This is a genomic window from Amorphus sp. 3PC139-8, from assembly GCF_040750475.1.
Lineage (GTDB): Bacteria > Pseudomonadota > Alphaproteobacteria > Rhizobiales > Amorphaceae > Amorphus.
In genome coordinates, this window is the sequence record NZ_JABJVY010000012.1 from 1 (window position 1) to 115,343 (window position 115,343).

98 protein-coding genes, 1 other RNA gene and 2 riboswitches (1 of these 101 running past the window's edge) are annotated in these 115,343 nt (G+C 66.0%); of the genes, 48 read left to right on the forward strand and 51 right to left on the reverse strand.

The window, feature by feature from the left end; genetic code table 11:
* Positions 1-217 precede the first annotated feature (217 nt).
* Entirely contained in the window at positions 218-841 is a 624-nt protein-coding gene (locus tag HNS03_RS12755) for a class I SAM-dependent methyltransferase (RefSeq protein ID WP_367195801.1), read from the reverse strand.
* Between the two features lie 255 nt (positions 842-1,096).
* On the opposite strand from HNS03_RS12755, the gene HNS03_RS12760 reads away from it, so the two are divergent.
* The 21 genes from HNS03_RS12760 (at position 1,097) to recN (ending at position 26,557) form a co-directional block, all read left to right on the forward strand.
* The gene (locus HNS03_RS12760) at positions 1,097-1,504 is read left to right on the forward strand and encodes a response regulator (RefSeq protein ID WP_367195803.1); all 408 of its coding nucleotides are present in this window, start codon (positions 1,097-1,099) and stop codon (positions 1,502-1,504) included.
* 198 nt (positions 1,505-1,702) lie between these two features.
* A complete protein-coding gene (locus HNS03_RS12765; protein WP_367195805.1) occupies positions 1,703-2,416 on the forward strand; it encodes a helix-turn-helix domain-containing protein in 714 nt (237 codons plus the stop codon).
* Positions 2,417-2,588: 172 nt separating this feature from the next.
* Positions 2,589-2,988: RNase P RNA component class A (gene rnpB, locus HNS03_RS12770), an RNA gene on the forward strand.
* 370 nt (positions 2,989-3,358) lie between these two features.
* Entirely contained in the window at positions 3,359-3,820 is a 462-nt protein-coding gene (gene mraZ / locus HNS03_RS12775) for a division/cell wall cluster transcriptional repressor MraZ (protein WP_367195806.1), read from the forward strand.
* Positions 3,820-4,845: a 16S rRNA (cytosine(1402)-N(4))-methyltransferase RsmH gene (gene rsmH, locus HNS03_RS12780; protein WP_367195808.1), complete on the forward strand. Its 1,026-nt coding sequence runs from the start codon at positions 3,820-3,822 to the stop codon at positions 4,843-4,845. Before mraZ ends, rsmH begins: the two co-directional genes overlap by 1 nt.
* A gap of 3 nt (positions 4,846-4,848) precedes the next feature.
* Positions 4,849-5,199: a hypothetical protein gene (locus HNS03_RS12785; RefSeq protein ID WP_367195810.1), complete on the forward strand. Its 351-nt coding sequence runs from the start codon at positions 4,849-4,851 to the stop codon at positions 5,197-5,199.
* 32 nt (positions 5,200-5,231) lie between these two features.
* On the forward strand, positions 5,232-6,917 hold the full coding sequence (locus HNS03_RS12790) for a peptidoglycan D,D-transpeptidase FtsI family protein (RefSeq protein WP_367196003.1): 1,686 nt from the start codon (positions 5,232-5,234) through the stop codon (positions 6,915-6,917).
* A 144-nt stretch (positions 6,918-7,061) separates the two neighbouring features.
* The gene (locus HNS03_RS12795; protein ID WP_367195812.1) at positions 7,062-9,941 is read left to right on the forward strand and encodes a UDP-N-acetylmuramoyl-L-alanyl-D-glutamate--2,6-diaminopimelate ligase; all 2,880 of its coding nucleotides are present in this window, start codon (positions 7,062-7,064) and stop codon (positions 9,939-9,941) included.
* Between the two features lie 11 nt (positions 9,942-9,952).
* Positions 9,953-11,038 carry a phospho-N-acetylmuramoyl-pentapeptide-transferase gene (gene mraY / locus HNS03_RS12800; RefSeq protein ID WP_367195814.1) on the forward strand — a complete coding sequence of 362 codons (1,086 nt, stop codon included), beginning with the start codon at positions 9,953-9,955 and terminating at the stop codon, positions 11,036-11,038.
* Positions 11,039-11,119: 81 nt separating this feature from the next.
* Positions 11,120-12,514, forward strand: a complete 1,395-nt coding sequence (gene murD / locus HNS03_RS12805; RefSeq protein ID WP_367195816.1) for a UDP-N-acetylmuramoyl-L-alanine--D-glutamate ligase — start codon at positions 11,120-11,122, stop codon at positions 12,512-12,514.
* Positions 12,514-13,674, forward strand: coding sequence for a putative lipid II flippase FtsW (ftsW, locus tag HNS03_RS12810; protein WP_367195817.1), 1,161 nt, complete (start codon positions 12,514-12,516; stop codon positions 13,672-13,674). The genes murD and ftsW overlap by 1 nt, the downstream gene beginning before the upstream one ends.
* Positions 13,675-13,690: 16 nt before the next feature.
* Positions 13,691-14,815 (forward strand): undecaprenyldiphospho-muramoylpentapeptide beta-N-acetylglucosaminyltransferase, encoded by a 1,125-nt coding sequence (gene murG, locus HNS03_RS12815; RefSeq protein WP_367195819.1) that lies wholly within the window; start codon positions 13,691-13,693, stop codon positions 14,813-14,815.
* Positions 14,812-16,230, forward strand: coding sequence for a UDP-N-acetylmuramate--L-alanine ligase (murC, locus tag HNS03_RS12820; RefSeq protein WP_367195820.1), 1,419 nt, complete (start codon positions 14,812-14,814; stop codon positions 16,228-16,230). Before murG ends, murC begins: the two co-directional genes overlap by 4 nt.
* The gene (gene murB / locus HNS03_RS12825) at positions 16,227-17,183 is read left to right on the forward strand and encodes a UDP-N-acetylmuramate dehydrogenase (protein ID WP_367195822.1); all 957 of its coding nucleotides are present in this window, start codon (positions 16,227-16,229) and stop codon (positions 17,181-17,183) included. The genes murC and murB overlap by 4 nt, the downstream gene beginning before the upstream one ends.
* A 2-nt stretch (positions 17,184-17,185) precedes the next feature.
* Positions 17,186-18,106 carry a D-alanine--D-alanine ligase gene (locus tag HNS03_RS12830; RefSeq protein ID WP_367195823.1) on the forward strand — a complete coding sequence of 307 codons (921 nt, stop codon included), beginning with the start codon at positions 17,186-17,188 and terminating at the stop codon, positions 18,104-18,106.
* On the forward strand, positions 18,094-18,939 hold the full coding sequence (locus tag HNS03_RS12835) for a cell division protein FtsQ/DivIB (RefSeq protein WP_367195825.1): 846 nt from the start codon (positions 18,094-18,096) through the stop codon (positions 18,937-18,939). The genes HNS03_RS12830 and HNS03_RS12835 overlap by 13 nt, the downstream gene beginning before the upstream one ends.
* Entirely contained in the window at positions 18,936-20,264 is a 1,329-nt protein-coding gene (ftsA, locus tag HNS03_RS12840; protein ID WP_367195827.1) for a cell division protein FtsA, read from the forward strand. Before HNS03_RS12835 ends, ftsA begins: the two co-directional genes overlap by 4 nt.
* A 95-nt stretch (positions 20,265-20,359) precedes the next feature.
* On the forward strand, positions 20,360-22,153 hold the full coding sequence (gene ftsZ, locus HNS03_RS12845) for a cell division protein FtsZ (RefSeq protein ID WP_367196004.1): 1,794 nt from the start codon (positions 20,360-20,362) through the stop codon (positions 22,151-22,153).
* Positions 22,154-22,550: 397 nt separating this feature from the next.
* On the forward strand, positions 22,551-23,486 hold the full coding sequence (gene lpxC, locus HNS03_RS12850; RefSeq protein ID WP_367195829.1) for a UDP-3-O-acyl-N-acetylglucosamine deacetylase: 936 nt from the start codon (positions 22,551-22,553) through the stop codon (positions 23,484-23,486).
* 497 nt (positions 23,487-23,983) lie between these two features.
* A complete protein-coding gene (locus tag HNS03_RS12855) occupies positions 23,984-24,805 on the forward strand; it encodes an outer membrane protein assembly factor BamD (protein ID WP_367195831.1) in 822 nt (273 codons plus the stop codon).
* Positions 24,806-24,886: 81 nt separating this feature from the next.
* Positions 24,887-26,557 (forward strand): DNA repair protein RecN, encoded by a 1,671-nt coding sequence (gene recN, locus HNS03_RS12860; RefSeq protein ID WP_367195833.1) that lies wholly within the window; start codon positions 24,887-24,889, stop codon positions 26,555-26,557.
* Between the two features lie 9 nt (positions 26,558-26,566).
* Here recN and HNS03_RS12865 read toward each other — a convergent pair whose 3' ends face one another.
* Both HNS03_RS12865 and HNS03_RS12870 read right to left on the reverse strand, forming a co-directional pair.
* Positions 26,567-27,139: a cytochrome b gene (locus HNS03_RS12865; protein WP_367195834.1), complete on the reverse strand. Its 573-nt coding sequence runs from the start codon at positions 27,137-27,139 to the stop codon at positions 26,567-26,569.
* Between the two features lie 124 nt (positions 27,140-27,263).
* Entirely contained in the window at positions 27,264-27,839 is a 576-nt protein-coding gene (locus HNS03_RS12870) for a YceI family protein (protein WP_367195836.1), read from the reverse strand.
* A gap of 171 nt (positions 27,840-28,010) precedes the next feature.
* Between HNS03_RS12870 and ligA the strand changes: the two genes are divergently transcribed.
* The 3 genes from ligA (at position 28,011) to HNS03_RS12885 (ending at position 32,235) form a co-directional block, all read left to right on the forward strand.
* Positions 28,011-30,134: an NAD-dependent DNA ligase LigA gene (gene ligA / locus HNS03_RS12875; RefSeq protein WP_367195838.1), complete on the forward strand. Its 2,124-nt coding sequence runs from the start codon at positions 28,011-28,013 to the stop codon at positions 30,132-30,134.
* Between the two features lie 86 nt (positions 30,135-30,220).
* Positions 30,221-31,039: a 3'(2'),5'-bisphosphate nucleotidase CysQ gene (gene cysQ / locus HNS03_RS12880; protein WP_367195840.1), complete on the forward strand. Its 819-nt coding sequence runs from the start codon at positions 30,221-30,223 to the stop codon at positions 31,037-31,039.
* A 161-nt stretch (positions 31,040-31,200) separates the two neighbouring features.
* Entirely contained in the window at positions 31,201-32,235 is a 1,035-nt protein-coding gene (locus HNS03_RS12885; protein ID WP_367195841.1) for a DUF1176 domain-containing protein, read from the forward strand.
* Positions 32,236-32,306: 71 nt separating this feature from the next.
* Here the strand turns inward: HNS03_RS12885 and HNS03_RS12890 are convergent, their stop codons facing one another.
* From HNS03_RS12890 to HNS03_RS12965, 16 genes are all read right to left on the reverse strand, one after another.
* Positions 32,307-32,762, reverse strand: coding sequence for an acyl-CoA thioesterase (locus HNS03_RS12890; RefSeq protein ID WP_367195843.1), 456 nt, complete (start codon positions 32,760-32,762; stop codon positions 32,307-32,309).
* Between the two features lie 217 nt (positions 32,763-32,979).
* Positions 32,980-34,938 carry a MacB family efflux pump subunit gene (locus HNS03_RS12895; RefSeq protein WP_367195845.1) on the reverse strand — a complete coding sequence of 653 codons (1,959 nt, stop codon included), beginning with the start codon at positions 34,936-34,938 and terminating at the stop codon, positions 32,980-32,982.
* A complete protein-coding gene (locus HNS03_RS12900; protein WP_367195846.1) occupies positions 34,939-36,165 on the reverse strand; it encodes an efflux RND transporter periplasmic adaptor subunit in 1,227 nt (408 codons plus the stop codon). It lies immediately after the preceding gene.
* Positions 36,162-37,370: a multidrug effflux MFS transporter gene (locus tag HNS03_RS12905; RefSeq protein ID WP_367195847.1), complete on the reverse strand. Its 1,209-nt coding sequence runs from the start codon at positions 37,368-37,370 to the stop codon at positions 36,162-36,164. Before HNS03_RS12905 ends, HNS03_RS12900 begins: the two co-directional genes overlap by 4 nt.
* 45 nt (positions 37,371-37,415) lie before the next feature.
* Positions 37,416-38,951 (reverse strand): efflux transporter outer membrane subunit, encoded by a 1,536-nt coding sequence (locus tag HNS03_RS12910; protein WP_367195849.1) that lies wholly within the window; start codon positions 38,949-38,951, stop codon positions 37,416-37,418.
* Positions 38,952-39,169: 218 nt separating this feature from the next.
* On the reverse strand, positions 39,170-40,546 hold the full coding sequence (locus tag HNS03_RS12915) for an FAD-binding oxidoreductase (protein ID WP_367195851.1): 1,377 nt from the start codon (positions 40,544-40,546) through the stop codon (positions 39,170-39,172).
* Between the two features lie 130 nt (positions 40,547-40,676).
* Positions 40,677-41,888: an alanine--glyoxylate aminotransferase family protein gene (locus HNS03_RS12920; RefSeq protein WP_367195853.1), complete on the reverse strand. Its 1,212-nt coding sequence runs from the start codon at positions 41,886-41,888 to the stop codon at positions 40,677-40,679.
* 120 nt (positions 41,889-42,008) lie between these two features.
* Entirely contained in the window at positions 42,009-42,377 is a 369-nt protein-coding gene (locus tag HNS03_RS12925; RefSeq protein ID WP_367195855.1) for a RidA family protein, read from the reverse strand.
* 42 nt (positions 42,378-42,419) lie between these two features.
* Positions 42,420-43,490, reverse strand: a complete 1,071-nt coding sequence (locus tag HNS03_RS12930; RefSeq protein ID WP_367195857.1) for an ABC transporter ATP-binding protein — start codon at positions 43,488-43,490, stop codon at positions 42,420-42,422.
* A gap of 21 nt (positions 43,491-43,511) precedes the next feature.
* The gene (locus HNS03_RS12935; RefSeq protein ID WP_367195858.1) at positions 43,512-44,321 is read right to left on the reverse strand and encodes an ABC transporter permease; all 810 of its coding nucleotides are present in this window, start codon (positions 44,319-44,321) and stop codon (positions 43,512-43,514) included.
* A gap of 1 nt (position 44,322) precedes the next feature.
* Complete coding sequence (locus HNS03_RS12940) at positions 44,323-45,171, reverse strand: ABC transporter permease (RefSeq protein ID WP_367195860.1); 849 nt, start codon at positions 45,169-45,171, stop codon at positions 44,323-44,325.
* 31 nt (positions 45,172-45,202) lie between these two features.
* Complete coding sequence (locus HNS03_RS12945; protein WP_367195861.1) at positions 45,203-46,252, reverse strand: ABC transporter substrate-binding protein; 1,050 nt, start codon at positions 46,250-46,252, stop codon at positions 45,203-45,205.
* 34 nt (positions 46,253-46,286) lie between these two features.
* Positions 46,287-47,261 carry a dipeptidase gene (locus tag HNS03_RS12950; RefSeq protein ID WP_367195863.1) on the reverse strand — a complete coding sequence of 325 codons (975 nt, stop codon included), beginning with the start codon at positions 47,259-47,261 and terminating at the stop codon, positions 46,287-46,289.
* Positions 47,261-47,968, reverse strand: a complete 708-nt coding sequence (locus HNS03_RS12955; RefSeq protein WP_367195865.1) for a hypothetical protein — start codon at positions 47,966-47,968, stop codon at positions 47,261-47,263. The genes HNS03_RS12950 and HNS03_RS12955 overlap by 1 nt, the downstream gene beginning before the upstream one ends.
* The gene (locus tag HNS03_RS12960) at positions 47,965-49,683 is read right to left on the reverse strand and encodes a hypothetical protein (protein WP_367195867.1); all 1,719 of its coding nucleotides are present in this window, start codon (positions 49,681-49,683) and stop codon (positions 47,965-47,967) included. Before HNS03_RS12960 ends, HNS03_RS12955 begins: the two co-directional genes overlap by 4 nt.
* Positions 49,676-50,392, reverse strand: a complete 717-nt coding sequence (locus HNS03_RS12965; RefSeq protein ID WP_367195869.1) for an IclR family transcriptional regulator — start codon at positions 50,390-50,392, stop codon at positions 49,676-49,678. The genes HNS03_RS12960 and HNS03_RS12965 overlap by 8 nt, the downstream gene beginning before the upstream one ends.
* 460 nt (positions 50,393-50,852) lie before the next feature.
* Here HNS03_RS12965 and HNS03_RS12970 point away from each other — a divergent pair, with 460 nt between their 5' ends.
* The 4 genes from HNS03_RS12970 (at position 50,853) to HNS03_RS12985 (ending at position 56,117) form a co-directional block, all read left to right on the forward strand.
* Positions 50,853-52,403, forward strand: a complete 1,551-nt coding sequence (locus HNS03_RS12970; protein ID WP_367195871.1) for an acetolactate synthase large subunit — start codon at positions 50,853-50,855, stop codon at positions 52,401-52,403.
* A 153-nt stretch (positions 52,404-52,556) separates the two neighbouring features.
* The gene (locus HNS03_RS12975) at positions 52,557-53,144 is read left to right on the forward strand and encodes a cupin domain-containing protein (protein ID WP_367195872.1); all 588 of its coding nucleotides are present in this window, start codon (positions 52,557-52,559) and stop codon (positions 53,142-53,144) included.
* Between the two features lie 80 nt (positions 53,145-53,224).
* On the forward strand, positions 53,225-54,526 hold the full coding sequence (gene gabT, locus HNS03_RS12980; RefSeq protein WP_367195874.1) for a 4-aminobutyrate--2-oxoglutarate transaminase: 1,302 nt from the start codon (positions 53,225-53,227) through the stop codon (positions 54,524-54,526).
* A 151-nt stretch (positions 54,527-54,677) separates the two neighbouring features.
* Entirely contained in the window at positions 54,678-56,117 is a 1,440-nt protein-coding gene (locus HNS03_RS12985; protein WP_367195876.1) for an NAD-dependent succinate-semialdehyde dehydrogenase, read from the forward strand.
* 91 nt (positions 56,118-56,208) lie between these two features.
* Here HNS03_RS12985 and HNS03_RS12990 read toward each other — a convergent pair whose 3' ends face one another.
* The 9 genes from HNS03_RS12990 to betI all read right to left on the reverse strand — a co-directional run bounded on the left by HNS03_RS12990 (position 56,209) and on the right by betI (position 66,865).
* Positions 56,209-57,522 (reverse strand): TRAP transporter large permease subunit, encoded by a 1,314-nt coding sequence (locus tag HNS03_RS12990; RefSeq protein WP_367195877.1) that lies wholly within the window; start codon positions 57,520-57,522, stop codon positions 56,209-56,211.
* A 5-nt stretch (positions 57,523-57,527) separates the two neighbouring features.
* Complete coding sequence (locus tag HNS03_RS12995) at positions 57,528-58,058, reverse strand: TRAP transporter small permease (RefSeq protein ID WP_367195878.1); 531 nt, start codon at positions 58,056-58,058, stop codon at positions 57,528-57,530.
* Between the two features lie 55 nt (positions 58,059-58,113).
* Positions 58,114-59,109 (reverse strand): TRAP transporter substrate-binding protein DctP, encoded by a 996-nt coding sequence (dctP, locus tag HNS03_RS13000; protein ID WP_367195879.1) that lies wholly within the window; start codon positions 59,107-59,109, stop codon positions 58,114-58,116.
* A gap of 90 nt (positions 59,110-59,199) precedes the next feature.
* Positions 59,200-60,174, reverse strand: coding sequence for a 3-hydroxybutyryl-CoA dehydrogenase (locus tag HNS03_RS13005; RefSeq protein WP_367195881.1), 975 nt, complete (start codon positions 60,172-60,174; stop codon positions 59,200-59,202).
* A gap of 1 nt (position 60,175) precedes the next feature.
* On the reverse strand, positions 60,176-61,261 hold the full coding sequence (locus HNS03_RS13010) for an NAD/NADP octopine/nopaline dehydrogenase family protein (protein WP_367195882.1): 1,086 nt from the start codon (positions 61,259-61,261) through the stop codon (positions 60,176-60,178).
* 328 nt (positions 61,262-61,589) lie between these two features.
* Positions 61,590-63,254 (reverse strand): choline dehydrogenase, encoded by a 1,665-nt coding sequence (betA, locus tag HNS03_RS13015; protein ID WP_367195883.1) that lies wholly within the window; start codon positions 63,252-63,254, stop codon positions 61,590-61,592.
* 20 nt (positions 63,255-63,274) lie between these two features.
* Positions 63,275-64,738 carry a betaine-aldehyde dehydrogenase gene (gene betB, locus HNS03_RS13020; RefSeq protein WP_367195885.1) on the reverse strand — a complete coding sequence of 488 codons (1,464 nt, stop codon included), beginning with the start codon at positions 64,736-64,738 and terminating at the stop codon, positions 63,275-63,277.
* Between the two features lie 4 nt (positions 64,739-64,742).
* Positions 64,743-66,257, reverse strand: coding sequence for a choline-sulfatase (betC, locus tag HNS03_RS13025; protein ID WP_367195887.1), 1,515 nt, complete (start codon positions 66,255-66,257; stop codon positions 64,743-64,745).
* Positions 66,257-66,865, reverse strand: coding sequence for a transcriptional regulator BetI (betI, locus tag HNS03_RS13030; protein ID WP_367195889.1), 609 nt, complete (start codon positions 66,863-66,865; stop codon positions 66,257-66,259). The genes betC and betI overlap by 1 nt, the downstream gene beginning before the upstream one ends.
* Positions 66,866-67,133: 268 nt before the next feature.
* On the opposite strand from betI, the gene choX reads away from it, so the two are divergent.
* The 6 genes from choX to HNS03_RS13060 all read left to right on the forward strand — a co-directional run bounded on the left by choX (position 67,134) and on the right by HNS03_RS13060 (position 73,447).
* Entirely contained in the window at positions 67,134-68,024 is an 891-nt protein-coding gene (gene choX, locus HNS03_RS13035) for a choline ABC transporter substrate-binding protein (RefSeq protein WP_367196005.1), read from the forward strand.
* Positions 68,025-68,126: 102 nt separating this feature from the next.
* Positions 68,127-68,966, forward strand: a complete 840-nt coding sequence (gene choW / locus HNS03_RS13040; protein WP_367195891.1) for a choline ABC transporter permease subunit — start codon at positions 68,127-68,129, stop codon at positions 68,964-68,966.
* Positions 68,963-70,045 (forward strand): choline ABC transporter ATP-binding protein, encoded by a 1,083-nt coding sequence (choV, locus tag HNS03_RS13045; RefSeq protein ID WP_367195893.1) that lies wholly within the window; start codon positions 68,963-68,965, stop codon positions 70,043-70,045. Before choW ends, choV begins: the two co-directional genes overlap by 4 nt.
* Positions 70,046-70,491: 446 nt before the next feature.
* Entirely contained in the window at positions 70,492-71,535 is a 1,044-nt protein-coding gene (gene dctP / locus HNS03_RS13050) for a TRAP transporter substrate-binding protein DctP (protein ID WP_367195895.1), read from the forward strand.
* A gap of 78 nt (positions 71,536-71,613) precedes the next feature.
* The gene (locus tag HNS03_RS13055; protein ID WP_367195896.1) at positions 71,614-72,135 is read left to right on the forward strand and encodes a TRAP transporter small permease subunit; all 522 of its coding nucleotides are present in this window, start codon (positions 71,614-71,616) and stop codon (positions 72,133-72,135) included.
* Position 72,136: 1 nt separating this feature from the next.
* Positions 72,137-73,447, forward strand: coding sequence for a TRAP transporter large permease subunit (locus HNS03_RS13060; protein WP_367195898.1), 1,311 nt, complete (start codon positions 72,137-72,139; stop codon positions 73,445-73,447).
* A gap of 24 nt (positions 73,448-73,471) precedes the next feature.
* Here the strand turns inward: HNS03_RS13060 and HNS03_RS13065 are convergent, their stop codons facing one another.
* Positions 73,472-74,257 carry an IclR family transcriptional regulator gene (locus HNS03_RS13065; RefSeq protein WP_367195900.1) on the reverse strand — a complete coding sequence of 262 codons (786 nt, stop codon included), beginning with the start codon at positions 74,255-74,257 and terminating at the stop codon, positions 73,472-73,474.
* A gap of 145 nt (positions 74,258-74,402) precedes the next feature.
* On the opposite strand from HNS03_RS13065, the gene HNS03_RS13070 reads away from it, so the two are divergent.
* From HNS03_RS13070 to HNS03_RS13085, 4 genes are read left to right on the forward strand one after another with little or no spacing between them, the layout of a single operon-like run.
* Positions 74,403-76,433, forward strand: a complete 2,031-nt coding sequence (locus HNS03_RS13070) for a hydantoinase/oxoprolinase family protein (RefSeq protein WP_367195902.1) — start codon at positions 74,403-74,405, stop codon at positions 76,431-76,433.
* Between the two features lie 17 nt (positions 76,434-76,450).
* Positions 76,451-78,112: a hydantoinase B/oxoprolinase family protein gene (locus HNS03_RS13075; RefSeq protein ID WP_367195904.1), complete on the forward strand. Its 1,662-nt coding sequence runs from the start codon at positions 76,451-76,453 to the stop codon at positions 78,110-78,112.
* A complete protein-coding gene (locus tag HNS03_RS13080) occupies positions 78,109-79,449 on the forward strand; it encodes an aspartate aminotransferase family protein (RefSeq protein WP_367195905.1) in 1,341 nt (446 codons plus the stop codon). Before HNS03_RS13075 ends, HNS03_RS13080 begins: the two co-directional genes overlap by 4 nt.
* Entirely contained in the window at positions 79,446-80,744 is a 1,299-nt protein-coding gene (locus tag HNS03_RS13085; RefSeq protein ID WP_367195906.1) for an aspartate aminotransferase family protein, read from the forward strand. Before HNS03_RS13080 ends, HNS03_RS13085 begins: the two co-directional genes overlap by 4 nt.
* A 39-nt stretch (positions 80,745-80,783) precedes the next feature.
* Here HNS03_RS13085 and HNS03_RS13090 read toward each other — a convergent pair whose 3' ends face one another.
* From HNS03_RS13090 to cobA, 6 genes are all read right to left on the reverse strand, one after another.
* Entirely contained in the window at positions 80,784-82,454 is a 1,671-nt protein-coding gene (locus tag HNS03_RS13090; RefSeq protein WP_367195908.1) for a sulfatase-like hydrolase/transferase, read from the reverse strand.
* Positions 82,454-84,424 (reverse strand): TRAP transporter permease, encoded by a 1,971-nt coding sequence (locus tag HNS03_RS13095; RefSeq protein WP_367195910.1) that lies wholly within the window; start codon positions 84,422-84,424, stop codon positions 82,454-82,456. The genes HNS03_RS13090 and HNS03_RS13095 overlap by 1 nt, the downstream gene beginning before the upstream one ends.
* Positions 84,425-84,623: 199 nt before the next feature.
* Positions 84,624-85,631, reverse strand: coding sequence for a TAXI family TRAP transporter solute-binding subunit (locus HNS03_RS13100; protein ID WP_367195911.1), 1,008 nt, complete (start codon positions 85,629-85,631; stop codon positions 84,624-84,626).
* Between the two features lie 92 nt (positions 85,632-85,723).
* A complete protein-coding gene (gene pcaQ, locus HNS03_RS13105; protein WP_367195913.1) occupies positions 85,724-86,641 on the reverse strand; it encodes a pca operon transcription factor PcaQ in 918 nt (305 codons plus the stop codon).
* A 100-nt stretch (positions 86,642-86,741) separates the two neighbouring features.
* Positions 86,742-88,064, reverse strand: coding sequence for a cobyrinate a,c-diamide synthase (locus HNS03_RS13110; RefSeq protein ID WP_367195915.1), 1,323 nt, complete (start codon positions 88,062-88,064; stop codon positions 86,742-86,744).
* Positions 88,061-88,852 (reverse strand): uroporphyrinogen-III C-methyltransferase, encoded by a 792-nt coding sequence (gene cobA, locus HNS03_RS13115; protein WP_367195917.1) that lies wholly within the window; start codon positions 88,850-88,852, stop codon positions 88,061-88,063. The genes HNS03_RS13110 and cobA overlap by 4 nt, the downstream gene beginning before the upstream one ends.
* 53 nt (positions 88,853-88,905) lie before the next feature.
* On the opposite strand from cobA, the gene HNS03_RS13120 reads away from it, so the two are divergent.
* A complete protein-coding gene (locus HNS03_RS13120) occupies positions 88,906-90,015 on the forward strand; it encodes a cobalt-precorrin-5B (C(1))-methyltransferase (protein WP_367195919.1) in 1,110 nt (369 codons plus the stop codon).
* 2 nt (positions 90,016-90,017) lie between these two features.
* On the opposite strand, the gene cobM is transcribed toward HNS03_RS13120, so the two are convergent.
* Genes cobM through cbiE form a run of 3 tightly spaced genes read right to left on the reverse strand, consistent with a single transcriptional unit; the run spans position 90,018 to position 92,424 of the window.
* Positions 90,018-90,797 carry a precorrin-4 C(11)-methyltransferase gene (gene cobM, locus HNS03_RS13125; protein WP_367195920.1) on the reverse strand — a complete coding sequence of 260 codons (780 nt, stop codon included), beginning with the start codon at positions 90,795-90,797 and terminating at the stop codon, positions 90,018-90,020.
* Positions 90,794-91,174: a cobalamin biosynthesis protein gene (locus HNS03_RS13130; protein ID WP_367195921.1), complete on the reverse strand. Its 381-nt coding sequence runs from the start codon at positions 91,172-91,174 to the stop codon at positions 90,794-90,796. The genes cobM and HNS03_RS13130 overlap by 4 nt, the downstream gene beginning before the upstream one ends.
* Positions 91,171-92,424, reverse strand: a complete 1,254-nt coding sequence (gene cbiE / locus HNS03_RS13135; protein WP_367195922.1) for a precorrin-6y C5,15-methyltransferase (decarboxylating) subunit CbiE — start codon at positions 92,422-92,424, stop codon at positions 91,171-91,173. Before cbiE ends, HNS03_RS13130 begins: the two co-directional genes overlap by 4 nt.
* Between cbiE and HNS03_RS13140 the strand changes: the two genes are divergently transcribed.
* On the forward strand, positions 92,423-93,184 hold the full coding sequence (locus tag HNS03_RS13140; protein WP_367195924.1) for a cobalt-precorrin-6A reductase: 762 nt from the start codon (positions 92,423-92,425) through the stop codon (positions 93,182-93,184). The genes cbiE and HNS03_RS13140 overlap by 2 nt on opposite strands.
* Here the strand turns inward: HNS03_RS13140 and cobJ are convergent.
* The 7 genes from cobJ to HNS03_RS13175 all read right to left on the reverse strand — a co-directional run bounded on the left by cobJ (position 93,151) and on the right by HNS03_RS13175 (position 101,544).
* Positions 93,151-93,912 carry a precorrin-3B C(17)-methyltransferase gene (gene cobJ, locus HNS03_RS13145; protein WP_367195925.1) on the reverse strand — a complete coding sequence of 254 codons (762 nt, stop codon included), beginning with the start codon at positions 93,910-93,912 and terminating at the stop codon, positions 93,151-93,153. The genes HNS03_RS13140 and cobJ overlap by 34 nt on opposite strands.
* Positions 93,909-94,652 (reverse strand): precorrin-2 C(20)-methyltransferase, encoded by a 744-nt coding sequence (locus tag HNS03_RS13150; protein ID WP_367195927.1) that lies wholly within the window; start codon positions 94,650-94,652, stop codon positions 93,909-93,911. Before HNS03_RS13150 ends, cobJ begins: the two co-directional genes overlap by 4 nt.
* Before the next feature lie 62 nt (positions 94,653-94,714).
* Positions 94,715-95,341: a precorrin-8X methylmutase gene (locus HNS03_RS13155; RefSeq protein ID WP_367195929.1), complete on the reverse strand. Its 627-nt coding sequence runs from the start codon at positions 95,339-95,341 to the stop codon at positions 94,715-94,717.
* On the reverse strand, positions 95,323-96,615 hold the full coding sequence (gene cobG, locus HNS03_RS13160; protein WP_367195930.1) for a precorrin-3B synthase: 1,293 nt from the start codon (positions 96,613-96,615) through the stop codon (positions 95,323-95,325). Before cobG ends, HNS03_RS13155 begins: the two co-directional genes overlap by 19 nt.
* The gene (gene cobN / locus HNS03_RS13165; RefSeq protein ID WP_367195932.1) at positions 96,612-100,061 is read right to left on the reverse strand and encodes a cobaltochelatase subunit CobN; all 3,450 of its coding nucleotides are present in this window, start codon (positions 100,059-100,061) and stop codon (positions 96,612-96,614) included. The genes cobG and cobN overlap by 4 nt, the downstream gene beginning before the upstream one ends.
* A gap of 20 nt (positions 100,062-100,081) precedes the next feature.
* Complete coding sequence (cobW, locus tag HNS03_RS13170) at positions 100,082-101,134, reverse strand: cobalamin biosynthesis protein CobW (RefSeq protein ID WP_367195933.1); 1,053 nt, start codon at positions 101,132-101,134, stop codon at positions 100,082-100,084.
* Positions 101,131-101,544 (reverse strand): DUF1636 family protein, encoded by a 414-nt coding sequence (locus HNS03_RS13175; protein ID WP_367195935.1) that lies wholly within the window; start codon positions 101,542-101,544, stop codon positions 101,131-101,133. The genes cobW and HNS03_RS13175 overlap by 4 nt, the downstream gene beginning before the upstream one ends.
* A gap of 141 nt (positions 101,545-101,685) precedes the next feature.
* Positions 101,686-101,890, reverse strand: a riboswitch (cobalamin riboswitch).
* Between the two features lie 108 nt (positions 101,891-101,998).
* Between HNS03_RS13175 and cobO the strand changes: the two genes are divergently transcribed.
* Together cobO and HNS03_RS13185 are read left to right on the forward strand one after the other, a co-directional pair.
* On the forward strand, positions 101,999-102,607 hold the full coding sequence (gene cobO, locus HNS03_RS13180) for a cob(I)yrinic acid a,c-diamide adenosyltransferase (RefSeq protein WP_367195936.1): 609 nt from the start codon (positions 101,999-102,001) through the stop codon (positions 102,605-102,607).
* A 79-nt stretch (positions 102,608-102,686) separates the two neighbouring features.
* Complete coding sequence (locus HNS03_RS13185; RefSeq protein ID WP_367195938.1) at positions 102,687-104,147, forward strand: cobyric acid synthase; 1,461 nt, start codon at positions 102,687-102,689, stop codon at positions 104,145-104,147.
* On the opposite strand, the gene cbiB is transcribed toward HNS03_RS13185, so the two are convergent.
* Positions 104,131-105,114, reverse strand: coding sequence for an adenosylcobinamide-phosphate synthase CbiB (gene cbiB, locus HNS03_RS13190; protein WP_367195940.1), 984 nt, complete (start codon positions 105,112-105,114; stop codon positions 104,131-104,133). The genes HNS03_RS13185 and cbiB overlap by 17 nt on opposite strands.
* On the opposite strand from cbiB, the gene cobD reads away from it, so the two are divergent.
* The 6 genes from cobD (at position 105,096) to HNS03_RS13220 (ending at position 110,097) form a co-directional block, all read left to right on the forward strand.
* On the forward strand, positions 105,096-106,148 hold the full coding sequence (cobD, locus tag HNS03_RS13195; protein WP_367195941.1) for a threonine-phosphate decarboxylase CobD: 1,053 nt from the start codon (positions 105,096-105,098) through the stop codon (positions 106,146-106,148). The genes cbiB and cobD overlap by 19 nt on opposite strands.
* Positions 106,149-106,172: 24 nt before the next feature.
* Positions 106,173-106,393, forward strand: a riboswitch (cobalamin riboswitch).
* Positions 106,394-106,565: 172 nt separating this feature from the next.
* Entirely contained in the window at positions 106,566-107,366 is an 801-nt protein-coding gene (locus HNS03_RS13200; protein ID WP_367195943.1) for a DUF4198 domain-containing protein, read from the forward strand.
* A 22-nt stretch (positions 107,367-107,388) separates the two neighbouring features.
* A complete protein-coding gene (cbiM, locus tag HNS03_RS13205; protein ID WP_367195944.1) occupies positions 107,389-107,997 on the forward strand; it encodes a cobalt transporter CbiM in 609 nt (202 codons plus the stop codon).
* 13 nt (positions 107,998-108,010) lie between these two features.
* Entirely contained in the window at positions 108,011-108,640 is a 630-nt protein-coding gene (locus HNS03_RS13210; protein WP_367195945.1) for a cobalt ABC transporter permease, read from the forward strand.
* Positions 108,641-109,426 (forward strand): cobalt ECF transporter T component CbiQ, encoded by a 786-nt coding sequence (gene cbiQ, locus HNS03_RS13215; RefSeq protein WP_367195947.1) that lies wholly within the window; start codon positions 108,641-108,643, stop codon positions 109,424-109,426. It abuts the gene before it with no gap.
* Positions 109,423-110,097, forward strand: a complete 675-nt coding sequence (locus HNS03_RS13220; protein WP_367195948.1) for an energy-coupling factor ABC transporter ATP-binding protein — start codon at positions 109,423-109,425, stop codon at positions 110,095-110,097. Before cbiQ ends, HNS03_RS13220 begins: the two co-directional genes overlap by 4 nt.
* A gap of 102 nt (positions 110,098-110,199) precedes the next feature.
* On the opposite strand, the gene glp is transcribed toward HNS03_RS13220, so the two are convergent.
* From glp to HNS03_RS13245, 5 genes are all read right to left on the reverse strand, one after another.
* On the reverse strand, positions 110,200-111,408 hold the full coding sequence (glp, locus tag HNS03_RS13225; protein WP_367195950.1) for a gephyrin-like molybdotransferase Glp: 1,209 nt from the start codon (positions 111,406-111,408) through the stop codon (positions 110,200-110,202).
* Positions 111,405-111,923, reverse strand: a complete 519-nt coding sequence (gene moaC / locus HNS03_RS13230) for a cyclic pyranopterin monophosphate synthase MoaC (RefSeq protein WP_367195952.1) — start codon at positions 111,921-111,923, stop codon at positions 111,405-111,407. Before moaC ends, glp begins: the two co-directional genes overlap by 4 nt.
* Positions 111,907-112,728: an indole-3-glycerol phosphate synthase TrpC gene (gene trpC / locus HNS03_RS13235; protein ID WP_367195955.1), complete on the reverse strand. Its 822-nt coding sequence runs from the start codon at positions 112,726-112,728 to the stop codon at positions 111,907-111,909. Before trpC ends, moaC begins: the two co-directional genes overlap by 17 nt.
* Positions 112,729-112,731: 3 nt before the next feature.
* Positions 112,732-113,745 carry an anthranilate phosphoribosyltransferase gene (gene trpD / locus HNS03_RS13240; RefSeq protein WP_367195957.1) on the reverse strand — a complete coding sequence of 338 codons (1,014 nt, stop codon included), beginning with the start codon at positions 113,743-113,745 and terminating at the stop codon, positions 112,732-112,734.
* Between the two features lie 78 nt (positions 113,746-113,823).
* On the reverse strand, positions 113,824-115,343 hold the 3' portion of the coding sequence (locus HNS03_RS13245) for a SurA N-terminal domain-containing protein (RefSeq protein ID WP_367195959.1). The gene runs 361 nt beyond the window's last position; 1,520 of the gene's 1,881 nt are visible here — the last part of the coding sequence; the start codon falls outside the window, past its right edge; the stop codon is at positions 113,824-113,826.

The window sequence follows — 115,343 nt, forward strand, 5'->3', positions numbered from 1 at the left end:
CGAAGCTCGCTGGCGTGAGCGCTTATTTTCAGAGCAAATCCCGGACGGAAAACCGGTTCCCACTTTTCCTGGGATTTCGCGCAGCCAGCGCGCGACCGCGCGTCGGCCCTAATGGGCCGCGCCCGCGCAGCCGCGAGCGAAGCTCGCTGGCGTGAGCGCTTATTTTCAGAGCAAATCCCGGACGGAAAACCGGTTCCCACTTTTCCTGGGATTTGCGCTATTTCGCCTCAAGCACGCACAGGCGGCACTGATAGTTCTCCTTCAGATGATAGGGGGCGATCGGTGTCTGGCGCACCTTGAGCCGGCCTGCATCCTCCATCGCCGCCAGATGGTCGGCGTAGTTCTCCTTGTCCCAGACATTCTCGTGCACCGTGGCGACGATCACGCCTCCGGGCCGGGTGACGCGGGCGAGCTCGGCCATCGCTTCCGGGCCGACATGGCCGTTGGTGAAGACGCCGACGCATACGACGCCGTCATAGCTGTTGTCGGGGATCGAGAGCGGCGCGGTCATGTCGGCTTCCGCGAGCTTGCGGTAGGCCTTCTTGTCGGCGGCGACGTCCAGCATGTCGCGGGAAACGTCAATGCCGTCGATGGTCGTGAACCCGCGCTCGGCCAACTCGGCGCCGGCCAGACCAGTGCCGCAGCCCGCATCCAGGACTTCCGCTGTCGGTGCGACCTGCTCGGCAAGCGCCTCCGCGACCAGCGCCGGGCCGACATAGCCCATGCCTTCGAGGGTGTCGCGATCGTAGTCGCGCGCCCAGTCCGCATAGACGTCGCGGCAGACCTCGGGCCCGCCGTCCATCGTATAGAGCCGATCGAGAATCGAGGTGTCTGAACCCATTCGGGTCTCTCCTAATGTCTGCGATATCCTGAATACGACATGAGTGTCGCAGATCGCACTTTCAACGGCAAAGGCGGCGGGGGAGAGAGCCGGAGCGGAGAAGCTGCAGCCATTTCCGGTCACTCAGGTGGTTCTACTTGGGCGGAAACGGCGCTCGCGGGCGAGGTTGCATATTAGGAGTCGCTGAAGCTTGACTTGCGTCATGTTGCGATCGCCCTGGCTCGGATACGTCTCGGGTTCAACGCCGCCGTGGGCATGACCGTGACGATCCACATTCTTGAAGACGACACCAGCGTTCTGGACGCGCTCAGCCTGCTCCTGGAAATGAACGGGGAGCGGGCGGTCCTGCATCGATCGGCGGAGAGCTTCTTCGAAGCCACGCCGCCGGTCCGGGACGATCTCGTCATCGTCGACGTGGGTCTGCCGGGTATTGGCGGGGCGGAAGTTATCCGCTGGGTGCGCCGCCTGCAGGACCCGCCTCGGGTGGTGGCGATTTCCGGGCAGACGGAGAGCTATCTCACCCGTGCCTTCCGCCACGAGCCGGCACCGCTGGTGCTGCGCAAGCCGCTCGATGACAAGGCGCTTGCCGCGCTGTTCGCCGACCCTCGGCTTGGCCGGGAAGGCGGGGCGGCGCCATCGAAGTCCGATCCTGACGCTATGTGACGATCCGTCATCCGCAATTTCCCCTAAGGGCTTCATCGTACGTAACCCGCCTGACTATTTTTCGTAGGCGAGGCGAGTAGTGTGACAACCGTTGACCGGGGAAACGGCTTTTCCGTCGGGAAAGCCGGTTCGGAAACCCGGGAGACGAGGCACCGCTCTTTGCGAGCATGATCACACCGTCTCTATGTGAGGGCGACGATGACCACCCTTTACTCCGCCCGCGATACCGATCGGACCGCTCCGGCCGCCGTGACGGCTGAGACCACGGCGTGGGAAGCGCTGCGCGCCTCCATCCGCTCCAAAACGGTTCGCCTCGCTGAGCACACCATCATCTACTATGAGAGCGACCCGGCGGATCGGTTCTTCGAGATCGTCGACGGCGCGGTGATGCTGTTCAAGCTGTTGCCCGACGGGCGTCGCCAGGTCGTGGGATTGTTTGGGCCGGGCGATCTGTTCGGCCTGCCGTCCGGCGAGGATCACGACAGCGCTGCGGAGACGCTGGTCCCGTCGGTTCTGAAGGCGATCGAGCGCCGCGACATCGAGGATTCCGTGGAGCTGCAGCGCCACGTCAACCGCTGCCTCCTGCGTCAGGTCGCCGACCTGCGCGAACACACCGTTCTACTCGGCCGCAAGTCGGCGTTCGAGCGGGTGGCGAGCTATCTGATGCACATGGTGCCCGGCCGAGGGCTGGGCGAGCGCTGCCGTGGGCGTCCGGAAAGCGGGTGCGACGAGGCGGTGGTGCGGATCACCATGACGCGCCAGGAGATCGCCGACTATCTCGGGCTCACCATCGAAACCGTCAGCCGTATTATCTCCGGCATGAAGCGTAAGGGCTTTCTGACCGCCGACCGTCAGGACCGGCTGAAGATCACCGACGTATGTGCGCTCTGCCGTCAGAGCGGGATGCACTAGCTTCTCAGACGGGCCGGGCGTGCTGCTTCTCTGTCCCGTTTTTGACGACCGCGGCTGATCGCGGTTTCAACCCTCTCCCTCCTCCCTTCGATCTGGGATAACTTGCGCCGCTCGGGCTCTCCGGGCGGCGTCTTTCTTGATTTCGGCTTCGATAACCCCCTATTGGAGGGCGCCAGCCGGCCGGACGGCCGCTCCGGCAATGGCCGAAAGGTCGCCGGGGAGGAAAGTCCGGGCTCCATGGAAATACGGTGCCGGGTAACGCCCGGCGGGGGTCAAACCCTAGGGAAAGTGCCACAGAAAGCAAACCGCCGGCCACCGCGCCGGTAAGGGTGAAAGGGTGGGGTAAGAGCCCACCGCGGGACTGGCAACAGGACCGGCATGGTAAACCCCACCGGGAGCAAGACCGAATAGGAACGGTGCGGACGTCTTTAGCGTCCAGTCGATTTCCAGACCAGCCGTTCGGGTAGGTCGCGTGAGGCGCTCGGCAACGGGCGTCCCAGAGGAATGGCCGTCACGTGTCCGGACATGCTCCGGACGCCTTACAGAACCCGGCTTACAGGCCGGCTGGCAATCTCTCCTTTTTTCCGTCTGTCGATCTCGGTGCGCATCGCAGCGCGCCGCGTGCGTCGACCTTTTCTTAATCGATCAGCGACTAGATTCGGTTCTGGGCGAGCCACAATCCCAGGTGGCTGTCGCCGCAGGGCGCGCGCGCCCAATTGGGCCCTGTGGAATCCATGCTGTCCCATTGGATTCCATTGACGCCCATGATCCCCCATGATATCCCAAAACTACCCTGTCGGTTCACTCCGAAATCCCATGCCGCACCCATGCGGCGACGGCTTTCGAGCGACGGGGCGGGTCGGAGGCGTGCACAGCTCCTGAACAGTGCTGCGGGCCAGCTCGATCCGGTCGATGGCCCGGCGGTCGAGGACGGGAAGGCCGATGCACGGGTTCGTGTCGCACTACACGAACAAGCTGGACGCGAAGGGGCGCGTGTCGATCCCGGCTGCGTTCCGCGCCGTCCTGACCCGTGACGGGTTCGAGGGGCTGTACTGCTTTCCCTCGCTGCACGAGCCGGCGGTGGATGCCGGCGGCAACGTGCTGCTCGAGCGTATCCACGAGCAGCTCGACAAGCTTCCGCCGCTGTCGCGCGACCACGACATGGTGTCGACGGCACTGTTCGGCGTCAGTGAGATCTTGAAGGTGGACGGAGAGGGCCGGGTGATGTTGTCGGATACGATCAAGGCGCATGCCGGCATCACCGATCAGGTCGTTTTCGTCGGCCTTGGCTACAAATTCCAGATCTGGGCGCCCGAGCGGTTCGCGACCTATCGCGCCGAGGCGATGCGCCAGGCGTTCGGCCGCATCGACCAGCGCTCTCCCGCGAGCGGGGAGGGCGCGTGATGGCGGCTTGGGACGGCGCCCCACCATCCCCCGATGACGGCCGGCATCTGCCGGTGATGCGCGACGAGGTGGTCGAGTATCTCGCGCCCCAGGCGGGCGACGTGGTGATCGACGGCACTTTCGGCGCGGGCGGTTATACGACGGCGTTCCTGGAAGCGGGCGCGACCGTCGTCGCCATCGATCGCGATCCCGACGCAATCGCCCGGGCGCGCCAGATGACGTCGGCGTGGGGCGATCGTCTGATCGTCGCCGAAGGCCGCTTCGGGGAGCTCGACGAGCTCGGTCAGGCGGCGGGGGTTCCCGAAGCCGACGGTGTCGTGCTCGATATCGGGGTCTCCTCCTTCCAGCTCGACAGCCCCGATCGCGGCTTCTCCTTCCGTCATGCCGGACCGCTCGACATGCGGATGGGGCGCGATGGGCCGAGCGCGGCCGATCTCGTCAACACTGCGCCGGAGCGCGCGCTTGCCCAGATCATCGCCCGGCTGGGGGAAGAGCGCAGGGCGCGGGCGGTGGCGCGCGCCATCGTCGCCGAACGCGCAGCCGCGCCGATCGAGACCACGGACCATCTGGCGAGCCTGATCGCCCGGGTCGTGCCCCAGGCGGCCGACCATATCCATCCCGCCACCCGCACCTTTCAGGCGCTCCGGATCTACGTGAACCGCGAGCTGGACGAGCTTGCCGCCGCTTTGGGGGCGGCCGAACGCGTCTTGCGCGAGGCGGGCCGGCTGGTGGTGGTCGCCTTCCACAGCCTGGAAGACCGGATCGTGAAGCGCTTCCTGGCCGACCGCAGCCGGGTGACGCCGGGCGGCTCGCGCCATCTGCCCGAGGCGGATCTGGCGGAGGCGACGTTCTCGCTGCTGACCAAGCGGCCGGTCGAGCCGAGCGTGAACGAGACCCGGATCAATCCCCGAGCCCGGTCTGCGCGTCTGCGCGCCGCGGTGCGCACGGCCGCGCCCGCCCGTCCGATCGATCCGCGCGCGCTCGGCGTGCCCAATGTGCCGGCACTTGCCGGCTGGGAGGCCTGAGCAATGTACCGCGCCACTCTCACGATCCTGTTCGCGGCGGTTTTGATCACGGCGGCCGCCGTGTTCGCGATCAAGAAAGACGCGGAGCGCGCGGCCGAACGCGCCCACCGCATCGATCAGGAAATCGCGGAGGAGAAGGCGAAGATCGCCAAGCTCCGTGCGGCCTGGAGCGCGGCGGACGATCCCGGCCGCCTGCAGCGTCTGGTCGATCAGCATCAGGATCTGCTGGAGCTCGCTCCCATCGAGCCGAAGCAGATCGGAACATTCGACGACGTACCGCGGCGACCGGCGCCGATCGATGACGACACCGGCGTTTCGACCGGCTCGCTCGGTCTCGTCGGGCAAGGGGGATAACGATGGCAACCGACCGCAAAACTGCCGACGGCATGTCTCGCCTTTCCCGCGATCCGCAGAAAGAGGCAGCCGAGCGGGGCCGCAACCGCATCGTGCTCGCGATGGCGGTCTTCTCCGCGATCTATCTCGTCATCGCCGGTCGTCTGGTGACATTGGGTATGGCGGAGGAGCGCCCGAACGTTGCCTATCAGACCGCCCAGGAGGAGGTCTCCGCCGCGCGTCCGGATATCGTCGACCGCAATGGGGAAATCCTCGCCACCGACCTGTCGACCGCCTCGCTCTATGCCGAGCCGCGTCGGGTGCTCGATGTGGACGAGGCGATCGAGTCGCTCTCCACCGTGCTGCCGGACCTGGGCTCCGCCACCACCCGCCGGCGGCTTGCCTCGGATGCGGGCTTCGTCTGGCTGAAGCGTGAGATCACGGACGAGCAGCGCAAGCGGGTTCACTCCCTGGGAGTGCCCGGCATCGATTTTCTGACGGAAAACCGCCGCTTCTATCCCGGCGGTGCGCTCGCCGGCCATGTGCTGGGCCTGGTCGATGTCGACAACGCCGGGATCGCGGGGCTTGAGAAATATATCGACGATCACGGCCTTGCCGCGCTTCACGCCGCCGGCATGGCGCGCACCGGCGAGGATCTCGCCCCCGTGCGCCTCTCCCTGGACATTCGCGTTCAGCATGCGGTGCGCGACGAGCTGTCGCGAGCGATGGAGCGCTACCAGTCGATCGCCGCGGTCGGGATCATCCTTGACGCCAACACCGGCGAGGTCATGGCTATGTCCTCGCTGCCCGACTACGATCCGAACGATCCGTCGGAGGCGCTGGAAGCCGACCGGATGAACCGGGCGACGGCGGGTGTTTTCGAGCTCGGCTCGGTGTTCAAGACCTTCACCACGGCGATGGCGCTGGATTCCGGCAAGGTGTCGATGTCCGACAGCTTCGACGCGAGCCGGCCGATCCGGATCGGTGGGTACACCATTCGCGACTTCCATGGCATGGGCCGCGCGCTGAGTGTGCCGGAAATCTTCATTCACTCCTCCAATATCGGCACCGCTCACATGGCGCTCAGCGTCGGTATCGAAAGCGAGAAGGAATTCCTGGGCCGGATCGGCATGTTCGAGCCGGTTCAGACCGAGCTGCCGGAAACGGCGCAGCCGATCCTGCCGCCGCGCTGGTCGGAGATCGCCGCGATGACGATCTCCTTCGGCCACGGCATCTCGGTGAGCCCGATGCATGCCGCCGTCGCGGCTGCGGCGCTGATGAACGGTGGCAACCTGATCCCGCCGACCTTCTTTCCGCGCACCCGCTCGGAAGCCTTGAAGCTGGCGAAGCCGGTGGTTTCGCCGGCGACGAGCAAGGCGATGCGCGAACTCTTCACGATGAACGCGGAGAAGGGCTCCGGCAAGAATGCCCGCGTCGAAGGCTACCGCGTCGGCGGCAAGACCGGCACCGCCGACAAGGTGGTGAACGGCCGCTATGCCCACGACAAGCGGCGCAACAGCTTCCTGGCGGCGTTCCCGATGGACGATCCGCAATATGTGGTCCTGGTCATGCTCGACGAGCCGAAGCCGGAACCGGGGAAATATTACGCCACGGCGGGTTGGAATGCCGCGCCGACGGTCAGCAACATCGTGCGCCGTGTCGCGCCGATGCTGGGTGTGCCGCCGAAGTTCGACGAGCCGGAAGCGAAGACGCTGCTGGTGTCCTATGACGATCACTAGCAAAAGCTAGGACAGGCGGCGCGATTCGCGCGCCGAGCAGAGTTGCGTGAGCGATGGCGGACGCTCGTCGGGGAATAAAAGCCCGGCGGCGTCCGAATTGAATCAAGGCCCGACGCGGACGGGGCCTGAGAGGTGAGACAGGATATGCGGCTTTCGGACCTTGCTCCGGATCTGGATCTCGGCCCTGCGGGGGATGTCGAGATCACCGGCCTGACGGCGGACAGCCGTGAGGTGGGTCCGGGCGTTCTGTTTGCCGGCCTGCCTGGCACGCGCGTGGACGGCGCGGCCTATGTCGGCGAGGCGGCCGCGAAGGGCGCGGCGGCGGTTCTGGTTGCCGAAGACGCGCACGTGCCGGCCGACCTCGCAGTGCCGGTGGTGCGCGACGCCGATCCAAGGCGGCGGCTGTCGCTGATGGCGGCCCGGTTCGCCGGTGCCCAGCCGGAGACGGTCGTCGCCGTCACCGGGACCGCCGGCAAGACCTCGGTTGCCGCCTTCGCCCGCCAGATCTTCGCCAAAGCCGGCGAGAAGGCGGCGAGCCTGGGTACGCTTGGGGTCGTAACCGAACAGGGCGCGGACTATGGCAGCCTGACCACGCCGGACCCGGTGCATCTGCATCAGCGGCTCGCTGAGCTGGCGGGGGCCGGCATTACCCATTTGGCGCTGGAAGCCTCCAGCCACGGGATCGACCAACGTCGGCTCGACGGGGTCGCGATCAAGGCGGCTGCCTTCACCAATCTCGGCCGCGATCATCTCGACTATCACCCGACCGTCGAAGCCTACCTGGCGGCCAAGCTGCGGTTGTTCGAAACCCTTGTGGCTGCGGATGGCGCGGTGGTGGTGGATCCGCTGGCGCCCGGCGGCGATGCTGTCGCCAAAACGGCCGCCGCACGCGGGTTGCGTCTGATGACGGTTGGCACGTCCGGCGCGGCGCTCCGGCTTCGTTCCGTCGCCCCGGATGCGACGGGCCAGACCATCGAGGTCGAAGCGGCGGGCCGTATATATCGCCTTCATGTGCCGCTGCTGGGCAGGTTCCAGGTCGATAACGCGCTGATCGCAGCCGGGCTCGCGATTGCCGTCGGCGTTCCGGCCGAAATGGCGCTGACGAGCCTGGAGGCGCTGGAAGGCGCGCCCGGCCGGCTGGAGCTGGTGGCGCGCACCAAGACGGGCGCGCCCGTGTTCGTTGACTATGCCCACAAGCCGGATGCGCTGGAGACGGTGTTGGCGACGTTGCGCGAGGTTACGGCGGGCCGTCTTGTCGTGGTGGTTGGCGCTGGCGGCGACCGCGATCGCGGCAAGCGGCCGCTGATGGGTGCGGCTGCCACGCGTGGCGCCGATGTCGTGATCGTCACCGACGACAACCCGCGCTCGGAAGATCCTGCCGCAATCCGGGCCGAGATCTTGGCGTCCGCCCCCGGTGCCAAGGAAATCGGCGACCGACGCGCGGCAATCCGCCAAGCCGTGGCGATGCTGGGCGAGGGCGATGTCCTGGTGGTGGCCGGCAAGGGCCACGAAACCGGCCAGATCGTCGGCGGTGTCACGCATCCTTTTTCCGATCACGCGGAAGTGGAAGCGGCGGTGCGCGACATGGAGGCTCCCGAGCCGGCGCCCTTGTGGGCCACGGCCGAAATCGCCATGGCGGCGCATGGCCGTCTGATCGGTCCCGACTTGCCCGTCACCGGGATCTCGATCGACACCCGCACGCTGCAGCCGGGCGATGCCTTTTTCGCGATCAAAGGGGATCGCTTCGACGGTCACGCCTTCGTAGACGCCGCCTATGGCGCCGGCGCGCATCTCGCCGTGGTCTCCAATTCCGGCGTTGCGGTGCCGGATGGGCGGGCGGCGGTCGAGGTCGCGGACGTGCTGGATGCGCTCGGCGATGTAGGCCGCGCCGCCCGTGCGCGGTCGGAGGCGAAGATCGTCGCGGTTACCGGCAGCGTCGGCAAAACCGGGACGAAAGAAGCCCTCCGCCTTGCCCTTTCCGCCAGCGGGCCGACTCATGCATCCTCGGCGTCCCACAACAATCATTGGGGCGTTCCGCTGACCCTGTCTCGACTTTCGCGCGAAGACGCGTTCGGCGTCTTCGAAATCGGTATGAACCATGCCGGCGAGATCATCCCGCTGACCCAAATGGTGCGCCCGCATGTGGCGGTGGTGACCACGGTCGGGCCGGTCCATATCGAGTTCTTCGGTTCGGTGGAGGCGATCGCCCACGCCAAGGCGGAAATCTTTACCGGGCTTGAGCCGGGTGGTGTGGCGGTCGTCAACGCCGATGATGCGGTGACGGCGGTGCTGGAGGCCGATGCCAAGGCTGCCGGCGTGCGGCGGATCGTGCGGTTCGGCGAACGCGCCGACGCAGACGTTCGGTTAGTCGAGCTTGATGCCGGACCGGAACGCTCTCAGGTGACGGCGGACGTGTTCGGCCGGCGGGTCCGCTACGAGGTCGGCGCGCCCGGGCGCCATGCGGCGAAGAACTCGCTGGCTGTACTGGCGGCCGTCGATCTGTTGGGCGCCGATGTCGAGGCCGGCGCGGCTACTCTGGGTGAGATCGAGGCAGGGGCCGGGCGTGGCCGGCAGCTCATGCTGTCGCTTCCCGGCGGATCCGCGCGGCTGATCGATGATGCCTTCAATGCCAATCCCAGCTCCATGCGAGCTGCGTTCGATGTGCTTGCGCTAACCCCGACCGGACCAGGGGGACGACGGATCGCCGCCCTCGGCGACATGTTCGAACTCGGCAATAATTCCCCAGAATTTCATAGGGAGCTCGCACAATCCCTCGAAAAAGCGGGGATAGACCTCGTATTTTGTGCGGGACCTCTCATGCGGCACCTCTTCGATGCGTTGCCATCAAGCCTCCGCGGCGCGTATGCGATGACCGCCGCAGAGCTCGTCGCACCCGTGCGCGAATCCCTGACGGCAGGGGACGTCATCCTCGTGAAGGGCTCCAAGGCGAGCCGCATGACCGACGTCGTCGCGGCTTTGTGCGAGCGCTACGCGTCCCCTTCACCGCATCGATCAATGGGCTGAGGGAACGCCGCATGCTCTACCTCTTGGGCGATCTCGCCGGACAGGTCTCTTTCCTCAACGTTTTCCGCTACATCACCTTCCGCACCGGCGGGGCGCTGCTGACGGCCCTGTTCCTGGTGTTTCTGTTCGGGCCGCGCATCATCGCGAGCCTGCGCCTGCGCCAGGGCAAAGGCCAGCCGATCCGTGCCGATGGCCCGGCCAGCCACCTGATGACCAAGAAGGGCACGCCCACGATGGGCGGGCTCATGATCCTGTTCGGCCTGCTTGCCGCCACGCTTTTGTGGGCGGACCTCAGCAACCCTTACGTCTGGATCGTCCTGTTCGTCACTTTGAGCTTCGGGCTGATCGGCTTCTACGACGATTATCTGAAGGTGACGAAGGCCACCGATCGCGGCTTTTCTGGCCGAATGAGACTGCTGATCGAGGCGGTCGTGGCCGGCCTTGCCGCCGCCGCCGTCGCCTGGCTGGGTAAGGGCGAACTCTCCACCGCGCTGGCGCTGCCTTTCTTCAAGGACTTCATCGTCAATCTCGGGCTCTTCTTCATCCCGTTCGGGATGCTGGTCATCGTCGGCGCGGGCAATGCGGTAAACCTGACGGACGGCCTCGACGGGCTTGCGATCGTGCCGGTGATGATCGCGGCCGGCTCGTTCGGCGTCATTGCCTATCTCTCCGGCAACGTCGTCTTCGCCGACTATCTGCAAATTCACTTCGTGGTCGGCGTGGGCGAGCTGTCGGTGGTTTGCGGCGCGCTAATCGGGGCCGGCCTCGGCTTCCTGTGGTTCAACGCCCCGCCGGCGGCGATCTTCATGGGCGACACCGGCTCGCTCGCGCTGGGCGGCATGCTCGGCTCGATCGCGGTCGCCACCAAGCACGAGATCGTGCTGGCCATCATCGGCGGCCTGTTCGTGCTGGAGGCGGTGTCGGTGATCATTCAGGTCGCCTCCTACAAGCTCACCGGCAAGCGCGTCTTCAAGATGGCGCCGATCCACCACCATTTCGAGCAGCTCGGCTGGACGGAGCCCCAGGTCGTGATCCGCTTCTGGATCGTGGCCGTGGTGCTGGCGCTCCTGGGCCTGGCCACCTTGAAGCTGCGGTAAGGGGGGCACGTTGGCGCGGCACGAGCGGACGGAGAAACGGGCAGGGACAGGGCGTCGGCTTCTCATCAAGGGAGGCCGTCGATGATTCCGGTTGCCTGCTTCTCCGGCGCGAAGGTCGCGCTGTTCGGCCTTGGCGGGTCCGGCCTGGTCACGGCCAAGGCGCTCGCCGCCGGCGGTGCCGATGTCGTCTCGTTCGACGATCAGCCGGCCAAGGTCGCCGCCGCCGCTGCCGAGGGCCTGGCAACCGCCGATTTGCGCACGCTCGATCTTTCCGCCTATGCGGCGCTTGTGCTGGCGCCCGGCGTGCCGCTCACCCATCCCAAACCGCACTGGTCGGTGGAGCTTGCCAAGGCGGCCGGCGTGCCGGTGATCGGCGATATCGAACTCTACGAGCGCGAGCGCCGCGCTCGTGCGCCCGAGGCGACGCTGGTAGCGATCACCGGGACCAACGGCAAATCCACCACCACCGCGCTCATCGGCTATCTCCTCACGTCACTTGGCGTGACGGCGCCAGTCGGCGGAAATATCGGCGTGCCGGCTCTGGAGCTGCCATTGCCGCGCGCCGGCGATGCGGCGGTGCTGGAGATGTCGTCCTATCAGATCGATCTGGCGCCTTCGCTCGCTCCGACGGTCGGGGTGCACCTCAATATCTCCGAGGATCATCTCGACCGGCACGGCACGATTGAAAACTACGCCGCGATCAAGGAGCGGGTGGTCGCGCAGGCCGAGACGGCGGTCATCGGCGTCGACGACGACTTTTCCCGCGCGATGGCGGAGCGGCGTGAGGCGCGTGGGTTGCCGACGCTCCGCATCTCCACCGGCGGTCCGGTCGCCGAAGGCGTCTATGCCGAGGGCACGGTGCTCTACCGCGCCCATGGCGGTCCGCGAGAGAAGATCGTCGACCTCAAGGGTATTGCCAGCCTGCGAGGGCGTCACAACGCGGAGAATGCGGCTGCGGCCTTCGCCGTCCTGGTCGCGCTCGGGATGGATGTTGCCGCCGCTGCGAAGGCTCTGCCCGGTTTTCCGGGGCTCGCCCACCGGCTGGAGCAGGTGGCGCGCCATGGCCGCGTTCTGTTCGTCAACGATTCCAAGGCGACGAACGCGGATTCGGCCCGCCGCGCGCTTGCGAGTTTCGAGCGGATCTACTGGATTGCCGGCGGTCGGCCGAAGACCGGTGGTATTGCCGCGCTCGCCGATCTCTTTCCGCGAGTCGCCAAGGCCTACCTGATCGGCGAAGCGGCGCCCGACTTCGCAGCCACCTTGGAAGGCAAGGTGCCGGCCACCGTCGCGGGCGATCTCGAGACGGCGCTGACCCTGGCGGCTCAGGATGCGGCGGCCGATCCGGCGGAGGAGCCGGTGGTGCTTCTGTCGCCGGCCTGCGCCTCATTCGACCAGTTCCCGAACTTCGAAGTCCGCGGCGACGCCTTCAAGGCGCTCGTCGGCCGGCTCGACGATATCGCACGGAGGGTGTCCTGATGGTCTCGCGCGCCGATCGGAGCCTGGTTGCAGAGTGGTGGTGGACGATCGACCGGCTGTTGCTGGTCTCGCTGGTGGCACTGCTTGCCGGCGGCGTCGTCCTGTCTTTTGCCGCCAGTCCCCCGGTCGCCGAGCGATTGGGGCTCGAGAGCTACCACTTCGTGATCCGCCAAGCCTTTTTCGCAGTGCCGGCGCTGGTGGTAATGATCGCGGTCTCGTTCTTGCCGATCCGGAAGGTGCGGCGCGCGGCGCTGATCCTGTTCATCGTGATGTTGGTGGCCACCATTGCCACCCTGTTCTTTGGCGATGAGGCCAAGGGAGCCCGGCGCTGGCTGTCGTTGTTCGGGCTGTCGGTTCAGCCCTCGGAGTTTTTGAAGCCTGCGTTCGTGATCCTGACCGCGTTCCTGTTCGCCGAGGGCGGAAAGCGACCGGAACTGCCGGGCAAGCTGTTCGCCGTGCTTCTGCTCGTGATGGTGACCGCCCCGCTGGTGGCCCAGCCGGACTTCGGCCAGACCATGCTGGTGGCGATCGTCTGGTGCGCGCTGTTCTTCCTGGCCGGTATGCCGTGGAAATGGGTGGTCGCGCTCGGCGCGCTTGGCGGGGTGGGGCTCGGCGCCGCCTATGCCAACCTTCCCCACGTGGCCAAGCGCATCAACCGCTTCCTGGATCCGAGCTCCGGCGACACCTTCCAGGTCGATACGGCAATTGAATCCTTCGTGCGCGGCGGCTGGTTCGGACGCGGCCCGGGCGAGGGCACCGTGAAGCGCATCCTGCCGGACTCCCACACCGACTTCGTGTTCGCCGTCACGGCGGAGGAGTTCGGCGTGATCGTCTGCCTGATTCTGGTGTCGCTGTTTGCCTTCGTGGTCCTGCGCGGCCTCACTCATGCCATGCGCGAACGCGACGCCTTCACCCGCTTGGCCATTTCCGGCCTGGTGATTCTGTTCGGGGTGCAGTCGATGATCAACATGGCGGTGAACCTGCACCTGATGCCGGCAAAGGGCATGACGCTGCCGTTCGTCTCCTATGGCGGCTCGTCGCTGGTGGCGGTCGCGCTGGAGATGGGCTTCGTGCTCGCCCTGACGCGGCGCAGGCCGAAGCCGGTCCAAATCGGGCCGATGTCCAGCGCGCTCGGCGAGCGCCGCGCCCAGCCCGCTTGATCGGACGGACCGCGCCATGCACGGAACCATCCTCCTTGCAGCCGGCGGCACCGGCGGGCACCTGTTTCCCGCCGAAGCGGTGGCGTTCGAGCTCACTGGGCGCGGCCATACCGTCGAGCTGATCGCCGACGAGCGGGCCGAGCCTTACCGGGCGACCTTTCCGGCCCGCGCCATGCACATCGTGGCGTCCGGCTCGCTGAACAGTCGGATGGCGCCTGCCGCCCTCGTTCGCTCCGCGGTCCGGCTCGGGTCCGGGTTCGTGCAGTCGGCACGGCTTCTAAGGCGGATCAAGCCGGCCGCCATGGTCGGGTTCGGCGGCTATCCGACGCTGCCCCCGGCCTATGCGGCCCGGCTGCTGGGTGTCCCGGTCGTCGCGCACGAGGCGAACGCCGTGCTCGGTCGGGCGAACAAGCTGCTTTCCCGCTTCGCTCATGTAGCGGTTGCGTTTCCGAATGCGCGCGGCTTTGCCAGCGGTGCCAAGCCGCCGCGCCATACCGGCATGCCGGTGCGCCCGCGGGTGATCGCTGCCGCTACACCTTACGAAGCGCCGACGGCCGATGGCCCGCTGCGGCTCGTGGTGTTCGGCGGCAGCCAGGGGGCGCGTGTCCTGTCGGAGGTCGTTCCGGTCGCCGTTCAGCATCTGCCCGACGCGGTGCGCGCGCGCCTGTCGATCGTGCAGCAGTGTCGGCCGGAAGATCTGGATGCGGTGAAGGCGATCTATGGCGAGGCCGATGTGGACGCCGAGCTCGCGCCCTTTTTCGGCGATCTTCCCGAGCGGATCGCCGCCGCGCATCTGGTGATCGGGCGCTCCGGCGCCTCCACGGTTGCCGAACTGGCCACCATTGGGCGGCCGGCCTTCCTGGTGCCGCTGCCCCATGCGCTGGATCAGGACCAGCGCGCCAATGCCCAGGCCTTTTCCGAGGCGGGCGGCGGCTGGATGATCGACCAAAGCGAGTTCACTCCTGGCCGGCTGTCCAAACTCCTGGCCGGACTGGCCGCCGAGCCCGACCGTCTGGTCGCGGCCGCCGGTGCGGCCTCGACCCTTGCCCAACCGGACGCTGCCGCACGCCTGGCCGACTTCATCGAAGAGGTCGGTGGGCTTTCGGCGCGCGGACCCAAGACAGAAGGACCCCGCCCATGAAGCTGCCCTCCGACATCGGCCCGATCCATTTCGTCGGGATCGGCGGCATCGGCATGAGCGGCATCGCCGAGGTGTTGGCCAATCTCGGCTATACCGTGCAGGGGACCGACATCTCCGAGAGCGCCAACGTCAAGCGCCTGCGCGAGCATGGCATCCAGGTTGCGATCGGTCATGACGCGGCCCATCTCGGCAATGCCGCCGTGGTGGTGGTGTCCTCCGCGGTCAAGCGCGACAACCCGGAACTGATGGCAGCCCGTGCGCGGCTTCTGCCGGTGGTGCGGCGGGCGGAAATGCTGGCGGAGCTGATGCGGCTGAAACAGTCGATCGCCGTCGGCGGCACTCATGGCAAGACCACCACGACCTCGATGGTTGCCGCCCTTCTGGATGCCGGCGGGCTCGACCCGACCGTGATCAACGGCGGCATCATCAACGCCTATGGCACCAACGCGCGCATGGGCGAAGGCGACTGGATGGTGGTGGAGGCCGACGAATCCGACGGAACCTTCGTCAAGCTGCCCGCCGATATCGCGATCGTTACCAACATCGATCCCGAACACTTGGATCACTACGGCACCTTCGAGGCCGAGCGGAAGGCATTCTTCCAGTTCGTGGAAAACGTTCCGTTCTACGGTTTCGCCGTGATGTGTCTCGATCATCCGGAGGTGCAGGCGCTGGTCGGGCGGATCGAGGATCGCCGCCTGATCACTTATGGCGCCAACCCCCAGGCCGATGTCCGCTTTACCAATGTGGTCGCGGAACGCGGCGTCAGCCGTTTCGATGTCCATCTCTACGACCGGATCACCGGCGAAGAGCACACCATTTCCGATCTTGTGCTGCCGATGCCCGGGCTGCACAACATCTCCAACGCCACGGCCGCCATCGCCGTCGCCGATCGGCTGGGCATCCAGCCGGATGCGATTCGCGCAGGGCTGCAGAGCTTCGGCGGGGTGAAGCGGCGCTTCACGCACACCGGTACTTGGAACGACGTCGATATCTTCGACGACTACGGCCATCACCCCGTCGAGATCGCCGCCGTGCTGAAGGCCGCGCGCGCCTCCACCAAGGGCAAGGTGATCGCGGTGGTGCAGCCCCATCGCTACACCCGCCTGAAAGCTCTGTTCGACGATTTCTGCACCTGCTTCAACGACGCCGACGCGGTGGTGGTCGCCAACGTCTATCCCGCCGGCGAAAGCCCGATCTCGGGTGCCGACCGCGATGGATTGGTGGCGGGCCTGCGCACCCATGGCCATCGTGCCGTCACCGCGCTGGAGGGGCCGGAGGCGCTCGCCGGGGTGATCTCCAAGGTCGCCAAGCCCGGCGACTATGTTGTCTGCCTCGGGGCTGGATCGATCACCCAATGGGCGCATGTGCTTCCGGGCCAGCTTGAAGCACTGTCGGAAGGACAGAGCGCGTGAGCGGATCCGACCTCTTCGAGGCTCTGGGACGTGCGGGTGCGGACATCCGCGGCGTGCTTCAGCCCGATTTTCGACTTGCCGATATCGCGTGGTTTCGCGTCGGCGGTCCGGCGGAGCTGATGTTCCAGCCCGCCGACGAAGCGGATCTTGCGACCTTCCTCGCGGCACTGCCGGCGGATGTGCCGGTGCTGCCGATCGGGCTCGGCTCCAATCTTCTGATCCGCGACGGCGGGGTCGAGGGCGTCGTGATCCGGTTATCGGCGCGTGGCTTCGGCAAGATCACGGTCGAGGACGGCCATCGCATCCGCGTCGGCGCTGCGGTTCCCGACGTTCGGCTCGCCCGGTCGGCGGTAGATGCGGGGCTTGCAGGCTTGGCCTTTTATCGCGGGATTCCCGGCGGTATCGGCGGCGCATTGCGCATGAACGCCGGCGCCTATGGCGGCGAAACCAAGGATCGGCTGATCGAGGCGCGGGCCGTCGACCGCGAGGGGAACGTCCACGTCCTCTCAAACGCGGACTTTGGCTACGCCTACCGCCATTCCTCGGCGGCCGCGGATCTGATCTTCACCGAGGCGCTCTACCAGGCCGAGCCCGGCGAGAGCGAGGAGATCCGGGCGGAGATGAACAAGATCACGGAGAGCCGTGAGGCGACGCAGCCGGTGAAAAGCCGGACCGGTGGGTCGACCTTCAAGAACCCGCCGAACGGCAAGGCTTGGCAGTTGGTGGACCAGGCCGGCTGCCGGGGCCTGACGATCGGCGGTGCCCAGGTCTCCGAGATGCACTGCAACTTCCTGATCAACACGGGCGAGGCCACCGCAGCCGATCTTGAGCGCCTTGGCGAGACGGTGCGGGCGCGGGTGCTTGCGACCTCTGGCGTACGGCTCGACTGGGAAATCAAGCGGATCGGGACCTGGCCTCAGGGCGTGACGATCCCGGAATTTACGGAGAGCTGATTATGGCGGCAGGGACCCACGTTGCGGTGCTCATGGGGGGGTGGTCGGCGGAACGGCCGGTGAGTCTGGCCTCCGGGAAGCCGTGCGCCGAAGCCCTCGAGCGCTCCGGCTATCGGGTCACGCGTGTCGACGTCCAGCGCGATGTCGCCCAGCGCCTCGTCGAGCTCAAGCCCGATGTGGTGTTCAACGCACTGCACGGTCCGTTCGGCGAAGACGGCTGCATCCAGGGAATCCTGGAGGTGATGCAAATCCCCTATACCCATTCCGGGGTGCTCGCCTCCGCGCTGGCGATGAACAAGATCAAGGCGAAGGCCGTGATGGAGGCTGCCGGCATTCCGGTGACCGCGCACCGGCTCGTGGAGCGGCACGAGGTGGCGCGCGCCCACGTCATGGACCCTCCTTACGTGGTGAAGCCGGTCGCCGAAGGCTCCAGCTTCGGCGTTTTGATCGTGCGGGAAGGGGCGACCCATCCACCGCAGGAACTCTACCGCGAGGATTGGCAGTTCGGCGAAGCGGTGATGGTGGAGCGCTACATCCCCGGACGGGAGCTGACCTGCGCCGTCATGGGCGACGAGGCGCTTGGTGTCATCGACATCGTGCCGGTCGGAGACGCCTTCTACGACTACGACGCCAAGTACCTGCCGGGCGGGTCGAAACACATTCTCCCGGCCGAACTTAAACCAAATATTTACCAAACCGTTCAAAGATTGGCTCTCGAAGCACACCGGGCCCTTGGCTGTCGCGGCGTCTCCCGGGCCGACTTCCGGTTCGACGACGCGACCGAGACGCTGATCTGTCTCGAGGTTAACACCCAGCCCGGGATGACGGAGACATCGCTGGTTCCGGAGATGGCGGCCTATGCGGGCTACAGCTTCGAGCGATTGGTGAGCTGGTTGGTGGAGGACGCGAGTTGCGGTCGGTAGCAGGACGAACGAGCCGAAGCGGACGGGGGACGGGGCGACGCTCCGGAACCGGGCGCGCCGGTGCGCTCGGCCTCGGGACCGCGGCCGCCCTTGCGGTCCTGGTGTCGTCCGTTGCGGCGGGCGTCTCCTATGGCGGCCATACCGCCACAGTGCTCGATACGTTCGGCTCCGCCGCCGGATTGCGGATTGCTCAGGTCCGGATGGAAGGTCAGCGCGAAACCTCCGAGAGCGCGATCCTCGCCGCTCTCGGTATCGGTCCGGATTCCTCGCTTTTGACGCTCGACGCGAAATCGGCCCGTACCGCGCTCCTTGATCTTCCCTGGGTGGAACAGGCCTCAGTGCGCAAGGCGCTGCCGGGAACCGTGTCGATTCGCATCGAGGAGAAGCAGGCGGCCGCGCTTTGGCAGCATGAGCGCTCCGTGGCGGTGATCGACCGCGACGGCGACGTTCTCGCCGACGGTCTCGACGCACGCTTCATCGATCTTCCGCTTCTGGTCGGGGCCGGTGCCAACGCGCACGCCGACGACGTTCTGGATCTGCTCGCCGCCTATCCGAGCATTGCCGAGCGCACGCGTGCCCTCGTTTTCGTGGGCGGTCGGCGCTGGGACGTGGTGCTCGTCAACGGCGTCCAGCTCAAGTTGCCGGCCGACGGCGCGCGGGAGGCGCTTGCCCGGCTGGTCGAGCTGGATCTGCGCGAGGGCCTGTTCGATCGCGACATCGTTTCCATCGACGTGCGGCTTCCCGATCGGGTTGCCATCCGTCCGAGCGAAGATGCGCTAGCCCGTGACGATAAGGGCGGCTCTTCCAACCGTCGGCGGGAGGCGCGCATATGAGCGTGTTCCTGCCGTACCGCAACGGGCTGGAAACCACGCGGCTGTCGAGCCGTCGGGCATCGATCGTGACCGTGCTCGACGTCGGGTCGACCAAGATCGCCTGCCTGATCGCGCGGCTGAAGCCGCGTCCGCCGGAGGAGGTGCTGCCCGGCCGGTCGCACTCGATCGAAGTGGTCGGTTACGGCTATCAGCGCGCCCGCGGAATCAAGTCCGGTGTGGTCGTCGATCTCGATCAGGCCGAACATGCCGTGCGTTTGGCGGTGGACGCCGCAGAAAGAATGGCCGGAGTTACGGTCGAATCACTTATCCTTACCCAAACGTGCGGTCGGTTAGGCAGCGAAACCTTTACCGCCAAAGTCGATCTCGCCGGTGAATCCGTCGGTGATCACGATATACGAAAGGTTTTGGCGGCCGGCAGCGCTCACTCGGTAAGACAGGGACGATCGGTCGTGCATGCGCTGCCGATAGGCTACACCTTGGACGGACAGCGAGGCATCCGCGACCCGCGCGGAATGGTGGGCAGCCGTCTGGGCGTGGACGTCCATGTGGTGACCTCCGACGAAGCGCCCCAGCGCAACCTCTCGCTGACCGTCAACCGCTGCCATCTCGACGTCGAGGCGATGGTCGCGACGCCCTATGCCTCCGGCTTGGCCACCCTGGTCGACGACGAGGCGGAGCTGGGTGCGGCGGTGGTGGATATCGGCGGCGGCACCAGCTCGATCGCGGTGTTCGCCGATGGCCGGCTGATCCATGTGGATGCGATCGCGATCGGGGGGCATCACGTGACCCTCGACATCGCCAACGGCCTTTCGATCCGCGTGGACGACGCGGAGCGGCTGAAGACGCTGCACGGCTCGTGCGTATCGGTCTCCAGCGACGAATACGACATGCTGACCATTCATCCGGTCGGCGAGGAGGACGGTGGCGCACCCTTGCAGGTGCCGCGCGCCGCGCTCAACGGAATCATTCGCCCTAGGGCCGAGGAGATCCTCGAGCTCGTGCGCGACCGGTTGGTCGCGTCCGGCTGCTCCAGCCGCGTTGGCCGGCGTATCGTGCTGACCGGTGGTGGCAGCCAGCTCACAGGACTCCTCGACGTGGCGCGGTCGCAATTCGGCCGCTCGGTCAGACTTGGCCGGCCGCTCGGCATTGCCGGGCTGCCGCAGGCCGCGAAGGGGCCCTCCTTCGCTGCCGTTGTCGGGCTTCTGATCTTTCCGCAGGTCGCCGTTCTCGACACCGCTGGGTCGGAACGCGCGGCCACCTTCGCCCTGACCGGCACGGACGGCTACTTCGCCCGGGTCGGACGCTGGCTGAGGGAGAGCTTCTGATGGGCAACCAAGACGAACCGGAATTCGGCACCGAATGGGATTGGCCGAACACCACCCGCGACAGCGGCGGGGCGGAGAAGAATAGTGAGGGTGATATGCCGTCGATCAACCTGAAGAGCCCCGACCTGACCGAGTTGAAGCCGCGCATTCAGGTGTTCGGCGTCGGCGGAGCGGGCTGTAACGCCGTCAACAACATGATCCAGGCCGGCCTGCAGGGCTGTGATTTCCTGGTGGCGAACACCGATGCCCAGTCGCTCAGCCTGTCGAAGGCCGAACGCGTCATCCAGATGGGCATTGCCGTGACCGAGGGTCTCGGCGCCGGCTCCCAGCCGGATGTCGGCCGGGCCGCGGCGGAGGAGGTGATCGACGAGATCGCCGACCATCTGTCGGGCGCCCACATGGCCTTCATCACAGGCGGCATGGGCGGCGGCACCGGCACCGGCGCGGCCCCGGTGATTGCCCGGGCGGCCCGTGACCAAGGCATCCTGACCGTCGGCGTGGTGACCAAGCCGTTCCATTTCGAGGGCCACCGGCGGATGAAGCTTGCCGACGCCGGCATCGAGGAGCTGTCGCATCACGTCGACACGCTAATCGTGATCCCGAACCAGAACCTGTTCCGGATCGCCAACGAGCGCACCACGTTCGCCGATGCCTTCGCAATGGCGGACCAGGTGCTCTATTCGGGCGTGGCTTGCATCACCGATCTTATGGTTAAGGAAGGCCTGATCAATCTCGACTTCGCCGACGTGCGCTCGATCATGCGCTCGATGGGCAAGGCGATGATGGGCACGGGCGAAGCCTCCGGCGAGGGCCGGGCGATGCAGGCTGCGGAAGCGGCGATCTCCAACCCGCTTCTCGACGAGACCTCGATGAAGGGCGCTCGCGGCCTTCTGGTCTCCGTGACCGGTGGCATGGACTTGACCCTGTTCGAAGTGGACGAGGCGACCACCCGTATCCGCGAGGAAGTCGATCCCGAGGCGAACATCATCTTCGGTGCGACCTTCGACGAATCGCTGGACGGCATGATGCGCGTCTCGGTGGTTGCGACCGGGATCGACAAGCCGTTCGAGCAGTATGGCGATCATGACGACGAGGGCGACCGGGTGGTCGCGCTAACGGAGCGTCTGCGCCAGTCGACCGGTGGCGGCGGTGGCGGTGCCCGTCCGCGGGCGCAGGCCCAGACCTCGGTCCCGAAGGCGGCGTTGTCCGCGGTGGCCGCCGATCTCGGCACCGACGTCGACGCCGACGAACAGCGTGAGGATACGGTTCGCGCTGCGGCGGTGGAACTGGAGGCCGATCCTTACCTCGAGCAGGACGCGTTCGAGGAAGAGCTTGCGATCGAAGAGGAGGTCTTCGAGGAGGCGCCCGCTCCGGTCGCTCGCGAAGTGAAGCCGGAACCGCGCGAAGAGACGCGTGCGCCGGCGCCGGCTCGCGTGCCCCGCATGCCGGAGGTCGACGAGTTCCCGCCGGTGGCTCAGCGCGAGATGCGCCGCCGCGAGGAGCCGGCCGATGCCGACGATCGCCGCCCGATGGGCCTTCTTCGCCGGCTGGCCAATGGTCTCGGCCGCCGCGACGAGGAGTATGACGATCACGCCGAAGCCGAGCGGCCGATGCCGCGGGCGCAGGCGACCCGCGCCCCCCAGGAGGCGCCGGCGCCCGCTCCGGCCCCGCGCGAGGACGCTCCGGCGGCTCCGGTGCGTCGTGTCCAGGAAAATACCGATTCGGCTCGCCGTCCGGCCCCGCAGAACCGTCCTCAGGGCGATACCTACCGCCGGCAGCGTCCGGCCGGTGGCCAGGAGCCGGAGGCGCGCACCCGTCCTGCGTCCCGCACCCACAGCGAGGACGATCAGCTCGAGATCCCGGCCTTCCTGCGCCGGCAGGCGACCTGACCAGATGCCGCTTGCGGTTTCGTGAGCGAGACGTTCGAGCCTTCCCGGTGGCCCCATCGGGAAGGCTTTTTCGTTGAGGGGAAGCGAGTCGCTTCCGAGTCGGATTCGCCTAGAGCTGCAGCGCGCGGGGCCGCCGATTCTGTCACAAAGGCCCTCTCACGGATGCAATGCGCTCGGCGGTGCAGCAGAGAACGCTGATCGGAAAAGCGCCGAAAACCGCGGATTTTCGGGCTCCGGTTACCTTTCATCCACCACGTTACATTCCGTAACAGAGCTTGATTCGGTGCTGCAGGGCACCATCGGTAGGGTCGCCCCGTCCGAAACGATCGGTCGGGCGGCATTTGCCGCTATCGGCCGACCCCAGAGCCCGGCGTTCCGCGGGCAGTAAGGCGAACCGATGGTGCATCACGATACAGCCCTTCAGACGACCATTGCACGTACGGTTGAGCTGACGGGCGTCGGTGTGCACAGCGGTGCCGACGTTACGATCACGATTTCGCCTGCCGAAGCCGACACGGGCATTCGGTTCGTGCGGACCGACGGACACGCCGGTCCGGCGATTCCGGCGCTCTGGCAGTCCGTTGCCGCGACCAAGCTCTGTACGGTGCTTGCCGGCGCCGACGGCCGGAGCATTGGCACGGTCGAGCATCTGATGGCCGCCTTCCGTGGGCTTGGGATCGACAACGCGCTGGTCGAGGTGGACGGTCCGGAACTGCCGATCATGGACGGCAGCGCAGCGGAGTTCGTCGAGGAGCTGGAGCTCGCCGGCCTGTTTCCGCTGACGAAGCGTCGCCGGATGATCCGCGTGGTGAAGCCGGTCCGCGTCGAGATCAACGGCTCGGTGGGCGAACTGCTGCCGAGCGACATGCCCCGTTTCGACATCACCATCGATTTCAGCGACACCCTCGTCGGCCGTCAGAATATGGTGTTCGACCTGACGCCCGGTTTCTTTCGCAAGGAGCTGGCGCGGGCGCGGACCTTCGGCTTTCTGCACGAAGTCGAGATGCTGTGGAAGATGGGCCTGGCGCGCGGCTCCTCGCTCGACAACGCCGTCGCGATCGATGGCGACCGGATCCTGAATGCCGGTGGCGTGCGTTGGCCGAACGAGTTCGTTCGCCACAAGGCGCTCGATGCCGTGGGCGATCTGGCGCTGGCCGGGCACGCGATTCTCGGCTGCTACCGCTCTTACAAGGGCGGTCATCGCCTCAACGTGGCGATGGTCGAGGCGCTCCTGTCCGACACCTCCGCCTACGAGATGGTGCCCGCGCCGGCGGCCGCGAAGATCGAGCGGCCGGTGGAGCGGGTCATCGCAGACCTGGAAGAGCGGGTCTGAGCGCAACCGTCTTCGCGCGCGCCGCAGACATCAGAGAGCGTCGGCGCATGTTGCTCTCCGGGGATCTCTAGATCGTTCCTCTTTTCTCGGAATCGCGGGCCGGCTCCCATTCCTCGCTTCGACGGGTTTGCGAACGGCGGAAGCGGTCGTCGTTTCGCCTGGAAACGCACTTGCCGGAGCCGTGTCCATGACGACTGCGATTCGCGGTCTTTCGCTCAGGTCGAACGAATCCCGTTGAATGGCGGCGATCTCGGCGCAGCGCCACAGTTCTGCTCAAATCTGACGTCAGCACCGATCCCAATACCCTGCCGGGCAAACGGTCTTTCACAACGGACCGAAAGCGGTGGTCATTCGGATCGAATGGCTGGAGGGTTTGGCGGCCCTATGGCCAGGATCGGTACGATCGGTTACGTCTGGCCCCGCACCAATTGAGCGCGGGGTCGCGCCACCGGCGGTGCCTGCGCGTGGAAAGAGGCGGGAGAACGAGAGTGCGGCTTATGAAGCGGAGCGTCGTTGCCGTCGTGGCGGTCTTGGCCCTGTCCGCCTGTTCGTCCGACGACGCCGACAACCTGGCCTTCCAGGACGTTCCGGCGGACCAGCTTTACAATGAAGCTCTCGTGTTGATGGACGATGGCGACTATCGCGCGGCTATCGTGAAGTTCCGCGAGCTCGACCGGCTGCATCCCTACACCGAGTATGCCCGGCGCTCGATGGTGAACCTGGCGTTCGCCTACTATTCGACCGGCCGCTACGAAGAGGCGATCAACACCGCGCAGCGCTTCCTGGCGCTCTATCCGGGCAACAAGGACGCGGCCTACGCGCACTACATCATCGGCAACTCCTACTTCCGTCAGATCCCGACCGTCGAGCGCGATCAGGAAACGACCCAGAAGGCGCTCGCCGCGATGGACGAATTGGTGCGCAATTATCCCGATTCGGAATACGCCACGGATGCGCGCCGGAAAATCCAGATCACCCGCGATCAGCTCGCCGGCAAGGAGATGGAAGTCGGGCGCTACTATCTGCAGCGCGACGACTATGTCGCCGCGATCAACCGCTTCCGCGTAGTGGTCGAGCAATATCAGCAGACCCGGCACGTCGAGGAAGCGCTGTTCCGCCTGACCGAAGCCTACTACTCGCTCGGCGTGATTCCCGAGGCTCAGACGGCAGCCGCCGTTCTCGGGCACAACTTCCCCGATTCGCGGTGGTATAAGGACGCCTATTCTCTCCTGAAGAAGGGCGGCTATGAGCCGAGCGAAAACGAGAAGAGCTGGATCAGCCGAGCGTTCGACAGCTTCAGCGTTCGCAGTATCCTGTGATCCGACGGCCATGACCCGCGCCGGCGCGTCAGCGCGCGCCGGAGGGCGGGTCGGGTCCGCTGCGCTTGTCCGTCGCACGCCATGCTGACGCGCCTTTCCATTCGCGACATCGTTCTGATCGACCGGCTCGATCTCGATTTCACCGGCGGGCTCACGGTGCTGACCGGAGAGACGGGCGCGGGCAAATCGATCCTGCTCGATTCGCTCTCGCTGGCGCTTGGCGCACGCGGCGATGCGGGGCTGGTGCGCGAAGGGTGCGAGCGCGGGCAGGTGTCGGCCGTGTTCGATGTCGGCGCGGCCCATCCGGTGCTGGAGCGCTTAGCGGAGAACGGCATCGATACCGATGGCGATCTTATTCTGCGCCGGGTTCAGTCCGGCGACGGACGTTCCAAGGCATTCATCAACGACCAGCCGGTGAGCGTCGGGCTCCTGAAGGAAGTGGGTGCGGCACTCGTGGAGATACACGGCCAGCATGCCGACCGGGCGCTGATCGACCCGGCCGTTCACCGCGAGCTGGTCGATGCGTTCGGTGGATTGTCTCCTCAGTTGCGCACCGTGCGTGCGGCCTGGCATGCGCGACGACAGGCGGAACGCGCGTTGGCCGATCATCGCGGACGGATCGAGGCGGCACGGCGCGAGGCGGATTATCTGCGCTCCGCGGTGGACGAGCTGGTCGCCTTGGAGCCGATGCCCGGCGAGGAGACGGAGCTTGCCGAGAAGCGTCAGCAGATAATGCAGGTGGAGAAGGTGGCTGGCGATCTGTCGGAGGCCCATGCCGAGCTCGACGGCCAGGCCTCACCGATCCCGTCGCTCTCCAGCCTGATGCGTCGCCTGGCGCGCAAGGCGGAGACCGCGCCGGAGCTGTTGCAGGCGCCCGCGGACGCCATCGGGCATGCGCTCGACCATCTGGAAGAGGCGCGCACCGCGCTGGAAGAGGCGCTTGCCAAGACCGAGTTCGATCCGAAGGTTTTGGAGCAGACCGAGGAGCGGCTGTTCGCCCTGAGGGCGGCGGGCCGCAAATATCAGGTTCAGGTCGACGATCTGGCCGCGCTGCGCGACCGCATGGCGGCGGATCTTGCCGATCTCGACGCCGGCGAGGAGAAGCTCGCCCGCCTCGAACAGGACGTCGAGGAGGCCGTCGCGACTTATCGTGCGGCTGCTCAGTCGCTGTCGGAGGCGCGCGCGGAGACCGCGCGCACGTTGGAGGCGGCGGTTGGTGCCGAACTGCCGGCGTTGAAGCTGGAGCGTGCTTCGTTCGAAATCCAGATCGACCGAGAGAACGACCAAGGCGGTCCGGATGGGATCGATCAGATCGAGTTCTGGGTGCGCACCAATCCGGGCACCCGGCCTGGACCGATGATGAAAGTGGCTTCCGGCGGCGAGCTGTCGCGCTTCCTGTTGGCGCTGAAAGTGTCGCTGGCCGGGCGGGGCTCCGCGCCGACGCTGGTGTTCGACGAAATCGATTCCGGCGTCGGTGGTGCGGTGTCGGAGGCGATTGGGATGCGGCTTGCCCGGCTCGCGGAGACCGTTCAGGTGCTGACGGTCACCCATGCGCCTCAGGTGGCGGCGCGGGCAAGCGGCCACATGCTGATTGCCAAGGAGCCGCTTTCCAGCGAGATGGTCGCGACACGCGTTCGGCTGATCGACGGCGATCACCGTCTGGAGGAGATCGCCCGCATGCTGTCGGGCGCGACCATCACCGATGAAGCGCGCGCGGCCGCCTCGAAGCTGATGGCGGCCACGCACGCATAGTTTCGGGGGTTAGCGTCCCCAGGTCATGCGCCTCAAAACATCGTCCTTGTCGATGAGATGGTGCTTTAGCGCGGCGGCGACGTGGATCGCCAGAATGGCGAGCATGATCCAGGCGCTGATCTCATGGACCTCGCCGGCGGCATCGGAGAGCGAACGCACGCCCGGCACCCAGGGGTCCGGCATCGCAAACAGGCCGAACACCATGTTCTGGATGTTCAGATAGTCCTGGGTGGGCGAGGCGGCCGACATGACCCAGCCCGACAAGGGCATCACCAGGATCAGCAGGTAAAGCAGCCCATGGCTGAGATGGGAGGCGACCCGCTGCCAGCCGGCCGTGCCGGCCGGCAGATGCGGCGTTTGCCGGTTGAAAAGCCGCCAGGAGACCCGGATTACCGCCAGGCAAAACACCACGAACCCCCAGCTCTTGTGGAGCTGGAACAGGTCGAACTGCTCGGTCATATCGGACACGAAGTCCGTCATGTAGAGCCCCAGCGCGAGCTGGAACAGGATGAGGGCCGCAATCGACCAGTGCAGGAACCGGGATAGCCAGCCCCAGCGCTCCGTGGTGTTCTTCGTCCGCATGGCGGCTGTCTGCCCCTAAAGCGTTTCCAGGCGAAGTGGGAACCGGTTCGCCGTCCGGAACCGCGTTAAAAGAAACGGTTAGAGCCGTTCGGCGAGTTCATGAAAAGCAGAACGGCTCTAAGAGTTAGCTCTTGTTGTTCAGTTCGACGTTGATCGTCACCGGCAGCACCGCGCCGATCGCCGGGGCGTAGGTGTCGACGCCGAATTCGGTGCGGTCGATCTCGCCGGTGAGCGTGAAGCCGGCGACTTCGGTGCCCTGCATGACCGGGCTCTCGCCGACCTTGTTGATGGTCGCCTTGAAGGTGACCGGCTTGGTCACATCCTTGATGGTGAGGTCGCCGGTGACGTCGGCGGTGTCGTCGCCGGTCTTCTTGATCTCGGTGGAGACGAAAGTGATCTCCGGATAGGTCTCGACGTCCAGGAAGTCGGCGCTCTTGATGTGCTCGTCGCGGGCGTCCCAGAAGGTGGTGACGGCGGTGGCGTCGAGCGTGACGGCGAAGGACGCGGTCTCCAGGTTCTCCGGATCGAAGGTGTCGATCGTGGCTTCCACCTTCGGGAACACGCCGGTCACCTCAGAATAGCCGAAGTGTTCGACCTCGAAGACGACGGCGGTATGGGAGGGGTCGATTTGCCAGTCGGCAAAGGCGGCGACGGGGGCGAGGGTGAGCGCGGTCGAAAGGGCAAGCGTACGGATCAACATATGGCTCTGCTCCATTGTGCAGTTGCGAACAGAGCGCAAGATGGAAATTTCGCAGCCGTTGTGAACGATCTTGAACGAGACAGGCTGTTCAGGATCTGTCGACAGTCGCGGAAAACGGGAATCTGTGCGACAGAGATCGCGAAGGCGTGATCAGGGTGAGCGGAGCGGACCGTGGCGAAAGGGCAAGAAGATAAGCAAGACAAACCGGTCGACGATCTGAACGAATCGGAGGCGAAAGCCGAGCACGAGCGGCTGTCGGCGGAGATCCGTGGCCATGACCAGCGCTATTATCAGGAAGATGCGCCGACCGTCTCGGACGCCGACTATGACGCGCTGCGCCAACGTCTGCAGGCGATCGAAGACGCCTTTCCCGATCTCATTACGTCCGACAGCCCTACTCAGACCGTGGGGGCCGCGCCGAGCGACGCATTCGCTGCAGTGCAGCATGCCGTGCCGATGCTGTCTCTCGACAACGCCTTTTCCGACGAGGACGTGGCGGACTTCGTCGCTCGCATTCGACGCTTCCTGCGGCTCTCCGCCGATGATCCGTTGGAGTTCACGGCAGAGCCGAAGATCGACGGCCTGTCCTTGAACTTACGCTACGAGAACGGGGCGCTCGTTGTCGCGGCCACGCGCGGAGACGGCACCACCGGCGAGGCGGTGACCCAGAACGCGCGCACGATCGCCGACATTCCCACCAAGCTTCCGAAAGACGCCCCGGAGCGCATCGAGGTGCGCGGCGAGGTCTATATGACCCATGCCGACTTCCGTGCCCTCAACGAGCGCATGCAGGAAAGCGACGGTCGAGTGTTTGCCAATCCGCGCAATGCGGCGGCCGGATCGCTGCGCCAGCTCGATTCCAAGGTGACGGCGAGCCGCCCGCTGAAATTCTTCGCCTATGCCTGGGGCGAGATCCCGGAGCTGCCGCGCGAGACCCAGTCCGCCATGGTCGGCCTCTTCGAGGACTGGGGCTTCACCACCAATCCGCTGATGCGCGTCTGTTCCTCCGCTGAGGATCTGATCGCCGCCTATCACGAGATCGAAGAAAACCGGGCAAGCCTCGGCTACGACATCGACGGTGTGGTCTACAAGGTCGACCGGCTCGACTATCAGCGCCGGCTCGGCTTCGTCTCGCGTTCGCCACGCTGGGCGATCGCGCATAAATTCCCGGCCGAGCAGGCGACTACGGTACTCAACGCGATCGAGATCCAGGTTGGCCGGACGGGTGCGCTGACCCCGGTCGCCAAGTTGACGCCGGTGACCGTCGGCGGTGTGGTGGTCTCCAACGCGACGCTGCACAACGAGGACGAGATCAAACGCAAGGACGTGCGCGTGGGCGACACGGTCGTGGTCCAGCGCGCCGGCGACGTGATTCCTCAGGTGGTGAAGGTGCTGACCGAGCACCGGCCGAAGGATGCCGAGCCGTTCGTGTTTCCGACGGAATGCCCGGTTTGCGGCAGCCATGCCGTGCGGGAGGTCAATCCGCGCACCGGCAAGGAAGACGTTGTGCGCCGCTGCACCGGCGGCCTGGTCTGTCCGGCTCAGGCGGTGGAACGGCTCAAGCACTTTGTCTCCCGCGCTGCCTTCGATATCGAGGGGCTAGGGGCGAAGCAGATCGAGGCTTTTTACGAGGACGGTCTGGTGAAAACGCCGGCGGATATCTTCACCCTAGAGGCTCGCGACAAGCAGAACCTCAAAAAGCTGAAGGATCGCGAGGGCTGGGGCGCGACTTCGATCAAGAATTTGTTTGCCGCGATCGACAGCCGCCGGACCATTGCGCTTCGCCGGTTCCTGTTCGCGCTCGGGGTTCGCCATGTCGGCGACATCACTGCGAAGATCCTGGCGGAATCCTATGGGAGCTGGTCGGCGTTCGAAGCGGCGATGACGAAGCTTTCGGAGGGCGACGAACAGGCCAGGCACGACCTGGTGGCGATCGACGGGATCGGCGACACCGTTGCCGAAGCGCTCGCCGCCTTCTTCGCCGAGCCGCACAACCGACAGGCTGTCGCCGATCTGTTGCAGGAGGTGACGCCCGAAGACGAAGTTGGGCGCACCGTCGACAGCCCGGTTGCCGGCAAGACCATCGTCTTCACCGGCACGCTGGAGAAGATGACGCGCGACGAGGCGAAAGCGCGCGCCGAGGCGATGGGGGCGAAGGTCTCCGGCTCGGTCTCCTCCAAGACCGATATGATCGTGGCGGGGCCCGGTGCCGGCTCCAAGCTGAAGAAGGCCCAGGAGCTCGGCCTTGAGATTCTCGATGAGGACGAGTGGATCGCCCTGGCAAATGGGGCATGAGACCTGCATAACGGGCGCCCGCACCAACCCGTGTGTCTGAATCCTCCCTCACAAGCCAAGATCCCCAAGAGGCCAAGTCGAGACCCATGACGCGTCCCGCCGTGACCGACCTGATCCCTGCCGCCATCGAAGCTGGTGCCGAAATTCTCCGCGTCTACGCCGCCGGCGACATGACTGTCGAGACCAAGGCGGACAGCTCTCCAGTCACGGAAGCCGATCAGACCGCCGAGGCTGTGATTCTGGCACATCTGAGACGCCTTGCGCCGGAAATCCCGGTGGTCGCGGAGGAGGAAGTCGCGGCTGGGCGGGTGCCGGAGGCAGCGCCGGCCTTTTTTCTGGTGGATCCGCTCGACGGCACCAAGGAGTTCATCAACCGCAACGGCGAGTTCACGGTGAACATCGCGTTGGTGGTCGGGGGAGCGCCGGTGTCTGGCGTCGTCTATGTGCCGGCCATGGGAGAGATCTATCACGGCACGGTGGGCGAGGGGGCCGTGCGTGCCGAGGTGCGGGATGGAGCGATCGTCGACAGCCGGCCGATCGCGGTGCGCCCGGCGCCGGCTGCGGGTCCGACGGTGCTGGCCAGCCGATCGCATCGCTCGCCGGAGACGGATGCCTTCATCGAGCGGGTGAAGGCGGCCGAGATCGTGAATGCCGGCTCGTCCCTGAAATTCTGTCGGATCGCGGCGGGAGAAGCCGATCTTTATCCGCGCCTTGCGCCGACCATGGAGTGGGATACGGCCGCAGGCGATGCCGTGCTGCGGGCTGCCGGCGGTGTCACGGTGACGCTCGATGGCGTCCCGCTCGGCTATGGCAAGCGCGGCCGGGCCGACGCAAAGGATTTTCTCAATCCCTGGTTCGTCGCCTCCGGGAGTAACCTCGATCCGGTTCTGCTCGGAGGCGAATGAGACGACGCCGGATCCCTTCGCCAATCTGTGTCTAGCGTGTGCGGATCGCGGGCGCTATCACCGGGATGATCATCGGCCACCGGCCGGAAATCGTCCGAAGCGGGGGGCGCGATGTGATGGTTCCGGTTTTTCCCATCGTGCTCTTCCCTCGGAGGATGCCCATGCGCTCGACGATTTCGCTTCTCGCCTTCGCCATGTTGGCCGCGCCGGCCGCCGCCCAGGACGTTCCGCCGCTCTACAAGACCGATGAAGCCTGGAAAGGCTACTGCCTGAGCTCCGGAGTCTGCTCGATTTTCACCGAGACCGGCGACGGCCAGTTCGTCTTGTTTCGCGCGCCGTCGGCGGATGAGCCGGTGTTTGCCTGCTATCAACCCTACGAGACGGGCACCGGGCCGGGCTGGTATCTCTCCGTGGAGGGCGCGACGCTGCTCGCCAGCACGGATATCGGCCGCTCCCAGGTGGACTGGGAGAACCTGCTCGATAGCGCGCCGACGGGCCCGCTTGCCGCCTATGCCCGCCACCTCGACGGCAACGGCTTGGTTCCGTGTGCTGGACCGGTGCGGATCGACGGGCTTGCCGCGCAGATGATGCAGCAAGCGACGACGGCGGAGCTGGAAGTGTCCGGCAAGACGCCGGCCGATCCCGATATCAAGAAGCGGGTCTCACTCGACGGTTTCACCGCGCTTGCGCTCTGGCTGGACGATCGGCAGAACCGCGTCGGCACCACGACCGCTCTTGCCCGGCCGGGCAAGACCACGCCGGTCGATGGTCCGTCGGCGACGGCGATCGCCAGTGCCGACGCCATCCCGTCCGATGTGAAGACGGTGTGGTCCGATCCCTCGACAAGCTGCGATCAGATCGACGCCAAGGCGTTCGGTGCTGCGGACGCGGTCTCCGTCTCGCTCGATGCGGAGACAACGTTGTTCGTCCTGCCCTGCGGCCAGCCCGGCAACAACGCCCCGCGTGTGGCGATCCTGGCGCCCAACGATGGAGTACCCTCGCTGGTGGAGTTGGAGACCGAGTCCGGCGGCAAGACGGTCACGGAGACCCAAGCGGGCGACCTGGCCTGGGACGGTCGCAACCGAGACCTGGTGGGGACCTGGTCGATGGGGCAGGGCTGCACCCGGACGACCGTCTGGCCCTATCGCAACGATGGCTTCGAGGTGGGCCAGACATCTCGGTCCGAGGGCTGTTGAGCCGCGGTCGGCCACCCTTCGCGCAGCCGTGAGCGATAGGACCCTTAACGACGGTCTCGGCGAAACGGGGATTATCCTTCCCGAACCGTCCTGATCTCGACCGTCTTCTCCGCCTCGAAGGCGGCGCGGACAGTCTCCGGAATCGGGATGGAGCGGATGCGGTCGCGATCGTTCGGGTCGACCGCGCTCCAGACACGGGTCTGAGACGCTTCGACGATCAACTTGTCGGCGAGATAGAAGCGGTGCTCGAAATCCAGCGATGAACGGCCAAGCCGGGTGATGGCGGAATGGCGCACCAGCGTATCGCCGAAGCGGGCAGGGGCGTGGAAGGTCGCCGCGGCATTGACCAGCGGGACGCCGCGGAAATCCGGGTCGCGCGTCATTACGGACCGGATGCCGTATCCGGCCGCGTCCAGGATCGCGTTAACGCCCCTTTCCATCCAGTCATAGAAGTTCGGGTTGTAGACGATCGTCGCCGGATCGCAGTCGCTCCAGTCGACCTCGAACGTACAGCTTGTCTGAAGCAAGCCGAGTCTCCTCATGTCGCAAGAATGTGTTGCACTGGCATAGCGCGTTTGGACGAAGAATGCGCGTTTGCGGTGCAGCGATTTTATAGGTGCAATGCGGGAAGTGTGAGACAGTAATGAGTTTTCTGGAATTTGTTTAGACAGGGCGCGACTGTGGGGCGCTATTTTCCCAACTCCGAGTTGGAGGGGAGCAGTCAGCACTCTTCCCACGATTTGCTCAGTCCCTCGCCAGCGCGACCACGGGGTCGAGCCGGGAGGCGTTGCGGGCCGGCAGGTAGCCGAACACGACGCCGATCGCAGTGGAGGTGAGGAAGGCCGCGACGATAGAGTTTTCGGAGTAGATCAGATTGATCCCGGTTCCGAGCTGATCGAACAGGAAGCCGAAGGCGAGCGCGGTGGAGATCCCCAGGGTGCCGCCGATGAGGCAGACCAGCACCGCCTCGATCAGGAATTGCTGCAGAATGTCGCTTCGCCGCGCCCCCACGGCCATGCGTACGCCGATCTCGTTCACCCGTTCGGAGACGGCGACCAGCATGATGTTCATCACGCCGATGCCGCCCACCAGCAGCGAAATCAGCGCGATCGAGGAGATCAGCGCGGTCAGAACGGAGGTGGTGCTGGTGATGGTCTGGCGGATGTCGTCGGTGTTCAGGATGAAGAAGTCCTTGGTGCCGTGACGGATGGTCAGGAACTGGGTGACGGCCTGTTCGGCCAGGCTGGTCGCGACATCGTCGGCAACGCGGATATTGATGGAGCGCAGCGAACTGTTGCCGAGGAAACGGGACTGCACGGTCTTGTATGGCAGGTAGAGCTGCAAATTGCTCGACGAGCCGAAACCGCCCTGCTGGGCCTGCATGACGCCGACGATGGTGGCAGGCACGTTGCCGATGATGATGACCTTGCCGACCGGGTCGGTGCCGTCGCCAAACAGCGTGGTCAGCGTGTTGTCGTCGATCACGACCTCCTGGGCCATGTCGGCGGAGGCGGTGTCGTCGAAGAAGCGGCCGCCGGCGAGTTTGGAGCCGCGCACGTCGAAATATTGTGCGCCGACGCCGTTCACGAGCGCATTGGCCTCAAGCGACCCATAGCGCACCACGGCGGAGGTCGAGACGGTGGGCGTGACGGCGGCAACGTAGCTCTGCTGGGCCAGCGCGTTGGCGTCGGCGACGACGAGCGTCTTGATCTTGCCGGAGCGAACGTCGCCGAAGCTCTGGCCCGGAAACACTTCCAGCGTGTTGGTGCCGAGGCTGGAGATATTCTCCAGCACCTTCTCGCGCGAGCCGGAGCCCAGCGCGACCACGCTCACCACCGAGGCGATCCCGATGATGATGCCGAGCATGGTCAAGAAGGTCCGAAGCTTGTGGGCCCGCATGGACAGAAGCGCCATCTGCAAGGCTTCGCGGGTGCGATCGAAGACGGTGCCGAGCCGGCCCTCGCGTTTGCGGTCGGGCGGGGCCGGTTCGCTTGCGTCGGAGCTGGCAACCGGTTCGTCCTTGCGACGGTCGGAGACGATCTCCCCGTCGCTGATTTCGATGATGCGGCCGGCCCGGGCGGCGACGTCGGCGTCGTGGGTGACGAGGATGATTGTCTTTCCCTCGGCGTTGAGCTCCTCCAGGATCTTCAGCACTTCCTCGCCGGAGCGGCTGTCGAGCGCGCCTGTAGGCTCGTCGGCGAGGATGATGTCGCCGCCGTTCATCAGCGCGCGGGCGATGGAGACGCGCTGCTGCTGGCCGCCGGAAAGCTGGCCCGGCCGGTGCTCGGTCCGATCCGCCATGCCGAGCCGCTCCAGGAGCGCGCGGGCCCGTTCTTCGCGTTCGCGCGGCCGGCGGCCGGCGTAGATCGCGGGGATCTCGACATTGCCAATCGCCGTCAGCTCGGCAAGCAGATGGTAGCGTTGGAAGATGAAGCCGAAATGCTCGCGCCGGAGCTCCGCCAGCTCGTCGGGCTCGAGCTGGCTGGTCTCGCGGCCGGAAACCATGTACCGGCCCGCGCTCGGCCGATCGAGGCAACCGAGAATGTTCATCAGCGTCGACTTGCCCGACCCGGACGTGCCCATGATCGCCACCATCTCGCCGGCTTCGATCGTCAGGTCGATATCCTTGAGCACGGGAAGAACGCCGTCGCCGGCCGGAAACTCCCGGCGCAGCTTTTCCACGACGATGACGGGATCGGCCATCTAGAAGCCCATCGGAGACGGTCGCCGGCGACCATCGGCCGCCGTAGCTCCCGACATCTCGCCGGTGACGATCTCGTCGCCGGCCTCGATCCCGGAGACGACCTCTGCGGTGACGCCGTTGTTGAGCCCGATTTCGACCCGCCGGTCGGCAATCGATCCGTCCGGCGCGAGCACACGCACCTGGTAGGTTCCATCGGGATTGCGCCGCGCGAGCGCGGCGGAGGGGATCGTGACGACGTCGGTCGCTTCTCCGACCACGATGTGCACTTCGGCGGTCATATAGGTCCTGAGCCGCCCGTCGGGGTTGGGTACGTCGAAGATGCCGTTGTAGTAGATCGCCTCGGAAGAGCCGGAGGACGAGGCACTGCTGACCGAAGTGGTGACGGCGCTGTCGGTCGTGATCGATTCCGGCGCCGGCTCGATCGAACCGAGCGTGGTTTCGTAGCGTTTCGAGGGATCCCCGAGAATGGTGAACCAGACGCGCTGGCCGGGTTCGGCTTTCACGACGTCGACCTCTGAGATTTCCGCCCGCACGGTCATGGTGTCGACCTGGCCGAGAATAACGATGGTGGGGGCCGACTGGGCGGCGTTCACCGTCTGGCCTTCCTGGGTTACCACCCACAACACGGTGCCCGCGATCGGCGCCGTGATCTGGGTGTAGCCGAGATCCACCCTGGCGGTTTCCACGGCCACTTCGGCTTCGGAAATCTGGGCCTCCAGCGCCGCGATTTGGGCCTTGGTGGTCGCGAGCGTCTCCACGGCCGTCTCGTATTCGTTGCGGGAGGTGGCGTTCTGGTCGAGTAGCCGGGTCTGACGCTCCAGGTTGGTTTCGGCGTAGGCGAGGTTCGCCTTCTTCTCCTCAAGCTGGGCGCGGACGTTGCTGAGCGAGGCCTGGGCCGTCTTCAGGGCGTTTTGCTGATTGGTGGAATCGATACTGGCGATACGGTCGCCCTCGGCGACCTGGTCGCCGACGCCGACATCGATCGAAGTCACTCGGCCGGAGACTTGGGCGCCGACGGCCACCAGCTTGACGGGCTTCAAGATGCCGGTCGCAAGCACGGTTTCCTCGACGTTGCCGACCTTGGCCGCAACCGTGAGAACGGTTGGCGCTTCCTTCTGCGTCAGCCGCGGATAGAGATACCAGCCGGCTGCCCCTGCCACGATGAGCAGCAGGAGAAAGAGCCGGAAGAGGCGCTTCCAGAGACGCTTGGAGGAGCTTCGCGTCACGCTCGCCTCGCGGTCAGGAGGAGGATGAGCGCAGCCGCGACACCGCAGGCGAAGATGACCGTGGCCATGGCTGCCGCGGTGCCGTCCGAAAGCAGGCCGACAGCGGCGCTTGCAAGGCTGGCGCAGGCGAACTGAAGCACGCCGATGATCGACGAGGCGCTGCCGGCATAGGTTCCGCTCGCCGACATTCCGATGGCGATGGTGTTGGCGGCGATCAGGGGAACCGTGGCAAGTGTGATCCAGAGCGCGGCGAACAGCGCCGGAAGCGGTGCCTCGGAAACCGCGAGGGCGAGCACGGCGGCGCCTCCCGCCACGTTGATTGCGAGCGCAAGCGCGAACACCGCGCGGGTGGACAGGCGCGTCAGCAGGAACCGGTTGAGCTGGGAGGCGCCAACCATTCCGGCCGCGTTGATGGCGAACAGCAGCCCGTAGGCCTGTTGATCCACGCCGTAATACTCCATGAACACGAAGGGCGATCCGGAGATGAACGCAAACATGCCGGCAAACCCGACGGAGCCGGCCAGCGTCGGCACGATAAATGCGCGACGGCTGAGGAGCGTGGCGAACACGCGGGCTATTTCGCGCGGGTGGATCGACTGGCGTTGCGCCTGAGGGAGCGTCTCCGGCAGCCACATCGAGGCGAGCGCCAGGCAGAGCAGGCCGAAGAGCGTGAGCGCAAAAAAGATCGCCTGCCAGTTGGCGAAACCGAGAATGGTCGCGCCGAGGCTGGGCGCGATCACTGGCGCAACCCCCATGATCATCATCATGATGGAGAGCACGCGGGCGCCTTCGCGCTCGTCGAAAAGGTCACGGATGATCGCGCGTCCGATGATCATGCCCGCGCAGCCGCCGGTGGCCTGCAGAAAGCGCAGGAGCACGAACGCTTCGATCGACGGCGCCACAGTGATGGCGAGCGAGGCGGCGATAAACACGACGATGCCGACGAGAAGCGGGGTCTTGCGCCCGAACCGGTCGATCACCGGGCCATAGATGAGCTGGCCCACGGACAGGCCGAGAAAGAACATCGACAGGCCGAGCTGAACCTGCGCCTCGCTGGCGGCATAGGTCTCAACCAGCGCAGGGAAACTCGCCAGATACATATCCGTGGCGAACGGCGCGAACGCGGCGAGAAGGCCGAGCATCCAAACGAGCCGGACATGGGAAATGGTCGGCCGGGCTGAGGCGGGAGTTTCGGTCGGTGTCATACGAAGCCTGGTTCGGGAAAGCAGGGCATCCGGTCGCTGCCGGCGTTACGGCGCGATCGGAGGCAACGGCGGAAGGATGGTCTTTGCGAGGCGCGGACCCATGTCGTCGTGGGCGATTTCAGGCGCGATGGTGTCGATGGTGCCGTCCCAGCCACCACCAAGCGCCTTGTTGAGGGCAATATAGTCCGTCGCGATCGAGACGCGGCTTTCGATCAGCGAATCTTCGGCAGAATAGAGCGAGCGCTCGGCATCCAGAACATCCAGGAAGCTGGAGGCACCGGCCCGGTACTGGGTGCGCGACAGATCGACGGCGTCCCGATAGGCGCGAGCCGCGGCCGCAAGCTTGCGGCGTCGGATCTGGTCCTGGGAGAGGGCGACGGTCGCGTTTTCCACGTCTTCCAGCGCCGTCAGGACGGTCGAGAAATAGGCGAGATAGGATTGGTCGCGCACGGCCTTGGAGGCGTCGACGGCGGCCTTCAACTCACCGGCATTGAAAACGGGAACCGAAAGGCTCGGGCCGAAGGACCAGCTAATGGAGGAGTTTTGCGCAAGGTCGCCCACCTCCACGCCGGAGGTGGAGATCGCACCGGTCAGACTGACATTCGGAAAGCGCGCCGCCTGGGCTTGGCCGATCTGGGCGGTGGATTGGGCAAGCTGGCGCTCGGCGACACGCACATCCGGTCGGTTTAGCAGTGTCTGCGCCGGAATGCCGGTGGCGACCGGCAGAGGCGGCGAGGGCACGGGCTTGACCGTGCGCATGCGGTCGGTGAGGGCACCGGGCGCCCGGCCGGTCAGGATCGACAGCCGGTTGACGGCCTCCGCGTAGCTGGTCTGGAGTGCCGGGATGTTGGCTTCCGTTGCGTTGGCTTGTCCCTTGGCGCTGGCGACATCGAGCCGGGAGGCCGAGCCTTCTCGGAACTTGGTTTCGGTCAGGCCGAGAGTTTCGCGCTGGGAGGCCGCCGTACGCTTGGCGAGTGCGATCCGCGCTTGATAGCCGCGTGCGGAGACATAGTTGGTGGCAACGTCGCCGATCAGGGTCAGAAGCGTGTTGCGTAACTCCTCTTCGGCCGCATCGAGCCCATATTTCGCTGCCTCGACACTGCGCCGGTTGGCTCCGAAGAGATCGATCTCCCAACTGGCATCCAGGCCGGCATTATACTGGTCGAAAGCCCGGCTCACCGTGATGTCGCCACCGCTGGAGACGTTGGAGCCGTTCTTGGCGCGGGTGTAGGAACCGGAGCCGTCGACGGAAGGCCAGAGCGAACCGACCGATTGGCGGTAGGTTGCGCGCGCCTCTCGGACATTCGCCTTGGCCGTGCGAACATCGAGATTGGTCTTGACCGCCTCGTCGATGATGGCGGTCAAGAGCGGATCGTCGAATCGCATCCACCAGTCCGCGAGTTCCGGCGGCTTCGGTGTCGTGGCGGAGCCGGTGGCGGCCCAAGCGGTCGGGATCGGGAGCCGGGGCGGTTGATAGTCGGGGCCGACAGCGCACCCGGCCAGTAAGCTTGCCGCGAGCACGCTCGCGCCGACGACCCTCAGTCCGCTGGTCGATGAGATACGCCATAAACGATCGACCATAGACGGCCTATCTCTCTGCCACTTCGCCTGAAAACGGTTGAACGCACGATCTGTCGAAGTCCGACGGGAACCTTCGCAAAACGTGCTCGAGCCTATCGAAAGGTGAGCGCTTCGGCACCACCGCGATCGCACTGGTGCGCTTTCGCCGCAAACGACAGGCCGATTTCCTGCCGCTTTCGCGAACGGCGAACCAGTTCTTCCTTCGCCTGGAAATGCTTCTACAAAATCCGCCCGCGATTGAGGATATCGGTGGGGTCGAGTACGTGCTTGATGCGCCGCATGGCAAGCTGTTCGTCGGTCCCGAGAACGAGCGGAAGATAGGGCTTCTTCAAGACGCCGACGCCATGTTCGGCGGAGATGCTGCCACCGAAATCCGCCGCTAGCGCGTTGACGGCCTGTTTCACCGCGCCTTCTTCCCGGCTTTGGACCAAAAAATGCAGGTTGCCGTCGCCCAGATGGCCGAACACGAAAAAGTCCGCCTGATCGTCGATTGCCAGGACGCATGAACGGGCGCGCGCCATGAAGTCCGGGATCACGGAGAGCGGTAGGCTGATGTCGTGTGCGAGCAGCTTGCCTACTGACAGGGTGTACTCCGGGCAGGCCTCCCGGAGCTCCCACAGGGCGGCGAAATCTCGTCCCGATTGAGAGACGACGATGTCGCTGCACAGCCCGTCCTCATAGGCGGACAGGAGCGCCTGTTCGAGCGCATCCTCCACGGTCGTTCCGGAAAAGCCGTGCATTTCGACGAGCACATAGAGGCCGGCACCGGGCGCAAGCGGACGCTGGCCGATGTGTTCGCACGCGCCGGCATAAACGTTGGGCCAAATCCCTTCGAACGCGCTAAGGGCCGGACCGAGCAGGCCTCTCAGATGGGACAGCAGCGCGAGTGCCTCGGTGGGGCCTGCGACCGCGCACAGCGCGTTCTTTTCGATCGTCGGCTTCGGATGCAGCCGGAAGGTGGCGCGCGTGATGACGCCGAGGGTGCCTTCGCTGCCCACGAAAAGTTGCTTCAGATCCAGCCCGTCATTGTTCTTGTCGAGCGGGCGCATGTCGGACAGGACGCTACCGTCTGCAAGCACGGCCTCGATGCCGCGCACCTGGTCCCGCGTCATGCCATAGCGCAACACCCGGACACCGCCGGCATTGGTGGAGCAGATGCCGCCAACCGTGGCCGATCCCCGCGCGCCGATATCGACACCGAAGAACAGGCCGGCATCTTCGGCCGCCTTCTGCACTCGCTCCAGCGGTACGCCGGCCTCGGCCGTCACCCGACCGCCGACCACGTCGACCGGCTCGATGGCGGTCAGCCGTTCGGTCGAGAGCGCGACTTCGCCCGTTTGCGGCCGTGCCGCGCCGGAAAGGCCCGTCAATCCGCCCTGAAGCACCAGTGGCTGGTTGAAGGCCTGGCAAAGGGTCATCGCGGCCTGAACCCCGGCGGGGCTCTTGGGCCGCAGCACGAAGGCGGGCGGAGAGGCCGGCGCCCGGCTGGTGTCGCCCGCGAAGCGGACGAGGTCGTCCGGCTCGTCCATCAGGCCGAGGTCTTCCGGACAATCCTGCAGGGCGGCCCGGAAGGCCGGGTCGATTGGATCGATCATAGGGAGGCTCTCAGTGCAGCCACGACCGGGTGCTCCGTCGCGGAACTCAGGAGGTGGAGGTCAGGGCGCTACTGCTTCGAAATCGACATTGGCGTTCTATGCGCAGCGCGCCCGCGCGCAACCGCCGGCGTCAAATGCGATCCGCGAGGCTGTCAGCGATCGCGCCGGCGGCGGCATCCACCGCGCCTTTGCCGTGGGGAATGTGGAGCGCCTGCAAGCCGGCTTCCATGGTGGCGAGCATGCCCAAAGTCATGTGCGCGTTCACATGGCCCATGTGAGCGACCCGAAGAAAATCGTTCTGGGTCGGGGCGCCGGGCTCCACCATTCCAAGGCCGATTCCCAATGTGATGCCGGCCTTTTCCTCTACCCATGTTCGCAGTCGTTCCGCGCCGCCGTCGCCGATCCGGGCCGCCGTAACCGCATGGGAGCGGTAGGCGGGGTTGGAGACGTTGAGGGCGATGTCGCCGTCCTGGCTCCAGGCGTCGAAGGCGGACCAGACGGCGCGGGCAAGCGCGCGATGGCGCGCCCAGATCGCTTCCAGCCCTTCTTCCGCGATCATGTCGAGCGCCTCGCGCAGCGCATAGAGATGATGGGTCGGCGAAGTGCCGCCGAAATTGTGGGAAAAGACGCGCGGCGCGACCCTGGTCTTCCAGTCCCAGTAGGGTGTGGCGAGGTCGCTGTCCTTGGAGGCGGCGAGCGCCTTTTCCGAGATCCAGAGGAACGAGATGCCGGGCGGCGTCATCAGCCCTTTCTGGCTGGCGGCGATCAGCACGTCGATGCCCCAGGCGTCGAAATAGACCGGCTCGCAGGCAAGCGAGGCGATCGCGTCGACCGCGAGCAGGGCCGGATGGCCCGCCGCGTCGATCGCGTCGCGCACGGCCGGCACGTCGTTGAGCAGGCTGGTGGCTGTGTCCACTTGGGTCATCAGCACCGCCCGGATGGAATGCTCGCGGTCGGCCGCAAGCGCTTCTCTCACCCGGGCGGGATCGATCGGTGCTTGGCGTCCGAAATCGAGCAGGTCGACCTGGAGCCCCATCCTGCGGGCATGATCGGCCCAGCCGAGGCCGAAATGGCCCGTGCTGCAGACCAGGATCCGGTCGCCGCGCGAGGCCATATTGGCGATCGCCGCCTCCCAGGCACCGTGCCCGTTGCAAATATAGAGCGCGACATGGGCGGTGCAGTTTGCCACCCGCTTCAGGTCGGCAAGGATCGACTGGGTCAGGTCGACGATCGCCCCGGTGTAGATGTTCGGCGCCGGCCGCTGCATGGCGGCGAGCACGCGATCGGGCATGACCGAAGGACCGGGAATGGCGACATAGGGCCGACCGGAAGCGAGAGACATGGAACGGAAAGACCTCGAGACGACGATGGAAGGGCAGTTGCGGCAGCCACTCTATCGTTGTTCTCGGTCCATACAACGGCGCGGCGGTCCTATCGCGGCGGTTCGCCGCGACGCGCTGCCTCATTGGGCGCTCGGCACTTCCGTGGCCGACACCATGATCATCTCAACCTTCAGGTCCGGATGGGCGAGCTTCGCCTCGAAGCAGGCCCGCGAGGGTGGGGCGACGTCCTCGATCCAATGGTCCCACGTCTCGTTGAAGGCGGCGAGATCGGCGAGATCGCGCAGGATGATCGCCACGAACAGGAGCCGCGATTTGTCCGAGCCGATCTCGGCCAAACGGGCGTCGGCCTTGGCGAGAAGCTGTCGGGTCTGTTCAGCGGTGGAAAGCGCGCCGTCGTAGGGCCACTGCGGGGTGACGGCGAAGTAGCCGGTGCCGTTATACTCTGTCGCGAGCGACATGCGCGCGCCGACGCCGAAACGCGTAATCATCTTTTCGATTGTCTCCGAATTGCAGACCGGTCGCGATTACGCTCAGCTCGTGACGAGGAACACGGCGTCGTCGGTCCAGCTAAAGCAGCACTCGTCGCCCTCGTGCAGGATCACCACGTCGGCGCCCAACACCCGCACCCGGATCGGCTGCTCGCCGGCGTGCCCGATCACCAGCGCGTTGTCGCCGTAGTTCACGATCGTATCGATCGTCATGCGGGCGTTTGAACGACCTTCGATCGGGTTGCGCGAGAGCTTCATGTGTTCCGGCCGGATCACGACCGCGACTTCATCGCCGTTGGAGACGGACGGTTGTCCGTTGGTCAGGTAGCGGCAGGTGCCGAGCACGGGGCTCTCCACCACGCCCTCGGCGGCATTCGCGATGTGGCCCGGGATCAGGTTGCTCTCGCCGATGAAGTCGGCGACGAAACGGGTGGTCGGGCGGTGGTAGATGTCGAGCGGCGGACCGGACTGCTCGATATTGCCCTTGGAGAACACCACGATGCGGTCCGACATGGACATCGCTTCGGTCTGGTCGTGGGTGACGAAGATCGTGGTGACGCCGAGCTTGCGCTGGATCCGCTTGATCTCGATCTGCATCTGCTCGCGCAGATTTTTGTCCAGCGCGCCGAGCGGCTCGTCGAGGAGTAGCAGGTCCGGCTCGAACACCAGCGCGCGGGCGAGCGCGACGCGCTGCTGCTGGCCGCCGGAAAGCTCCTTCGGGTACCGGTGGGCGAAACCCTCCAGCCCGACCAGCTCCAGCATGGCCTGGGCCTTCTTGAGGCCCTCCGCGCGCTTTACGCCGCGCATCTGCAGCGGGAAATAGACGTTGTCGGCCGCCGTCTTATGCGGAAACAGCGCGTAGTTCTGGAACACGATGCCGATGTTGCGGTCCTGGGGATCGAGACCGGAGAGCGAGACGCCCTCGATCTCGACGCTGCCGCGGGTCGCCTGCTCGAAGCCGGCGATGATCATCAGCGTGGTCGTCTTGCCCGAGCCGGATGGGCCCAGGAAGGTGACGAACTCGCCCTTGGCGACGTCCAGGTTCACGTTGTCGAGGGCGACGAAGTCGCCATAGGTCTTGTTGATCCCGGACAGGCGCAGATAGCTGCTCATGGAGGCTCCCGGCAGGACAGGTTATTCGGCGGAGATCGTCGGAGTGACGCGGCGGTCGGCGATCACGCGGCGCACCGTGCGCGCGACATGCGGGGCGACCAGCGCAATCAGGACGACCAGGAACAGGAGGCTGGAGATCACGGCGATGACCGGGTCGGCCTCCTGGCGGATGCTGTCGAACATCTTGCGCGGCAGGGTTTCCGCATCGCGCCCGGAGATGAAGATCGCCACCACCGTCTCGTCGAAAGACTGGATGAAGGCGAACAGGGCGGAGATGAACAGGCCCGGCCGGAGGATCGGCAGCGTGACGTGAATAAAGGTCTGGATCGGGCTTGCGCCCAGGCTGCGCGCGGCGCGCTCCAGCGTCTGGTCGAAGCCCTTCAGGTTGGCCGACAGCACCAGGAAGGTGATCGGCACCGACAGGCAGGTGTGGGCGAGGATGACGCCCAGATGGGTGTGCACCAGCCGCCACTGGCCAAGCACCGAATAGTAGCCCACCGCCATGACGATGTGGGGCACCGCCATCGGCATCATCATCATCAGATTGGCGATGCCCTTGCCCCAGAATTTGTGGCGCACCAGGGCGAAGGTCGCCGGTACCACCAGCGCCATGGTCAGAAGCGTGACGCAGGTGGCGATGAAGAGGCTGTTCCAGGTCGGCCTGAGCCAACTCGGATCGGAGAAATAATCGGCATAGTAGCCGAGCCAGTAGCCCGGCGGTGGGAACTGCAGTGACGAGGCCGTGGAGAACGACATCGGTACCACGATCACCAGCGGCGCGGCGATGAAGACGATCACCGCGACGCCGAACCAGCGCATCATCGTGTTCATATCAACCCCACAGACGATCGAGGCCGAAGCGGCGGTGGTAGACGGCGAGCACCGCCAGCGTGATGGTGAGCAGCACGATCGCCATCGCCGAGGCGAGCCCGAAGGCCAGAAACTCCTCGATCTGATGACCGATCAGGCCGGCGGCCATCTGCTCGCGCGGGCTGCCGAGCAGGACGGGCGTGACGTAGAAGCCGAGACAGATGACGAAGACCAGGACGGAGCCGTTGGCGATGCCGGGTGCCGTCAGCGGCAGATAGACATGGCGGAACAGGGAGAAGCCGCGCGCACCCATGCTCTCCGCGGAGCGGATCAGCGCCGGGTCGATCTTCTTCATCACCGAATAGATGTTCATGATCATGTACGGCGCGAGGATGTGGACCATCGCCAGCGTCGAGGAGAAGCGCGTAAACAGCAGGTGCGGCGGATCGGCGATCCCGACGGCCGTGAACAGCCAGATGATCGGGCCGTTGTTGCCCAAGAGCACCATCCACGCATAGGTGCGCACCAGGAAACTGGTCCAGAAGCTCATGGTGATCAGGAGCAGGATCAGCATCGCCCGGCGATCGGAGGTGTGGGCCATGAGGTAGGCCAGCGGATAGCCCACCAGAAGGCAGCACACCGTCACCAGACCGGCCGTCATGAAGGTGTTGATGAACACCTTGCGATAGAGCGATCCGGTCAGGACTTTCTCGTAGTTCTCCAACCCCACGTGGGGCTCGGTCACGCTCATCAGCGCGACCTGGCCCAGCGGGATGGCGAAGAACACGATCAGGTAGGCCGTCAGCGGAAGCAGAAGCAGCCAAGGCCACAGGGTCTTTTGCTCGGACACGCGCGAGATCAGGCGGTTCATCGGCTGCTTCCGGTGCTCGTGGACTACTGGCTTACTGGGCGAGCCACTCGTCGAAGCGCATGGACACTTCGTGGGGATCGGCGCCCCAGTTGGCCATGTCCTGCTCGAACGTCTTCGGGTAGTGCTGTGGCGCCGTTGGCATCCGTTCCGCCGCAGCGTCGGAGATGAACGCGTTCGCCGCCGGGTTCAGCGCGCCGTAGTTCGCCTGTGTGGCAAAGCCCGCGAGCGGCTTGGCGGACGTGACGAACTGCACGAACTCCTTGGCCTCTTCCATGTGTGGCGTGCCTTTGGCGATGACCCAATAGGCGCGGTCGATCTCGGCCTGGTTCCAGGTCATGGCGACCGGCGCGCCGGCGTCGAGCGCCTCGAAATAGCGGCCGTGCCAGATGCCGATCATGTCGACCTCGCCGTCGCGCAGGATCTGGGTCGACTGGGCGCCGGCCGTCCACCACACGCGGATGTGTGGCTTGATCTTGTCGAGCGAGGCGAATGCGCGCTCGATATCGAGCGGATAGAGCTGGTCGATGGGGACACCGTCGGCCAGGAGCGCGATCGGGATCACACGGGCCGCGTAGCGCTGCAGCGAACGGGCGCCCGGGAACTTGTCGACATTCCAGAAGTCCGTCCAGTCCTGGGGCGTGCCTTCGATGGTGTCGGTGCGCCAGGCCATCACGGTGGCGAAAGCATGGCTCGCGACGCCGTTCTGGAACTCACCACCCTCGTAAGGGGCGTCGATGTCCTCGATGATGCCGGCATCGTTGGCGCGCACGATGTCGCCGCCGCCCAGCGTGGTGACGTCGAACTCGTAGACGCCGGTGCGGGTCTGCGCGGCGAGCTTGGCGAACGAGACCGGCGAGACCGTGCGGATCTCGATCCCGGTTTCCTTGGTGAAGGGCTCGAACAGGTTCGCTTGCGCGGCTTCCAGCCAGGGGCCGCCCCAGGAGTTCACGTAGAGGACCCTGTCCTGAGCGCGGGCGATATAGGGCATCGCGAGCGCGCCGGCGGCCACCGTCGCAGAGCCCTTGAGGAAGCGACGGCGGTTCAGCACGAACCGCCCGGAAGAAGTCTTCAAATCAACCATCTGGAACGCTCTTTGTTTTCGGGGTTGAGGGAAGTCAATCTGCTTGGCGGAAGGTGGTCGCGTATAGACGAAGCCAGTTTTTGTGCGTGATCTTGTCGATCTCTTCTTGGGAAAAGCCGACGGCGGCGAGCCCGCCGGGAATGACGGCCATGTCCTCCACGGTCTGGAACCACTCCGGAGGCGCAGCCTTGCCGGGGCGGGCCGCGGAGCCGGCGCCGTAGTCGATGCCGCGGGTCCAGCGCCCCTGGCGCATCCAGGCATAGTCCGGGGCGGTGAAGTTGTGACTGCGGTCAGTGCCGATCGCGACGGTGTCGATGCCGGCGATCTCCACGGTGCGTGCCACCATCGTGCACCACGCTTCGATCGAGGCGCAGTAGTCGTCGCCGGTGATGTTGCGATAGGCCGCACAGCCGATCACGCCGCCGGTTTCGGAAAGCGCCTTCAGGACATCATCGGTCTTGTTGCGCTTGTGTGGAAACAGGCTGTCGGCATTGGCATGGGTAACGGCGATCGGCTTGCTGGAAGCCTCGATGGCGTCCAGCGTCGACCGGTTCCCGACATGGCTGCAGTCGATCAGGATGCCGGCGGCGTTCATTTCCCGCACGACTTCCTTGCCGAAGCGGGCAAGACCGGAATCCTCTACCTCGTAGCAGCTACCGGCGAGTTCGTTCTGGTTGTTGTAGGTGAGCTGAACCACCCGCACGCCGAGTTCGGCGAACATCTCGACGAGCCGGATTCGGCCTTCGAACAGATTGGCATTCTGATAGCCGAGGATCGCGGCGACCTTGCCGTCGGCGGCCGCCTGTTCGATCTCGGCCGGCGTGGTGGCGATGGTTGCGACGTCTTCATTCTCGCGGATCAGGTCGCGCCAGGCGCCGAGAGAATCGAGGGATTCCAGCGCCCCTTCCCAGAAGCCGCAGGTCACCACCACGCCGGCGACGCCGGCCGTCTTCAGCGACAGGAAGGACTGGCGGTCGAAGTGACCGCATTCAAGGCCATCGATGATCATCAGCAGGCTTTCTCGTGCTGGGCGGTGGCGGCTTCGGTGGGCGACGAGCCGATGAAGGAGACGTCGGTGTCGTCGTCATTGTCGGAGCGTCCGATCACGGTGCCGTCCTCCGTCACGATCACCGGGCCGGCGTGGCGGCGCGAGACCACCGTGTCGGGGGCAAGGGCGGTTTGGGCGAGCTCGTAGATCCGCCACCATTGGTCGGCGGCGATCCGGCAGCCGTCCCGCAGTACCTTCTCCATCACCGGATCGGTTCGCGTTTCCGCGCGTCGTGCCGACAGCACGCGCCCCCCGCAGGTGACGACAAGGCCGGAGCGGCAGGCGAACGCGGTCGCGACCGCCAACTCCTCCGGATCGGCTGCGCTAACGATCTCGATCTCCGCCGTCTCGCCATCGCCGATCGCTTCGTCGAGAAGATCGATCGCGGAGGGGATCGCGAACCAGGCATGCTCGCCGTTGGCATCCAGGGTCCAGCGAGGACCGGTGTCGGAGACGAGCCGCATTCGACGTGGATCGGCCGGCTTCAGGACCTCGATGCGGGACTCCAGAAGCGCGAACCCGCCAAGTCCCATCGCCTGGGAATACATCACCAGATCCAGCGCCATCAGGGCGAAGCCCTTGGGCAGCTCGGTGAGGGACAGAATCCGTTCGCTCATCAGCCGCATTTCGCGCGGCATGACCCGCAGGATCGTCGCGTCGGTACTCAAAGTCTCGGCTCCTCGGGATAGAACCAGGCGTCTCCGCGGCCGGCGCGAATGTCATCCGGGGTCGGAGCGCCGTGGTAGAGAACGCCGCGCAGGTTGCGCTGCAGGTAGTCGCGGGTCTTGTCGATGCCGTGGACGGCGACGTTCATCAGCCGCACCAGGTCGATCGGCACGAAGTCCTCGCCGTTGATGTTGGCGTGGGGGGTGTGGAAGTAGCTGCCGGCGAGGTTCTGCACCCGCGCGGCCATCAGCCGATGCTCGGGGTGCTTGAACAGGAAGCGCGCGACGGAGAGCCCGCCGTCTTCGGCCTTGAGGTCGGCCATCATCCGCTGCACGTCGCCTGGCACATCCAGGCCGAGGTCGCGTGCTTCCGGCACTTCGGCGCGGGCACCGCGGCGGGGCTCTTCCGCCGTTTCCGACTTGTACCAGACGAAGGTGTTGGCGCTCGGCGCGGACATATCAATGTCCAGCGCCCAGGCATATTCCGAGCACAGGATCGCCTTGAGGCCGGCGACCGTCATGCGCGGCTCCACGACGAACTCGTCGGGCCCTTCGACAGCGGCCGCAATCCGGTCGGCCTCGTCGGCGACCAGCTCGATGATCAGCGACAGGAAGGTCTCGTAGGTCTCCGGCGCAAGCGTGGCCTCCGCCGTTACCGCGATATGGTCGAGCGGGTAGGGGTGGGGCACGCCGCCAACGGTACCGCGCTCGCGCAGCTCTTCGAGCTTCGATGCCAGGCCGGACAGCTCCTTGGCGATCCGCTCGGACGAAGCGAAGGTCTCGTAGACCATGCGGTCTTGGGTCCGGAAGGTGATGGCGCGCTGCAGATGGCCGATCAGCGTGTCGATGCGCGGATCGCCGGCGCCGAGCTCAAGCCCGAGCGCAAGGGCGATCGCCTGCTCGCGGCCGCTGATCCAGGCATTCATCAGGCGCGGATGGCGATGGACGAAGAAGATCAGGCCGAGGGCGGAGCCGTTGCCGACGCCGAGATAACGCCGGATTTCCGGGGCGAGCGGCACGGCGGTCTCGGACTTCAGCCGCGCCAGGTGCTCGACCAGGTCGCAGGCGAACTCGCGCATTAGATAGCCGTGTAGAAGCTGGGCCTCCAGCACGCCGCCGAGCGGATGATCCTTGCCGAGCGAGGGGAAGGAGCGGGTTCCGAAGGTGCCGTTGCCGTCGAGCCCGGTGTTGCGCATGAGGTAGCAGACGGCGTTGAGGTCCTCGATCGCTGGCTGGCGGCCTTCGGCAAGCGCATCGAGCGCGGCGTTGAAGGCCCGCATCGACCGGTTCGAGCGGCACCAGACCAGCGCGTTCTCGCCGGCGCGGCCGCGATAGAGCTTGGGCAGTTCCACCCGCGCGCGCTCGATGTCGGCTTCGCTCGCCGGCCCCTCGTTCAAGGTGCCCATCATGTCCCAGGAGCGGCCGATGATGCGCCCGGTGCGGCCTTCCGGCTTCGGCGGGAAGGAAAAACCGATGAAGCAGAAGTCCCGGGTCGGCGTCTTGATCGAATAGACGAAGGTGCCGCTGGCGTCGGCCTCGATATCGAAACGCTCGCGGGTGATTTCCCAGCGTTCGCGCACCATCTTGTTGATCATGGCGCGCGTGCCGCTCAGCCGGCTCGGCTGCATGGCGGCCAGCCGATGCGGTTTCATGATCTCCTGCCAGTTGCGCAGGGTGGGACGGCCGTCGGGGCCGTAGGCGTGAAGCACGCTATCCATGCGTGTCGGTGCTCCCTTTAAGGATGCGCGTAATGTCTGCGGCGGCCGCCAGCATCGGTTCCCTGAAGGCGTCGAGGTCGAACCGGTTGACCGGCACGACCAGCGACACCGTCGCGCGGCAGTGGCCATGGAGGTCGAAAACGGGGGCTGCGAGCCCGAGCACGCCGGATTGGGTGTAGCCGCTGGAAAGCGCGTACCCTTGCGCGCGGACATCGGCGAGCACGTCGTCGGAGGGGAGCGGATGCGGGCCCTCCTTCAGTCGGTCGAGGGTAACGGGATCGGCGAACGCGACCAGGACGCGACCGGATGCGGAGCCTTCTAGGGACAACGAGGTGCCGAGCTTTTGTTCGGCGCGCAGGACGCTGTCGGTCTCCACACGGGCGACGATGCAGGGCAGGCCGCGATCGAGAATGGCGAGCGAACAGGTCTCGTTGACGGTGGCCACCAGGCGCGCCAGCGCCGGTTCGGCGCGTGTGCCGATGTCGGCCTGGTCGAGCGCGGCAGCGGCAAGCCGCACGGACAGCATGGAGAGCCGGTAGCGGCCGTCGTCATCCTGCTCCAGCCAGCCGGCTTCGACGAGGGTGAGCAGGCGCTGATAGGCCGTCGCGCGCGACAGACCGCCCTCGCGGGCAACGTCGGCGAGCTTCAGGGGCCTCGTCTGGCGCGCGAACAGGTCCACGAGCTCGAGGGTCTTGAGGACCGTCGACAAAGGCCGGACGCCCGGCTCGGAAGAATGTATTCTATTAGAAGACATCGTATCCATTACGAATATGGTGTGACTGTGCGCCTTCGCCTGTCAAACGGATTCCGGCGGTTTTCGCGCGGCTCGACTGCGATGCGTGCGGATTTCTTTCGCCGGAGCAAGGGCTTAGTAGCCAATCTGGAGTTGCTAATTTTTTTGAGCGTTTCCAGTGGATTTTCGATCCGATGACTTCTGGATCGAGTCTGCGACCGCTTCCGATGTTCAATATGCTCGGGGGCTTCTCGGGAAAAAGCTGAGAGAAACTCGCGGATACGGCGGTTTTGCCTGGTGCGGCCGGTCGCGATCGCGTATGGACGCCGGGTCACGCTTGTGCTCATTATTGTGTCCAATGCGGGCGAGCGGTCGACAGGCAGTTGCAGCAGGTGCGACGGTGGCGCTGCCCTTTCTCAAGCCAGATGAGGAGCCCATGACGAGGAACGGAGCGGATGCTCTGGTGGAGGCGCTTGTCGCCGCCGGCGTCGACACCTGTTTCGCCAATCCCGGCACGACGGAGATGCATCTCCTTGCCGCGCTTGGGCGTCATCCGGGCATGCACACGCACCTATGCGTGTTCGAGGGCGTGGCGAGTGGGGCGGCGGACGGCTATGCGCGCATGACGGGCAAGCCCGCCGCGACGTTGCTTCACCTCGGTCCGGGGTTCGCCAACGCCATGGCAAACCTGCACAACGCCAAAAAGGCAAATTCGGCGGTGGTCAACATCGTCGGCGAGCATGCGACCTACCATCTCGAACTGGACGCTCCGCTCACTGCCGATATCGAGGGCATGGCCGAGACGGTTTCCGATGTGGTCGCGACGCTGGAGAGTGCCGACGAGGTGTCTGCGGCGACCAACCACGCGCTCGCCGAGATCGCGGGCCCGTCGGCGCGGGTTGCGACGTTGGTGCTTCCCAACGACGTCGCCTGGTCGCCGACCGATGTGGCGGGCGAACCGGTCGCACCTGCGCCGGCGCTCGAGTTCGATGCCCAGGCGGTGGCGCGCGCGGCCAGGACGCTCTCGGAAGGAGGCTCCGGGGTGGCGCTTCTTCTTGGCGCTCCGTTCGTCACGGCACGGATGGCGAGCCTCGCCGACGCGATCCAGAAGAAGACCGGCTGCCGCCTCTTTGCCGAATCCGCCGTCTCGCGCATGGAGCGCGGTGGCGACACGCCGCCGTTGCCGCGGGTGCCATTCCATGTCGACCCGGCGACGGAGGCCCTCGCTGAGGTGTGGGCCGCCGTCCTGGTCGGGGCCCGTGCGCCGGTCGCTTTCTTCGCCTATCCCGGCCGCCGCAGCGAGCTCTTGCCGAAAGGGTGCGAGACCATCGCCGTTTCGCCGTTGCTCGCCGATGCGGAAAAGGCGCTTGAGGCGCTGGCAGCGGCTCTGGAGGCGAAGCCGGAACCTCACCGCCCGACCCTTGTCGCGCCGGCCGATCGGAGTGCCGTAATTACACCGGAGACGCTGGCGGCCACCGTCGCCCACGCGCTGCCAGAGCAGGCGATCGTGGTCGACGAATCGATCACAAATGGCGGCTTTCTCTACGCCTATTGCGGCGATGCCGGCCGCCATGACTGGATTAACAACCGCGGCGGCTCCATCGGCTATTCCACGCCGGTCGCGGTGGGGGCGGCGGTCGCCTGTCCCGATCGCCGCGTTCTAACCATCACCGGCGACGGCTCCGCCCTTTACACGCTGCAAAGCCTCTGGAGCATGGCGCGCGACCAGCTCGATATCACGGTGCTGATCCTGGCCAACCGCTCCTACAAGATCCTCGCTAACGAGATGTCGAAGATCGGCGCCGGCAACCCCGGCGAGCGCGAGGCGCCGTTGTTGAGCCTCGACCATCCGGAGCCACAGTGGACCCAGCTTGCGCAAGGCTTTGGCGTCTCCGCCGAGCGGGCGACCACGGTCGCGGAACTCGATGCCGCCCTGCGCGGCGCGTTTTCGTCCTCCGGACCGCGCCTGATCGAGGTGGTGATGTAAGGTCCTGACCCTAGGTCATGGACGTTGGGTTTTACGGCTTTTCCGGATGACGGGCCGGCTTCCGCTGCGCCTGGAAACGTTCTGCGTGGCCGGGGTATAGAGGAGGGGTGCGGCTTTGCCCCATGCCGCGCTCAAAAAAGGTGTGCCCGACAAATGGATGATCCGAGCTTCGACATCGGCGCGCGGTTGCTGGCCATGCGCAAATCGGCCGGGCTGTCCCAGCGCCAGCTTGCCGAACGCGCCGGTGTGCCGCATGCGCAAATCTCGATCGTCGAGCAAAACAAGTCGAGCCCTTCCATCGCGACATTGCGCAAAATATTGAGCGGTCTGAACGTCACGATGGCGGACTTTTTCGAGCCGGAGCGGATCGCGCCGGAGGGGCCGTTCTTTGCGGTCGACGAACTCATCGATCTGACCTCGAAGCTGCCGGTCTCCGGTGCGCATGCTGCCGACGGCAAGGTGGTTCTGCGCCAGGTGGGTGATGCCCGGCGTTACAATCTACAGATCCTGCACGAGACCTATGAAGTTGGGGCGGACACGGGAGAAGCGTGCCTGGAGCACTTCTCCAGCGAGGGTGGTTACGTGTTGGAAGGTGCACTGGAGCTGACGGTCGGCGACCAGGTGCGGGTGCTCTATCCCGGCGAAGCCTATCTGTTCGACAGCCGTTTGCCGCATCGCTTTCGCAATGTGCACGACGGGCCCACGACCGTGGTCTCCGCGTGCACGCCGCCCTATCTGTAAGCGAACGTGATCCGGCTTCAGTTGCTCAAAATATAAAGCGTGATAGGGTGTGCTGACCGAAGGGTTTACAGGGGTTCATCATGTCTGAGATTCCGGGCCTGGCGCACCGTCGCGCCGCCGCCGTGGCGCAGGGCGTCGGCGGCAAGAACATCTTCGCCGCGCGGGCGGAAAATGCCGAGCTTTGGGACGTCGACGGCCGCCGCTATATCGATTTCGCCGCCGGCATCGCCGTCAACAATACCGGCCATCGCCATCCCAAGGTAATGGCGGCGGTGATGGCGCAGGCGGAAGCCTTCACACACACCTGCTTCCACGTGGCGCCGTATGAATCTTATGTCCGGCTGTGCGAGCGGCTGAACGGCCTTGTCGACACAGGCGAGGAAAACCGCGCGCTCTGCCTGACCACGGGCGTCGAAGCGGTGGAGAACGCAGTGAAGATCGCGCGCGCGGCAACCGGCCGCTCCGCAGTCATCGCCTTCACCGGCGCCTTCCATGGCCGCACCATGATGGGGATGGCTCTGACCGGCAAGGTGAAGCCCTACAAGGCCGGGTTCGGACCGTTCCCGAGCGAGATCTATCATGCGCCGTTCCCCAACGAACTGCTCGGTGTCACAGTCGAGGACGCGCTGCGCGGCCTGGATGAGATCCTGACCAGCGACGTCGATCCTCAGCGCGTGGCCGCCCTGATCGTGGAGCCGGTGCAGGGAGAGGGTGGTTTCAACGTGGCGCCGCCGGAATTCCTCAAGGCTTTGCGCGCGCTGTGCGACCGCCACGGCATCGTGATGATCGCCGACGAGGTGCAGGCCGGCATGGGCCGCACCGGAAAGATGCTCGCGATCGAGCACTCCGGCGTGAAACCGGATCTGGTGGCGCTGGCCAAGGGCATCGCCGGCGGGTTTCCGTTGTCGGCCGTCGTGGGCAAGGCGCGAATCGTAAACGCGCCGCATCCCGGCGGCCTCGGCGGCACCTATGGCGGCAACCCGCTTGCCGTGGCGGCGGCGAACGCTGTGCTTGATGTGATCGAGGAGGAGGGGCTGCTTGCCCGCGCCACCGCCATCGGCGAGACGATCACCGCGCGCCTGACGGCGCTTGCGGCCCGCTCGGGTCACGAGGCGATCGGCGACGTGCGCGGCCTGGGCGCGATGGTGGCTTATGAGCTCGTCACCGACCGGAGCACGAAGGCGGCCGCGCCCGAGTTGACCGGGCGGATCGTTGAGGAAGCCGAAGCGAGGGGCCTGATTCTTCTCTCTTGCGGCACCCGCGCAAACGTCGTGCGGCTGCTGCCGCCGCTCACGATTCCGGACGCAGTGTTGGCCGAAGGCCTCGACCTCATGGAGGCCGCAATCGAGGCGGCGCTGCCGCTCCAGCGCGATGCGGCCTGATCGCCTCTTGGCGAGACCTTTCGGGTCGGGCAGATAAGGGTTGAGATTCGTCGAGCCGGCAGTCGATGGTCCCTGGGCCTCGTTTGCCGGCTCGTTGTCTTTGAAGGGGCGTCGTCGACGCGCCGAGCGAAACCGGAGGAAAGCGAGACTCATGAGCAACTATCCGGACGTGCAACTCTTCATCGATGGTGCGTGGTGCGACGCGGCTGCGGGCGAAACCATCGACATCGTCAATCCGGCGACCGAGGATGTGATCGGCAAGGTTTCCCATGCCCGCGTTCCCGATCTCGACCGGGCGCTGGCGGCTGCCGAGCGCGGCTTCGCCGTCTGGAGCCAGACCGGCGCGTTCGATCGCGCGCGCAAAATGCGCAAGGCCGGCGAGCTTCTGCGCGAACGCGCCGATGCGGTCGCCGCGATGATGACGGCGGAACAGGGCAAGCCGCTCGCCCAGGCGAAGGGCGAGGTGCTGGCCGGTGCCGACGTGATCGACTGGTTCGCCGAGGAGGCGCGCCGCACCTACGGCCAGGTGATCCCGTCGCGGGCGCCCAACGTCACCCAGATGACCATCAAGGTGCCGGTCGGTCCGGTGGCGGCGTTTACGCCGTGGAACTTCCCGATCAACCAGGTGGTGCGCAAGCTGTCGGCGGCGGTGGCCACCGGCTGCTCCATCATCGTGAAGGCGCCGGAAGAGACCCCGGCCTCGCCGGCGGAGCTGATCCGCTGCTTCGCGGATGCCGGCATCCCGGCTGGTGTGATCAATCTGGTCTATGGCGTCCCGGCGGAAATCTCGGAATATCTGATCCCGCATCCGGTGATCCGGAAGATCTCCTTCACCGGCTCCACCCCGGTGGGCAAGCAGCTTGCGGCGCTTGCCGGGATGCATATGAAGCGCGCGACCATGGAGCTTGGCGGCCATGCGCCGGTGATCGTATACGACGACGCCGATGTGGAGGCAGCCACCAAGGCAATCTCGGCGCACAAGTTCCGCAATGCCGGGCAGGTGTGCGTGTCGCCGACGCGGTTCCTTGTCCAGGATGCCGTCGCCGACCAGTTCCTCGATCGCTTCACTGAGGCCGCCAAGGCGGTGAAGGTCGGCGTGGGTACCGAGGACGGCGTGGAAATGGGGCCGCTTGCCAACGAGCGCCGCATTCCCGCGCTGGAGGCCCTGATCCAGGACGCGGTGGAGCACGGTGGCGAACTGGCCACCGGCGGCCGGCGGATCGGCAACAAGGGCTACTTCTTCGAGCCGACGGTGTTGGCTGGCGTTCCGACCGATGCCCGGATCATGAACGAAGAGCCGTTCGGTCCGGTCGCGATCATCAACCGGTTCAACGACGACGACGAGGCGATCGCCGAGGCGAATCGGTTGCCGTTCGGGCTCGCCGCCTACGCCTTCACGCGCTCGGCTGCGCGCTCGCAACAGCTTCGGGCACGGGTCGAGGCCGGTATGCTGGCGATCAATCACGTGGGGCTGGCGCTTCCGGAAATCCCGTTCGGCGGCATCAAGGATTCCGGTTACGGCACTGAGGGCGGCTCGGAGGCGACCGAAGCCTATCTCGACACAAGGCTCGTCACGCAGATGGACAAGTAGCCGGTCCCGTCGGACTGCAAGGGATGACAAGGCCCGTGCGGGAGTTCCTGCATGGGCCTTTTTTACGGTCGATCGGCTTTGCCCGCCCGTATCATCGCATCAGGTTGGGCAGGAACAGCGCGATCTCCGGGAAGACCGCAAGCAAAAGGATCACGACGAGCGAGCAGGCGATATAGGGGCTCGCCGCGCGCGCCACTTCGCCCAGCGTCGTTCCCTTCGGCCCGACGCCGACCATCAGGAAGAGGAGCATCCCGAATGGCGGGGTGGCGAGGCTGAGTTCCAGAGCAAGCAGCATGATCACGCCGAACCAGATTGGTTCCAGGCCGAAGGATTGGATCAGCGGCATGAAGATCGGCAGCGTCAGCATCATCATGGAAAGCTGGTCCATGAACATGCCGAGTACGATCAACGTGAGCAGCATGGCCAGCAGCATCACCGACGGGCCGACATCGAAGCTTGTGGCCCAGCCGATCAGGCCGGAGGTCGCGCCGGAAAAAGCCAGCACCTGGGAGAAGGTCGACGAGCCCAGAATGATCAGGAACATCATCGCGGTGACGGCGAGCGATTCCGTCAGCGACTTGACGATCGCCTCCCAAGTGAGCGCCCGGTAGATCAGGGCCAGCACCACGACGGAGAGCACGCCGAACGCCGCACTTTCCGTCGGCGTCGCCCAGCCGAGCAGGATCAGTCCGATCACCGAGAACACCACCAGCCCCATGGGCAGGACGTTGACGGCAAACGCTTTCACGATCTCACTGAGCGGGGCGCGGGCGGCGGCGTAGCCGGGTGCGGCATCGGGATCGTGCGCGATTTGCAGCCGGATGGTGATCACGTACAGGAAGGCGAGGATCAGTCCGGGCACGATGCCGGCGATCAAAAGCGCGCCGACATCGATACGGGCAAGCGAGCCCAGAAGCACGGCCAGCGTCGACGGCGGGATGATCATCGCGAGCCCGCCGGTGGCCAGGATCGGGCCCATGATCATGTGCTTCTTGTAGCCGCGCTTCAGCATCTCCGGCATCATCAGCGAGCCGAGCATGGCGGTGTTGGCCATGGACGAGCCGGAAAGGGTGGCAAACAGCGTGCCGCCGCCCACGGTCAGGTAGGAGAGCCGGCCGCGGATGCCGCCCAGGCATTTGTCGAGCGCGTCGAACACGCGCATGGCGAGCCCGGTGTGGAAGAACAGCTCGCCCATGATCATGAACAGCGGGACCGGCACCAGCGTGAAAGTGGTGACGGTTCCCGAGGCGTTGCTCACGAGCTGGTCGATGCCGGCCATGCCGCCCATGAACACCAGAACGCCGACGATATTGATCGCCAGGAAGGCGAAGGCGACGGGAACGCCGAGCGCCATCAGCGCGACGATCCCTCCCAGAAGTAGGAGCGCGGCCTGGGGCCAATCCATGGGGCTCAGGCTCCGCTGCCGTGCTGGGCCTCGATCGGCGCATCGCGCACGATCAGAAGGCGAAGGAACTCGGTTGCGCACAAGAACAGGCCGGCGGACAGGAGCGCATAGACGATCCAGCCGGGCAGAATGATGGAGCGGATGTCCACCGATCCGCGCGCCACCGCCTCCAAGGCGAGCATCGCCGCGCGCCAACCGAGGAAGGCGCACACCGCGAGAGACAGCACCATGCCGCCGACCAGCAGAGTGCGATGGATCGGGGAGGGCAATTGCGCAATCAGGCTGTCGACGGCGACATGGCCCTTGCGGCGGACCAGCCATGGCGAGCCGCCGACGGTCGCCACCAGCATCGCGTATTCGACCAGCGCGCTTGCCGCCTGGATCGGCTGCAGGCCGAAATTGCGCAGGAGCACGTCGGCGACGATCAGGATGGTCGAAAGCGCGAGCGATGCTGCGCCGACAGCGGCGAAGCCTGCGATCAGGAAATCGTAGAGACGGATCAATGGGCGCATCGGGGCGTCGGCGATGGCAGCCATCGGGCGCGGAGCTTCTCGCTACCGCGCCTTCCGGCCGTCGTTTCGCTCAAATGGCTCAGCGATCGTAATAGGCTTCGCGGAGCTGCTCAGTGTACTCGCTGCCGCTCTCCTGCAACCGCTTCCAGGCAGTGGAGAACGCCATGTCGAGATATTCCGTGCGCGCTTCGCCGGTGATGTCGATCACCTGCATGCCCTCGGCCTGCACGGTCTTGTCGGTCTCCTTGATGACCTTTTGGTAGTGGTCATAGGATTCCTTCTCGTATTCGACCGCCGCCTTGGTGAGGATGTCGCGGGCCTCCTGCGGCAGGCTGTTCCACTTGTCCTCGTTCATGATGATGGCGAGGTCGGTCTGGAAGAAGCCTGGATCGATCCGGTACTTCAAGAACTTGTCCCAGGACAGGTCCTTGATGCCGACCAGCGGCCAGCCGACGCCGTCGACCACGCCGCGCTCCAGCGCGGTATAGACCTCCGGCACCGGAACGGAGACGTTGGTCGCGCCGAGCGCCTCGAAGAAGGCGCGGTAGATCGGCTGGCTGCGCAGCTTCAGACCGGTCAGGTCGACACCGCCGTCTGGCGTGCGCTTCGGTTCTTCGGTCAGATAGATGTGGAAATCGATGCCGCTGTCGATATGGGCGAGCAGGTAGGCGCCGAGGCCCTCCTTGTAGACCGCCTGCATGATCTTGAAGCCGCCCTTTTCGCGGGCTTCCGTCGCGCTCACGGTGGAGCCGACCCAGGCATCCACCTCCGGCATCTCGCCGAGATAGTAGGTGCCGGGGCCGTACTGCATGTCGACCACGCCGCGGCGCACGGCCTGGGCCTGCTGCGGCGGCGGGATAACCTCCGGGCCGCCCATATAATTGATCTGGACGACGCCTTTGCCCATCTCGTTGGTCTTGTCCACGAACCGCTTGAAGCTTTTGGCGAACTCCACCGGCGCGGGGAAGGCGGTGACGGCCTTGAGGACGATTTCCTCGGCCTGGGCCGGGACCACGGCGAGCGCGCCGAGAAGCAGGCCGGCTGCGGCGGATGTCAGGCGGGAACGGCAGGTCATTCGTGTTCTCCCTCATGAAGCGGACGCACGGCGTCCGATGCGGGTGGACGGAAGGGCTTTGTTGTTTATTGCGCTTCGACCGACACCGGGTCAGGCCGGCGGACGAGCGAGGTTCAGTAGCTCAAGCTGCGCGAGGAAACGGCCGAGGCGCTCCTTGCGATAGGCGCTCACATCGCGATCGGAATAGTCGAAGAAGCCGACGCCGTCGCGCAAGCCGTTGCGGCCCTCCTGCATGTTGCGATCGATGATCTCCGGCGCCTTGAAGCGATCGGAACCGGTGGCTTCGGCCATATAGCGGCTGGCATAGTACAGGATATCGTTGCCGCCCCAGTCGATGAATTCCAGAACGCCCAGGACGGCGAAGCGGAAGCCGAAACCGTAAAGCAGCGCCTTGTCGATCGCTTCGGGCGTGGCCACGCCTTCCTCCACCATGCGGGCGGCTTCGTTCATGGCCAGCATCTGCACGCGGGGGACGATGTAGCCGGGGGAGGCCTTGAGGCGGACCGGCACCTTGCCGACCTCCGTCAGCGCTGCCTCCAGGGCGGCTGTCGCCGCCTCTTCTGTGCGTTCCGACGGCATCAGCTCCACCAGCGGGACCAAGTAGGCTGGGTTCAGCCAGTGCGCGTTCAGGAAGCGGCCAGGACGGGAGACCAGGTCGATGATATCGTCCACCAGAAAGGTCGAGGTGGTGGAGGCAACCACGGCATCGTCGGCCAGATAGGGATCGATCAGCGCGAAGGCTTCCGCCTTGGCCTCTTTCACCTCCGGCACGCCTTCGAACACGAACGCGGCCCCTGCGACCGCGTCTGCCGCTTCGCTGCGCGGGGCAACGCGGATGCGGGCGATGATCCGGTCGATTGCGGTCGTGTCGAACAGGCCGAGCTCGGCGAGCATGGCAAGGCTCGCACGGATCTCTCCGATTGCCTCTTCGGCAAGGCGCTGGAAATCGGCCTCACTGCGCTCCTTGGCGTCGAGCAGCACCACTTCGCAGCCGGCGTAGGCGAACACATGGGCGATGCCGCGACCCATGCGGCCGGCCCCGACGGCGCAGATCCGCGGAGCCATATCAGATGCCCTCGCGCAGGAGGTCGGCCATCGCGCTTTGGCTCAATCCGGCAAGGCCGAGGGTTTCCAGCGTGCGTCCGGTCGTGGCGAAATCCTCGCCCACCATCGCGCCGCCAATGGCAAACAGACCGGCCGCCACCGGCGTGGACGTGCCGATCCAGCGCCCGACAGAGACGATGAAGCCGAGCCCAAGGGCGAGATCCTCGCGCATGTAGCGATGGGTCATCAGGTCAAGATGCTCGCGCCAGTCGCCGGAGTCCGTCAGCTTGTCGTGAGCAAGCGCGCCGTACATCCACTCGTCGCCGTCGGCGGAGTAGTGGTCGGCGAGCGGGAAGTGGGGGGCGGCATAGCCGAGCGCGTCGCGCACCGCGATGCGTTCGCCGTCGAGCGCGGTGGTCACCCGGCGGATGGTCGGCTGGGTGCCTTCGTTGTGGATGTCCCAGTGGTCGAAATGCTCGATCGGCCCGGCGTTCATGACGATCAGCGGCGGGTGGATGATCGGTCCGGCGTTCATCAGCGCGCCGGACAGCGCATCCTCGACCGGCTCGATCGCGCCGGGAAAGGCAGCGGAAATGATCTCCAGCGCCCGATCGGTGTGGCGGGCGGGGAACACGCCGGTCGGCAGCCGGGTCGCGCGGGTGGTGATCGCAATCAGGTTCTCGCCGTGCTTGCGGCAGAGCCAGGGCAGGGTGCCGGTCTCGGCGATCGCCACGTCGGCGGTGGAGCCGGCCGCACGCACCGCCTTCATCATGACGTAGCTGCCGAAGGTGCCGGGCGGCAGGTAGATCACCTGGCCGTCGCTGAGGTGCGGGGCGAGCGCCTTGGCCAACTCTTCCTGGCCGAAGGCGGGGATCGGCGCGACGATCAGGTCGGCGCCGGAAACGGCAGCCCCCAGGTCGTCGGTGATCATCGAGAGCGGCACCATCTTGGTGCCCTCGAAGTCCTTCAGCTCGATGCCGCCGGCGGTCCGCGTCGGCTCCAGCGCGACCGCGTCGCGCCGCCAGAACCGCACCGAATGACCCCTGAGGGTGATGTCCGCAGCCGCCGCAAACGAGCCGTTGCCGCCACCAATAACCGCTACCTGCACCGCGTGATCCCGTTCCCGTGGATCAGGCTGAGTTCGGGTCGTCGCGTTCCGAAGCCAGCGTGATCGATCCGAATTGGCCGGAGCGGTGCGCGGGCGTTGCCGATATCGACCGAGCCCGATTCCGCTCTCGAATATGCCGCCAAGTGTGGCGTGGCGAAAATCTATGCATATTCATGGAAATCACGCAAGGCGCGTTTCCGAGCTGCGGGATCAAGGCCAAGTGAGGATTAATCTCATCTCTAGGATATGGTTAATTTCTCAATTTTTACAGAAATTTATCCACAACTTTAAAAGTAGATTCTGAGCACTCCGGAGGGAGTCCGAGCGGTCACCGGTCGGACGTTTGCCAGCGTGGATTGATCCACGGCTCCGCGTTGTCGGCAAGGAGCGGCGGCTTGCCGAGGATCAGGTCCGACGCTTTTTCGCCCACCATGATGGACGGACCGTTGAGATTTCCATTCGGGATGCGGGGAAAGATCGAGGAGTCCACGAGGCGCAGCCCATCCACGCCGATCACCCGGCATTCCGGATCGACCACCGCCATCGGGTCGTCGGCCCGCCCCATCTTTGCCGTCCCGCACGGGTGGTAGGCGCTTTCGGCATTCTCGGCGATGAAGGAATCGATCTCGTCGTCGCTTTGGGCATCCGCGCCCGGCTGGATCTCCTTGCCGCGATAGGGGTCGAAGGCCGGCTGGGAAAAGATCTCGCGGGTGAGCCGAACGCAGTGGCGGAAGTCGGCCCAGTCCTGATCGGTTGACATGTAGTTGAACACGATCCGGGGTGCCTCCGCCGGGTCGGCGCTCTTCAGCGTCACCTCGCCGCGCGAGGGCGAGCGCATCGGCCCCACGTGCGCCTGGAAGCCGTGGCCCTCCGCCGCCGCCTGACCGTCGTAACGCACGGCGATCGGCATGAAGTGATACTGGATGTCGGGATAGTCCACGCCCGGCTTGGAGCGCAGGAAGGCCGCGCTCTCGAACTGGTTGGAGGCGCCGGGACCGGACTTCAGGAATAGCCACTGAGCTCCGACGTACGCCTTTCCGAACAGGTTCCAGTATTTGTAGAGGGTGATCGGCTGGGTGCAGGCCTGTTGCACATAGACCTCCAGATGGTCCTGCAGGTTTTTGCCGACGCCAGGCCGCTCCGCGATCACGTCGATGCCGTGCTCGGCGAGATGGGCGCCAGGACCGATCCCGGACAGCATCAGGAGCTTGGGCGAATTGATGGAGGAGGCTGACAGGATCACCTCGCGCCGGGCGCGGACGATCTCGATCTTGCCGCCGCGCTCGATCTCCACGCCGACGGCGCGGCCGTTCTCGATCACGATCCGGCGCGCAAAGCAGCGCACGAGATCCAGGTTGGAACGCTTCAGCGCCGGCTTCAGGTAGGCGTTGGCGGCCGACCAGCGTCGGCCCCTCCAGACCGTCTGCTCCATCGGGCCGAAGCCTTCTTGCTTCTCGCCGTTGTAGTCGCCGGTCAGCTCGAAGCCGGCCTGGTGCCCCGCCTCGACGAAGGCATGGAACAGCGGATTGTCGCGTCTACCGCGTGAGACGTGGAGCGGGCCGGTCTTGCCGCGCCAGGCCGGATCGCCGCCGTGGCCGCCATCATGCCATGTCTCCATGCGCTTATAGTAGGGCAGCACGTCGGCATAGGCCCAGCCGGTGGCGCCGCTTTCCGCCCAATGGTCGAAGTCATGGGCGTGACCGCGCACGTAGACCATGCCGTTGATCGACGATGAGCCACCGATCACCTTGCCGCGCGGCGTCACCAGCCGGCGCCCGCCAAGGCCCGGCTCCGGCTCGGAGACGTAGCCCCAGTCGTAGCGCGGCATGTTCATGGGATAGGAGAGGGCGGCCGGCATCTGGATCAACGGTCCGGCATCGGTGCCGCCATATTCCAGCACCAGCACCGAATGCTTGCCATCCTCCGACAGGCGATAGGCCAACGCCGACCCCGCCGACCCGGAGCCGACGATCACGAAATCCGCTTCTGCCATAATCTCCTCTCCCGTTCGGCTCAGTACGGGCTTTCGACCGGACCGAGTCCGACGTGGACGGTCTTCAGTTGGGAATAGAATTCCATCGCCGCGCGGCCGTTCTCGCGGCCGAGGCCGGATTGCTTGACGCCGCCGAAGGGGATCTCCACCGGGGTGAGGTTGTAGGTGTTGATCCAGCAGATGCCGGCCTGAAGAGAGCCGGCAACCCGGTGGGCGCGGGCGAGATCGCGGGTGAAGAGCCCGGCAGCCAGCCCGAACGGCGTGCCGTTGGCGCGCGCCACGGCCTCGTCTTCGCTCTCGAACGTGAGCAGCGAGAGCACCGGGCCGAAGATTTCTTCCTTTGCGATCGTCATGGTGTCGGTCACGTCGGAGAAGATGGTCGGCTCGATGAACGTGCCGTCGTCGTAGACGGCCCCGGTCGGCACGCCGCCGCCATAGGCCAGCGTCGCGCCCTCGCGCTTGCCGGCCTCGATGTAGCCGAGCACCTTTTCGCGCTGGGCCTGGCTGATCAGCGGCCCCATCTGGGTCTCGGGGTCGAGCGGATCGCCGATCCGGATGGCGCGGGTGCGCTCGATCAGGCGCTCCAGGAAGCGGTCCTTGATGCGCGCCTGGACGAACACGCGGGTGCCGTTGGAACAGATCTGGCCGGTGGAATAGAAGTTGCCGAGCATGGCGCCGCCGATGGCGTCCTCGATATCGGCGTCGTCGAACACGATCATCGGCGACTTGCCGCCGAGTTCCATGGTGACATGACGCATGCCGGCGGCGGCCGTGGTGTAGACCTTGCCGCCGGTCGGCACGGAGCCGGTCAGTGAGACCTTCGCGGTGGTCGGATGTTCGGCCAAGGCCGCACCGACCGCACCGAAACCCTGCACCACGTTGAAGAGGCCCGCCGGGGCGCCGGCTTCCATGAAGATCTCGGCAACCTTCAGGGTGGACAACGGCGTCAGTTCGGACGGCTTGAACACCATGGCGTTGCCGCAGGCGAGCGCCGGCGCAGCTTTCCAGCAGGCGATCTGGGTCGGATAGTTCCAGGCGCCGATGCCGACACAGACGCCCAAGGGCTCGCGCACGGTGTAGGCGAAGTCGGTTCCGAGCGGCACGGCTTCGCCGGCGATCGAGGCGGCCTGGCTTGCGAACCACTCCAGCGCGTCGGCGCCGGAGGTGGCGTCGGCGACGAGCGTTTCCTGGATCGGCTTGGCGGTGTCCAGCGTCTCCAGCTCCGAAAGCTCCTGGTTGCGCTCGCGCATCAGGTCGGCGACCCGACGCAGGACGCGGGAACGCTCGACCGGCATCCAGCTCGCCCATTCCTTCTGGGCCCGCTCCGCGGCGATCATCGCCGCTTCGATCACCGCCGGCGTGGCGGCGTGAAGGCGGGCGATCACCTCGCCGGTGGCAGCGTGAATGCTGTCGAACGGCTCTCCGGCGGTGTCCTCCAGATAGACGCCGTCGACGAAGTGGCTGGCGGTCGGTTGAGCTCGCATTCGATCAGTCTCCCCGCGGCCAGCGCTGGGAGGCTTCCAGCACGTTCAGATCCATGTGGTTGCGCATATAGCGCTCCGATGCCTTCTTCAGCGGCTGGAAATCCCAAGGGTAGTAGGCGCCGTTGCGCAGCGCGCTGTAGACCACGTGGCGCCGCGCTTGGCTTTCGCGGACCTCCGCGTCGTAAGAGGCCATGTCCCAGAGCACGTCGGCCTTGCGGGTGAAGGTGGCGAGCGTCTCTGCGTAGGCGGGATCGGCGGCGAGATTGGTCAGCTCGTGCGGGTCGGCTTCCAGGTCGTAGAGCAGCGGCGGATCGATCTCGCAGTGGATGAATTTGAAGCGGCCCTCGCGCAGCGCCACCAAGGGCGCGATGGAGGCCTCCGCCGCATATTCGATCCGCACCGGACCGCGTTCGGCACCGTTGGCGACCGGAACCAGGCTCTCGCCATCGGTCCAGGGCGTCACCTCGCCGAGGTCGATACCGACCAGATCGGCAAGCGTCGGGGCCACGTCGAGGGTGGAGGCGGGCGTCTCGATCCGTCCGGCGGGAAGGCCGGGTGCGGCGACCATCAGCGGCACCCGGGAGGAGCCTTCGTAGAAGCTCATCTTGAACCAGAGCCCGCGCTCGCCGAGCATGTCGCCGTGGTCGGAGACGAACAGGATGATGGTGTCCTCGGCCTGATCGGTGCCTTCCAGTGCCTCCAGGATCTGACCGATCTTGTCGTCGAGATAGGAAATGTTGGCGAAATAGGCGCGGCGGGAGTTCCGGATGTCCTCGGCGGTGATCTCGAAATTGCGCCAGTCGTTGGCGTCGAAGATCCGCTTGGAGTGAGCATCCTGGTCGTCATAGGCGAAGGCGGGCACCACCGGGTCCAGGTGGGCGCAATCCTCGTAGAGGTCCCAGAACTTCTTGCGCGCGACGTACGGGTCGTGGGGGTGGGTGAACGACACCGTCAACAGCCACGGTCGATCGTCGCCGCGCCGGCCGAGATCGTAAACCTTGCGGATCGCCTCGTAGGCGACCTCGTCGTCATATTCGAGCTGGTTGGAAATCTCGCCCACGCCGGCGCCGGTGACGGAGCCCATGTTGTGGTACCACCAGTCGATCCGCTCGCCCGGCTTGCGGTAGTCCGGCGTCCAGCCGAAGTCGGCCGGATAGACATCCGTGGTCAGCCGCTCCTCGAAGCCGTGAAGTTGATCCGGGCCGACGAAGTGCATCTTGCCGGACAGCGTGGTCTGGTAGCCCGCCAGCCGCAGATGATGGGCGAAGGTGGGCACGTCGGAGGCGAATTCCGCGGCGTTGTCGTAGACCCGGGTGCGGCGCGGCAACTGGCCGGACATGAAGCTCGCCCGCCCCGGGGCGCACAGCGGCGAGGCGGTGTAGGTGTTGGCAAAGCGCGCCGAACGGGCGGCGAGCGCCCTCAAATTCGGCGTGTGGAGAAAGTCGGCCGGCCCGTCGGGGAAGAGGGTGCCGGCGAGCTGGTCGACCATCAAAATCAGGACGTTCGGCTTCCGCTGCATCAGGCGGTCTCCGTTTCCGCGTGGCTTGGGGACGAGGCAAGGTGGACATTGAGGCACGAGGTGACCTGGGCCACGGCGGCGCTGCGGTCGACGGTCGGTGCGCGCAGCGCGGCGCGGATATAGTAGCCGTCGATCATGGCCGCGATGCCATCTGCGATGCGCCGGGCATCGGCATCGGGCACCAGCGCTTTCAAGGCGTGGACCAGGTTGCTGTCGAGCCTTTTGCGGTAAACGGCGAGAAGGCGTGCGGCTTCCGGCGAGCGCTGGGCCATGACGTAGAAGGAGAGCCAGGCGCTCACCACCGCCGGATCGAACTGCTCCTCATCAAAACAGGCTTCGATGACGGCGTGAATCCGCTCGCGCGGGGTACGGCAGCGGTGGTAGCCGGCCTGCACCGAACGTCCGAAATCCTCCAGAATCCGGCGCATGGCGGCCAGAAACAAAGTGTCCTTGGAGCCGAAATAGTGGTGGGCCAGGGCGGCCGAGACACCGGCGCGACGCGCAATCGCCGCCACCGTTACGTCGAGCGAGCCGACTTCGCCGATCGCGCCGATCGCGGCACGAACGAGCGCATCCTTGCGCACCGCTTCCACTCCGACCTTTGGCATCGCCACCCCTCAGTCGTGGGCCGGCTCCCGTTCCGGTTGCCGAACTTTCGCGCACGTTGATGCACGCCTCACCGTTTACATTTGTCTCAATATGCGGTTGATTGACTGATCAATCAAGAAAGGCGGTCCACCGGGTACAGAACAATCTGCCTTCGATCAAGGGACCCGCGCGTACGCGTCCGTCTTTCCAGAGCGTTTGCAAATCTGGATGGGAGACAAACGAATGTTCCGTACCTTTGGCTCGGTTTTCATCCTCGCGGCAGCGGCGATGCCCTTCATGGCGGGCGCTGCCAACGCGCAGGCGAAATGCGACGAAGTCACGATGTCCGACGTGGGTTGGACGGACATCACCACCACGACAGCGGCGACCAAGCATGTGCTGGAAGGCCTCGGCTACGACGTCGACGTGAAGGTTCTGTCCGTGCCGGTGACGTTCGCGTCGCTGGAGAGCGACGATGTGGACGTCTTCCTCGGCAACTGGATGCCGGCGCAGACCAGCGCGATTAAGCCCTATCTGGACTCCGGCGAAATTGAATCGGTCCACACCAACCTGGAAGGCACCAAGTACACGCTGGCGGTGCCGACCTACCTCTACGACAAGGGTCTGAAGACCTACGCCGACATCCACAAGTTCCGCGACGAGCTGGACGACAAGATCTACGGCATCGAGCCCGGCAACGAGGGCAACGCCTACCTGGTTTCGCTCACCGAGGAGAACAAGTTCGACCTCAAGGGCTTCGAGGTGGTGGAGAGCTCCGAGCAGGGCATGCTCGCCATGGTCGGCCGCAAATACCCGAAGAAGGAGGCGATTGTCTTCCTCGGCTGGGAACCGCACCCGATGAACTCGACCTATTCGCTGAAATATCTCACCGGTGGCGAAGACTTCTTCGGCGGGGAGGGTGTCGTGAACACCGTGACGCGCAAGGGCTTCGTCGAGGACTGCCCGAATGTCGGCAAGCTGCTCAACAATCTCACCTTCTCCTTGCCGATGGAGAACGAGATCATGGGCAAGATCCTGAATGACGGCGAAGATGCCGGAGATGCCACGGAGGAGTGGCTGAAGGCGCATCCCGACGTGCTCGACGCCTGGCTCGAAGGGGTCACCACCGTCGATGGCGAGCCGGGTCTTCCGGCGGTCAAGAAAGAGCTCGGACTTTAAGTCGTCGACGCTCTGTCGTCGCTGTCCTGACCAGGATAGCCTGACATCGGTCGGGCCGCGTGCCGCGGCCCGGTCTTCCCAAACCGGCGGAGGGGCCAGGCTTTGGATTTCTTGACCGACTACAAGATTCCGATCGGCCACTGGGCGCGCGACCTGTTCCAGTGGCTGCAGGTGCACGGGGGCTGGTTCTTCGATGCCCTCGCCAACATCATGGGCAGCCTGATCGACGGCTTCCTCTGGGTGCTTCAGGAGCCGCCTGAAATCGTCGTGGTGCTGGTGCTGGCGGCGATTGCCTGGTGGATCCAGAAGAGCTGGAAGATGGCGCTCTTCGTGGTCCTCGGCTTCGCCTTCATCATCAACCAGGGCTATTGGGAAGAGACCACCGAAAGTCTCACCCTGGTGATCTCCGCCTGTCTCGTCTGCATGGCGATCGGCGTGCCGATCGGGATCGTGGCCGCGCACCGGCCGAACTTCTACAAAGTGCTGCAGCCGATCCTCGACCTGATGCAGACGCTGCCGAGCTTCGTCTATCTCATTCCCGCGATCGTCTTCTTCGGCATCGGCATGGTGCCGGGCCTTTTGGCGACCGTGGTGTTCGTGCTTCCCGCGCCGATCCGGCTCACGCATCTTGGCGTGTCCTCCACGCCTATGCCGCTTCTGGAGGCCGCCGATTCCTTCGGTGCCACGGCCTGGCAGAAGCTGCTCAAGGTCGAGCTTCCCTATGCGTTGCCGCAGATTATGACCGGCCTGAACCAGGCGATCATGCTGTCGCTGTCCATGGTCGTGGTCGCCGCCCTGGTCGGTGCGGACGGTCTCGGCGTGCCGGTGGTGCGCGCACTCAATCAGGTCAACACGGCGCTCGGATTCGAGAGTGGCTTCATCATTGTTGTTGTGGCCATCATGCTCGATCGCGTCCTGCACATCGGAGGCTCCCGTCGATGAGTGCGAACGACACGAAAGCCGAGGAGCGCGCCAAGGCGGTCGTCTTCGAGGATGTCAACATCGTCTTCGGCGAGAAGCCGGCCCTGGCCCTGCCGTTGATGGACGCGGGCAAGAGCCGCGCGGAAATCCAGGAGGAAACCGGCCAGGTCTTGGGCGTGCATGCCTGTTCGCTGGAGGTCAGCGAGGGCGAGATCATCGTCCTGATGGGTCTCTCCGGCTCCGGGAAATCCACGCTTCTGAGAGCGGTGAACGGCCTTAACCCGGTCGTGCGCGGCCAGGTTTTGGTCAATGACGGCGGGGCGCTGGTCAACGTCACGGGGGCCGATGCCAAGACGCTGCGGCAGATCCGTCTCCACCGGGTGGCGATGGTGTTCCAGCAGTTTGGGCTGCTGCCCTGGCGCGACGTTCTGGAGAATGTCGCGTTCGGGCTGGAACTTGCCGGCGAGCCGCGCAAGCAGCGCGAGGAGAAGGCGCGCAAGCAGCTCGATCTGGTCGGGCTTTCCGACTGGGAGAGCCGCAAGGTCAGCGAGCTCTCGGGCGGCATGCAGCAGCGCGTCGGCCTGTCGCGTGCGTTCGCCACCGAGGCACCGATCCTCTTGATGGACGAGCCGTTCTCCGCGCTCGATCCCTTGATCCGTAACCGGCTGCAGGACGAGCTGTTGGAACTTCAGCGCAACCTGAAGCGCACCATCATCTTCGTTAGCCATGATCTCGACGAGGCCTTCAAGATCGGCGATCGGATCGCGATCATGGAGGGCGGCCGGATCGTGCAGTGCGGCACACCGCCGGAGATCATCCGCAACCCGGCCAACGACTATGTGGCCGATTTCGTGGCCCACATGAACCCGCTCGGTGTGCTCAGGGCGATGGACGTGATGATCGAGGGGGAGGCGCCGGTCGATGCACCGGAGATCCACGCCGACACCAAACTGCAGGACGTGATGGAGCCGCTTAAGGAAGGGCGGGTCCTGAATGTCATGTCCGAAGACGGGGCACATTTGGGCGTCATCCGTCCGGCCGAGATCGTCTCCGCACTGACCCCGCGCGAGCGTCCGGCGGAAACCGCCGACACGGTGTAGCAAGCCGTCCGGCCATAGATCGAGCCGTCGAACGTTTCCGCGTTCTTTATCGGACGCGTGGATGATTTCGGCCGAGCGTTCGGTGATATCTGGTCGGTTTCTCCAGCTCGGAGTCCACAAGCCGGCTTTGTCTGTTTGACGCAGGTCCAGACGGTGCGCGGGTGCCCCTTCGCAAGGCGCCTCAGTATATCCTGCCGGGGAAGAAGCGTGACTGTTGTCTGTCGCCGGTTGGCGTGGACTTTCCCAGCTTTTTCTCGTCTCGCTCCAAAATCATGACATTCCTGACCATAGCGAGCCGGGCCCCTTATAGGCACCCGGCTTGCTGGCGTGCGGCGTTCAGAAGCTGAAAACGCCGTCGTCTTGTGCTTGACGGAATGATGGGCACCATGACAAAATTCCATAAAACAGGAAAATATCTCGGAAACTGAAATATTGGAGTGGGAATGATGTCCATGTTGAAAAGCGTTTGCGGGCTTGCTCTGACGTGCGCCGTGGCCGTTGGCCTGGCTGCGCCGGCTCAGGCTCAGGAAGAGTTTCACTGGCGTATCCAGAGCAATCTGAACCCGGGTGAGCCCGGTTATGTCGCGCTGAAAGAGCAGTTCGCGGATCTCGCGACGGAGATGTCGGGCGGGCGGATCACGTTCGAAATCTTTCCCGTCGGCGCGCTCTACCCCGTGAAGGACGGGCTTGAGGCGGTCGGCGCCGGCGTGACGGAAATGGCGGTTCTCACCGGCGGCTACTATGCCGGCAAGCTTGGTCCGATCGCGAATATCGAAAGCGGCGTGCCCGGCTCGCTGCGCACTCCGATGGAGCGTTTCAACTTCTTCTACAAGCAGGGTTTTATCGATCTCGCCCGCGAAGCCTATTCGCCCCACGGGGTCTACTATCTCGGTCCCCAGCTCTCGCCGTCCTGGGACATCATGTCGACCAAGCCGATCGCTTCGATGGCGGATTTCGAGGGTCTGAAGATCCGCTCCTTCGGCCTCGAGGCCGAGTGGTACGAGAAGATGGGCGCGACGCCGGTCTTCCTCGGCGGTGGCGAGATCTACACCGCTCTGGCGACCGGCGTGATCGACGCAGCGCGCTGGGCCAGCCCGTCCGGCAACATGAACAACTCCTTCCAGGAGGTGGCCAAATATTACGTGCAGCCGTCGCCGATGCCGGTGCCGAACAACTTCTTCGCCGTCAATATGGCCGCCTGGGAGACCCTGCCGGCCGACATTCAGGCCATCCTGAAGGAAGCGGCCGTCGCCTCGTCGCTCGACTACATCGCGACCGCCATGAACAATGACGCCAAGGCAATGCAGGAAATGGAAGCGGCCGGCGTCGAAATCTCCACCATCCCGCCGGAGGAGTGGGCCAAGATGGAAGCCCAGGCCCGCGAGCTGTGGCAGGCCTATGCCGATCAGGGAGATCTCGCCAAGCGTGGTGTCGACATGCTGAACGGCTTCCTGGTCGATCTCGGGCGGGTCGACGCCAACCCGCAGTAGGAGGCCGCACGACGCTGCAGGGACCCCGGACGATGGGGTTCCTTTCTCCCATTCCATGCCCAGGGCCGAGGAGCGCGGATGTTTGACCGTATCGTAAGGGTGATCGACGCGTTCGTCGCCGGATTGGGCAAGCTTGTCGCGCTCCTGATCCTGGCGATCATCGTGGTCATGATCACCGAGATGATCGCGCGCGGTATCTTCAACATATCGCTGCCTTGGGCCGGCGATCTGAGTTCCTGGCTGCTGGTCGCTATGATCTTTCTCGGCGGACCGTGGGCGCTGGCACGTGGCAATTTCGTTCGCGTCGATGCCGTCTACGATCGGTTCGGACCGCGGACGAAGGCGCTTGTCGACACGGTGTTCTCGACGGTTCTGTTCGCGCTTTTCTGCGGCGTGCTGATCAAATATGGCGGCGCATTCGCGCTGAAGTCTCTGGCGATGGGCGAACGCTCGGCCACTGGCGCCTGGGGCGGCCCGGTCTGGGTGGCCAAGGGGCTGGTTCCGGTCGGCGCGATCGTGCTTGCGCTTGCCTGGATCTCTCACCTTTACCACGCCTGGCGCGGCGACACGCAGGCCGAACAGCACGAAGAGGGCCTTTGAGATGGCCGATCCCGTGCTCACCACGGCGCTTCTGTTTTCCGGAATGGTCGCGCTTCTCGGCATCGGCGTGCCGATCGCGATTGCGCTGGGCGGTCTTTCGATCGCGATGATTTACGTGTTCTGGAGCCCGATGGCCCTGAACATGCTGCCGATCAAGGCCTTTGCCACGGCCTCCAGCTTCGAATATGTCGCGATCCCGCTGTTCATCTTCATGGCGGCGATGCTGCAGCGGGCGCGCATTGCCGAAGACCTCTACAACACCATGCAGCGCTTCTTCGGCGGCCTGCGCGGCGGTCTCGGCATCGGCACGATCGTGATCTGCACGCTGTTTGCCGCCATGGCCGGGATCAGCGGAGCGGCGACGATCTCCATGGGCATGCTCGCCGTACCGGCCATGCTGGAGCGAGGCTACGGGAAGGGCGTGGCGCTTGGCGCGGTTGCCGCCGGCGGTTCGCTCGGGATTCTGATCCCGCCGTCGGTGACCATGATCGTTTATGGCATTGTCGCCAATACCTCGATCGGCAAGCTCTATGCCGGCGGGGTCATGCCGGGGCTACTGATCGCCGTCCTGTTCTGCATCTACCTCTTGGCGCGGGGCGTGCTCGATCCGGAGGGAAGCGGCGGCGCGAAGGTGCAGCGCTATTCCTGGCGCGAGAAGTTCGTGAGCCTGAAAGGGCTCGTGCTTCCCTTGCTTCTGATCGCCGCGGTCATGGGCTCGATCCTGACCGGTGCGGCGAGCGTCTCCGAGGCCGGCGCTGTGGGCGCGGCCGGCTCGTTGCTTGCCGCCGCCATTCTGCGCCGTCTCGACTGGGCCTCCGTTCAGGATGCCTGTCGGGAAACGCTGCAACTGTCTTGCATGATCTTCTGGATCATTATCGGTGCGACGGCGCTCTCGACCTTCTATACCGCGATGGGCGCGGCAAGGCTGATCGAAGGGCTGGTGCTCGATCTGGAGGTGAACCGGTGGGCCATCCTGATCGGTATGCAGATCATTCTGTTGCTGCTCGGGATGCTGCTCGACACCGTCGGCATCATCATGATCACGGCGCCGATCTTCGTGCCGATCATCATGAAGCTCGGCTTCGACCCGGTCTGGTTCGGCATTCTCTATATCGTCAACATGGAGATCGGCTTCTTAACGCCGCCGTTCGGCTACAACCTGTTTTATCTGCGCGGCGTTGCGCCATCCTCGGTGACAATGGTCGACATCTATAAGTCCGTCCTGCCCTTCATTGCGCTGATGATCCTCGCGGTCGCCATCTGCATGGTGTTTCCGGAAATCATCCTGACGCTGCCGCAGGCTCTCTTCTGACGCGGCTGCGGGATGATGACGCAATCAGGCCAGGGCGGGCGCGGAGTCCGACTGGGTGTCGAACATGACAGCCAGGCGCCGGGCCGCGTCGTGCAAGGCCTCAATCCACATTTCCCTCGGATGCTGGCTCAGCCTCGTGCAGGGACCGGTCAGGCCGAGCGAATAGATCACGCCCGCCGACTTCAGGTGAATCGGACAGGCATAGGCCATCACGTTGTCGTCGATTTCCCGGTCGCAAACGGCGTAGTCGAGTCGTCGGATCTCCGCCAGCTCGTCGCGCACGGCGGTGACCGATGTCACCGTCCTGCTGGTCAGCTTTTCCAACGGCTCGGCCAGGAAGCGGTCGATCACGTCGGTTGGCTGGAACGCGAGGATGGCCTTGGCGGAAGCCGCAGCGTGCGGCGGCAGGACTTCGCCGGGAAGCACGTGCAGCCGATGGCCTTGGTCCGGTGCGCTGCGTGCGATCGAGCGAACGTTGTCTCGTCCCAGGCGGACCACGTAGCAGGTCTCGTGAAAACGGGCGGCGAGTTCGTCGAGCACGATCTGGGAAAACGATTCCACCGTGTTTGGATTGGCGCCGAGCTGAAGCATGCGCCACATACGGTCGCCGACCCGGAAGGTCTTGTACCAGGTGTCGTCGGTCGCGAGGGCGCCGGCCTCCACCAGCGAGCGTGTCAGCCGGTGCGCGGTTGCCTTCGGCAGGCCGGTCAGGGCGGCGATGTCGGTCAATGTCAGGCCGCGCGCCGACGCGGCGACGATCTCCAGGATCTGGAGGTAGCGTTCGATCGGTCCCGGGCGGTCACCGGCCATGGCTCGTTTCCTTTTCTGTCCTTCCAGCCGCCGCACAGGCTCCCAATAAGCGATCCCGCACGTTGACACCAACCACGGCGTCATATCTAATATCATTAATCGAAATATTATTCCGAATTTCGGAACTTTTCAAGCAGAGGGCCAAATGACGATCAGCGTCGGGGTCGATGTCGGCGGGACCTTTACCGACTTCCTTCTTCTGGATTCCGCCTCGTCCAGCTTTCGGACCGCGAAGGTCCCGACCACGGTGGACGACCGTTCGCGCGGTTTTCTGCAGGGAATCGAGGAACTCGGAAGCCCTGCGGGAGCGATTGACTGGCTGGTGCACGGCACGACGGCGGGCACCAATGCCGTGCTGGAGCGCAAGGGCGCGGTCTGCGGCCTGATCACCACGCGCGGTTTTCGCGACACGCTCGAGCTCGGTCGGCGGACCCGACCCACGCCTTATGGTCTTGCCGGCGAATTCGAGCCGCTGATTTCGCGCGAGAACCGTTTGGAGGTGAGCGAGCGCGTCGATGCAGAGGGGCGGGTGGTCGTCGCTTTGGACGAAGACGAGGTGCGCGCGGCCGCCCATGCGCTGCTTGCATCGGGAGTGGAATCGGTCGTCGTTCATTTCCTGCATTCCTACGTGAACGATGCTCACGAGGCGCGTGCGGCGGAGATCGTACGGGAGATCTGGCCGAACGAGCATGTGGTCGCCGGCCACGAAATCATCCGCGAGGTGCGGGAGTTCGAGCGTGCGTCCACTGCCGCGATTCATGCCGGCATCGGCCCGGTGGTCTCGCGCTATATCAAGAGCGTCGCCGGCCAGCTTGCCGATAAGGGCTTTGAGCATGAACTCCTGATCATGCAGGCGAACGGGGGCATGATGGCCTCCTCGCTGGTGGCCGAGCAGGCGGTGCAGACGGTGATGTCCGGCCCCGCCGCCGGCGTGCTCGCCGCCGCGGAGATTGCCAAGGCGGCGAAGGTCGACAACATTATCACCGGCGACATGGGCGGCACATCCTTCGACGTGGCTCTGGTGGTGGGCGGCCAGCCGGTGATCACGGCGGAGAAGGATCTCGCCTACGCCGTTCCGATCCGCGTACCGATGATCGATATCCACACCGTGGGCGCCGGGGGAGGCTCGATCGCCCGACTCGACAAGGCCGGCATGCTGCGCGTCGGCCCGGAGAGCGCAGGCTCCTTTCCCGGACCGATCGGCTATGGCCGTGGTGGCGTCGACCCCACGATCACTGATGCCAACTTCCTGTTGGGGCGCCTCAATCCCGACCAGGTGACCGGCAGTGACGCCCGCGCTCCGCTTGAGGCGATTGCTGCCGCTATGACCGGGACGATCGGCGATCGGCTGGGGTTTGATGCGATCCAAACGGCATCGGCCGTGCTCGATGTGGCGATCTCGGAGCTTGCGGGAGCGATCCGGCTGATTTCGATTGAGAAAGGGCATGATCCGCGCGACTTCGCGCTGATGCCGTTCGGTGGCGCCGGTCCGCTGCATGCCGTGGCGATTGCGCGCGAACTCGGCATTCCGCGTGTGGTTGTGCCACGCTTTCCGGGGCTTACCTCCGCGCTCGGCTGCATCCTGGCCGACGTGCGCCATGACTTCGTCCAGACCGTCAACCAGCCGCTTGCCGAGCTCGATACCTTTGCGATCGAAGCGATCATGTCGGCGCAGGCCGAGGCCGGACGAGCGCTGCTTGAGCGCGAGAAGGTGACGGTGTCGGATGTCCGGATCCAGCACGAGGCCGATCTTCTGTTCCGCGGTCAGTCGCACGTCTTGAAGATCCCGATCGACGGTACCGGCTTCGATCGCGAGCGTTTGCTCGCCGCCTTCGTTGCTGCCTACGAGGAACGTTTCGATCTGTCGCTGCCGGAGATGGTTCCGATGCTGATGAACGTGCGCACGACCCTGGTCGGTGCGCGCGACCCCATAGACCTCACGGCCTTCCGTCCGAAGGCGGGTTCTCTCGACGCCGCCCGCCGTGGCATCCGCCGCGTCTTCTATGCGGGCTCTTGGCTCGACACGCCGATTTATGCGCGCGACGCGCTGCCGGCCGATGCCGTGTTCGACGGGCCGGCCATCATCGAACAACCGGATTCGACTCTGGTGCTCGATCCCGGCTCCACGGCCCGGATTGACGAGATCGGGAACATCGTCGTGGAACTGCGCGGCTGACCATGTTGGACAAGACCATGACCCACGCCACCGCCATCGACCCCGTTACCCTCACCGTGATCGAAAAGGGGCTGCAGCAGGTTTGCAGCGAGATGGATCTGGTCCATGAGAAGACCTCGTTCTCGCCGGTGATCTCGGAAGCCTTCGACCGTTCCAATGGGATCTACGGTCGTGGTGACGGCCACATCATCGCCCAGGGCGCTCTCGGCCTGCCGATTTTTCTCGGCGTGATGCAGGAGACGACCCGCTCGGTGATTGCCGAGCGCGACGATCTCGACGACGGCGACGTCGTGCTGGTCAACGATCCCTATCTCGGCGGTACCCATCTGATGGACGTGAAGATGGTCCGCCCATTCTATTATCGCGGCAAATTGTGGTGCTATCTCGCTAACACCGGCCATTGGCCGGACACTGGCGGCATGGTGCCAGGCGGCTTCAATTCCACTGCGACGGAGATCCACCAGGAGGGGCTTCGCATTCCCCCGGTCAAGCTGGTCCGCAAGGGGGTGATGGATCCGGAACTGGTAAAGCTGGTGCTCGCCAACATTCGCGTCGCGGAAGAGCGGATCGGTGACATCAAGGCCCAGATCGCCGCGCTGTCGACTGGCGCCAAACGTCTGACGACGCTCCTTGATCGCTATGGCCAGGATGTCGTCGAGGCCGCGATCGCGGAGCTGGAAACGCGTTCTGAAGCGATGATGCGCGCGCATTTGGAGACGATCCCGGACGGGACCTATGCCGCCAGCGCGTTTATGGATTCCGACGGCGTCGTGAACCAGCCGCTGGAGGTGAACGTCGCCATCACCGTCTCCGGCTCCGACATCGCCTTCGACTTTTCCAAGTCGAGTCCGCCGTGTGCTGGCCCGATGAACTCGGTGTGGGCGACGACGTTGTCCTCGGTCTATGTCGCGCTCAAGCACATCTTCCCGGACGTGCCGATGAACGCCGGCTGCTTCCGCCCGATCCAGGTGGAGAAGCCCAAGGGCACCTTCATCTATGCCGAGTATCCCCGCCCCGTGGCCGGATGTGCCGCGGAGGTGTCGCAGCGCATCATGGAGGCGGTGTTCCTGGCGCTGTCGGAGGCGATCCCGGACAGACTGTTTGCCGCGCCAGCGGGCACCAGCGGCAATCTCAGCCTCGGAGGGTACGATCCCGAGCGCGGCGAGAACTACATCATGTACTACTTCTCCGGCGGCGGATACGGCGGCTGGTGGGCTGGAGATGGGCTCACCAATGGCTGCTCCACGATCGGCATTTCCAAGAGCCAGCCTGTGGAAATCCTGGAGCAGCGATACCCGATCCTGTTCGAGCGCTATGCATTGCGCGAAGGCTCCGGCGGAGCGGGGCGCTTCCGCGGCGGTTTCGGGGTCGACTACCGACTTCGATTGCTGCGCGGCCAGGGTAAGGCCTCCTTCCTGATGGAGCATGGCCGGTTCGGGCCGCCCGGCATTCTTGGCGGCGAAGCCGGTGCGCCGAACGAGATCTCGGTCGGCCACGATGGCAAGATCACCACGCCGGAGCACTTCTCCAAGGGCGAAGGCTTCGTCCTGAAAGCCGGCGATTGGATCGAAGTGGAGACCCCCGGCGGCGGAGGTTACGGGCCGTCGTCGGAACGCTCTGCCGAGGCGATCGAGCGTGATCGTGTGCGCGGCTACTATCCCTCGGATAATAAGGCATGAGCCACGTCCTGCATCGTAAGCTTGCGACGACACCGCCCTCGATCGTCCATGCCGAAGGCCTATGGCTGAAGGATGCGGAAGGCCGCAGCTATCTTGACGCGGTCTCGGGCGGGGCGGCGGTCTCCTCCATCGGCCATGGCGATCCCCGGGTAACGGCGGCAATCGATGCCCAGCTCGAAAAGGTCGCCTTCGCCCATAATTCCTTTTTCACCAACGAACCTGCGGAAGAGCTCGCCGACTATCTGATCGCCAAGGCACCGCAGGGACTTTCGCGGGTGCTTTATTGCTCCGGCGGCTCGGAGGCGGTGGAAGCGGCGCTCAAGCTTGCCCGGCAAGTGTGGATCGAGCGCGGGCGGCCCGAAAAGCGCACCGTCATTGCACGCCGGCAGAGCTATCACGGAGGCACCCTCGGAGCGCTCTCGATCGGCGGCAACAAGCCGCGCAGCCTGCCCTACGCGCCGATGCTGTTTCCGGCCCGTTTCGTCGATCCCTGCTACGCTTTTCGCAATCAGAACGCCGACGAGAGCGAGGAAGAATATGGCCAGCGGGCAGCGGCCTCGCTGGAGCGCGCAATCCTGCGCGAGGGCGCCGACAGTATCGCTGCCTTCGTCTGCGAGCCGGTGGTGGGCGCGACGCTCGGTTGTGCGCCGGCGGTTTCCGGCTACCTCAAACGCATCCGCGAGATCTGCGACCGCTACGACGTGCTTCTGATTTTCGATGAAGTGATGTGCGGGGCCGGGCGCACCGGCTACGCGTTCGCCTGTGAGGAGGACGGTGCCGTACCGGATCTTCTGACCATGGCGAAGGGGCTCGGCGGAGGCTACCAGCCGATCGGCGCCGTGGTGGTTCACGACAAGGTGGTGGAGGCCATCGCCCAGGGCTCGGGCGTGCTGCTGCAGGGCTTCACCTATATGGCGCATCCGATCGCGTGTGCCGCCGCGCTCGCCGTGCAGCGGATCATCGACGAGGATGGCCTGCTCGCCCGCGTGCAGGAGAAGGGCGCACGTTTGAGGGCGCGGCTCGAGGCGAGCTTCGGACAGCATCCTCACGTCGGCGATATTCGGGGGCGCGGGCTGTTCCTTGGTCTGGAGCTGGTGGACGATCGTGCCCGGGCAACGCCCTTCGATCCGCGCCTGGCTGTGCACGCCAGGCTCAAGCAGATCGCCCTGGACGAGGGACTGATGGTTTATCCCTCGGGCGGAACGGTGGACGGCACCAACGGCGACCATGTGCTGTTGGCACCAGCGTTCACTGTCGGCGACGCGGACATCGACGAGATCGTGCGGCGGCTTGAAATCAGCCTTGCCCGGACGTTGAAGGAGATAGGGCGGACATGAGCGCCTATTCCGATCGATTGGCCGCGCTGCGCGCCGGCTACGCCGAGGCTCGGCCCGAAAGTCGCCGTCGAATGGCGCAAGCCGTGCGCGTGATGCCGGGCGGAAACACGCGTTCGGTTCTGCATTTCGAGCCGTTCCCGATGGTGATCGCGCGCGGCGAAGGCTGTCGGATCGAAGATGTCGACGGGCACACCTATCTCGATTTCGCCGGCGAGTTTTCCGCAGGGCTTTATGGCCACGGAGACCCGGTTATCCGTGCGGCTCAGCACAAAGCGCTTGACGATGGCTTGGCGCTTGTGGGCCCGAACCTTTACGATGCAGAGTTGGCGGCGGCCCTCTGCGCGCGTTTTCCGTCGCTGGACAAGATCCGTTTCTGCAATTCCGGCACCGAAGCGAACCTGTTCGCGGTGCTCGCTGCTCGTCACGCCACCGGGCGGGATAAGATCCTGGTGTTCGAGGGGGCCTATCACGGAGGGGTCATGACCTTTTCCGGTGGCGGCAGCCCTATGAACGTGCCGTTCGATTTCGTGCTGGCGCCCTACAACGATCTCGCGGCCACCGTCGAAATCGCAGGCTCCCACACCGCCGGCCTCGCGGCCATACTGGTCGAGCCGGTGCTGGGGGCTGCGGGCAATATCGCCGGCGAGCGGGAATTCCTGCGCGGCCTGCGGGATCTCTCGACGCAGTCTGGCGCTCTCTTGATCTTCGACGAGGTCAAGACCTCCAGGCTCGGCAGTGGCGGCGTGCAGGGGCTGGTCGACGTGCGGCCCGACCTCACCACGTTCGGTAAATATCTAGGTGCGGGGCTGCCGTTCGGCGCGTTCGGCGGTACCGACCGAGTGATGAGCCTGTTCGATCCAGGTCGCCCTGCCACGCTCAAGCATGCGGGTACATTCAACAACAACGTCTTGTCCATGGCCGGTGGATTGACCGGCCTGACCCAAGTGTTCACCGCTGAGCGGGCGGACACGTTCTTCGCCTTTGGCGAACGTTTTCGCGAGAGCCTGTCACAACGCCTCATCGACGCCGGACTGCCGGTTCGTGCGAGTGGTCTCGGTTCGATGATCAGCCTGCACGTGGGCGAGAACGCTCCGGTTCGGCTCGCCGACCTCGATCCGGCCACCGATCGGCTGCGCCAGCTCGTGCATCTCAGGGGGCTGGCCGAGGGGATCGCCACGACCCCGCGCGGCGATCTGTTCCTGTCGTTGCCGATGACGGCAGACATCCTCTCCGAGGCTGCCGACCGGCTGGTGGCGATCGTCGCGGACGAGATCGCCTCAGCACTGGAGGCATGACCGCGGAGCGCCAGGCGAGAACGCGGGATCCGGCGTTTCTCAGCTCTGGTCGAGATAGCTCGCCGGCGCAGGTCCCTTGATCTCCGACAACCACTCCTCGGGCACTTCAGAGCCATCATAGAGGCCGAGCAGGATCCCGCGCCGGTTGCTCTTGCCGAGCATGGCTCTGACCTCCTCATCGGAGAGAGCGGTGCGCTGGGACAGCCGCCGGGCCCATTGGCCGAGCTTGACGTAGAGCCGGTCGATGATCTCCGCGTGCTCCGCGCTTTTGCCCAGATCGGTGAACTCGTCCGGGTCGGTTTCGAGATCGAACAGCATCGGCCGGAATCCACCCTCCGCATGGATCAGCTTGTATCGGCCGTCGAACACCATGAAGAGGCGGGCGTCGCGCAGCTCCACGCCGAGCTTTGTCGCCATCGGGGTGGTCGAATAGTCGAACTCGCAGATCACTGCGTCGCGCCAGTCCTCCGGCGTTTCGCCGTGCAGGAGCGGCGCCAGCGACCGGCCTTCCAGGATGTGGTCCGGCACCTCGGCCCCGGTCGCCTCCACGAAGGTGGCGGCGAGATCGATCGCTTCGACCAGCGCGTCCGACGTGGTGCCGCGGGTCGGGTTCGCCGCCGCGCGCGGATCGTAGACGATCATCGGGATTTTCACCGTGCACTCGTGGAAGAAATTCTTCTCCCCGAGCCAGTGGTCGCCGAGATAGTCGCCATGATCGGAGGTGAGCACGATCATGGTGTCGTCCATCCGTCCGCTTTCCTCCAGATAGGCGAACAGCCGGCCCATCTGGTCGTCGCATTGGGCGATCAGGCCCATATAGGCCGGAATCACGTCGTGGCGAACGTCTTCGCGGGAGAAGCTCTTGGCGATCAGCGTGTCCATGTAAGCGCCGTAGACCGGATGCGGCTTCTGCTTTTCCGCCTCGTCCTTCACCGCCGGGATCACGTGCTCCGGCCCGTACATGTCGTTGTAGGGGGCAGGTACGATATAGGGCCAGTGCGGCTTGATGTAGGAGAGGTGGCACAGCCAGGGCCGCTCGTCGTCCTTGCGTTCTTCCAGGAAACGGATGCACTCGCTGGTGAGCCAGGGCGTTTCGGAATCCTCTTCCCGGATGTTGGCGGGCAGCGGCGAATTTTTCATCAGCCAGCCCGACGCGATCTCGCCGTCTTCATCGAGGCCGGCGTTGGCGAATTTGTTCCAGGGATTTTCGGTCGGATAGCCCTTGGACTTCAAATATTCGTTGTAGGGCGAACGGCGGGAATCGTAGAAGCCGTCCGGCCCTTCCGCCCACAGCCCGTCGTCGCGCACGAAGACGTCGAACCCGCATTCGGCAAGCCGCGCGCCGATCACCGAATCCGGCGCGATCCCGAGCCGCTCCAGCCCTTTGGCGTCGGCTTCCATATGGGTCTTGCCGACCAGCCAGGCGTCCATACCGTTGGCGCGCAAGTGGTCGCCCAGGGTGTGCTCGCCCACCTTGAGAGGGAAGTTGTTGCGCTGGGCGCCATGGCTGTGAACGTAGCGGCCGGTATAGAAGCTCATCCGCGAGGACCCGCAGATCGGCGATTGCACATAGGTGCGGGTGAAGCGCACCGCCTTTTCGGCGAAGCGATCGATGTGCGGCGTCTTCAGGTGCGGATGGCCGGCGCAGCCCAGATAGTCGAACCGCAGCTGGTCGAACATGATGAAAAGAATGTTTTTGATTTCGGACATCACGAGACCTCTGGCTGCTTCATGGTGGATCGGTTCTCCGGGGTGGGGGGCTGGGCGGCTCGAAGGAGATGCCAGGCAAGAGCGACAAGACCGATCGCGGCGCCGGCGGCTTGCCACGATGTGACCGGTGACAACAGGAGGACCGTCGCGGCGAGACGCGCGGCGCGCTCAAACACACCGAGCCGGGTGCGATCGAACCCGCCAAGACCGCTTGTGCACAGATAGAGCGCCAGCACAAGCCGGCCGATCGCAAGCACGAGCGCAACTGGGGTGACGTTCGCGCCGGCGGCATCGACGAGGAGCAGGATCGGATTGTAGACGAAAGCGAATGGGATGATGAAGATCATCGCGCCAAGGCGGGAGCTCGCCACAGCCGTTGCGATCGGCTTGCCACCCGAAACGGCGGCGGCAGCGTACGCTGCGATCGCCACGGGTGGTGTGATGACTGAAGCCACGCCGAAGAAGAAAACGAACATGTGGGAGGTCAGGGGCTCCAATCCGAAGCGCTGAAGGGTCGGACCCATGATCGCAACGATGGCGATATAGGCCGGGAGCGTGGGCATACCCATGCCCAGCACGATGCAGCCGGCCGCAGAGATGGCCAGGGCGGCAAGCAGCGAGGTCTCGCCGGCGCTGGACAGAAGCACGGCGAACTTTGTCGGCATTCCGGTTGCCGAGAGGGTCGAGACGACGATCCCCACCACAGCGATCGCTGTGACGAGTTGGGCGACAGTCGTACCGCCACGGGCAAGGGCGCCAACGAGCCGCACCGGCTTGCGCCGGATTTCAGGGTTGATGAAGCTCAACGGGATCAGCAGGAAGATCGCGGCGATTGAGGCGCCCGCCGGCGAGAGCCCTGAGACCAGCAGCCACACGATGAGCCCGATAGGAGCGAACACCAGGACGAGATTGAGCCAGTCCTGTCGCTCCACCGACATCGCCTCGTCGTCCTCGCTTGCCTCGACGCCAAGTCGGTTGGCTTCGAAATAGACCGCGAGCGCGAGGCTGGCATAGTAGGCGATCGCCGGGATCAGAACCGCGATGATGACGGTCAGATAGCTGACCCCGACATAGTCGGCCATCACCAGGGCGGCGGCCCCCATGATCGGCGGTAGGATCTGGCCGCCGGTGGAGGCCGTAGCCTCCACCGCGCCGGCGAAGTTGGGGGCGAAGCCGCGCCGGCGGATCATCGGGATGGTGACGACGCCGGTACCGACGACATTGGCGACGGCACTGCCGGAAACGGTCCCAAACAGGGCGGAAGCGGCGATCGCGGCATAGGCTGGTCCGCCGCGAAACTTGCGCATCAGAGAGAAGGAAATGCGGATCATGGAATCGCCGGCGCCGCATCCTTCCAAAATCGCGCCGAGAATGATGAAGGGCAGCACCGTGGAGAGCACGATACCTAGAATGCTACCCAGGATGCCCTGATCGGCGTCGAACCAGATGTTCTGGGCGACGAGTTCGGGAATGCTGGTGGGCACTGTCTGCAGGAAGCCCGGCCAATATTGCCCGGTCGCGAGATAGAGGAACGCGATCAAGCCAAGAATGGCGATTGGCGCTCCCCAGACGATGAAGCAGGTCCAGATGCCGATGGCCGCGGCAAGCGTAGCAACCGCTGCATCACGCCAGGAGAAGAACACGATCGAATCCGCCATGATCCGACCGAGAACGTAGTAGTCGTAGCAGACCCAGCCGGTGAGGACGACAAGAGCTGCGTAGCCCAGGCTCACATACCAGCGACCGTGTCCTTGCCTTTGGCGGGCCAGCAAATGAGCGAGGATCACGGCGACTATGCTGGCGAAAAAGAAGAGCGGGCGGAACCACTCGATCGCAAACGGACCGATCCGGGGCAGATTACCGAAGCTTGGCAGCACGTTCGCCATGCCGGCAAGCGCGACAAACAAGCCGGTTGCGGCAAGGGCGGCCTGCAAGAGCCGCTTTGCGGCGGAGTCCGAGATGCTGAACATGGTCGGATGCTCGATCGAGGCTGGACGGGTCGGCGAAAAAGGCGGTCGATTGCAAAAGTCGCCGGCGCGCGGCCGGGCGAACGTGCTGCCAAGCTGCTGGGCCATTCCTCTATCGAAGCGGACGAAAAGGATGGCGGCCGTATGTCGCGTGGGCGAGAAGCCGGACGATCGGCCGACTTCTGCCATTTTCGCAGGGTCTTCAGTTGGCGATCAGCCGTTCCGGTACTTCAATGCCCGCTTCGCGATAATAGCGCAATGCGCCCGGATGCAGCGGGGCGTTCACGCCGGCAAAGGGACGATTCGGATCGATCTGACGCAGCAGTGCGTTGCCGGCCTTCATCTCGTCGATATTCTGCCAATAGGCCTTCGTGATCTCGTAGGCAGCCTCGTCCGGTAGGTCGGTGTTGGTGGCGACCATCATGGTCGTGACCGCCGTCTTCAGCGCTTGATCGCCATTGGCCTGTCCGGAATATGTTCCAGCCGGGATCGTGGCGGTATCGACGGCATAATCCTCCAGATAGGTCTGCCAGGCCGGTGACTCGACGATCTCTTCCGGTACGCCGAGGATCACGATCTCCCGCTGCAGGCTGAGCTCGGTCAGCGTTTGCTGGCCGATAGCGGCGGCGGCGACATAGACGTCGAACTGGCCGTCCTGGAACGACTGCTGGGCCGCGCCCCACGGCGCCTTGATCCCTTCGTAGTCCTTGCCTTCTTCATAGCCGGACGCAACCTTGATCAGGTTAACGATCTGAGGGCCGGCTGCGCCGGCGGGCGGGCCGATATAGATGCGCTTGCCTTTGATGTCTTCCCAGGTCTGGACGTCGCCATCGGCCCAGGCAATTGCCTGGAACGTTCCGCCGGGAAAGCCGAAGAGCGTGCGCACATTCTGCGACAGCTTCTTGGCCTGCTCTGCCTGTCCGGCATAAGGACCGGCGCCGCGCTTCATGGCGGCGAAGGCCGGCGGCGGCACCACCGCGAGGTCGAGCTTCTTCGCTGCGACCTTCAGGGCGGATTTGGTGAGGGTCTGGCCCAGCACGACCTGAAGATCGACGCCTTCCTTGGCGGTATATTGCGCCAGCGTCTGCGGCACGATCCCGGTCAAAGAGGCCGCGCTTGCACCTTCGATACTGTAGGTATCGGCGGAAACAGGCGCAGCGAGCGATGTGAAACATGCGACCGCGAACAGGCCGCCCAGAAGACGCTTCATGTCGTTCCTCCCATCTTTCTGGTTTTCATGGAGGATAGAAGCCGCCTCAAAGGGCGTAAAATGCCGATGTGGCGAAAGTCATATCGAAATTGCTATAGCACGCGGCGCTCGTCGACGATCTTCCGGATAATCCCGAGCAGACGTTGTGTCCGCGTGCGGATTGGATGTCCCGGCAAGAATGTCAGCCCGACAGGGCCTTTGAGTTCTGACGAAGGGACCGCCAGCATGACCATCGTGTCGGCCTCCAGCTCGGGCCGGACCGCGCTGCGGGGCAGGATCGCGATCGCGTCGGTATTCTCGACATAGGGGCGGGCGAAGTCGAACGAGACGGTCTCGATGACGTCGTCGAATTCCGGAAAGCCGTTCGAGATCATATAGCGGTCGAGCTCGGCGCGGATGATCGTTTCCGGCAGGGGAATGATGACGGGATAGGCGTTCACTTCCGCGAGCGAAACCTGGTCCGCGGCGGCGAGCGGATGGCCGGTGCGGGATGCGAACACGATCGATTCGTGAAACAGGAGTTCGAAGCTGAGACCCTTCATGGTTTCGGGATCGGCCATGCGGCCAAGCACGAAGTCCAGCCGGCCGGCGCGGAGTTTGATGAGAAGGTCGGCATTGGTGCCGGTGACGACCCGGATCCGGGTGTCGGGGTGGGCCTTCTTGAAGTCCGCGATCGCCGTCGGCAGCACCCGGCGGCTAACATTGGGAAGAACGCCCAGGGAGACGATTTCGCCCGGACCCTCGCCGGCGGCCCGCTCCAGCCCTTCCTTGACCTGTTGCATGCCGTTGAAGGCGTAACGGTAAAGGGTTTCGCCTGCCTCCGTCAGAACGAGGCCGTCACGGGTGCGTTGGAACAGACGGGTGCCGAGTTCGTCTTCCAGTTCTTTCAACGTGCGCGACAATGCGGGCTGAACCGTCGAAAGCTTCTGCGCGGCCTGGGTGACGTTGCGCTCGCGCGCGATCTCGATGAAGCACTGCAGATGGCGAAGCTTGATCTTTGTTTGGAACACGAGAGGGCGCTCGCTGCATAGCGATTACGCTATCAGCGTACAGGCGCGTCGTGGGCCCGGCAAGCGAACGCCACAGTGCCGCAATCGCGGTGGTGGCGGGCTATCGGGCGGCGATGGCGTGGAAGAAGCTTCCTGATACGCGATCGATCCGGTGGCCGGCCGTGCCGAGATCGCGGCCCTCGGCGTCGGTGACGGTCGCGAAGGCGAGTGCGGGATCGGGATCGAACGCGGTGATCGCGGCGTAGTGGAATTCGTGGCCGACCAGTCGCGTGCTGGCTGGCGCGAAGCTCGTCTCCTGTACGATCTCCGCGATCCGATAACCCAGATGCAGTTTGCGTTTGGCGTAGCTGGTCTCGACTGGAAGCAGGTCGGCCATGGCGTGGATGATGCCGTCGGCATCCTCCAGCGTGCGGCCGAGCACCATGTAGCCGCCGCACTCGCCGTGGACAGGCCGGCTTTCGGCGAACGCGCGTAGCCCGGAAAGAAAGACGTCGGCGGCGGCGAGTGCGCCCGCGTGTAGCTCCGGATAACCGCCGGGCAGCCAACAGCAGTCGCAATCGGAAGGCGGGGCTTCGTCGGCCAGCGGCGAGAAGGGCACGATTTCCGCTCCCGCCTGACGCCAGCCGGCGAGAATGTGCTCGTAGACGAAGGAGAACGACCGGTCGCGGGCGAGCGCGATCCGCTGGCCAGGCGGGCGCAGCGCTGTCTGATCGGTGCCGGCAACCGTCCGGGTCGGCTGCGCGGCAGCGACCATGGCGTCGAGATCGACGGCGGCCGCCACGGTGTCGGCAAGCCGCTCCAGCCGGGCCTCGAGATCGTCGGTTTCGCCGGCCTGGACCAAGCCCAGATGGCGCTCGGGCAGCGTCAAAGTCTTGTCGCGGTCGAGCGCGCCCAGGATCGGGACCCCGATCTGTTCGAACCCGACCCCGACCAGCCGACGATGACGTTCGCTCGCCACGTTGTTGAGGATCACGCCGGCGACCTCGATGCGCGGATCGAAGCGCGCGCAGCCGAGCGCTGTGGCAGCCGCCGATTGGGCGTGACCGGCGACGTCCAGAACCAGGATCACCGGCCAGCCCATCAGGGCCGCCACATCGGCGCTGGCGCCGGTATGCCCGCTCGCGCCGCGCACCCCGTCGAAGAGACCCATGGAGCCTTCGGCGACGAAAAGATCGGTGTCGGGGGAGCTCGCGGCAACCAGACCGGCCATGGTCGCGTCCGACATGGCGAAGGAATCGAGATTGATCGCCGGCCGGCCGGTGGCGGCGGCATGAAAGGCCGTGTCGATATAGTCGGGACCGGATTTCACGCCCCGCACCTTCATGCCGCGCCGGGCGAGCGCGCGCTGCAGGCCGAGCGTGACCGTGCTCTTGCCCGAGCCGGAGCGCGGCGCGGCGATCAGGAGACCGTTGGGGACCGTCATGCGTCGGTTTCCGAGCGCTGGCACAGGAGATGGGAGACGATCCGCGCACGGAAGTCGGCGATGGCGCCAATCGCCACTACGGCAGGCGAGCGGATGGCGCCGTCGGCGGCGAGCCCGGGCAGCTCCGCAAGCGTGGTTTCGACCACCTGCTCGCCTTCGGTGGTGGCCGCGTGGACGGCGATCGCGGCGGTGTCGGGGGAAAGCCCGCCCTCGATCAGACCCTTTACGATGGTCGGCATCTTGGCGACCGCCATATAGAGTACGATCGGCGCGCCGGTGCGGGCAAGGGCCGCCCATTCCAGCGTCTGGTCGTCGGCTGCATGGCCGGTCGCCAGCACGACGGCATGATTGGTGTCGCGCGTGGTGGCGGGAATGCCGTGGACGGCGATCCCGGCCAACCCGCTGGAGACGCCCGGAATGATCCGGAAGCGCACGTCGGCGGAGGTCAAGGTCAGCGCTTCCTCGCCGCCGCGCCCGAACACGAACGGGTCGCCGCCTTTCAGTCGCAGGACCCGCTTGCCGGCGCGGGCGAGTTCGATCAGCCGCTCGGAAATGTCGCGCTGGGCGGGCGATGGCTTGCCGCCGCGCTTGCCGGCATATTCCAGGCTGGCTGTCGGCGCGGCGAGGTCTAGAATGCGCTTGTCCACCAGCGCGTCGTAGACGATCACATCCGCGCGCCGGAGCGCATTTACGGTGTGGATGGTGATGAGGCCAGGATCACCCGGACCCGCGCCGGCGAGCCAGACGGTGCCCGGTTCGAACGGTGGTGTTAGATGGTCGAGCGTCACGATCGCATCTCCTTGCGCTGACGCCGGACGAGACGGCGACTATAACCCGAGCCATGGACGAGGATCTTCCGAAAGGACCGCTCAGGCGAGGTTGGACGACGGGAAGCTGTGCGACGGCGGCGGCCAAGATCGCCTATGTCGGCTGGCGAACCGGCGATTTCCCCGCGATGGTGCCGATCACGCTGCCATCCGGCGACCGGCCGACATTCGCCGCCGCCTGCCATGGCGCGGCTGAGGATGGGGCCTGGGCCGGCGTGGTCAAGGACGCCGGCGACGATCCCGACGTGACCCATGGGGCGCTGGTGACTGCGACTGTCCGCGCCGCGCCGCCGGGTGTCGGCGTCGTGTTCGAAGCGGGCGAGGGGGTCGGTACGGTGACCCGGCCCGGCCTCCCGCTTGCCGTTGGCGAGCCCGCCATCAACCCGGTGCCGCGCAAGATGATCGCGACCGCGATCTCGGAGGCCGCGACGGAAACCGGCGGGCCTTCGGATGTGGTGGTTGCGATTGGTATTCGCGACGGTGCACGGATCGCCGAAAAGACGCTCAATCCGCGGCTCGGCATCCTCGGCGGGCTGTCGGTGCTGGGCACCACCGGCATTGTCGTGCCGTTTTCCTGCGCGGCCTGGATCCACTCCATCTATCGCGGCATCGACGTCGCCCGCGCCGAGAGGCTGACCCATATTGCCGGATCGACCGGCGCAACTTCCGAGGCAGCCGTGCAACGGCTCTACGATTTGCCGGACATCGCGTTGATCGACATGGGCGATTTCGCGGGCGGCATGCTGAAATATCTGCGGCGTCATCCGGTCGAAAGGATCACCATTGCCGGCGGCTTCGCCAAGATCGTGAAGCTCGGCCAGGGACTTCTCGATCTGCATTCGCGGTCCGGCCGGGTCGATTTCGATTGGCTGGCCGAACGGGTTGGCGAAGCGGGCGGCGATGCGGCTCTGGTCGCGGCCGCGCGCGAGGCCAACACCGCTAATCAGGTGTTGGAGGAGGCGCGTCAGGCCGACGTACCGGTCGGCGATTTGATCGCGGGGCGTGCTTGGGAGACCGCTGCGCGCGCCCTGCGCGATGAGGCGATGGCGCTGGAGGTCGCGATTTTTGACCGCAAGGGCGTGCTGGTGGCGCGCAGTCCGATGCGGCCGGCGAAGGGCGGGTAAGGTCATTCGGCGCTGCCCTCCGGCTGGTGGCGGGGGCGGAAGCGGCGGTCGTAGCCGGCGGAATAGAGCGCGCTTTCGCGGAAGGCGCCGGGCGACAGGGCGCGGCCGACGAAGATGGTCGCGGAGCGTTCGATCGGAGCGTCGGCGAGTGCCTCGATCAGCGACCCGAGCGTTGCGCGCACGATCCGCTCTTCCGGCCAGGAGGCCCGGAACGCGATCGCGGCAGGGCAGTCCGCACCGTAGTGCGGAACGAGTTCGGCGACGACCTTGTCCAGCACATGGATGGAGAGATGGATCGCGAGCGTCGCTCCGGTCGCGCCGAAGGCGGCCAGTGTTTCCGACGCCGGCATCTTCGTTGCCCGGCCGGACGTGCGGGTCAGCACCAGCGACTGGGCCACTTCCGGCACGGTTAGCTCCACCTGAAGTGCGGCGGCTGCGGCGGCGAAAGCGGGAACGCCGGGTGTCAGATCGTAGGGGATTCCGAGCGCATCGAGTCGGCGCATTTGCTCGCCGACAGCGCTCCAGACCGACAGGTCGCCGGAGTGGAGCCGCACCACGTCCTTGCATGCGGCATGGGCGCGCTGCATGTGGCCGATGATGGCGTCGAGGTCGAGCGGCGCGGTGTCGATCTTTTCTGCCTCAGGCGGGCACCAGCTCAACATCTCTGGCGCGACGACGGAGCCGGCGTAGAGGCAGACCGGGGCTGAGGCGATCAGATCGCGGCCGCGCACGGTGATGAGATCGGCGGCGCCGGGCCCGGCGCCGATGAAGTGGACGGTCATGGCTCGCTCCTGGCAAGGGCGCAGGTGGCCGCCGGCGAGGTGATACGGGGCAGAATGAGCGCCGCATTCGGGCCGGCGGCGGCAAGGGCGGCGGCTTCCGCGACCGACCCCACGCCGTGGCGGGCTTCGATCCGTGCCGAACGGGTCGCGACCCGCGCGTCGGCGGCCTGAAGCTCCGCGTCCGAGAGCGATCGGACCGGGAGGCCGTGGCGGGCAGCAAGGGTCTGCACGGCGGGATGCACGGCGCGCTGGGCGAGAGTGGCCAGGCAGCCGACGGTCTCCGATGAGATTCCCGCCAGAGCACACGCCTGGTCGTAGAGCGCTGCGAGTTCCGACGCGTTGGCGCTATCGCGCAGTCCGATTCCGGCGGCGATCATGGTTTCACCACCTGCCACTGGGTGACCGGCATGGCCGGCCGCCAGCCGTGGAAGCGGCCGACCGGGTCGAGCCGGGCGATCGAAATCCGTCGCATCGAACCCCCGTGGGCGGCAAACAGCGCCTGCAGCCGGGCCTCGCTTTCCAGCGTGACGGCATTGGCGACCAGTCGGCCGCCGGGGTCAAGCGCCTCCCAGGCGGTCTCGAACACGCCCTCGGTGGTTAGCCCCCCTCCGATGAAGACGGCGTCGGGGCGAGGGAGATCCGCAAGCGCTGCCGGCGCGCGTCCGACGATCACATCAAGCCCGGTGGCGCCGAACCGCTCTGCGTTGCGGCCGATGCGCGCGGCACGCTCCGGCTCGGCTTCGATCGCGTAAGCGCGGTTAGCGAGATGACGGACAGTCCATTCGATCGCGACCGAACCGGAGCCGGCGCCGATATCCCAGAGCGTTTCGCCCATCGTGGGACGCAACGCCTGCAGCGTGAGCGCGCGAATGTCCGACTTTGTGATCTGGCCGTCGCTCTCGAACCAGCCGTCGTGCAGACCGGGCGTCAGCGGCACGATGCGCGCATCCGGGCGCGCGACCACTTCGACGGCGATAAGGTTGAGGGCGTCGATGTCGGCGAGGTCGAAGGCGTCCGCTGTCGTTGTCCGCCGCCGCTCGTACGGTCCGCCCATGCGCTCCAGCACGGTGAGGTGGGAGGCCGGAAAGCCGGTCTCGGTCAGAAGCGCAGCGAGATGCGCCGGCGTCGTGGCGTCCCAGGAGAGCGCCAGGATTCGCGCACGCGGGTGCAGCGAGGGCACGATCCGTGTAAGCGCGCGTCCGTGCAGACTGATCGCAACGCAGTCCTGCAGTGCCCAGCCCATTCGCGCCGCGGCGAGCGAGAAGGACGAGGCCTGGGGAAAGCAGATCATCTCGTCGGGGGCGACATGCTTGGCCAGCGTGCTGCCGACCCCGTGATGGAACGGATCGCCGGTCGCCAGTACGCAGACCGGGCTGCCGCGCCGCTCCAGGATCGCGGCATAGCCGTCGTCGATCGGGCTCGGCCAGGATGTGGTTTCCGCCTTCAGCGGGCCGGCAAGCTCCAGATGCCGGCGACCGCCGACGACGAACTTGGCGCCTTCCAGCGCTGCGAGGGCGGCCGGTGACAGCCCGGCGCGGCCGTCCTCACCGATCCCCACGATCGAAAGCCAGGGCCTGCTCACAACGGTGCTCGACTTTAGCGCGTCTGTCGGAGAGAACTCAGCCATGACAGTTCTCATCCTCGGTGGCACCAGCGAAGCCTCGGCCTTGGCGAAAGCCTGTGCGGATGCCGGTCTGACCGGCCTTCTCCTGTCGCTGGCCGGACGGACCAGCGCACCCCGGGCCCAGCCGGTCCCAACCCGTGTCGGCGGCTTCGGCGGGGCGGACGGGCTGATCCGCTTCATTCGCGAAATCGGCGTGACGGCATTGGTCGACGCCACCCATCCCTTCGCGGCGCGGATCTCGTTCAACGCGGCGCTGGCGGCAAGGGAAACCGGCGTGGCGGCGCTTGCCTATCGCCGGCCCGAGTGGCCGCGCCAGCCCGGCGATCGCTGGGTCGAGGTCGACAGCGTTGCCGATGCGGTCGGTGCCCTGGGCGAAGCGTCCCGCCGTGTGTTCCTGACGGTGGGACGTCTCGAACTTGCCCACTTCGCCGCGGCTCCGCAGCACGCCTATCTGGTGCGCACGATCGAGCCGGTGGGCGACGCGCTGCCGATCCCGGATCTGACCGTGATCGAAGCGCGTGGCCCGTTCTCCGAGGACGCCGAAGCCAAGACGCTGGCTGATCATCGCATCGAGCTGCTTGTGACCAAACATTCTGGCGGCGATGCCACCTACGGCAAGATCGCCGCGGCGCGCGCGCTCGCGTTGCCGGTGGTGATGGTCCGCCGCCCGCCGATGGCCGACATGGAGGCAACCGGCGCGCTCGATGCAGCGGTCTCCTTCGTTGCCGCTCATGCCGGCGGCTCCACGGAACGGGGCGTGTAGACGAAGGGCGGTGCGCCCTCGCGGTCGATCAGCCGGGTGGTCGACGTGCCGATGATGACAATCGTCGCCATGTCGGCCATGTCGCCTTTCATGTCCGACAGAGGAAGGATCTCGATCCGCTCGTCCGGGCGGCCGACGGCGCGGGCCAGCACGACCGGCGTGCGCGCCGGCAGGCGCGCGCGGGCGATTTCCAGCGCGGCATCCAGTTGCCAGGGTCGGGCCTTGGAGATCGGGTTGTAGAGCGCGACGGCAAAGCCGACCGAGAGCGCTGCGTCCAGGCGCTGAACGATGACTTCCCAGGGCTTCAGATTGTCGGAGAGCGAAATCGCGCAGAAATCGCCGCCGAGCGGCGCCCCGACACGGGCTGCGGCGGCAAGCATCGCCGTGATGCCCGGCTCGATCGAAATGTCCAGACTGCGCCACGCGACCGGGCCGGCTTCAAGCGCCTCGAACACGGCGGCGGCCATGGCGAACACCCCCGGATCGCCGCCGGAGACCACGGCGACCCGGCGTCCATCCGCGGCAAGGGAGAGCGCGTGCCGCGCCCGGTCGACCTCGACGCGGTTGTCGCTGGCGTGCCGGGTCTGGCCAGCCCACTCCGGCACACGGGCGAGGTAGGCGTGATAGCCGATCAGGTCCGTCGCCTCGAATAGGGCGGACTTGGCCGCTGCGGTCAGATAGTGGGGGTCGCCGGGTCCAAGGCCGATGACTGTCAGCCGGCCGGTCATAGCCGCCTCCCGTTGCCGGGGACCAGGATCATGGAGAAATAGGGGGCCGGATCGTCGGACCGTTCCGACAGCGGCACGATGATCTCGTCCGCCATCGAGGCGCGTTCGGCGTAGATCGCGCGCTCTTCCAGCCCGGCGGCGCGCAGCGCGGCACGCACCTTCGGCAGGTGTCGGCCGAGCTTCATGATCACGGCCGCGTCGGTGTCCTTCAGGCGTCGTGTCAGGTCATCGGCGCCAAGCGTCCCCGGCAGCACGGTCAGGACGTCGTCGCCCCAGGTGATCGGCGCCTCGGCATGGGTCCAGGCCGCCGACATGCCGCTGACAGCCGGGATCACCTCGGTCGGAAAGCGCGGCGCGAGCCGGCGCCACAGATGCATGAAAGAGCCGTAGAAGAACGGGTCGCCTTCGCACAGCACCGAGACCCGCCGGCCGGCATTCAATTCGGCGGCAAGCCGGTTGGCGCAGTCCTCGTAGAAGGTGTGGATGCCGCAGCGATAGGTGGGATCGGTGACGGGAACCTCAGTGGTCACTGGATAGACCAGCGCAAGCTCGCGGGCCGGATCGGCGCCGATTACCTTATCGGCAATGGTGCGCGCGTTGCCACGCACACCGGCCTTGCAGAAGTGCACCAGCAGATCGGCTTCCTCCAGCAGGCGGCGGGCTTTTACGGTCATGTAGTCGGGATTGCCGGGGCCAAGCCCGATGCCGTAGAGCAGGGTCGGAGAGGTGGCTTCGGGCATGGTCACTCCGCGCTCGGCCGGGCTGCGTGGAGTGCGGGCTGAAAACCGGTGTCCACTTTTCCTCACTCCACGCTGGAAGCGAGCGCATTGACGGCGGCCGCCGCCATGGCGCTACCGCCGCGCCGGCCGCGCACGACCAGATACGGCACGCGCCCGTCTGCGGCGAGCGCGTCCTTGGACTCGGCTGCCCCCACGAAGCCGACCGGAATGCCGATCACGGCAGCCGGCTTCGGCGCGCCCTCGTCGAGCATTTCCAGAAGCCTAAACAGAGCGGTGGGCGCATTGCCGACCACCACCAACGCGCCGGCGAGCTGCGTCTCCCACAGCGTGATCGCAGCGGCGGTCCGTGTGGTGCCGAGCGACGTGGCGAGCGCCGGAACGCTCGGATCGTCGAGGGTGCAGATCACGGGATTGTCGGCGGGAAGCCGGGAGCGGGTGATGCCGTTTGCCACCATCTTAGCGTCGCACAGGATCGCCGCGCCGGCCTTCAGGGCGGCTTCCGCGGCGGGCGCGAAATCGTCCGACATGGCGACGTCGGCGGGCAGGTCGGTCATGCCGCAGGCGTGGATCATCCGCACCACCACACGCTCGGCGGTGCCGCTCCATGGCGAGAGATCGGCTTCGGATCGGATGATCGCGAAGGAGCGGCGATAGATCTCGTCGCCGGTCTTCAGGTAGTCGTGGCGCATCGGGCTGTGCGGCCTCCAAAGCGGGTACGAAGGTTCGCCTCGTCGCCGGGTGCGGCAAGGCGGTGCAGAATGTCGTCGAAATCGAGATTTGCAACCGGCACGTCGAACGGACCGCCGTCGAGTACGACATCGAAGCCGGTGTCGGCGGCGACCAGCGTCAACGGCGCGGCCTTGCGTCGGGCGCAGCCTTTGGCGCAACCGGAAAGGTGGACGAGCGCGGGCCAGGGCCCATCCGGAAGATGCTCGGCCAGCCGCGCCGCGCGGGATCGCGTGGGCGTAAGCGCCCGACTGCAGGCCGGCGCGCCGGGGCAAGTCACGACGCGCAATCGCTTGTCGTTGGGTGCCGTCACGAGACCGAGGTCGGAAAGGGCCGGGACAAGATCGGTTGCGGTTGCCTCCGACAGGCCGGGCAGGAATATCCCACGCGCGGGCGTCAGGCGAATCCGGGGAACGCCGGCCTTGTCGGCGCTCGTCGCGACAGCGGCGAGCTGGTCGCTGGAAAGCTGGCCGAACGGTGCCGCTGCGAGCAGACCGACATAGCCGTCTTTCAAGGAGACGATCCCGGCCGCGGGCAGGGGTGGGAGAGGCATCCGGTGCGGCGCGCTGGGAGGAGACAGCAGCGCCTCGATCGTCTCGGTGGGAAGTGCGCGCACCCGCCGGACTGCATGGTCGGCAAGGGCCGTCGAAAGCGCCGACAAGAGGCGCCGCAGCGTCGGCTCCAGGTCATCGAGCGCCATTGGGGCGCCCCAGCAACGGCCATCTGGCCGGGCAAGGGCGATCGAGACCGTGTCGGGTTGATCCGCGTCGATTCGCAGGTCCGGGGCGAGATGATCCAGCGCCGATGCGCCGCCGGTCTCGATCGCGATCAGGAATTTTGCCGGAAGCGTCATCTCGGCAACTGCGGCCTCGACCATATCGGCCAGGGGTCGGGCGTCGACGATTTCGTTCGGATCGTCGCCGGTAAGCGGCGAGATCACGGTCGCGCGGTAGGGTGGACGCGGCGACGCTTCTACCAGGCCGAGCCGGTCGAGTTCGGCTTCCAGCGGCGCCCGGGTGGCCTCCCGCGCCCCTCTGATCTGCAGGTTGGCGTGGCTGGTGATATCCAGAATACCGTTGCCGAAGCGGGATGCGGCGTCTGCGACGCCGCTCACCTGGTCGCGCGTCAGCGTACCGTTGCGCGGATGCACCCGCACGATCAGCCCGTCGCCGGACTCCATCGGCCGGCGCACGCCGGGACACCAGCCGCGCGCCATCTGGTCGGCTGTCGCGGTCATTCCGCCGCCTCGTCCAGAAGGGCGGCGGAGTTCAGTCGGCTCTGCCAAAGCCCGCGTCGCCTGAGATCCGTCAGCCGATCTCGGATGGCCCGCTCGGCGGGGGCGTTCGCCGATCTCAGACGCGCGTTCACGTCCTCGTCCAGGAGATAGGCCTGCAGGATCGCGTCGAAGGCGGTGTCCGGCACTGCTTCGGTGGTGGCGGCGAAGACGTAAAGTGCCTCCACGCCCTGGGCGAGTTCCGCGCCGCCGCGCCAGCCATGGGAAAGCTGGGCGTCGATCCAGCGGGGATTGGTGAGTCGGCCGCGGACGATGCGGGCGAGATCTTCCTTCAGCGTGCGCGAGACCGGGCGCTCGGGCTTGGAGGTGTCGAGGCTGTAGAGGCTCGGGTCGGCGCCGAGCCGCTTGGCCGCCGCAACGAAGCCGCCGAAAGAATCGGCAATCGAATCGCCGTCGAGAAGATCGCGCTCGCCCACGTCGGTGGTATGCACGAAGGCGTCGGCGGCCTCGATGCGCGCGGCAAAGCCGCCATGAGCCTGGCCATCTCCGCCCCTGCCACCGAAGGCGAGACCGGTCTCCGCGAGATAGACCGCGCCGAGATCCTCCGTCACCTCCCAGCCACCGCCCAGCGCCTGACCGGCGACGCCGGCGCCGTAGCGCCCCCAGGCGGCACCGAAAATGCGGGCCATGTCGTCGCCGTCGCGCTTGGCTTCGGCGAGCGCGTTCCAGGCGTCGTCCTCGTCCAGGTCCGCGATCGCCTGCACCGCCTGGTCGATCAGCGCGATCTGGTCGGGGAAAGTATCGCGGAAGGCGCCCGAAATGCGGATGGTCACATCGATGCGCGGCCGATCGAGCTTGGCAAGCGGCAGGATCTCGAAGCCGGAGACCCGGGTCGAGGCATCGTCCCAGCGCGGCCGCGCGCCCATCAGCGCCAGGATGTGCGCGATGTCCTCGCCGCCGGTGCGCAATGTTGGGGAGGCCCAGAGATCCATTACGATGCGGCGCGGCCAATCGCCATGCTCCTGCAGATGGCGGCGCACCACCTCTTGCGCGGCCTTGTCGCCGAGGATCGAGGCCGCACGGGTCGGGATCGCGCGTGGGTCGACGGTGGCAAGGTTGCGGCCTGTCGGGATTACGTCGGCGCGGCCGCGCGAGGGCGAACCGGCTGGACCGGGTACGGCGAAGCGTCCATCGAGCGCGGCCAGCAGTCCCTCGCGTTCGCCGGCGCTGCAGCTTTCGTAACCTTCCGGCGCGGCGGCGAAGACGTGGAGCCCGTCGCGCACGGTGATCTCGCCGAGATCGCAGAGATGGGCGTCAAGCCGCGTCAGAGCGTCCGCCATCTCCATGTTGCGGGTGACGCCGCATTCGCCGGCAAGACCGGAAAGTTCGGCCCGCTCCAGAATGTCGGCGGCGACGAGATCCGCCCGTCGCGGATCGAGCACCTGAGCCTCGGAGAATTCCTCCACCAACTCGCGCAGTGCGGCCGCCTCGCCATGAAGCCCGGCTTCGCCGGTCAGCGGGGTGAGATGGCCGACGGTGACGGCGCCGAGCCGGCGCTTGGCGGGAGCAGCCTCGCCAGGGTCGTCGCAGATGAAGGGATAGATCACCGGCAGATCACCGACGATCACCCGCGGCCAGCAAGCGGGGGAGAGCGCCACCGCCTTGCCTGGCAGCCACTCCCCGGTGCCATGGGTGCCGAGATGGATCATGGCGTCGACGCCGGAGCGCAGCGCCAAATAGAAGGCGAGATAGGCGTGGGTCGGGATCTCGTCCGGGTCGTGATAAATCGCCTTGCGGTCCGTGCCCCGACTGCGGTCGGGTTGCAGGGCCACCAGCGCGTTGCCGGCTTCCACGGAGGGGAAGCGGAAGACGCCGTCTGTGCAGGCCGGGTCGGTCGCCGGATCGCCCCAGCGGGCGGAGAGCGCATCGCGGAGGCTGGCGGGCAGCGTGTCGAGCCAGGCGCGATAGGCATCGAGGGGAATGGTGAGCCTTGCGCCTTCAGGTTGGTTTCTCGGCTCGGAAGTCAGACGGGCCATCAGCTCCTGGCCGTCGAACCCACGCGCCGTCACGTAGCCGGCCTCGGCCAGATCGTCGAGAATCCGGCAGGTGGAGGCGGGGGTATCGAGACCGACGGCGAAACCGGCCCGTCCAGCGCGGGCGGGATAGTCGGAGAGTACGATCGCGATCCGCCGATCGCTCCTGGGTGTCCGCCGCAGCCGGACCCAGCCCGCCGCCTGGTTGGCGAGTGCGGCGATGCCGTCGTTATAGGGCACTGGAATGCGCCGCGCGAAGGCGAGCGTGGGGTCCTCCTCCGTCTCTTCGCGGAAGGAGATCGGAAAGCCGGAGATGCGTCCGTCGAATTCCGGCAGCGCCACCTGCATGGCGAGGTCGGCGGCCGCCAGTCCCCGGTCGGAGGCCTCCCAGGCTTCCTGTCGGCTTCCCGAGGGAGTGGCCTGCAGAATTGGACAGTCGGCCCGGTCCAGCACGAAGTCGCCGTCCTGGCGGGCGGAAAAGGCGGTGGTGGAGACGATGACGTCCGGCTTTGCGCGGGCCAGAAGCGTACCGAGCGGGCCGGTCGCCCGGTCGTCCTTCAGGCTGGTCACGCCGAGCACGAGGGGCGCGAGGCCGCGTGCGTCCAAAGCCGTGATCATGGTGGCAAGCGGTGCCGTCTCGCCGGCCAGGATAGCCGAGCGATATGCAATCACCAGGGCGAGGGGTTGCCGACGCTCCTGGTCTTGCTGAGTTTCGGATTGGGGGGCGGCATTTCCCTTTTCTCCGCTCATTCCCCCGAAAGCGGGAATCCATGGCGCAGACGCCTCAAGATCCGGGATTTCCCCATGGACTCCCGCTTTCGCGAGAGTGAGCAGAGGATGGGGCAGGGCCAGCGGATCGAAAATCCCCTGCACTGGGTCCCAGGCGAAGAAGGGCGGGACATCCTCCGGAGCGGTCGCCGCGACATCCCAACCGATTTCTCGGGCAAGAAAGCCCAACAGCCCGCGCATGTTGCTGGTGCCGCCGGCGTCGAAATAGGCGGTGATCCGCTGCCGGGTCTCCTCGCTCACCGTGCAATGATCGTCGAGGCGCGGGTCGGCGCGTCCGTCGCCGGGAATCACGGCAAGCGAAATGCCGTGCGCACGGCAGGCGGCCGCCGTGGCTTCCACGCCGTAGCGCCAATAGTCCAGCCCGCCCAGGCAACGCACCAGCACGATGCGCGCCTTGGACAGCGTCTTGTCGATGTAGAAATCGACCGACAGCGGATGCCGCAGCCGCCTCAGGCTCGCCAGACGGAGCGTCGGCAGCGCAGCGTGATCCGCCTCGTAAGCCGTCGCGATCGCGGCTAGGTCGGATTCGGCGAACGACAGCACCACGATCTCTCCCGGCGGCTGGCCGAGATCGACGGCGGTGTCGCCGTCGTCCAGGCTGACGCTCGTGACCGGGAGGAGATGCATATCGATCCGCGCCCTGCCGCCTACGCGCTCAGCGCGGCGTCGGCCGCAAGCGCGCGCTTGACGCTGTTTAGATCGAAGCCTTTCAGGCCAATCACGACCAGATGGCCCTCGCGCACCTCGCCCGGTTTCCACGGCCGGTCGAAATGATGTGCCACGCGGCGGCCCACGCCCTGGATGACGAGGCGCATCGGCTTGCCGTCCACCGGCACGAAGCCCTTGATCCGCAGCACGCCGTCGGCTTCGGCCGCTTGCGCCACCTGGGCAATCAGGGCTTCCGGGCTTTCAACCGATGCGACGGAGACGGCCACCGTCTCGAAGTCGTCGTGGTCGTGGTCCTCTTCGCCGTCGTGATGGGTGCGGCGGGCGTCGAGATCGTCTTCAACGGCGGCGCCGAGGCCGAGCAGGAGCGTCGGATCGACCTTGCCGTGGGCCGTTTCCACGATCTTTACCGCGCGCGGCAGGTGATCCTCGATCTCGGTTCGGGCCTTGGCCTTCTGGGCGTCGTCCATCAGGTCGGCCTTGTTCATCAAGATCATGTCGGCGCACAAGATCTGATCCTCGAACACCTCCTCCAGCGGGTTGTCGTGATCGACCGACTGGTCGCGCTCGCGCTGGGCGGCAAGCGCTTCTTCGTCATCGACGAACATACCGTCGGCGACGGCCGGACCTTCCACCACCGCGATCACGCCGTCGACGGTGACGCGCGACTTGATCTGCGGCCAGTTGAAGGCCGTCACCAGTGGCTTCGGCAGCGCCAGACCGGAGGTTTCGATCAGGATGTGGTCCGGCGGCGTCTCCCAGGAGAGGATCGTGTCCAGCGCGGGTAGGAAGTCGTCGGCCACGGTGCAGCAGATGCAGCCATTCGGCAGCTCCACCACCTGGCCGTCGCCGCAGCCTTCGATGCCGCAGCCTTCCAGGAACGAGCCGTCGAAGCCGACATCGCCGAACTCGTTGACGAGGATCGCGATGCGCGCGCCGTCGGCATGCTCCAGTACGTGGCGAACGAGGGTCGTCTTGCCGGCCCCAAGGAAGCCGGTGACGATGGTGCAGGGGATCTTGGCAAAGCCGGTCATCTCTGGCTCCCGGAGCTGAATGGGGGAATGCGGGCGACGACGCCCTTTTTGAATTCGGTGGGACGCTGGCGCCAGGGCACGATGCCGTCCGCCGTGTCGGCGTAGAGGCCGACTCCGGCGAGGATGGTGTCGGCAGAGACGTCTGCGTCAAGATCGCCGTAGACATAGGTCCAGCGATCGGGACCGGAGACCGCGATGGTACATGGCCGCTTGCAGACCGAAAGGCAGGTCACCGCTTCAAGGGCGATCCGGCAGGATAGCTGCGCGTCCTCGGCCAGCCGTTCGGCGAGCGCCTGGTGCAGGCGCGCACCCGGCCGTTCCGGATCGTCCGCCGATACACCGGCCTCGCGGCAGGTGGTGCAGACCATCAGACGAATCGGCGCTTCGGTGTCTGGGGTCGGTGCCGTCATCAAGTGCCACCGGCCAGGGATTTCGGAAACGTCATCATCACTCCGTCCTTCGCAGCCCGGAGTCCGGGCGACACTTCTACGGACGGAGCGGAGCGAGGGCCCCGGCACTGCGCGATCGCGTACACCCCGACGGATCGGCCCATAGAAGCGAACGGCGACGGCAGGTCTCCTGGCTTGCGGGCCATCGCGCTTCCACCAGCCTTCCCGGAGGTCCATCTCCAGTGGCGTGTCGGGTGGAAGTGAGCCCGCCTACAGTTGCGGGGGCAGCCACGGTTTTGGACCGGAAAGTCCGCACCGCGTTCCCTTTTCACCCCGTTGCCGGGGCACCGTCGCAGACCGTGATGGTTATCGCCGGGGCCGGCCGGATGCAAGGTCGCTCAGCGAAAGGGGCCTTTCCGCAGGTGCTCCCCCGCTCTAGGCTCGCGCCGATTTCGTGGAAGGAGGACCAAACGCCGTGACCGAGACCGACGCCGCCGAGCGTCATCGCCAGAAGATGCAGAAGCGCAAGGAAGTGCAGGACCGAGAGGTCGCCTCCAAGACCATCGAAAAGGGACTGCTGATCGTGAACACCGGCCCGGGCAAGGGCAAGTCGACGGCGGCCATGGGGCTGATTCTGCGCGCGCTCGGTCATGACTGGAAGGTGGGCGTGGTCCAGTTCATCAAGGGGGGCTGGGAAACCGGGGAGAAGGCTGCATTCGCCCGATTCGGCGATCAGATCGCCTGGCACACCATGGGTGAGGGCTTCACCTGGGAGACCCAGGACCGCGAGCGCGATGTGGCGGCCGCGAAGGCAGCCTGGGCGCAGGCGGAAGCGCTGATGGAGGATCCGGAGATCCGGCTTTTGGTGCTGGACGAACTCAACATCGCGCTGCGCTACGATTATCTGCCGCTGGACCAGGTGGTGGCGCGTCTCGCCGACCGCCGGCCGGACCTGCACGTCGTGGTGACTGGGCGCAACGCCAAGCCGGAGCTGATCGAGGTCGCCGACTTGGTGACTGAGATGACGCTCGTTAAGCATCATTTCGCCGCCGGCGTGAAGGCGCAGGAAGGCATCGAGTTCTGATGGGTCGCGCGCTGAGCTGGATCAAGTTTGTCTCCGCTCACGCCAGTTCGCTTCGCTCACGGCTGCGCGGATGCCGCCCATGACCCGCGCCTTCATGGTCCAGGGGACCGGCTCGAATGTCGGCAAATCGCTACTGGTGGCCGGCTTCTGCCGGCTCTTTGCGCGCCGGGGGCTGAGGGTCCGGCCGTTCAAACCCCAAAACATGTCCAACAACGCGGCCGTGACCGAAGATGGCGGCGAGATTGGTCGTGCCCAGGCACTCCAAGCCCGCGCCGCCGGTGTGCCGCTGTCGGTTCACATGAACCCGGTGCTGTTGAAGCCTCAAAGCGAGATCGGGGCTCAGGTGGTGGTGCAGGGCAAGGTGGTGGGCACCGCGCGGGCGCGGGAATTCCAGGATTGGAAACCGCGCCTGATGGCGGCGGTCAAAGAGAGCTTCGATCGGCTTGGCGGCGAGGCCGATCTCGTCATCGTGGAAGGCGCCGGCTCCGCCTCCGAAGTGAATTTGCGCAAGGGCGACATCGCCAACATGGGATTTGCCCGGGCAACCGGCACCCCGGTGGTGTTGGTCGGCGATATCGATCGGGGCGGGGTGATTGCGAGCCTGGTCGGCACCAAGACGGTGCTCGACCCGGACGACGCGGCGATGATCCGTGGTTTCCTGGTCAACCGCTTTCGGGGCGATCCGGGGCTGTTCGCCGACGGCATGGCCTTCGTTGCCGAACGCACCGGCTGGCCGGCGCTGGGACTGATTCCGCATTTCGAGGAGGCGCGGCGGTTGCCGGCGGAGGACATTCTGGGGCTCGCCGGGTCGGACGCTCGTGCAGGCGCGGTTGTGATCGCCGTCCCGGTCACGCCGCGAATCTCCAATTTCGACGATCTCGATCCCCTGCGCGAAGAGCCGGGGGTAGAGGTTCGCCTGATCCATCCCGGCACGCCGATCCCCGCCGAGGCGACGCTGGTGCTGTTGCCGGGCTCCAAGGCCACCATTGACGACCTCGAATTTCTGCGCCGCGAAGGCTGGGATATCGATATCGCCGCCCACGTCCGCCGTGGCGGGCGGGTGATGGGCCTGTGTGGCGGCTATCAGATGCTGGGGCGCGTTATCGACGATCCCGAAGGGCTGGAAGGCTCGCCCCGCCGGGTCGAAGGGCTCGGCCTTCTGGACGTGGAAACCCGGATGGGTGGCGACAAGCGGCTGGTCGCGGCGAGCGGGCGGCTGGCAGGTTCCGAGGTTCCGGTCGTCGGCTACGAGATGCATCTAGGCGTGAGCCAGGGCCCGGACACGGCCCGGCCGTTCGCGACGCTTGCGGGTGGGGCGACGGACGGCGCCGTCTCCCGCGATGGCCGCGTGGTGGGCACCTATCTCCATGGGCTGTTTTCGGGGGCGGAGATGCGCCGCCAGCTGCTGGAGACGATCGCGGCGCGAACCAGCGATCTCGACTACGAGCAAATGGTCGACGACGTCCTCGACCGACTGGCCGAGCATCTGGAGGCCCACGTGGACGCCGATCGGCTGTTGGAGATCAGCTCAGGACAGTGAGCGCGAGGGCGAGGGCGCCGGCGGCGAGCGCCCACAAAAGGCCACACGCTGTCCGGTAGAGCCGGAGCGCGCGGCGGATGTCGGCCGCTGTGGCCTCGGCGCGGCCGTTGCCCATATAGGCGTCCTCCACCAGCGTTGCGCCATAGGTGCGCGGGCCGGCCAGCCGCAGGCCCAGCGCGCCGGCGACTGCCGCTTCCGGCCAGCCGGCGTTGGGTGAGCGGTGGTGACGGGCGTCCCGGCGCACGGCCTGCCAGGCGTCCCGTGCTGATTCCCCGGAAAGTGTGGCGGCGCCGGCGATCAGCAGCGCCGTCAGGCGCGAGGCCGGCAGGTTGACGAGATCGTCCAACCGGGCGGCCGCCCATCCGAACGCTGCGTGGCGCGGCGTACGGTGGCCGATCATCGAATCGGCGGTGTTGATCGCCTTGTAGGCCGCCGCCCCCGGCAGGCCGGCGACGCCGGCCCAGAAGGCGGGCGCGACGACGCCGTCGGAGAAATTTTCAGCAAGGCTTTCGATCGCCGCCCGACAGACGGCGGCCTCGTCCAGCGTGTTCGGATTGCGTCCGACGATCATGGCGACGGCGCGCCGGCCACCGGCGAGCCCCTCCGTTTCAAGGCCGGTGGCGACCGCCGCGACATGGGTGAACAGGCTGCGCTGAGCGATCAGAGTGGAGGTCAGCACGCCGGTCACAACCAGCCCGATAGTGCCGAGAAAGCCGAGCGCCCAGTTGAGCGCGGCTGTCACCGCCAGCGTTGCGGCAAGGAGCAGCGCGAGCGCGACAATCCCAAAGGCTTGACGGCGCGTATCCCGGTCGCTCTCGCGGTTGAGGCGACGGTCGAGCGCATCGATCAGTGCGCCCATCCAGGTGACCGGATGGCCGATCCTGGCGTAGAGAGGGGCCGGATAGCCGGCCAGCGCCTCGACCACGAGCGCACAGACGAGAACGGCCAATGACCCGGACAACAACAAGCGGACGGCCCTCCCGCACCATGAGCCACAATCAGACCGGACCCGCGCATGGCGGCGATCTCGCCGCCGCCCGCGCACTCTTTCCCGATGCTCCCGAGCCGTGGATCGACCTGTCGACCGGGATCAACCCGGTTCCCTATCCCGTCGGCGAGCTGCCGTTAAGCGTCTTTCATCGGTTGCCGTCGCCCGCCGATCAGGAGGCGTTGGAAGCGGCCGCGCGATCGGCCTATGGCGCGTCCGAGACGAGCCAGGTGGTCGCCGCACCGGGAACCCAGGCGCTGATTGAGCTTCTGCCCCGGCTCTGGACGGCGAAACGTGTCGCCATCTTGGGACCGACTTACGCCGAACACGCCCACGCCTGGCGCAAGGCCGGACACGATGTCGTCGAAGTGACGCGCCTGTCGGAGGCGGACGCGGAGATCGTCGTGGTGGTCAATCCCAACAATCCGGACGGACGCGTGATCGATCGCCCGTCGCTGCTTGCCGAGGCGGCGGCGCGGGCCGGCGAGGGCGGTTGGCTGGTGGTCGACGAGGCCTTCGCCGACTTCGAACCCGCTGAAAGTCTCGCGCCGGTGCTGCCGCCGAATGCCGTGGTTCTGCGCTCCTTCGGCAAGACCTACGGGCTGGCCGGCATTCGGCTCGGCTTCGCGATTGCGAAGCCGGACATGGCCGCCGAGTTGCGGGCGCGCATGGGCCCATGGGCGGTCGCCGGTCCCGCAATAGAGCTCGGCCGGCGCGCGCTGTCGGATCGGGATTGGCTTGCCGATGCAGCGTCGGCGCGGGCGGCGGATGCGGACTGGCTGGATGCACTGCTTCACCCCGTTCTTGGGTCGGCGCTGGGAGGGACGCGACTGTTTCGTTGCTACCGCTCGCCGGCTGCCCCGGCGGTGTTCGATCGTCTCGGCCGGGCCGGGATCTGGGTGCGCCGCTTCGAGCACGACCGGGAGCTGCTTCGCTTCGGATTGCCGGCATCGCAGTCGGAGTGGAGCCGGCTGACACGGACCGTCGGAGACGGCGCTCGTTCACCCGGTTGAGTTGACTCCCGCCATCGACTCCGGCCTATTGGCGCCGTCGATGGTTTCCGGCGCGCCACGCGTGCCGGAACGTAAGAAGGGAATACGGTGCGGTCCCGCTCGGGACCAAGTCCGTGGCTGCCCCCGCAACTGTGAGCGGCGAGCGCGGCGTCCGAAAAGCCACTGGGATCTGCTGGTTCCGGGAAGGTGGACGCTGATGCGACGACCCGCAAGCCAGGAGACCTGCCGCCGACTTGCACTGCCGGCCATGCCGGGAGTGCCCCTTAACCGGACGCCGGGGTGTGCGTCTGGCGGGTTGGTCGGCAGGGGCGTTTCGCCAGTCTCCCGTCCAAAGCGCCACATTCCCCGATCGTTCTTTCAGAGTCTGCCCCGCCGGTCGCATATCCCGACCGGGCCGGGACGCTTGGGAGCGACGACGTGACCTTTCTATCCAAACTTTCAGCGGCCGCTGTCGGCGCCGCACTGGCTCTTAGTCCGATTGCGGCGAGTGCCCATTTTCAGCTCGTCTACACGCCGGAAGTGAACCTGACCAAGCCGGGCGACGTGCCGTTGATGCTGGTGTTCTGGCATCCGTTCGAAAACGGCTTCGTGATGGATATGGGCGAGCCGCTCGCCTTCTACGCCGTCAACCGCGGCAAGAAGATCGACCTGATGGATCGGCTTGAGCCCATCGCGTTTGCCGGCATCGAAAACGATGCGGCTGCCTACACCGCCTCCGTACCGGTGCGTCGTTCCGGCGACTATGTCCTCGTGATAGAGCCTGCGCCCTACTACGAGGAAAGCGAGGACATCTACATCCAGCAGCTCACCAAGAGCTATCTGAACCTCAACCAGCTTCCGACCGACTGGATGGAGCCCCAGGGTCTCAAGACCGAGATCGTGCCCTTGAACCGGCCGACCAACATCCTGGCTGGTTCGACCTTCACTGGTCGCGTGATGTCGAATGGCGAGCCGGTCGCGGGCGCGGAAATCGAGGTGGAATATATGGCCGCCGAGCCGCGGATGGGCGAAAACAAGCCGAGCGAGCCGGTGGCGTCGCCGATGCCCGGCGGGGCCGTGGTCGCGATCAGCGATGATGAGGGCTACTTCACCTTCGGCGTTCCGAAGGCCGGCTTCTGGGGCTTCGCCGCTCTCGGCTCGGGGCCGGATACGGAGTTCGAGGGTAAGGAACTCTCCCAGGACGCGGTGCTCTGGGTGCGCGCCTACGACGTCGAATAAGGCGGGATTCGGAGACCAACCGATGCATATCGTGGATGGGGCGTTGTCCAACGACGTCGTGATCGGCGGAGCCGTTCTCGCCGTCGGCGGGATCGCTCTCGGCTTGAAGTCTCTGACGGCTGAGAAGATTCCGGCGGCCGGGGTGTTGAGCGCGACCTTTTTCGTGGCCTCCCTCGTCCACGTGCCGATCGGACCCTCCAGCGTTCACCTGATCATGAATGGCTTGGCCGGGCTGGTGCTCGGCTGGGCCGCCTTTCCGGCGCTGTTCGTGGGGCTCTTGTTGCAGGCCGTGTTCTTCGGGTTCGGGGGGCTCACGGTCCTCGGCATCAATACGCTCGACATCGCGCTGCCGGCCGTCCTCGTCTACTTTCTTTGTCGGCCGGGCATCGTCCGCTCCGGTCCTGCCGTCGCTGCGATTTGGGGGGCCATCGGCGGTGGGCTGGCGATTGCGCTCACCACCGGCTGTGTGGCTGTGGCGCTGGCCTTGAGCGGGGAGGAGTTCGTTCCTGCCGCCAAGCTCGTCTTTTTCGCCCACATCCCGATCATGGGGGTCGAAGCCTTGATCACCGGAGCGGCCGTCTATCTGGCACGCCGCGTGAAACCCGAAATCTTCGGCGTCGTGACCGGTTGAGAAGGAGAGAACGATGCGGCTGCTGCAGGCTTTTGTCCTTCTGCTGATGCTCGTCCCCGCCGCCCCGGCGTCGGCCCACAACGTCATTGCGTCGGTCTTTACCAGCGGCGACGCGATCGAAGGCGAGATCGGCTTTTCCAACGGCGAAATGGCGCCCGATGCCTTGGTGGAAGTCTTCGACGAGGACGGCAACAAGCTCGGCGAGACCCGAACCGGCGCCGACGGCTTTTTCACTTACGTCCCAACGAAAAAGGTTCCCCATATCTTCCGCTCCAATCTCGGAGCAGGCCACGTGGCGGAAGTGCGCATGGAGGTGGACGAACTGCCGCCGATCGACGGCGAAGAGGGGGAGGCGCCTGCGTCGACTTCGGCTACGGCTTCTACCGGATCGACGCCGACCGCACCGTCGTCGGATGCAGGACAAATGGTTGCTGCCGGCATCGATCTCGCCGCCTTCCAGGAGGAACAGCGCCGGATGATCACCGAGGCGGTGCAGAAACAGGTAATCCCGTTGCGCCGTGACCTTGCCGCCTACAAGGAGAAGGCGGATCTCCAGGGCGTTCTTGGCGGAATCGGTTACATTTTGGGCCTGTTCGGTGTCGGCTATTACATTGCCGCCCGCCGCAAGCTTCAGAGGTCCTAAGTGGGACACGTTCTCGGTCATGATCGCCGTGCTCTGCGCGACACGGGCGCCATTGCGCCGGGTCTCGGCATCGATGCCATCGATCCGCGCACCCGTGTCGTCGCCGCCGTCATGTTCGCCATTGCAGTGGTGGCGCTACATGACCTTGCCGCCCTTGCCTGCGCACTTCTGGCCGCTGTGGGCATGATGGCGTTCGCGCGTCTGCCCGTGGGGCAGACGCTGAAGCGCATGGCGATGATGGACGGCTTCATCATCGTGATGCTGGCGATGCTGCCGTTCACCGTGCCGGGCGATCCGATCTTTGTGGTCTTCGGCCTCACTGCCTCGTGGCAGGGGTTATGGCAGGCGGTGGAGATCGCGTTGAAGGCGAACGCAGTGATCCTCGCGCTGATGGCGCTGGTGGGGTCGATGGAGCCGGTCACACTCGGCCATGCGCTGCATCGGCTGAAAGTGCCGGATAATCTCGTTTACCTGCTGATGTTCACGGTACGCTACGTGGAAGTCCTGCAGAGCGAATATCTGCGCTTGCGCGTCGCCATGAAGGCGCGCGGCTTCAAGGCTGGCAACAACCGACACACCTACCGCTCGATCGGCTATCTGGTCGGCATGATGCTGGTGCGCGCGATCGAGCGCTCGGAACGGATTTTGGCGGCGATGCGCTGCCGGGGCTTCACCGGACGGATTCCCTTGATCGATGAGCTTGCCTTCACCCACCGCGATCTTGCCTTTTCGCTGGTGTTCGCGGTCGTCGTTGCGGGCATCGTCGCCGTTCAGGTGGCGCAATGAGCGCGGAACAGGCAGACGACGCCGCACTGATCGAGCTTTCCGGGATTTCCTTTTCCTATCCGGGTCACGCGCCGGTGCTATCGGACGCGGATCTGCAGCTTGAGCGCGGCGAACGGCTTTGTCTCGTCGGCCACAACGGGGCTGGCAAGAGCACGCTGCTGTCCATCGTCGTCGGCCTGCTGCGGCCAACGAGCGGGCGCGTCGTTGCGTTCGGCCAGGAGCGGCGCGAGGAGGCCGATTTCCATGATGTCCGCCGGCTTGCGGGCTTGGTGTTTCAGGATCCGGACGACCAGCTCTTCTGCCCCACGGTGGCCGAAGATATTGCCTTTGGCCCTTTGAATCTCGGTCAGCGCCGCGACGAGGCAATGGCGGTGGTGGAGAGCGTGCTTTCCGACCTCGATTTGCGCCATCTGAAGGATCGGGTGACCCACAAGCTCTCCGGCGGCGAAAAGCGGTTGGTGACGCTGGCGGCGGTGCTTGCCATGAAGCCGGAGGTTCTGCTTCTCGACGAGCCGACCAATGCGCTCGACGAGGCCAACGAGGGGCGGCTGACGGAGATCCTGCTGGGGTTGCCTCAGGCGATGATCGTGGTTTCCCACGATTCGCGCTTTCGCGAGCGGATCGGAACGCGCGCCGTTCGGCTCAGCGATGGGACCCTGATTCCCGCCTGATCGGCGCGTGTCGGATTTCCGGCGAAGCGGCGGCGCCGCGGTAGGCTTGTTCTTGGCGCAATTTCGGACGGAAAACCGGTCCCCACTTTCCCTGAAATTACTCTACAGCCGAATGATCCGACATAGGCTGCCGGCATCCGCCGCCGGGGCGTGAGGCGGGCGGATCACCAACGCGCCCGAGGCGGCCAACGTCGACAGCATGGAAGAATCCTGCAGCGTGAACGGGTCGACAAGCGGGAGCGCATCGTCGCGATGCGACAGCGTCGCGCGGACATAGTCCTCCCGATCGCCGTTGGCACCCATGGCATGGGCGAGGATGGCCGGCTCCGCGTGGGGGCCCGGATCATTGTCGCCCTGCAGGGCGCGAACCAGCGGCACCAGGAACTGGATGGCGCACACCAGGCTGGAAACCGGGTTGCCCGGCAGACCCAGCACCCGCAACGCTTCCAGTCGGCCGAAGATCAGCGGCTTGCCCGGCCGCATGGCGATCTTCCAAAAACCGAGCTCCATGCCGGCGTCGCCGAAGGCCTGCTTGACCAGATCGTGATCGCCGACGGAGGCGCCACCCAGCGTGACCAGCACGTCCGCGCCGCGGGCGCGCCCTTCTGCAAGCGCTGCGGCCGTCGCCGTCGCATCGTCGCGCACAATGCCGAGATCGAGCGCCTCGCCGCCCGCCGCGGCAATCAGCGCGGTCAGCGCCGGCGTGTTGGACGCGACGATCTGGTCTGGTCCGGGCTCGGTGCCGGGGGGCACCAGCTCGTCGCCGGTGGCGATCAGGCCGATCCGCGGCCGACGGGCAACCGCGATCTCCGCGTGGTTCATGGCGGCGGCAAGAGCGATGTGGCGAGCGGCGATCCGGGTCCCGGCGGACAGCAGGACCTCGTCGGCCTCGAAGTCCAATCCGGCGCGGCGCACATGGCGGCCCGGCTCTACGGGCGTGTCGACGCGGATTGTTCCATCGTCCCGCGCCGTGGCGTTTTCCTGGATCAGGATCGTGTCGGCCTGATCGGGAACCGGCGCGCCGGTGAAGATGCGCACGGTTTCGCCGGGGCCAAGTGCACCTTCGTAGCGGTGTCCTGCCGCAGCCGTTCCGACGAGGCGGAGTGTCGCGCCCTCCGTCGCCGCATCCGAGGCGCGCACCGCATAGCCATCCATGGCGGAGGCGGGGAAGGGAGGCTGGCTGCGCCGGGCGGCAAGATCCTGCGCCAGAACGCGGCCATGGGCGTCGGCAAGCGACACGGTCTCGACGCCGAGGCGGGAGGCGCCGTCAAGCACGCGGCGGCGGGCATCGGCAACGGGAAGCAGAGTCATGCCGGCGCCCCCGCTTGCCAGTCTCCGGATCGGCCGCCGGATTTGGTGACCAGACGGATGTCGCCGATCACCATGCCGCGCTCCACCGCCTTGGCCATGTCGTAGATCGTCAGACACGCCACGCTGGCGGCCGTCAGGGCCTCCATCTCCACGCCGGTCCGGCTGTCGACGGCAACCCGCGCGGTGACCTTCAAGCCGGGCAACAGCCGATCGGCTTCCACCTCGACCTTGACGGAGGAGATCGGCAACGGATGGCAGAGCGGGATCAGCTCATGGGTGCGCTTGGCGGCCATGATGCCGGCAATCCGGGCGACCGCGAACACGTCGCCCTTCTTCAAATCGCCGGCGAGGATCAGGTCCAGCGTCTCCGGCAGCATGGCCACCGATCCGGTCGCCACCGCCTCCCGGTGGGTGACGTTCTTGTCGGAGACGTCGACCATGCGCGCCGCGCCGGTCTCGTCGAGATGGGTGAGGGTGGACCCGGCCTGCCGGGCCTCGTCACCCGGCGACGGCATCGGCTTCGACCTTGACCGGCGAGAGCAGGGCCCGCGTGGCCGCTTCCACGTCGTCCTGGCGCATCAGGCTTTCACCGACCAGGAAGGCGTCGAAGCCGACCTTGGAGAGCCGTGCAATGTCATGCGGGGTGGAAATGCCCGATTCGGCGACCAGGAGACGGTTGCCCGGGATTTTCGGAGCCAACGTCTCGGAGGTCTCCAAGGTCGTCTCGAAGGTCTTCAGATTGCGGTTGTTGACGCCCATCATCACCGCCGGGATCTCGACGGCGCGGGTAAGCTCTGCCTCGTCATGAACTTCAATCAGCGCGTCCATGCCGAGGTTGTGAGCGGTTTCCACCAGCCGGGTCGCGGTGGCGTCGTCGATCGCCGCCATGATGACCAGGATCGCATCGGCGCCCCAGGCCCGCGCTTCGAATACCTGGTAAGGATCGTAGAGGAAGTCTTTCCGGATCACCGGCAGCGCCACGGCCGCGCGCGCCGCTTTCAGAAATTCCGGCGATCCTTGGAAGGAGGGTCCGTCCGTCAGGACGGACAGGCAGCTCGCGCCACCCGTCTCATAGGCTTTCGCGAGCGCGACGGGGTCGAAATCCTCCCGGATCACGCCCTTGGACGGGCTCGCCTTCTTGATCTCGGCAATCAGGCCGGGCTTGCCGGCGCCGATCGCCTTTTCCAATCCGGCGCGAAAGGAGCGGGGCGGAGGCGCGTCACGCGCCATCAGCTCGATTTCGTCCTGCGGGATCGCCGCTTTCGCCGCGTCGATTTCGGCGCGCTTGTAGGCTTCGATCTCGGTGAGGATGTCGGTCATACGCTACTCGTTCGATGCCGCGACGAGCTTGCCCAGGGTTTCGAGCGCTCGTCCGCTGTCGATGGTTTCCGCTGCCAGCGCCACACCTTCTTCAAGCGAGGACGCCCGATCGGCGATCAGAAGGGCCGCTCCCGCATTCATCAGCACGATGTCGCGATAGGGGCCTGCCTTGCCGGCAAGGACCTCGCGCAACGCTGTGGCGTTTTTGTGGGCATCGCCTCCGATCAGCTCCGAAAGCGGCCAGCGCGGCAGGCCGGCATCCTCCGGCTTGATGGTGAATTCCGTCACCTCGCCGTTCTCCAGCGCGGCGACATAGGTCTCCGATGTGACCGTGATTTCGTCCAGGCCGTCGGCGCCGTGGACGATCCACGCCTTGGTCGAGCCGAGCTTGCCGAGCGCCTGGGCAAGCGGCGCCAGCCAACGCTTATCGAACACGCCGACGAGTTGGCGGCCGACGTCGGCCGGATTGGAAAGCGGCCCGAGAATGTTGAAGATCGTGCGGGTTCCGAGCTCCACCCGGGTCGGGCCGACATGCTTCATGGCGGCATGGTGGGCCGGCGCGAACATGAAGCCGACATTGGCCTCGCGGATGCAGCGGCCGATCGCCTCGGGGTCGAGCTCGATGTTGATGCCGAGCGCGGTGAGCACGTCGGCGGCCCCGGATTTAGAGGACAGCGCGCGGTTGCCGTGCTTGGCCACCGGGACGCCCGCCGCAGCGACCACGAACGCCGAACAGGTGGAGACGTTGTAGCTGCCCTTGGCGTCGCCGCCGGTGCCGACGATGTCGATCGCGTCCGCAGGGGCGGAGACGCGGCGCATCTTCTCGCGCATGGTCTCGACCGCCCCGGTGATCTCGTCGATGGTTTCGCCGCGGATCCGCAGTCCCATCAGCAGGCCGCCCATCTGCGACGGGGTGGCCTCACCCGACATCATGACGTCGAAGGCGCGCCGAGCTTCCTCGCGGGAGAGGGCCTCGCCTTGTGCAACCTTGTCGATCAGGGTTTTGAGCTCGGCCATCAGCCGGGTCCCCTTCGCTTGCTCGATCCGTTGCCCGGCTTTCGATCGGCGATGGTCCGCGATCGAAGGCCGAACCCATTAGGGCGCGCCGACGATCTGGTTCAACATTTGCTGGTTGACCTCCATCGGCCGCTCACGCTCCAGCGCCGCGACATAGGAGCCGACCAGCGCGTCGCCCATTGACCGCTGCAGCCGCTGCCGGGCGGGCTCGTTGTCGGCCGCTTCAGCGAAGAAGGCCGGTCGGTCGACACTCGCCACCTCGATCACCAGATGGCGCGTATCGGCGGCGGCCACATCGGTAATGCTGCCTTGCGGGCCGTCGAAAGCCGCTGTGACCGCGCCTTGCGGCAAGGTCCCGGCGTTGCCGTCGCGGGTGAACGGCTCGGAGGTCTGGACCTCGGCGCCGATCGACTGGGCCACCGCTTCCAGGCTTTCGCCGTTGCGCACGCGTTCCGCGGCGTCCTGGGCGAGGGTCGCGATCTTGTCGGTCACCTGGGTCTCGGTCCAGGCCGCGATCACCGGGCCGCGCACCTCGTCGAGCGGGCGGTCGCGGGCGGGGGTCACGTCGGTGACGCGATACCAGACATAATCGGCCGGGCCGACCTGGATCGGCGGATTGTCGGCGCCCACTTCGGTGTCGAACGCGTCGGAGAGCAGGTCGTCCTTGGCCGGCAACGTTACGTTGGCTCCGCCGGGGGCCGTGCCCGAGGCACTGACGGCGGGCACCATCTGCAGCGGAATCGAGAACCGCTTGGCGACTTCCTGCATGGTCGCGCCGCCGGCGAAGGCGTCCTCGACCTCGTCGTAGAGATCCAGCACTTCGCGTTCGGCGGCTTGCTGGGCCAGCTCCTGGCGAATCGTGCTTTCGACCTCGGAGAAAGGCTGGCGCGCGCCCGGATTGATCTCACTCACGCGCACCAGCACGGTGCCGAAGCGCCCGTCGACCACCTCGGCGCCCGGCCCCTCCAAGGAAAAGGCGGCTTCGGCGACCGCCGGATCGACGATCTGGCTGCGGTCCACCGTGCCCAGATCCACGTCGCTCATGGTCCGCCCGGCGGAGACGAGGATCTCTTCGAACGGCGTGCCGGAGGCGAGCTTCTGCGCTGCCGCCTGGGCGCGCGCCTTGTCGTCGAAAAAGACCTGCTGCACGTGGCGCGTTTCTGGTGTGCCGAACCGGTTCGGCGATCCGTCGTAGACCTCGCGCGCATCCTCCTCGCTGATGGAGGAGGGGTTGGCGATGGTCTCGGCATTGGCCTGCAGAAGCGCGAGCGCGCGATATTCGGGAGCGGCGAACTCCGCCTTGTGCTCGTTGTAGAACGAGGTCAGCTCGTCGTCGGTCGGATCGGGAATGGCGTCGATCGCATCGCGATCCACGGTGAAATAGCGGATCGTGCGCTCTTCGTTACGGTACTGGTTGACCGCTTCGAGATAAACGGTCGGCACGCCGAGCCCGCCGAACAGGCCGTCGACGAGCTGGCGCCGCTCCAGGAGATTGCGCTGATCCTCGATATAGCCGTCCTCGGTCATGCCGTTGGCGGCGAGAATCTGCTGGAGGCGGTTGCGGTCGAACTGTCCCGAAGGGCCTTGGAAGGTGCTGT

What these genes read in the sequence shown, in the direction of transcription:
- murD (WP_367195816.1), top strand. Translation starts at nt 11,120, where the DNA reads ATGATTCCGGTTGCCTGCTTCTCCGGCGCGAAGGTCGCGCTGTTCGGC.
- betA (WP_367195883.1), bottom strand. Translation starts at nt 63,254, where the DNA reads ATGGCAGAAGCGGATTTCGTGATCGTCGGCTCCGGGTCGGCGGGGTCG.
- HNS03_RS13185 (WP_367195938.1), top strand. Translation starts at nt 102,687, where the DNA reads ATGACCCGCGCCTTCATGGTCCAGGGGACCGGCTCGAATGTCGGCAAA.
- choX (WP_367196005.1), top strand. Translation starts at nt 67,134, where the DNA reads ATGCCCTTCATGGCGGGCGCTGCCAACGCGCAGGCGAAATGCGACGAA.
- HNS03_RS12915 (WP_367195851.1), bottom strand. Translation starts at nt 40,546, where the DNA reads ATGATCGATCCAATCGACCCGGCCTTCCGGGCCGCCCTGCAGGATTGT.
- cbiE (WP_367195922.1), bottom strand. Translation starts at nt 92,424, where the DNA reads ATGGCTGAGTTCTCTCCGACAGACGCGCTAAAGTCGAGCACCGTTGTG.
- trpD (WP_367195957.1), bottom strand. Translation starts at nt 113,745, where the DNA reads ATGGCCGAGCTCAAAACCCTGATCGACAAGGTTGCACAAGGCGAGGCC.
- HNS03_RS13120 (WP_367195919.1), top strand. Translation starts at nt 88,906, where the DNA reads ATGGACGAGGATCTTCCGAAAGGACCGCTCAGGCGAGGTTGGACGACG.
- cobW (WP_367195933.1), bottom strand. Translation starts at nt 101,134, where the DNA reads ATGACCGGCTTTGCCAAGATCCCCTGCACCATCGTCACCGGCTTCCTT.
- HNS03_RS12830 (WP_367195823.1), top strand. Translation starts at nt 17,186, where the DNA reads ATGGCGGCAGGGACCCACGTTGCGGTGCTCATGGGGGGGTGGTCGGCG.
- gabT (WP_367195874.1), top strand. Translation starts at nt 53,225, where the DNA reads ATGTCTGAGATTCCGGGCCTGGCGCACCGTCGCGCCGCCGCCGTGGCG.
- HNS03_RS12795 (WP_367195812.1), top strand. Translation starts at nt 7,062, where the DNA reads ATGCGGCTTTCGGACCTTGCTCCGGATCTGGATCTCGGCCCTGCGGGG.
- choV (WP_367195893.1), top strand. Translation starts at nt 68,963, where the DNA reads ATGAGTGCGAACGACACGAAAGCCGAGGAGCGCGCCAAGGCGGTCGTC.
- HNS03_RS12930 (WP_367195857.1), bottom strand. Translation starts at nt 43,490, where the DNA reads ATGAGCAGCTATCTGCGCCTGTCCGGGATCAACAAGACCTATGGCGAC.
- HNS03_RS13140 (WP_367195924.1), top strand. Translation starts at nt 92,423, where the DNA reads ATGACAGTTCTCATCCTCGGTGGCACCAGCGAAGCCTCGGCCTTGGCG.
- HNS03_RS12985 (WP_367195876.1), top strand. Translation starts at nt 54,678, where the DNA reads ATGAGCAACTATCCGGACGTGCAACTCTTCATCGATGGTGCGTGGTGC.
- dctP (WP_367195879.1), bottom strand. Translation starts at nt 59,109, where the DNA reads ATGACCTGCCGTTCCCGCCTGACATCCGCCGCAGCCGGCCTGCTTCTC.
- HNS03_RS12785 (WP_367195810.1), top strand. Translation starts at nt 4,849, where the DNA reads ATGTACCGCGCCACTCTCACGATCCTGTTCGCGGCGGTTTTGATCACG.
- HNS03_RS13075 (WP_367195904.1), top strand. Translation starts at nt 76,451, where the DNA reads ATGACCCACGCCACCGCCATCGACCCCGTTACCCTCACCGTGATCGAA.
- cobN (WP_367195932.1), bottom strand. Translation starts at nt 100,061, where the DNA reads ATGCATCTCCTCCCGGTCACGAGCGTCAGCCTGGACGACGGCGACACC.
- HNS03_RS12855 (WP_367195831.1), top strand. Translation starts at nt 23,984, where the DNA reads ATGAAGCGGAGCGTCGTTGCCGTCGTGGCGGTCTTGGCCCTGTCCGCC.
- HNS03_RS12950 (WP_367195863.1), bottom strand. Translation starts at nt 47,261, where the DNA reads ATGATCATCGATGGCCTTGAATGCGGTCACTTCGACCGCCAGTCCTTC.
- HNS03_RS13130 (WP_367195921.1), bottom strand. Translation starts at nt 91,174, where the DNA reads ATGATCGCCGCCGGAATCGGACTGCGCGATAGCGCCAACGCGTCGGAA.
- ftsZ (WP_367196004.1), top strand. Translation starts at nt 20,360, where the DNA reads ATGCCGTCGATCAACCTGAAGAGCCCCGACCTGACCGAGTTGAAGCCG.
- betB (WP_367195885.1), bottom strand. Translation starts at nt 64,738, where the DNA reads ATGCGAGCTCAACCGACCGCCAGCCACTTCGTCGACGGCGTCTATCTG.
- HNS03_RS12870 (WP_367195836.1), bottom strand. Translation starts at nt 27,839, where the DNA reads ATGTTGATCCGTACGCTTGCCCTTTCGACCGCGCTCACCCTCGCCCCC.
- glp (WP_367195950.1), bottom strand. Translation starts at nt 111,408, where the DNA reads ATGACTCTGCTTCCCGTTGCCGATGCCCGCCGCCGCGTGCTTGACGGC.
- HNS03_RS12910 (WP_367195849.1), bottom strand. Translation starts at nt 38,951, where the DNA reads ATGGTCGATCGTTTATGGCGTATCTCATCGACCAGCGGACTGAGGGTC.
- HNS03_RS13220 (WP_367195948.1), top strand. Translation starts at nt 109,423, where the DNA reads ATGAGCGCGGAACAGGCAGACGACGCCGCACTGATCGAGCTTTCCGGG.
- HNS03_RS13155 (WP_367195929.1), bottom strand. Translation starts at nt 95,341, where the DNA reads ATGCGCCACGACTACCTGAAGACCGGCGACGAGATCTATCGCCGCTCC.
- recN (WP_367195833.1), top strand. Translation starts at nt 24,887, where the DNA reads ATGCTGACGCGCCTTTCCATTCGCGACATCGTTCTGATCGACCGGCTC.
- cysQ (WP_367195840.1), top strand. Translation starts at nt 30,221, where the DNA reads ATGACGCGTCCCGCCGTGACCGACCTGATCCCTGCCGCCATCGAAGCT.
- lpxC (WP_367195829.1), top strand. Translation starts at nt 22,551, where the DNA reads ATGGTGCATCACGATACAGCCCTTCAGACGACCATTGCACGTACGGTT.
- HNS03_RS12885 (WP_367195841.1), top strand. Translation starts at nt 31,201, where the DNA reads ATGCGCTCGACGATTTCGCTTCTCGCCTTCGCCATGTTGGCCGCGCCG.
- cobD (WP_367195941.1), top strand. Translation starts at nt 105,096, where the DNA reads ATGACCCGGACAACAACAAGCGGACGGCCCTCCCGCACCATGAGCCAC.
- betC (WP_367195887.1), bottom strand. Translation starts at nt 66,257, where the DNA reads ATGCAGCGGAAGCCGAACGTCCTGATTTTGATGGTCGACCAGCTCGCC.
- HNS03_RS12940 (WP_367195860.1), bottom strand. Translation starts at nt 45,171, where the DNA reads ATGAACCGCCTGATCTCGCGCGTGTCCGAGCAAAAGACCCTGTGGCCT.
- betI (WP_367195889.1), bottom strand. Translation starts at nt 66,865, where the DNA reads ATGCCAAAGGTCGGAGTGGAAGCGGTGCGCAAGGATGCGCTCGTTCGT.
- HNS03_RS12920 (WP_367195853.1), bottom strand. Translation starts at nt 41,888, where the DNA reads ATGTCTCTCGCTTCCGGTCGGCCCTATGTCGCCATTCCCGGTCCTTCG.
- HNS03_RS12990 (WP_367195877.1), bottom strand. Translation starts at nt 57,522, where the DNA reads ATGGATTGGCCCCAGGCCGCGCTCCTACTTCTGGGAGGGATCGTCGCG.
- HNS03_RS12755 (WP_367195801.1), bottom strand. Translation starts at nt 841, where the DNA reads ATGGGTTCAGACACCTCGATTCTCGATCGGCTCTATACGATGGACGGC.
- HNS03_RS13005 (WP_367195881.1), bottom strand. Translation starts at nt 60,174, where the DNA reads ATGGCTCCGCGGATCTGCGCCGTCGGGGCCGGCCGCATGGGTCGCGGC.
- HNS03_RS13090 (WP_367195908.1), bottom strand. Translation starts at nt 82,454, where the DNA reads ATGTCCGAAATCAAAAACATTCTTTTCATCATGTTCGACCAGCTGCGG.
- HNS03_RS12945 (WP_367195861.1), bottom strand. Translation starts at nt 46,252, where the DNA reads ATGGTTGATTTGAAGACTTCTTCCGGGCGGTTCGTGCTGAACCGCCGT.
- HNS03_RS13150 (WP_367195927.1), bottom strand. Translation starts at nt 94,652, where the DNA reads ATGCCCGAAGCCACCTCTCCGACCCTGCTCTACGGCATCGGGCTTGGC.
- murG (WP_367195819.1), top strand. Translation starts at nt 13,691, where the DNA reads ATGCACGGAACCATCCTCCTTGCAGCCGGCGGCACCGGCGGGCACCTG.
- HNS03_RS12895 (WP_367195845.1), bottom strand. Translation starts at nt 34,938, where the DNA reads ATGGCCGATCCCGTCATCGTCGTGGAAAAGCTGCGCCGGGAGTTTCCG.
- HNS03_RS13060 (WP_367195898.1), top strand. Translation starts at nt 72,137, where the DNA reads ATGGCCGATCCCGTGCTCACCACGGCGCTTCTGTTTTCCGGAATGGTC.
- HNS03_RS13110 (WP_367195915.1), bottom strand. Translation starts at nt 88,064, where the DNA reads ATGACGGTCCCCAACGGTCTCCTGATCGCCGCGCCGCGCTCCGGCTCG.
- HNS03_RS13085 (WP_367195906.1), top strand. Translation starts at nt 79,446, where the DNA reads ATGAGCGCCTATTCCGATCGATTGGCCGCGCTGCGCGCCGGCTACGCC.
- HNS03_RS12765 (WP_367195805.1), top strand. Translation starts at nt 1,703, where the DNA reads ATGACCACCCTTTACTCCGCCCGCGATACCGATCGGACCGCTCCGGCC.
- trpC (WP_367195955.1), bottom strand. Translation starts at nt 112,728, where the DNA reads ATGACCGACATCCTCACCGAGATCGAAGCCTACAAGCGCGCCGAAATC.
- HNS03_RS13175 (WP_367195935.1), bottom strand. Translation starts at nt 101,544, where the DNA reads ATGACGGCACCGACCCCAGACACCGAAGCGCCGATTCGTCTGATGGTC.
- cobJ (WP_367195925.1), bottom strand. Translation starts at nt 93,912, where the DNA reads ATGACCGGCCGGCTGACAGTCATCGGCCTTGGACCCGGCGACCCCCAC.
- HNS03_RS13080 (WP_367195905.1), top strand. Translation starts at nt 78,109, where the DNA reads ATGAGCCACGTCCTGCATCGTAAGCTTGCGACGACACCGCCCTCGATC.
- HNS03_RS12995 (WP_367195878.1), bottom strand. Translation starts at nt 58,058, where the DNA reads ATGGCTGCCATCGCCGACGCCCCGATGCGCCCATTGATCCGTCTCTAC.
- HNS03_RS13070 (WP_367195902.1), top strand. Translation starts at nt 74,403, where the DNA reads ATGACGATCAGCGTCGGGGTCGATGTCGGCGGGACCTTTACCGACTTC.
- dctP (WP_367195895.1), top strand. Translation starts at nt 70,492, where the DNA reads ATGTCCATGTTGAAAAGCGTTTGCGGGCTTGCTCTGACGTGCGCCGTG.
- HNS03_RS13100 (WP_367195911.1), bottom strand. Translation starts at nt 85,631, where the DNA reads ATGAAGCGTCTTCTGGGCGGCCTGTTCGCGGTCGCATGTTTCACATCG.
- mraZ (WP_367195806.1), top strand. Translation starts at nt 3,359, where the DNA reads ATGCACGGGTTCGTGTCGCACTACACGAACAAGCTGGACGCGAAGGGG.
- HNS03_RS13210 (WP_367195945.1), top strand. Translation starts at nt 108,011, where the DNA reads ATGCGGCTGCTGCAGGCTTTTGTCCTTCTGCTGATGCTCGTCCCCGCC.
- moaC (WP_367195952.1), bottom strand. Translation starts at nt 111,923, where the DNA reads ATGCCGTCGCCGGGTGACGAGGCCCGGCAGGCCGGGTCCACCCTCACC.
- mraY (WP_367195814.1), top strand. Translation starts at nt 9,953, where the DNA reads ATGCTCTACCTCTTGGGCGATCTCGCCGGACAGGTCTCTTTCCTCAAC.
- murC (WP_367195820.1), top strand. Translation starts at nt 14,812, where the DNA reads ATGAAGCTGCCCTCCGACATCGGCCCGATCCATTTCGTCGGGATCGGC.
- HNS03_RS12975 (WP_367195872.1), top strand. Translation starts at nt 52,557, where the DNA reads ATGGATGATCCGAGCTTCGACATCGGCGCGCGGTTGCTGGCCATGCGC.
- HNS03_RS12925 (WP_367195855.1), bottom strand. Translation starts at nt 42,377, where the DNA reads ATGATTACGCGTTTCGGCGTCGGCGCGCGCATGTCGCTCGCGACAGAG.
- cbiM (WP_367195944.1), top strand. Translation starts at nt 107,389, where the DNA reads ATGCATATCGTGGATGGGGCGTTGTCCAACGACGTCGTGATCGGCGGA.
- HNS03_RS13095 (WP_367195910.1), bottom strand. Translation starts at nt 84,424, where the DNA reads ATGTTCAGCATCTCGGACTCCGCCGCAAAGCGGCTCTTGCAGGCCGCC.
- ftsA (WP_367195827.1), top strand. Translation starts at nt 18,936, where the DNA reads ATGAGCGTGTTCCTGCCGTACCGCAACGGGCTGGAAACCACGCGGCTG.
- HNS03_RS12790 (WP_367196003.1), top strand. Translation starts at nt 5,232, where the DNA reads ATGTCTCGCCTTTCCCGCGATCCGCAGAAAGAGGCAGCCGAGCGGGGC.
- HNS03_RS12935 (WP_367195858.1), bottom strand. Translation starts at nt 44,321, where the DNA reads ATGAACACGATGATGCGCTGGTTCGGCGTCGCGGTGATCGTCTTCATC.
- HNS03_RS12905 (WP_367195847.1), bottom strand. Translation starts at nt 37,370, where the DNA reads ATGACACCGACCGAAACTCCCGCCTCAGCCCGGCCGACCATTTCCCAT.
- cobG (WP_367195930.1), bottom strand. Translation starts at nt 96,615, where the DNA reads ATGACCGCGACAGCCGACCAGATGGCGCGCGGCTGGTGTCCCGGCGTG.
- HNS03_RS13065 (WP_367195900.1), bottom strand. Translation starts at nt 74,257, where the DNA reads ATGGCCGGTGACCGCCCGGGACCGATCGAACGCTACCTCCAGATCCTG.
- HNS03_RS12960 (WP_367195867.1), bottom strand. Translation starts at nt 49,683, where the DNA reads ATGGATAGCGTGCTTCACGCCTACGGCCCCGACGGCCGTCCCACCCTG.
- cobM (WP_367195920.1), bottom strand. Translation starts at nt 90,797, where the DNA reads ATGACCGTCCACTTCATCGGCGCCGGGCCCGGCGCCGCCGATCTCATC.
- ftsW (WP_367195817.1), top strand. Translation starts at nt 12,514, where the DNA reads ATGGTCTCGCGCGCCGATCGGAGCCTGGTTGCAGAGTGGTGGTGGACG.
- HNS03_RS12760 (WP_367195803.1), top strand. Translation starts at nt 1,097, where the DNA reads ATGACCGTGACGATCCACATTCTTGAAGACGACACCAGCGTTCTGGAC.
- HNS03_RS12865 (WP_367195834.1), bottom strand. Translation starts at nt 27,139, where the DNA reads ATGCGGACGAAGAACACCACGGAGCGCTGGGGCTGGCTATCCCGGTTC.
- HNS03_RS13055 (WP_367195896.1), top strand. Translation starts at nt 71,614, where the DNA reads ATGTTTGACCGTATCGTAAGGGTGATCGACGCGTTCGTCGCCGGATTG.
- rsmH (WP_367195808.1), top strand. Translation starts at nt 3,820, where the DNA reads ATGGCGGCTTGGGACGGCGCCCCACCATCCCCCGATGACGGCCGGCAT.
- HNS03_RS12970 (WP_367195871.1), top strand. Translation starts at nt 50,853, where the DNA reads ATGACGAGGAACGGAGCGGATGCTCTGGTGGAGGCGCTTGTCGCCGCC.